General features: G+C 63.3%; 100 protein-coding genes and 6 pseudogenes (1 of these 106 only partly in view). 64 read left to right on the forward strand and 42 right to left on the reverse strand.

The annotated features are described in order from the left end of the window. Positions 1-331: 331 nt before the first annotated feature. Positions 332-2,479: a molybdopterin-containing oxidoreductase family protein gene (locus OKW37_RS28660; protein WP_429402946.1), complete on the reverse strand. Its 2,148-nt coding sequence runs from the start codon at positions 2,477-2,479 to the stop codon at positions 332-334. Between the two features lie 479 nt (positions 2,480-2,958). Between OKW37_RS28660 and OKW37_RS28665 the strand changes: the two genes are divergently transcribed. Together OKW37_RS28665 and dctA are read left to right on the forward strand one after the other, a co-directional pair. After that, the gene (locus OKW37_RS28665) at positions 2,959-3,927 is read left to right on the forward strand and encodes a LysR family transcriptional regulator (RefSeq protein WP_429402947.1); all 969 of its coding nucleotides are present in this window, start codon (positions 2,959-2,961) and stop codon (positions 3,925-3,927) included. After that, positions 3,924-5,246 carry a C4-dicarboxylate transporter DctA gene (gene dctA, locus OKW37_RS28670; protein ID WP_429402948.1) on the forward strand — a complete coding sequence of 441 codons (1,323 nt, stop codon included), beginning with the start codon at positions 3,924-3,926 and terminating at the stop codon, positions 5,244-5,246. Before OKW37_RS28665 ends, dctA begins: the two co-directional genes overlap by 4 nt. A gap of 40 nt (positions 5,247-5,286) precedes the next feature. On the opposite strand, the gene OKW37_RS28675 is transcribed toward dctA, so the two are convergent. The 5 genes from OKW37_RS28675 to OKW37_RS28695 all read right to left on the reverse strand — a co-directional run bounded on the left by OKW37_RS28675 (position 5,287) and on the right by OKW37_RS28695 (position 12,840). Further along, positions 5,287-6,069, reverse strand: coding sequence for a substrate-binding domain-containing protein (locus OKW37_RS28675; RefSeq protein ID WP_429402949.1), 783 nt, complete (start codon positions 6,067-6,069; stop codon positions 5,287-5,289). A 53-nt stretch (positions 6,070-6,122) separates the two neighbouring features. Beyond that, positions 6,123-7,421, reverse strand: a complete 1,299-nt coding sequence (locus tag OKW37_RS28680; RefSeq protein WP_184054638.1) for an MFS transporter — start codon at positions 7,419-7,421, stop codon at positions 6,123-6,125. A gap of 198 nt (positions 7,422-7,619) precedes the next feature. Continuing rightward, on the reverse strand, positions 7,620-10,319 hold the full coding sequence (locus OKW37_RS28685) for a CoA-binding protein (protein ID WP_429402950.1): 2,700 nt from the start codon (positions 10,317-10,319) through the stop codon (positions 7,620-7,622). Between the two features lie 10 nt (positions 10,320-10,329). Next, a complete protein-coding gene (locus tag OKW37_RS28690; protein WP_429402951.1) occupies positions 10,330-11,634 on the reverse strand; it encodes an ATP-grasp domain-containing protein in 1,305 nt (434 codons plus the stop codon). Between the two features lie 465 nt (positions 11,635-12,099). Continuing rightward, complete coding sequence (locus tag OKW37_RS28695; protein ID WP_187626522.1) at positions 12,100-12,840, reverse strand: FadR/GntR family transcriptional regulator; 741 nt, start codon at positions 12,838-12,840, stop codon at positions 12,100-12,102. Positions 12,841-13,084: 244 nt separating this feature from the next. Here OKW37_RS28695 and OKW37_RS28700 point away from each other — a divergent pair, with 244 nt between their 5' ends. The 18 genes and pseudogenes from OKW37_RS28700 (at position 13,085) to OKW37_RS28785 (ending at position 38,745) form a co-directional block, all read left to right on the forward strand. Next, positions 13,085-14,632 carry a sugar ABC transporter ATP-binding protein gene (locus tag OKW37_RS28700; protein ID WP_429404303.1) on the forward strand — a complete coding sequence of 516 codons (1,548 nt, stop codon included), beginning with the start codon at positions 13,085-13,087 and terminating at the stop codon, positions 14,630-14,632. Continuing rightward, positions 14,625-15,653 carry an ABC transporter permease gene (locus OKW37_RS28705; protein WP_184031637.1) on the forward strand — a complete coding sequence of 343 codons (1,029 nt, stop codon included), beginning with the start codon at positions 14,625-14,627 and terminating at the stop codon, positions 15,651-15,653. Before OKW37_RS28700 ends, OKW37_RS28705 begins: the two co-directional genes overlap by 8 nt. A 68-nt stretch (positions 15,654-15,721) precedes the next feature. After that, positions 15,722-16,666 (forward strand): ABC transporter substrate-binding protein, encoded by a 945-nt coding sequence (locus tag OKW37_RS28710; RefSeq protein ID WP_184066235.1) that lies wholly within the window; start codon positions 15,722-15,724, stop codon positions 16,664-16,666. Positions 16,667-16,780: 114 nt separating this feature from the next. After that, positions 16,781-17,797 carry an aldo/keto reductase gene (locus tag OKW37_RS28715; RefSeq protein ID WP_184066232.1) on the forward strand — a complete coding sequence of 339 codons (1,017 nt, stop codon included), beginning with the start codon at positions 16,781-16,783 and terminating at the stop codon, positions 17,795-17,797. Between the two features lie 57 nt (positions 17,798-17,854). Then, entirely contained in the window at positions 17,855-18,169 is a 315-nt protein-coding gene (locus OKW37_RS28720; protein ID WP_090806617.1) for an L-rhamnose mutarotase, read from the forward strand. Between the two features lie 113 nt (positions 18,170-18,282). Continuing rightward, the gene (locus tag OKW37_RS28725; RefSeq protein WP_184066226.1) at positions 18,283-19,293 is read left to right on the forward strand and encodes a zinc-binding alcohol dehydrogenase family protein; all 1,011 of its coding nucleotides are present in this window, start codon (positions 18,283-18,285) and stop codon (positions 19,291-19,293) included. Between the two features lie 25 nt (positions 19,294-19,318). Next, a complete protein-coding gene (locus OKW37_RS28730) occupies positions 19,319-20,458 on the forward strand; it encodes a mannitol dehydrogenase family protein (protein ID WP_429353362.1) in 1,140 nt (379 codons plus the stop codon). Between the two features lie 91 nt (positions 20,459-20,549). After that, a pseudogene (locus OKW37_RS28735) lies at positions 20,550-20,744 on the forward strand (tetratricopeptide repeat protein); the annotation flags it as partial. A gap of 484 nt (positions 20,745-21,228) precedes the next feature. Next, entirely contained in the window at positions 21,229-21,651 is a 423-nt protein-coding gene (gene bcsR / locus OKW37_RS28740; protein ID WP_090806611.1) for a BcsR/BcsP family cellulose biosynthesis protein, read from the forward strand. Positions 21,652-21,754: 103 nt separating this feature from the next. Continuing rightward, positions 21,755-24,010, forward strand: a complete 2,256-nt coding sequence (gene bcsA, locus OKW37_RS28745) for a UDP-forming cellulose synthase catalytic subunit (RefSeq protein ID WP_429509989.1) — start codon at positions 21,755-21,757, stop codon at positions 24,008-24,010. After that, entirely contained in the window at positions 24,007-26,394 is a 2,388-nt protein-coding gene (gene bcsB, locus OKW37_RS28750) for a cellulose biosynthesis cyclic di-GMP-binding regulatory protein BcsB (RefSeq protein ID WP_429402953.1), read from the forward strand. The genes bcsA and bcsB (OKW37_RS28750) overlap by 4 nt, the downstream gene beginning before the upstream one ends. A 40-nt stretch (positions 26,395-26,434) precedes the next feature. Further along, positions 26,435-28,843 carry a cellulose biosynthesis cyclic di-GMP-binding regulatory protein BcsB gene (bcsB, locus tag OKW37_RS28755; RefSeq protein WP_429402954.1) on the forward strand — a complete coding sequence of 803 codons (2,409 nt, stop codon included), beginning with the start codon at positions 26,435-26,437 and terminating at the stop codon, positions 28,841-28,843. Positions 28,844-28,855: 12 nt separating this feature from the next. Then, positions 28,856-32,911 carry a cellulose synthase subunit BcsC-related outer membrane protein gene (locus OKW37_RS28760; protein WP_429402955.1) on the forward strand — a complete coding sequence of 1,352 codons (4,056 nt, stop codon included), beginning with the start codon at positions 28,856-28,858 and terminating at the stop codon, positions 32,909-32,911. Positions 32,912-32,963: 52 nt separating this feature from the next. Then, positions 32,964-33,614, forward strand: coding sequence for an SGNH/GDSL hydrolase family protein (locus tag OKW37_RS28765; protein WP_184066211.1), 651 nt, complete (start codon positions 32,964-32,966; stop codon positions 33,612-33,614). 50 nt (positions 33,615-33,664) lie between these two features. Then, positions 33,665-34,360 (forward strand): alginate O-acetyltransferase AlgF, encoded by a 696-nt coding sequence (locus OKW37_RS28770; RefSeq protein WP_184066208.1) that lies wholly within the window; start codon positions 33,665-33,667, stop codon positions 34,358-34,360. A 153-nt stretch (positions 34,361-34,513) separates the two neighbouring features. Continuing rightward, positions 34,514-35,923, forward strand: a complete 1,410-nt coding sequence (locus tag OKW37_RS28775; RefSeq protein ID WP_429402956.1) for an MBOAT family O-acyltransferase — start codon at positions 34,514-34,516, stop codon at positions 35,921-35,923. Positions 35,924-35,927: 4 nt separating this feature from the next. Continuing rightward, positions 35,928-37,103, forward strand: a complete 1,176-nt coding sequence (locus OKW37_RS28780) for an alginate O-acetyltransferase AlgX-related protein (protein ID WP_429402957.1) — start codon at positions 35,928-35,930, stop codon at positions 37,101-37,103. Further along, positions 37,081-38,745 (forward strand): glycoside hydrolase family 44 protein, encoded by a 1,665-nt coding sequence (locus tag OKW37_RS28785; RefSeq protein ID WP_429402958.1) that lies wholly within the window; start codon positions 37,081-37,083, stop codon positions 38,743-38,745. Before OKW37_RS28780 ends, OKW37_RS28785 begins: the two co-directional genes overlap by 23 nt. A 51-nt stretch (positions 38,746-38,796) precedes the next feature. Here the strand turns inward: OKW37_RS28785 and OKW37_RS28790 are convergent, their stop codons facing one another. The 3 genes from OKW37_RS28790 to OKW37_RS28800 form a co-directional block, all read right to left on the reverse strand. Next, complete coding sequence (locus OKW37_RS28790; RefSeq protein ID WP_429509991.1) at positions 38,797-39,588, reverse strand: CDP-diacylglycerol diphosphatase; 792 nt, start codon at positions 39,586-39,588, stop codon at positions 38,797-38,799. A 103-nt stretch (positions 39,589-39,691) separates the two neighbouring features. After that, entirely contained in the window at positions 39,692-41,146 is a 1,455-nt protein-coding gene (gene iaaH / locus OKW37_RS28795) for an indoleacetamide hydrolase (protein WP_429402960.1), read from the reverse strand. A gap of 203 nt (positions 41,147-41,349) precedes the next feature. Further along, positions 41,350-41,565 (reverse strand): hypothetical protein, encoded by a 216-nt coding sequence (locus OKW37_RS28800; RefSeq protein WP_008917353.1) that lies wholly within the window; start codon positions 41,563-41,565, stop codon positions 41,350-41,352. Positions 41,566-42,290: 725 nt separating this feature from the next. Here OKW37_RS28800 and OKW37_RS28805 point away from each other — a divergent pair. Further along, positions 42,291-43,004, forward strand: coding sequence for a J domain-containing protein (locus tag OKW37_RS28805; RefSeq protein ID WP_429402961.1), 714 nt, complete (start codon positions 42,291-42,293; stop codon positions 43,002-43,004). 283 nt (positions 43,005-43,287) lie between these two features. Then, positions 43,288-43,908 carry an arsenate reductase ArsC gene (locus tag OKW37_RS28810; RefSeq protein ID WP_184062752.1) on the forward strand — a complete coding sequence of 207 codons (621 nt, stop codon included), beginning with the start codon at positions 43,288-43,290 and terminating at the stop codon, positions 43,906-43,908. On the opposite strand, the gene OKW37_RS28815 is transcribed toward OKW37_RS28810, so the two are convergent. Next, positions 43,905-44,231, reverse strand: a complete 327-nt coding sequence (locus OKW37_RS28815) for an H-NS family nucleoid-associated regulatory protein (protein WP_184066186.1) — start codon at positions 44,229-44,231, stop codon at positions 43,905-43,907. The genes OKW37_RS28810 and OKW37_RS28815 overlap by 4 nt on opposite strands. A gap of 787 nt (positions 44,232-45,018) precedes the next feature. Here OKW37_RS28815 and OKW37_RS28820 point away from each other — a divergent pair. Then, on the forward strand, positions 45,019-45,327 hold the full coding sequence (locus tag OKW37_RS28820; RefSeq protein WP_429402962.1) for a hypothetical protein: 309 nt from the start codon (positions 45,019-45,021) through the stop codon (positions 45,325-45,327). 119 nt (positions 45,328-45,446) lie between these two features. Here the strand turns inward: OKW37_RS28820 and OKW37_RS28825 are convergent, their stop codons facing one another. Continuing rightward, positions 45,447-45,722 carry a hypothetical protein gene (locus OKW37_RS28825; RefSeq protein WP_429353377.1) on the reverse strand — a complete coding sequence of 92 codons (276 nt, stop codon included), beginning with the start codon at positions 45,720-45,722 and terminating at the stop codon, positions 45,447-45,449. A 944-nt stretch (positions 45,723-46,666) separates the two neighbouring features. Here OKW37_RS28825 and OKW37_RS28830 point away from each other — a divergent pair. From OKW37_RS28830 to OKW37_RS28850, 5 genes are all read left to right on the forward strand, one after another. Next, positions 46,667-47,284, forward strand: coding sequence for a copper-binding protein (locus OKW37_RS28830; RefSeq protein ID WP_429402963.1), 618 nt, complete (start codon positions 46,667-46,669; stop codon positions 47,282-47,284). 144 nt (positions 47,285-47,428) lie between these two features. Continuing rightward, positions 47,429-47,662, forward strand: a complete 234-nt coding sequence (locus tag OKW37_RS28835; RefSeq protein ID WP_184066177.1) for a hypothetical protein — start codon at positions 47,429-47,431, stop codon at positions 47,660-47,662. A gap of 162 nt (positions 47,663-47,824) precedes the next feature. Then, the gene (locus OKW37_RS28840) at positions 47,825-48,577 is read left to right on the forward strand and encodes an SDR family NAD(P)-dependent oxidoreductase (RefSeq protein ID WP_429402964.1); all 753 of its coding nucleotides are present in this window, start codon (positions 47,825-47,827) and stop codon (positions 48,575-48,577) included. Positions 48,578-48,687: 110 nt separating this feature from the next. After that, on the forward strand, positions 48,688-49,866 hold the full coding sequence (gene rhmD, locus OKW37_RS28845) for an L-rhamnonate dehydratase (protein WP_429402965.1): 1,179 nt from the start codon (positions 48,688-48,690) through the stop codon (positions 49,864-49,866). Between the two features lie 57 nt (positions 49,867-49,923). After that, entirely contained in the window at positions 49,924-50,706 is a 783-nt protein-coding gene (locus tag OKW37_RS28850) for an SDR family NAD(P)-dependent oxidoreductase (protein WP_184011280.1), read from the forward strand. 19 nt (positions 50,707-50,725) lie between these two features. Here OKW37_RS28850 and OKW37_RS28855 read toward each other — a convergent pair whose 3' ends face one another. After that, positions 50,726-51,721: a LysR family transcriptional regulator gene (locus tag OKW37_RS28855; protein WP_184054564.1), complete on the reverse strand. Its 996-nt coding sequence runs from the start codon at positions 51,719-51,721 to the stop codon at positions 50,726-50,728. A 121-nt stretch (positions 51,722-51,842) separates the two neighbouring features. On the opposite strand from OKW37_RS28855, the gene rhaM reads away from it, so the two are divergent. From rhaM to rhaS, 6 genes are all read left to right on the forward strand, one after another. After that, on the forward strand, positions 51,843-52,160 hold the full coding sequence (gene rhaM / locus OKW37_RS28860) for an L-rhamnose mutarotase (RefSeq protein ID WP_429353383.1): 318 nt from the start codon (positions 51,843-51,845) through the stop codon (positions 52,158-52,160). 74 nt (positions 52,161-52,234) lie between these two features. Beyond that, positions 52,235-53,128 (forward strand): amidohydrolase family protein, encoded by an 894-nt coding sequence (locus tag OKW37_RS28865; RefSeq protein ID WP_429353384.1) that lies wholly within the window; start codon positions 52,235-52,237, stop codon positions 53,126-53,128. Positions 53,129-53,175: 47 nt separating this feature from the next. Further along, positions 53,176-54,705 carry a sugar ABC transporter ATP-binding protein gene (locus OKW37_RS28870; RefSeq protein WP_429402966.1) on the forward strand — a complete coding sequence of 510 codons (1,530 nt, stop codon included), beginning with the start codon at positions 53,176-53,178 and terminating at the stop codon, positions 54,703-54,705. Next, complete coding sequence (locus OKW37_RS28875; RefSeq protein ID WP_018425424.1) at positions 54,702-55,757, forward strand: ABC transporter permease; 1,056 nt, start codon at positions 54,702-54,704, stop codon at positions 55,755-55,757. Before OKW37_RS28870 ends, OKW37_RS28875 begins: the two co-directional genes overlap by 4 nt. Next, a complete protein-coding gene (locus tag OKW37_RS28880; protein ID WP_187616260.1) occupies positions 55,750-56,781 on the forward strand; it encodes an ABC transporter permease in 1,032 nt (343 codons plus the stop codon). The genes OKW37_RS28875 and OKW37_RS28880 overlap by 8 nt, the downstream gene beginning before the upstream one ends. A 39-nt stretch (positions 56,782-56,820) precedes the next feature. Beyond that, positions 56,821-57,831, forward strand: a complete 1,011-nt coding sequence (gene rhaS, locus OKW37_RS28885; protein ID WP_184066155.1) for a rhamnose ABC transporter substrate-binding protein — start codon at positions 56,821-56,823, stop codon at positions 57,829-57,831. 91 nt (positions 57,832-57,922) lie between these two features. On the opposite strand, the gene OKW37_RS28890 is transcribed toward rhaS, so the two are convergent. The 5 genes from OKW37_RS28890 to OKW37_RS28910 form a co-directional block, all read right to left on the reverse strand. Continuing rightward, entirely contained in the window at positions 57,923-59,074 is a 1,152-nt protein-coding gene (locus OKW37_RS28890) for a CmpA/NrtA family ABC transporter substrate-binding protein (RefSeq protein WP_429353387.1), read from the reverse strand. 7 nt (positions 59,075-59,081) lie between these two features. Further along, positions 59,082-59,657, reverse strand: coding sequence for an ANTAR domain-containing response regulator (locus OKW37_RS28895; protein ID WP_090806551.1), 576 nt, complete (start codon positions 59,655-59,657; stop codon positions 59,082-59,084). A gap of 736 nt (positions 59,658-60,393) precedes the next feature. Next, positions 60,394-60,663: a translation initiation factor IF-1 gene (infA, locus tag OKW37_RS28900; RefSeq protein ID WP_090806547.1), complete on the reverse strand. Its 270-nt coding sequence runs from the start codon at positions 60,661-60,663 to the stop codon at positions 60,394-60,396. A 135-nt stretch (positions 60,664-60,798) separates the two neighbouring features. Continuing rightward, positions 60,799-61,080, reverse strand: a complete 282-nt coding sequence (locus OKW37_RS28905) for a hypothetical protein (protein ID WP_090810142.1) — start codon at positions 61,078-61,080, stop codon at positions 60,799-60,801. Between the two features lie 592 nt (positions 61,081-61,672). Next, a complete protein-coding gene (locus tag OKW37_RS28910) occupies positions 61,673-61,891 on the reverse strand; it encodes a hypothetical protein (RefSeq protein ID WP_184054544.1) in 219 nt (72 codons plus the stop codon). Positions 61,892-62,128: 237 nt separating this feature from the next. Between OKW37_RS28910 and OKW37_RS28915 the strand changes: the two genes are divergently transcribed. From OKW37_RS28915 to OKW37_RS28925, 3 genes are read left to right on the forward strand one after another with little or no spacing between them, the layout of a single operon-like run. After that, a complete protein-coding gene (locus tag OKW37_RS28915; RefSeq protein ID WP_187610762.1) occupies positions 62,129-62,773 on the forward strand; it encodes a helix-turn-helix transcriptional regulator in 645 nt (214 codons plus the stop codon). Between the two features lie 58 nt (positions 62,774-62,831). Continuing rightward, positions 62,832-63,074 (forward strand): DUF1653 domain-containing protein, encoded by a 243-nt coding sequence (locus OKW37_RS28920; protein ID WP_184066150.1) that lies wholly within the window; start codon positions 62,832-62,834, stop codon positions 63,072-63,074. Positions 63,075-63,095: 21 nt separating this feature from the next. Beyond that, positions 63,096-63,290: a YqaE/Pmp3 family membrane protein gene (locus OKW37_RS28925; RefSeq protein ID WP_090806541.1), complete on the forward strand. Its 195-nt coding sequence runs from the start codon at positions 63,096-63,098 to the stop codon at positions 63,288-63,290. A gap of 54 nt (positions 63,291-63,344) precedes the next feature. Here OKW37_RS28925 and OKW37_RS28930 read toward each other — a convergent pair whose 3' ends face one another. Continuing rightward, positions 63,345-63,653, reverse strand: a complete 309-nt coding sequence (locus OKW37_RS28930) for a 2Fe-2S iron-sulfur cluster-binding protein (RefSeq protein WP_184066147.1) — start codon at positions 63,651-63,653, stop codon at positions 63,345-63,347. 305 nt (positions 63,654-63,958) lie between these two features. On the opposite strand from OKW37_RS28930, the gene OKW37_RS28935 reads away from it, so the two are divergent. Continuing rightward, positions 63,959-64,249 (forward strand): DUF1488 domain-containing protein, encoded by a 291-nt coding sequence (locus OKW37_RS28935; RefSeq protein WP_026226687.1) that lies wholly within the window; start codon positions 63,959-63,961, stop codon positions 64,247-64,249. Between the two features lie 165 nt (positions 64,250-64,414). Here the strand turns inward: OKW37_RS28935 and OKW37_RS28940 are convergent, their stop codons facing one another. From OKW37_RS28940 to OKW37_RS28970, 7 genes are all read right to left on the reverse strand, one after another. Beyond that, on the reverse strand, positions 64,415-64,948 hold the full coding sequence (locus OKW37_RS28940) for a cytochrome b (RefSeq protein WP_090810140.1): 534 nt from the start codon (positions 64,946-64,948) through the stop codon (positions 64,415-64,417). A gap of 150 nt (positions 64,949-65,098) precedes the next feature. After that, a complete protein-coding gene (locus OKW37_RS28945) occupies positions 65,099-66,400 on the reverse strand; it encodes an NCS2 family permease (RefSeq protein ID WP_090806536.1) in 1,302 nt (433 codons plus the stop codon). A 165-nt stretch (positions 66,401-66,565) separates the two neighbouring features. Further along, positions 66,566-67,060 carry a YaiI/YqxD family protein gene (locus tag OKW37_RS28950; protein WP_429402968.1) on the reverse strand — a complete coding sequence of 165 codons (495 nt, stop codon included), beginning with the start codon at positions 67,058-67,060 and terminating at the stop codon, positions 66,566-66,568. A gap of 139 nt (positions 67,061-67,199) precedes the next feature. Then, complete coding sequence (locus tag OKW37_RS28955) at positions 67,200-67,466, reverse strand: DUF4148 domain-containing protein (RefSeq protein ID WP_184054530.1); 267 nt, start codon at positions 67,464-67,466, stop codon at positions 67,200-67,202. Between the two features lie 214 nt (positions 67,467-67,680). Then, positions 67,681-68,451, reverse strand: a complete 771-nt coding sequence (locus OKW37_RS28960) for a slipin family protein (protein ID WP_184031463.1) — start codon at positions 68,449-68,451, stop codon at positions 67,681-67,683. After that, a complete protein-coding gene (locus OKW37_RS28965; RefSeq protein WP_429402969.1) occupies positions 68,448-70,076 on the reverse strand; it encodes an NfeD family protein in 1,629 nt (542 codons plus the stop codon). The genes OKW37_RS28960 and OKW37_RS28965 overlap by 4 nt, the downstream gene beginning before the upstream one ends. A gap of 85 nt (positions 70,077-70,161) precedes the next feature. Then, a complete protein-coding gene (locus OKW37_RS28970; RefSeq protein WP_429402970.1) occupies positions 70,162-71,208 on the reverse strand; it encodes an AraC family transcriptional regulator ligand-binding domain-containing protein in 1,047 nt (348 codons plus the stop codon). Between the two features lie 223 nt (positions 71,209-71,431). Between OKW37_RS28970 and OKW37_RS28975 the strand changes: the two genes are divergently transcribed. The 10 genes from OKW37_RS28975 (at position 71,432) to OKW37_RS29020 (ending at position 83,902) form a co-directional block, all read left to right on the forward strand. Further along, entirely contained in the window at positions 71,432-72,565 is a 1,134-nt protein-coding gene (locus tag OKW37_RS28975; RefSeq protein ID WP_429404305.1) for an acyl-CoA dehydrogenase family protein, read from the forward strand. A gap of 154 nt (positions 72,566-72,719) precedes the next feature. Beyond that, complete coding sequence (locus tag OKW37_RS28980; RefSeq protein ID WP_429402971.1) at positions 72,720-74,411, forward strand: AMP-binding protein; 1,692 nt, start codon at positions 72,720-72,722, stop codon at positions 74,409-74,411. Between the two features lie 117 nt (positions 74,412-74,528). Further along, complete coding sequence (locus OKW37_RS28985; RefSeq protein ID WP_429402972.1) at positions 74,529-76,070, forward strand: CoA-acylating methylmalonate-semialdehyde dehydrogenase; 1,542 nt, start codon at positions 74,529-74,531, stop codon at positions 76,068-76,070. A gap of 31 nt (positions 76,071-76,101) precedes the next feature. Further along, entirely contained in the window at positions 76,102-77,019 is a 918-nt protein-coding gene (mmsB, locus tag OKW37_RS28990) for a 3-hydroxyisobutyrate dehydrogenase (RefSeq protein ID WP_429402973.1), read from the forward strand. Next, positions 77,016-77,816, forward strand: a complete 801-nt coding sequence (locus OKW37_RS28995; RefSeq protein ID WP_429402975.1) for an enoyl-CoA hydratase — start codon at positions 77,016-77,018, stop codon at positions 77,814-77,816. Before mmsB ends, OKW37_RS28995 begins: the two co-directional genes overlap by 4 nt. Next, entirely contained in the window at positions 77,813-78,976 is a 1,164-nt protein-coding gene (locus OKW37_RS29000) for an enoyl-CoA hydratase/isomerase family protein (protein WP_429402976.1), read from the forward strand. The genes OKW37_RS28995 and OKW37_RS29000 overlap by 4 nt, the downstream gene beginning before the upstream one ends. Before the next feature lie 300 nt (positions 78,977-79,276). Next, positions 79,277-80,920 carry a hypothetical protein gene (locus tag OKW37_RS29005; RefSeq protein WP_429402977.1) on the forward strand — a complete coding sequence of 548 codons (1,644 nt, stop codon included), beginning with the start codon at positions 79,277-79,279 and terminating at the stop codon, positions 80,918-80,920. Beyond that, positions 80,920-82,197 (forward strand): hypothetical protein, encoded by a 1,278-nt coding sequence (locus OKW37_RS29010; protein ID WP_429402978.1) that lies wholly within the window; start codon positions 80,920-80,922, stop codon positions 82,195-82,197. The genes OKW37_RS29005 and OKW37_RS29010 overlap by 1 nt, the downstream gene beginning before the upstream one ends. Positions 82,198-82,376: 179 nt before the next feature. Further along, complete coding sequence (locus OKW37_RS29015) at positions 82,377-82,559, forward strand: CsbD family protein (RefSeq protein WP_184066114.1); 183 nt, start codon at positions 82,377-82,379, stop codon at positions 82,557-82,559. A gap of 248 nt (positions 82,560-82,807) precedes the next feature. Continuing rightward, positions 82,808-83,902, forward strand: coding sequence for an AI-2E family transporter (locus tag OKW37_RS29020; protein ID WP_184066111.1), 1,095 nt, complete (start codon positions 82,808-82,810; stop codon positions 83,900-83,902). Positions 83,903-83,950: 48 nt separating this feature from the next. On the opposite strand, the gene OKW37_RS29025 is transcribed toward OKW37_RS29020, so the two are convergent. From OKW37_RS29025 to tnpA, 11 genes and pseudogenes are all read right to left on the reverse strand, one after another. Continuing rightward, positions 83,951-85,234: an MFS transporter gene (locus OKW37_RS29025; protein ID WP_429353401.1), complete on the reverse strand. Its 1,284-nt coding sequence runs from the start codon at positions 85,232-85,234 to the stop codon at positions 83,951-83,953. Positions 85,235-85,300: 66 nt separating this feature from the next. After that, complete coding sequence (locus OKW37_RS29030; RefSeq protein WP_429402980.1) at positions 85,301-86,137, reverse strand: siderophore-interacting protein; 837 nt, start codon at positions 86,135-86,137, stop codon at positions 85,301-85,303. Positions 86,138-86,201: 64 nt separating this feature from the next. Beyond that, the gene (locus OKW37_RS29035) at positions 86,202-87,050 is read right to left on the reverse strand and encodes a PadR family transcriptional regulator (RefSeq protein WP_429402981.1); all 849 of its coding nucleotides are present in this window, start codon (positions 87,048-87,050) and stop codon (positions 86,202-86,204) included. A gap of 124 nt (positions 87,051-87,174) precedes the next feature. After that, positions 87,175-87,492: a hypothetical protein gene (locus OKW37_RS29040; protein ID WP_429353525.1), complete on the reverse strand. Its 318-nt coding sequence runs from the start codon at positions 87,490-87,492 to the stop codon at positions 87,175-87,177. Between the two features lie 400 nt (positions 87,493-87,892). Continuing rightward, positions 87,893-88,243, reverse strand: coding sequence for a VOC family protein (locus OKW37_RS29045; RefSeq protein WP_429353526.1), 351 nt, complete (start codon positions 88,241-88,243; stop codon positions 87,893-87,895). 118 nt (positions 88,244-88,361) lie between these two features. Continuing rightward, a complete protein-coding gene (locus OKW37_RS29050; protein WP_429402982.1) occupies positions 88,362-88,871 on the reverse strand; it encodes a GNAT family N-acetyltransferase in 510 nt (169 codons plus the stop codon). 242 nt (positions 88,872-89,113) lie between these two features. Next, positions 89,114-89,524: pseudogene (locus OKW37_RS29055) on the reverse strand (GNAT family N-acetyltransferase); the annotation flags it as partial. Positions 89,525-89,540: 16 nt separating this feature from the next. Next, entirely contained in the window at positions 89,541-90,563 is a 1,023-nt protein-coding gene (locus tag OKW37_RS29060) for an IS30 family transposase (protein ID WP_429402983.1), read from the reverse strand. Between the two features lie 340 nt (positions 90,564-90,903). Further along, positions 90,904-92,391, reverse strand: a pseudogene (gene tnpC / locus OKW37_RS29065) (IS66 family transposase). A gap of 30 nt (positions 92,392-92,421) precedes the next feature. After that, positions 92,422-92,754, reverse strand: a complete 333-nt coding sequence (tnpB, locus tag OKW37_RS29070) for an IS66 family insertion sequence element accessory protein TnpB (protein WP_429402984.1) — start codon at positions 92,752-92,754, stop codon at positions 92,422-92,424. Beyond that, positions 92,751-93,203 (reverse strand): IS66-like element accessory protein TnpA, encoded by a 453-nt coding sequence (gene tnpA / locus OKW37_RS29075; protein WP_429353528.1) that lies wholly within the window; start codon positions 93,201-93,203, stop codon positions 92,751-92,753. The genes tnpB and tnpA overlap by 4 nt, the downstream gene beginning before the upstream one ends. Before the next feature lie 24 nt (positions 93,204-93,227). On the opposite strand from tnpA, the pseudogene OKW37_RS29080 reads away from it, so the two are divergent. Beyond that, a pseudogene (locus OKW37_RS29080) lies at positions 93,228-93,543 on the forward strand (DDE-type integrase/transposase/recombinase); the annotation flags it as partial. Positions 93,544-93,769: 226 nt separating this feature from the next. Here OKW37_RS29080 and OKW37_RS29085 read toward each other — a convergent pair. The 3 genes and pseudogenes from OKW37_RS29085 to OKW37_RS29095 all read right to left on the reverse strand — a co-directional run bounded on the left by OKW37_RS29085 (position 93,770) and on the right by OKW37_RS29095 (position 96,585). Continuing rightward, positions 93,770-94,720, reverse strand: a complete 951-nt coding sequence (locus OKW37_RS29085) for an aldo/keto reductase (RefSeq protein WP_429402986.1) — start codon at positions 94,718-94,720, stop codon at positions 93,770-93,772. A 96-nt stretch (positions 94,721-94,816) separates the two neighbouring features. Then, positions 94,817-95,357: pseudogene (locus tag OKW37_RS29090) on the reverse strand (hypothetical protein); the annotation flags it as partial. 166 nt (positions 95,358-95,523) lie between these two features. After that, the gene (locus tag OKW37_RS29095; protein WP_184068846.1) at positions 95,524-96,585 is read right to left on the reverse strand and encodes an aldo/keto reductase; all 1,062 of its coding nucleotides are present in this window, start codon (positions 96,583-96,585) and stop codon (positions 95,524-95,526) included. A 206-nt stretch (positions 96,586-96,791) separates the two neighbouring features. Between OKW37_RS29095 and OKW37_RS29100 the strand changes: the two genes are divergently transcribed. The 3 genes from OKW37_RS29100 to OKW37_RS29110 all read left to right on the forward strand — a co-directional run bounded on the left by OKW37_RS29100 (position 96,792) and on the right by OKW37_RS29110 (position 99,695). Further along, positions 96,792-97,706, forward strand: coding sequence for a LysR family transcriptional regulator (locus OKW37_RS29100; RefSeq protein WP_184068843.1), 915 nt, complete (start codon positions 96,792-96,794; stop codon positions 97,704-97,706). A gap of 182 nt (positions 97,707-97,888) precedes the next feature. Then, positions 97,889-98,743: an SDR family NAD(P)-dependent oxidoreductase gene (locus tag OKW37_RS29105; protein ID WP_429402987.1), complete on the forward strand. Its 855-nt coding sequence runs from the start codon at positions 97,889-97,891 to the stop codon at positions 98,741-98,743. Between the two features lie 16 nt (positions 98,744-98,759). Continuing rightward, entirely contained in the window at positions 98,760-99,695 is a 936-nt protein-coding gene (locus OKW37_RS29110; protein WP_429402988.1) for an SMP-30/gluconolactonase/LRE family protein, read from the forward strand. A 78-nt stretch (positions 99,696-99,773) separates the two neighbouring features. Here OKW37_RS29110 and OKW37_RS29115 read toward each other — a convergent pair whose 3' ends face one another. Next, complete coding sequence (locus OKW37_RS29115) at positions 99,774-99,971, reverse strand: tautomerase family protein (RefSeq protein ID WP_184068834.1); 198 nt, start codon at positions 99,969-99,971, stop codon at positions 99,774-99,776. 256 nt (positions 99,972-100,227) lie between these two features. On the opposite strand from OKW37_RS29115, the pseudogene OKW37_RS29120 reads away from it, so the two are divergent. The 12 genes and pseudogenes from OKW37_RS29120 to OKW37_RS29175 form a co-directional block, all read left to right on the forward strand. After that, positions 100,228-100,428, forward strand: a pseudogene (locus OKW37_RS29120) (IS6 family transposase); the annotation flags it as partial. A 1,107-nt stretch (positions 100,429-101,535) separates the two neighbouring features. Further along, positions 101,536-102,969 carry an amidase gene (locus OKW37_RS29125; RefSeq protein ID WP_429402989.1) on the forward strand — a complete coding sequence of 478 codons (1,434 nt, stop codon included), beginning with the start codon at positions 101,536-101,538 and terminating at the stop codon, positions 102,967-102,969. A gap of 258 nt (positions 102,970-103,227) precedes the next feature. After that, the gene (locus tag OKW37_RS29130; RefSeq protein ID WP_429291300.1) at positions 103,228-103,986 is read left to right on the forward strand and encodes a DeoR/GlpR family DNA-binding transcription regulator; all 759 of its coding nucleotides are present in this window, start codon (positions 103,228-103,230) and stop codon (positions 103,984-103,986) included. Next, positions 103,964-105,244 carry a Zn-dependent hydrolase gene (locus OKW37_RS29135; RefSeq protein WP_429402990.1) on the forward strand — a complete coding sequence of 427 codons (1,281 nt, stop codon included), beginning with the start codon at positions 103,964-103,966 and terminating at the stop codon, positions 105,242-105,244. Before OKW37_RS29130 ends, OKW37_RS29135 begins: the two co-directional genes overlap by 23 nt. Positions 105,245-105,249: 5 nt before the next feature. Continuing rightward, positions 105,250-106,200, forward strand: a complete 951-nt coding sequence (locus OKW37_RS29140) for an aminoglycoside phosphotransferase family protein (protein ID WP_260321469.1) — start codon at positions 105,250-105,252, stop codon at positions 106,198-106,200. A gap of 4 nt (positions 106,201-106,204) precedes the next feature. Further along, on the forward strand, positions 106,205-107,140 hold the full coding sequence (locus tag OKW37_RS29145; RefSeq protein WP_184068822.1) for a choline kinase family protein: 936 nt from the start codon (positions 106,205-106,207) through the stop codon (positions 107,138-107,140). Positions 107,141-107,418: 278 nt separating this feature from the next. After that, the gene (locus OKW37_RS29150; RefSeq protein WP_184068819.1) at positions 107,419-107,676 is read left to right on the forward strand and encodes a hypothetical protein; all 258 of its coding nucleotides are present in this window, start codon (positions 107,419-107,421) and stop codon (positions 107,674-107,676) included. Further along, positions 107,673-109,205, forward strand: a complete 1,533-nt coding sequence (locus OKW37_RS29155; RefSeq protein WP_184068816.1) for a sodium:solute symporter family protein — start codon at positions 107,673-107,675, stop codon at positions 109,203-109,205. The genes OKW37_RS29150 and OKW37_RS29155 overlap by 4 nt, the downstream gene beginning before the upstream one ends. An 82-nt stretch (positions 109,206-109,287) precedes the next feature. After that, positions 109,288-109,944, forward strand: a complete 657-nt coding sequence (locus OKW37_RS29160) for an HAD family hydrolase (protein WP_184068813.1) — start codon at positions 109,288-109,290, stop codon at positions 109,942-109,944. A 28-nt stretch (positions 109,945-109,972) separates the two neighbouring features. Further along, positions 109,973-111,367 (forward strand): ethanolamine ammonia-lyase subunit EutB, encoded by a 1,395-nt coding sequence (locus OKW37_RS29165; protein ID WP_184068810.1) that lies wholly within the window; start codon positions 109,973-109,975, stop codon positions 111,365-111,367. Beyond that, the gene (gene eutC, locus OKW37_RS29170; protein ID WP_260321468.1) at positions 111,364-112,161 is read left to right on the forward strand and encodes an ethanolamine ammonia-lyase subunit EutC; all 798 of its coding nucleotides are present in this window, start codon (positions 111,364-111,366) and stop codon (positions 112,159-112,161) included. The genes OKW37_RS29165 and eutC overlap by 4 nt, the downstream gene beginning before the upstream one ends. A 22-nt stretch (positions 112,162-112,183) precedes the next feature. Then, positions 112,184-112,399 carry a hypothetical protein gene (locus OKW37_RS29175; protein WP_184068804.1) on the forward strand — a complete coding sequence of 72 codons (216 nt, stop codon included), beginning with the start codon at positions 112,184-112,186 and terminating at the stop codon, positions 112,397-112,399. Between the two features lie 232 nt (positions 112,400-112,631). Here OKW37_RS29175 and OKW37_RS29180 read toward each other — a convergent pair whose 3' ends face one another. Beyond that, positions 112,632-114,269 carry a gamma-glutamyltransferase family protein gene (locus OKW37_RS29180; RefSeq protein ID WP_184068801.1) on the reverse strand — a complete coding sequence of 546 codons (1,638 nt, stop codon included), beginning with the start codon at positions 114,267-114,269 and terminating at the stop codon, positions 112,632-112,634. Between the two features lie 62 nt (positions 114,270-114,331). Next, on the reverse strand, positions 114,332-114,469 hold the 3' end of the coding sequence (locus OKW37_RS29185) for an ABC transporter permease (RefSeq protein WP_184068798.1). 759 nt of this gene lie beyond the right edge of the window; 138 of the gene's 897 nt are visible here — the last part of the coding sequence; the start codon falls outside the window, past its right edge; it ends in the stop codon at positions 114,332-114,334.

Consider the following 114,469-nt stretch of genomic DNA (forward strand, 5'->3'; position numbering starts at 1 on the left):
ATTGCGGGAAAACCACCCCCTCTCGCCTGCATCTGTGAACGAAGCAAGCGGCGCGCCACGTGTCGCCGGCGCTGCGCATCATTGCTAGAGCGGGGCGCGGCCATGTTCTCGCAGTTCGGGCTCGAAGAATATCCATCGTGCGGCTGGAAAATGCGCACGGTCCTCCCCCGGAGGGAGGGCGGTGTCCATTCCATCTCGACCCGCTGCGGCCACTTACAGCAGCGGCGCGAGCGTCCGGTCGTGAGCGGCGGATTCAGCAGGACGGCCGGGTAGCTGCATCGTCGCGCTCGGAAACAAATCGTTCGATTCGAACGGGGTTCTCTCTTGCGATTCAGACTACAGCTTCGATGCGTACCGGCATTGCGCTCATTACCGGCATGGCGTTGATCGGATCAAGACCAACTGTAGTGCTGAGCAACTGGTTTGGATTGGCGCCGGCGTAGGTCTCGGGCTCCTCGTCGGGCATCGGTCCCCAGCCGTGCGGAATGGACACGACGCCTCGGCGCAGTGCGGCGTCCCCTTTGACGATAGCTCGAATGCGGCCATGCGGCGAAACAATGGCCACGCACTGGCCTTCGGTCAGTCCTTGAGCAGCCAGGTCATCGGGATGCACAAAGGCCGGATTGAACGGCATGCGTCGGCGGACCGCGGGCAGGTGGTGGTACATGGTGTTCTGCACGTCGCGCACGCGCCGCACCGCCAGGCGATGCGTGAACCCCGGCGGCGCCCCCGCTTCGTTCAGTACGCCCGCCAGTTCGCACTCGACGTCGTCCGGCATTACGTCGAAGCGCGCGGCGTTCCCTGGCTCGCCGGGCTGCACGATCATCGGTTCGATCTCGTAGACTTTCCCTTGTGGGTACAGCTTCAGTTCGTCAAATGAGATCGAGCCGTGGCGAACCAGGATCGCAAGCAGCTCTTCGGTGGTCGGCGCTGCGCGCATATCGAGCGGAACGTCGTCGAAATTGATGGTCTTGCCCAGGCGCCGCGCCAGATCCCAGAATACGAACCAGTCGTCCACGACTTCGGATCCCTCCGGCGGCGTCGCCACGGCGGCCGAGTATTGTGCGTAAGGCTGAAACATGATGTAGGACTCGTAGTCGCGCGAATGCAGGTCGGCGCGCTCGAACATCAGCTTCGGTGGAATCACATAGTGCGCGAGCCGCGCAGTGTTAGTCATGAAAGGCTCGATGCATACCAGCAGTTGCAGTTGGCGCAGCGCATCGGCGATGCAGCGCTGGTCGGGCACGGCATCGACTGGATTGCCGCCGTCGACTAACAGCGCGCGGATCTGGCCGGCGCCAGGCGTAGTGATTTCCTGGGCCAGCGTGCCGCTCATCTTCTGGCCGAACAGCATGCCATAGCCGCCGACACGGCTCTTCCAGCCGGATTCCCAGGAACGGCGTGGCGCAATCACTTCGGCCCGGCGCTGGTAGCGTGGGGCGACTACGCCGGGGTTCGGTACAGGGTCGCCGGGGCGAGCGAAGCGGCCACACACGACGTTGAGGCATTCGACCAGATGCTCGGCCAGATTGGAGTGCGGCGCCATGTTGGGCCCGGTTCCCGACGCGGCCGAGCCACGCTTGCGACGCAGGCCGCCGGCCTCCCGCACCGGTTCCGCGAAGGCCGCAGCGGCGGCTTCGAGCCCTTCGACGCTTACGCCGGCGCGCTGGGCGACGTATTCGGGCGTGAACGGCTCGACCGCGCGCGCCAGTCGTCGCAGGTCCTTGACGTAGCGCGCGCAGAATTCAGCATCGTGCCAGCCGCGACACAGAATGATGCGCAGCAGGCCAGCCAGGACGGTCGGGTCCTCGCCCGGCAGCACCTGCAGGAAGACATCGGCATGGCGGGCGGTCTCGGTCTCTCGTGGATCGATCACCACCAGCTTAAGGCCGCGCTCCTTCGCTTCGTGGAGCTGCTTGACCGGATTCTGCAATGCAAAGTTGAACGTGGATAGCGACACCAGCGGATTGGTGCCGACGAACAATAGCGCGTCGGCGAGCGCATACGGATCTTTGCCGGCAGCCCAGCCGCCCAGTCGCTCAAATGCCACCCATTTGGCCGACTGGTCGATGGTCATTGTAGAGAAAAACGAATTCGAACCCAGCGCCGCGAGGAAGGCGGGCAACATATGATTGGCGGCGAGGTTAGAGTAGTTCATGGTGCCGCGAAAGGCTGCGACCGCATCGGCGCCGTGGCGCTCGATCAGTGCCTGGAGTTGCGCCGCGATCTCGGCCAGCATCACGTCAAGTGGCATCTGCACGAAACTGCCATCGGGCTGCCGTTTCAGCGGGTGCAGGAGCCGCTCGGCGCTGTTATGCGCCTCATGCAGATACGCACCCTTGATGCAGGCGTAGCCGCGCGTGAGCGGATTGTCGCGGTCGCCGCGCGCGGCAACGACGCGTCCGGCGTCGTCCAGGGTCAAGCGCAGTGAACAGTTGCCGGCGCAGATGCGGCAGGCGGTGACGGCTTCGCGTGGCACGGCGAGCTCCTTGTGTAGTGTGGCCCACACCTCGTAACCACCCACAACTTTCGGCGTAAAGGTTAAAGCCGAGCCGGATACCTGCGCGATGACAGAGCACCCGCATACGACTAGCGTTAGATCGCCGCCAGGTTGCGGCCGTTCATTCGCTATTATAAACGACGTTCATATTTTGGCAAATAGCCCGGCGACCTGTTGCGAGCGCCGCTGCCCGACCGACACTGTCATCGAGAGGCCTCGCTGTTCTAGCGCCCTGCTGCTGTCTCACACGACTTTGGCGCGCCGTGCTTTCGCCCGTTGTCGGCCAGAGGGCGATGCCCGCGTCTCTCATATGAATGACGGCTGAGTCCGTGAAACCGGCCCGTCGCGCCTCACGTCTGCAGTACCGCCGGAGGGCCGAGCGAACGGGCGTAGTTCGCAATGGGCGCTTTGAGCTGCTTCATGCAAAATAGCCGCATCCAGGATGTGGAGGCTGACTCGTGGGTATCAACTTCGACTTGAACGACTTGCAGGCGTTTCGAGCAGTAGTGGAACTGGGAAGCTTCCGCAAGGCCGCCGAGGCGGTGAGCATTTCGCAGCCGGCCTTGAGCCGCCGGATCGACAAGCTCGAGGAAGCACTCGGCGTGCGTCTATTCGAGCGCACCACGCGCAGCGTCACGCTCACCACCGTCGGCCGGGTATTCGCGCCGAGCGCCGAGCAGCTGCTTGATGATCTCGACGTCGCGTTGCTCGGCATCCGCGATGTTTCTTCGAGCCGACTGGGACATGTCACCATCGCCTGCGTGCCTTCGGTGGCCTACTACTTCCTGCCGAGCGCCGTCGCGAGCTATCATCGCCGCTTCCCGCGCATCAGGGTCAAGATGCTGGATATGAGCGCGAATGAGGTGCTTGGCGCCGTCATCAGCGGAGAGGCGGATTTCGGCGTGAGCTTTCTGGGCAGCCAGGAGTCCGAGGTCGAGTTCAAGGTTCTGCTGCAGGAGCGCTTCGTGGCCGCCTGCCGCCGTGATCACCCGCTCGCCCGCAAAAAACGCGTGACCTGGAACGAGCTTTACGAGCACGAGTACGTCTCGGTGGACAAAACTTCCGGCAACCGACTGTTGCTCGATCAGGCGCTGTCGGCCGTGGCGCCGCATGCGCCGAGCGTCTGCGAGACGCGTCACGTAACGACCATGCTCGGTTTAATCGAAGCGGGGCTCGGTGTCGCCGCAGTGCCGTCGATGGCCATGCCCGGGCGCGATCACCCCATCCTCACGAGCGTGCCGCTCGTCGAACCGGTGGTGAAGCGGCGCGTGGGAATCGTGAGACGCCGTGGACGTCCACTTACACCGGCTGCGCAGGAGTTTCACAGAACGATTGTCGAGATGAAGCGCAGCGGCGTCGCATGCAGCGATGCCGTGGGCAATAACACGTCTCCAAAAGAGCGGCCAGGCAGGAAAACCGCATCATGAGGTTGGCAAGACCGCTTCGTTCGCTCTATCTGCAGGTTTTGCTGGGCATGATGCTCGGCATGGCGCTCGGTCACTTCTTGCCGCAAGCGAGCCCGCTGCTCAAGCCCTTGAGCGACGGGTTCATCGGCCTCGTGAGGATGATGATTGCGCCGATCGTTTTCTGCACGATCGTCTCGGGGATCACGTCGCTTGCTAGCGGGAAGGCCATCGGGCGCACAATTTTTCAGGCGCTGGGACTCTTCTATTTTTTGACAGCCGTGGCGCTTGCGCTTGGACTCGTCACGGCCTTCGTGCTGCGACCCGGCGAGGGCATGCACATCGACGCTAACCATCTGGACGCGAGCATCCTCGCGCAATATGCGAAGCACGCGCAGCCGGGCGGCCTTGTCGCATTCGCGTTGAGCGTCATCCCCGAGACGATGCTTGGCGCCTTCGACAAGGGCGAGGTCCTGCCAGTGCTGCTGCTCTCGCTGCTCTTCGGCTTTGCGCTAAATTCCTGTCCGGAGGCGGGCAGGCCGGTGCTCGCGCTCATCGACGGCATTGCCCAGGCCCTGTTCCGCATCCTCGCGATGATCATGCGACTCGCTCCGCTCGGGGCATTCGGCGCGATGGCTTTCACGGTGGGCCGCTTCGGCATCCGCTCGGTCGGATCGCTCGGGATGTTGATGGTGTCCTTCTACGTGGCATGCCTGCTGTTCATTGCGCTCGTGCTCGCTCCGCTCGCGCGGCTGCACGGCTTCGCACTTTGGCGGCTCTTGCGCTACATGCGCGAGGAGTTGCTCATCGTTCTCGCGACATCGTCGACGGAGCCGGTACTGCCGCGCCTGATCGCGAAGCTTGAGGCGCTCGGCTGCGACAAGGGCGTTGTGGGGCTTGTGCTGCCCGCAGGCTACTCGTTCAATCTCGACGGCACCGCGATCTATCTGACGCTCGCCTCGATGTTCATCGCGCAGGCGTGCGACGTGCCGCTTTCCGCGCCGCAGATCGCGATGATGCTCGCCGTTATGTTGCTCACGTCCAAGGGGGCGGCGGGTGTGTCGGGCAGCGGATTAGTGGCGCTCGTCGCGACGCTGACGGTGATTCCCGATCTGCCCGTCGCCGGGGTGGCGCTACTGGTGGGCATCGACCGCTTCATGTCCGAGGCGCGCGCCCTGACGAGCGTGATCAGCAACGCCTGCGCGGTGATCTTCGTTTCGATGTGGGAGGGTGCTTGCGATCGTACGCGTCTTGCGCGAATGCTCGGGGCGGCAGCGCCAGGCGGCGCGGACGGTGCGGAAGATCCCGCGAGAGATACCTCGAGAGATACCTCGGGGATGTGACAGGAAGGCCGCCTGAGGCAAGCCTTCATTCAGGTTTGCGTCAATGAGCGGAGACGGTATCTAGCCCTGTCGATTTGACGTCTGCCTGTACGCCAGGTGAAGCGAGGTAGTCGAGCAGGGCTTTCGCTTCCTTCGGATGCTGTGCGCTGACGGGAATGCCGGCGGCGAAACGCGTGACCGACTGCAGGGACTCAGGAATCTTTCCGACGAAGGTCGCCCCCTTGACGGGCAGCAACTCGCTCACCTGCTGGAAGCCGATTTCGTAGTCGCCGTTCGCCACCACCGAGGCTACTGGAATCCGCGGGATCATCTTCGCCTTCGCCTTGACCTGATCCTCGATGCCGAGCTTCCTGAACAACTCCCGCTCAATGTAGACACCGCTTGCGCTGTCCGAGTACGCGATCGACTTCGCATGCAGCAGGGTCTGCCGGAGGCCTTCTGCCGAACTGATATCGGGTTTCACCGCTCCTTCGCGCACGACCATGCCGATGCGCGAATCGGCCAGCTCGACCCGCGATCCGGGGATGACCTTGCCTTTCCGGATCAGTTCGTCAAGCGCATATCCGACCATGATAACGGCGTCGGCGGGCTCACCACGCTCAAGCCGGTTGGGGATCGCTTCGGGCGATTTGCCCATCGACGGACCAAGCGCGGTGTCGAGCGTGTTGCCCGTTTCGGATGCGAACTTCGGGCCGAGCACCTTGTACGCTGCGGTAAAGCCACCCGAGCTCATGACGTGCAGGTCGGCGGCTTGCACGTTCGCCGCAACAGCCGAGGTTGCGACCAGTGCTGCGGCGCATAGTTTCAGAAACAGATTTCTCATGATCGGAGTCGTGTCAGGTTGTGTGTTTAGCCGCATGCGGAGCGAGACGCGAATCAGTGCGCCGGAGTCAGTGTCGCTGCGCGGCGGCGATAGAGTGCAAACGTCGCCATCAGGGCGCACGCTGCCGCGAAGCTCATCCAGTAGCCGGGTGCGGCCTTGTCGCCAGTCATGTGAATGAGCGCCGTGGAGATCGCCGGTGTGAAACCGCCGAATACGGCGGTCGCGAGGCTATAGGCGAGCGAGAAGCCCGCGACGCGTACCTGCGCCGGCATCACTTCCGTCAGTGCGACGATCATCGCGCCGTTATAGATGCCGTACATGAACGAGAGCCAAAGGAGGGCGAGCAGCATGTTGACGAAGCTGGGCGCGTGAGCGAGCAGCGACAGGGTCGGGTGCGCGGTCGCGATGGCGAGCACCGTCATGGCGATGAGGAGCGGTCGGCGGCCGATCCTGTCGGAGAGGGCTCCGCCGATCGGCAGCCACACGAAGTTCGACACGGCCACACACAGCGTCACAAGCAAACTATCGGCGGTGCTGAGGTGCAGGACCGTCTTGCCGAAAGTCGGCGCGTAGACCGTGATGAGATAGAAGCTCGCGGTGGTCATCGCCACCAGCATCATGCCTGCGATCACGACGGTCCAGTTCTGGACCAGCGTCGTGAATACCTCCTTCATGCTCGGGCGATGCTGGCGAGCCTTGAACTCCTCGGTTTCCTGCAGATTACGACGCAGCACGAAGAGGAACGGCACGATCATGCAGCCGACGAAGAACGGCACGCGCCATCCCCACGCCGCGATGGTAGCGGCGTTCAGCGATTGGTTGAGCGCGAAGCCGAGGCCCGCGGCCACGACGATCGCCACCTGCTGGCTCGCGGACTGCCAGCTCGTGAAGAAGCCCTTGCGGCCGGGCGTGGCCATCTCGGCGAGATACACCGACACGCCGCCCAGCTCCGCACCCGCGGAGAAGCCCTGCAACAGCCGCCCGAGCAGCACAAGCGCGGGCGCCACAAGGCCAATGGTCGCGTAGCCCGGCACGAACGCAATGAGGATGGTGCCGCTCGCCATGATGGAGAGCGTGACGATGAGCCCCTTGCGGCGGCCGACGTCGTCGATGTACGCACCGAGCACGATCGCGCCGAGCGGGCGCATCAGAAAACCGGCACCGAAGACTGCGAACGTCATCATCAACGAGGCAAATTCGCTCCCGGCCGGAAAGAAGACGTTGGCGATCTGCGTCGCATAGAAGCCAAACAGAAAGAAGTCGAACTGCTCCAGAAAATTTCCGGCCGTCACGCGGAAAACCGCCGCGGCCTTTGAATGTCCCAGCGAAAGGGTAGAGGGCGAGGGGTGCATCAATGTGTCTCCTGAAATCCCGAGATATGCGGTGGTTCCGCTCTTTGTCTGTTCGGGAATTTTGGCCCGTGGCCAATCAAACGATAAGTGCAATCTTCCGAACGATTGATGTCGAATGGTTATCAATCGGCGCCTCTTTTTCGCCGCCGCGCGTTAGCTGTGCGCCAGCGCGTGGCGGCGACCATCAGAGGCCAGCGGTCAGGCCACGAAACGACACTGGGAAGCGGCCGTACGCGTGTCCATATTGCGTCCGCGGTTCAAATGATCGTCAATCTCCGCAGCGCAGCCCAGCATGCGCGGATAGAGGAAGATCGTGAACGCGGCCGTTTCAAGGTCCGCCTCGCTGAACTCCCCGCGCTTGAGCGGCTGCCACAGCATCTTCAACAGCAACGCGGCAATCACGGCATCGACATTGACGCAATAGACATTGCGCGAGACACCTGCGTCGAACAAAGCCTGCACCAGCACACGGTAAAAGGCATGAAACGCGTTGTACTCGCCGCGGGCTTCATAAAGGTTGGCGATGAAGATTTCCCGCGGGTCGTGGTTCACCGGCTTGTCTTTGAAGACCGGATGATTAATACCCGGAAGTTTCGCAATATCGAGGCTCCCCAACTGCTTCTGGCGCGTCTTGTACTGCGCGTATCGCTCGACGGAGCGCCGGGCGAGCGCTTCGAGGTCCACGGTATGACGAGCATCGGTCGGATCTTCAAGGCCGCTGCTGCGGAACGCCTCGTTGAGGAACGCAATGCCTTCGTAGCCGTTGCCGCCATGCGTATATCCAGTGTGCGTGAGGAACCCCGCCAGAGCCTTGTTTAGCTGCACCCGTTCGGGACTTTCCGGGCCATCGGCAGATACTGCGCCCTTTGCGCCTTGCGCCGAAATGGCGCCGGGTCCGTTCGTGAGCAGCAAACCGACAAGGGTCTTGAACGCGAAAAGGTCGTCGACAGTCGGTTTCAGGTTTAGCAGCGCTGCGAAGGCGATTTCCGTCAGAGTGCGTTCGCCGAGTAATTCTTCGGTGGCGAAGCCGCAAAATCCGTCCGGGCCGTGCTGCGAGGCGTCCGCTGAGGCGCCGATCATGGTGCCGAAGAGCTTTGTCCACCACGGCAAGCTTTCTGCGGTCAGGCGGGAGATCCGCTTGCGCATGAGCGGGCCCCAGGCGAGTGTCGTCGTGATCGCCGCGAGTACTGCTTCCGGGCGCGGATGGCCCGGGCCACACGACAGCCATCGGATGATTGCGGAACTTACGCCGCGCGAGGCGAGCCCGCCCAGCATGGCTTGCGCCTCTGGATCGGGTTCATCGCAGAACAGCGCTGCAGTGTCCGCGGTGTGGACTGCATTGACATCAAAGGTCTCGTCGAACGCGTCCGTGAGCCTGGCTGTCGCGAAGCCGTCGATCATCAGTGCTGCCGCCTCGCGCGCAGCACGCTGGCGATTCGGCCCGACGATCGCCGCCGCGGCCGCGAGCACGGCATTGGGCGCATTGCCCGCCTCGCGCGAAGCCTGCGCGGCCGCCAGTTCTGGTGTCCCGTGCAGATTCACTGCAGCGCCAACAGCCACGTCGATGAGCTTTGTGTCGTTTGCCCCGCCGAACTCCCGCAACAGCGCGAGGCACATGTTCTCCTCAAGCGAGCGCGTCGCTGCTTCGAGCATGGATACCCCGTGCAGGCTGCTCACCTGCGTTTTTGCGTCCATCTGCGAGGCGCCCGAAGCGTCCTTCAAGGGTTGGCGCGGCGGGATTGCGCCGATCTGGCTGTTCGCCCGCGTAATCTGTTCGTTGTACGGCGCGACCGCTTCCACGACCGGCAGGGCGAGGTCGTCTGGCAGTTCGATCCCCTGATCGGAGCCAAACCACGGTTTGAGCGAGAGGCTGCCTTCCGGCTCAAAGTCGGGCATCGTCGCGTTCGCGCGCATCACTGCGGTGAGCGCGGCGGGAATGTGCGCGATGTTTGTCACGACGGCGCCCTTCGCCGAGCAGCATGGATCGTCCGGCGTAAAAAGACGCTCGACGTCGAACTTCTCCATGAACCAACGCTCCTTTGCAAGAGCATCGTCGGCGCCGCCCGCCATTGCGCCCGCATGCCCCACCGCGCGCGTCAGACGACTCTTCCAGCGGCCTACCACGCAGGCAACGACGGGTTTCGTAAATGTGGCGTCGGCCTCGTAGTAGCCGCCCGGCTCACAGTACAGTACGGCAGCCTTGCTGCGCGCGTCGTTGGCGAGGGCAAAGGCGAACTCCGGCGCCGCATAGTGGATGTAGACGTCCTTGCCGCTGGATACGACGGTCGTTGTACCCCAGCCGCTCATGCGCAGATATTGCGCAATGGTGGTGCTAAACCCGCCCGAGTTGGAAAAGATCGCGATCGAGCCCCGCCGCAAGGTTGCGCCGGGATCATCGCCGCCGAGCGCGCCCCCGATGCGCACCCGCTGCCAGGAGTCCGCGACGCCCAGCCCGTTCGCGCCAAAAATGTCGATGCCTGCTTGCTGGCCCATCGCGCGAATTTCCCGGGCGTCGTGCACGGAGATCTTCTCCGTAATGATAAAAATCTTGCGCAGATCGGGATTGACGCGGATCAGTTCGGCCACCCCATCGCGCGCGGCCGACGGCGGCAGATAGACGACGCCGCAATTGAAACGATGCCCGGCTTCGAGGCCTTCGCGCACGTTGTTATAGACGGGGATGTCGCCGGCAGGCGTCACGAGCACCTGCCCGCGCTTGCCAGGCGCAGTGCCGAATACGATATTCCCACCGGAAAACGCGTGGCTCACCGGCGTCACGTCCGACGACTCGCCTCCCAGAATGTTGAGCACACAAACGCGGTCCTCGCGCGTGACTATTTGTGCAAGCGACTGGATGCCGACGAAATACCTGAAATGATTATTGCCTTGCTTGACCATGTCGATCTCCTTACGCCTTTGCCGTATCCGCCTGCGGTTGCGTCTGACGCGCGCCGATGCGCGCTGCGACCTGCGCGCGTCCTCCCGATTGCATCCACGCATCGGCCTTCCGTGCGTACTGGATCACTTCGCTGATGTCGGAGTCAAAGCCGAACAGGCGATAGGGAAGGCCGAGCGAATCACAGGTGTCGCGCAGTGCCGACATGCCACGAACAAGGTTTGGACCGCCGCGCCCAAGGACGACATAAAGCGGGGTGGGACCGTGCTCGCTGAAGTGCTCGCGTAGCGCATCGGCCATCGCGCGCAGTGTTTCGTAGATATCGGTGTTGTTGGACTTGCCGCCAATGATGAACAGTACGTTGGACTGCTTCAGCCAATGCCGGAAGCAGATGCGCGCCACTTCCTTCATTTTTTCGTAGGGAGGATTGCCGCCGAAATCCGAAGAGATGATGGCTGCGTCGCCCAACATCTCCGTGACGAGCGAGTTGGCCCCGCCGCCGAACGTGGGCGCGAGGATCGTTCCCTTGTCGTTGATCACATAGACATCGCTTTGACCCTGGTGCGTGCGAAGCTGGTTGATCTCCTGCTCGAAGTCCGAGTAGTCGGCAGCGAACAGGTGAGCAGGCAGGCCGAGGCGCGAGAAGCGCGGGTCGTCACGGTCGAACCCGCACTTGAAGTCGCAGGCCACGGGTGTGAGCCGACCGTTCTTGTCCTCGCGCATGCGGATCGGATTCAGCTCGAGCGTCGTCATGCCGAAGTCGTGAAAGAGCTCCCAGAGCTTCGGCAATTGCTGCACGAGCGGGGAAATGATTTCGCGCGGCGCGCCGATCTCGCTCAACGCATTCGCGACGACGAACGCCTTCAGGCCGGTCAATGCATCAAAGGGCACCATTGCCACGAGCTTTGGATCGACCTCTTCGATGTCCATGCCACCCGCGTGCGACAGCGTCATGGTGGGAGCGCGAAAGCGGGTGGAATCGGTGATCGAGAAGTAGACTTCATGTTTGGCCGGTACGCCTGCTTCGAACGTGACGCCGTTCGCCTTGGCCCTCACATGACCCACGACGTGCTCGGCGAAGTACAGTCGCTCTTTCTCGGCGAGCGCCGTCTTGAGATCTGTCGCGCGCCCGAGCAACCCGGCCTTGCCCTTCTTGCCCACGCCGCCCTTGAATACCGGCTTGATAAAGACCTGCCCGTGGCGGTCGATCAGCGACTTTATCTCCTCTTCGCTGGCGCTCGGCCCCAGCACTTCGCTGGCCGGGAATCCGACGAATTGCAATAGGCGCGCGCCGTGCAACATTCCGGTGATCTGCATATGAGTGTCTCCTGAAATTCAAGGCAATGACGATTGAAGCAGGTACTGAGTTCGCGTAGCTCGCTGCGCAAGGCGCGAAATGCTCGTCTGCCGTGGACTCGCTTGAAAGCGGCGGCAGGATTCACAACGCGAGGTGGGTCATGCGAGATCGGCATCGGCTACCGTTGGCGGCACCCGTGACCGGGTTGCACTGGAATGCGGCGAAACGCTGTTGTGCGTTTCGCGCCTGTCTCCGATGCGTTCTCTGTCGACGCGTTTATGAAGTTCTTGAGCATCGATATTTGCTCAAGACGCCCCGAACGAGAAGTGCAATTTTCTGAAGCATTGATGTTCAACGGTTATCGATATCGTCGAACGCCGTTACGTTGTGGCGACAAGTGCTGCTTTCATGGTGGGCCTCACGGCGATGTTCAGGATTGCGCAGGGAACTGGCCGAGCTGAAGGAACACCGGTCGACTTCGCAACTCAACCCAGTCGCACGCGGCCAGCTTTACCGTCGGCATCGTTGGGCGCAACTTTCTTGATGTCACTTCCGACCCACCGCTCTTCAGAAGATTTCAGATGCGATCGCATCGCCGCTTCTGCAGCAATAGGGTCGCCTGCTTGCAGTGCATGCAGAACATTTTCGTGCTCCTCGACCGCAGCCATCCATGTGGCCGTATTTTCGACGAGTTCGCTAATCCTCGCCCCGATCGGATCGCGCCTCGCGTCAAACAGATCGGCCACATACCGGCTCAACACCGTATTGCCGGCCGTTTCCGCGATGATCAGGTGGAATTGCCGGTCCGGTTCCACAGGAGATTTGCCGGCAGAGGCGAGGCGATGCATCGCATCCACGCTGCGCCGCAACCGGTCCAGAGAGCCGGCCGTAAGCCGCGTGCTGGCGAGCACGACGAGGCTGCCTTCGATGACGGCCCGGGCCTGCATGATTTCCGTCGGACTTTCGCCTAATACAGCCAGTGACCCTTCACGTTCGTTTGCGGTTTCGAGCACATAGACGCCCGAACCCATGCGGGTCTCGACGCTGCCGCCGATTTCCAGTGCGATCAACGCCTCGCGCAGAGACGGGCGCGAAACACCCAGTTGCTGCGACAACTCGCGCTCCGGCGGCAGTCTCGACCCCGGCGGGAAATCCCCTCCGTGGATGAGGCCGCGAATCTGGTCGGCGACCAATTGGTAAAGCCGCTTTGGCTCGGTCTGTTTCATTTTGCTGCCGGAAGGATAAATGGCCCGGGTCGTCTGTCGACCAGCGATCAAAGTCTACCACGCAAGCCTGACAAGGTTTTCAGCGCATTTCGCAGGAACAGTTCGGGTTTGCCCTTGGTAAGGCCAGAAGAAGTATCTTGCAAATTGGCTTGACCAAAATCGCGGTTTATTCTTTAATCTGCATCAGATTGGCCTGACCGACGGCAGCGCCTCTACACAAAAGAAGGAGACACGTGTGACAGATCTGAGCACTGACCTGGCCCCGCGCGTGGTGGACGGCTTCGCTTCGAAGGAACCCCCGGAGCTATTGAAACTGAGCGGACTGGGCAAGCGGTTTCCCGGTGTCGTTGCACTGGAGGACGTGCACTTCCAATTGCGCCGCGGCGAAGTGCACGCAATTTGTGGCGAAAACGGCGCTGGCAAGTCAACCCTGATGAAAATCGTCAGCGGGCAATACCAGCCGGATGCCGGCACGATCGTTTTTCGCGGCATGCAAAGGCGGTTCGCGTCCTCACTCGAGGCACAGGAAGCAGGCATTGCGATCATTCACCAGGAACTGAACCTGGTGCCGCACCTGTCGATTGCGGAAAACATCTACCTGGCACGCGAGCCCAAACGCGGGCCGTTCATCGATCGCGCACGACTGAATGGGAACGCCCAGCGCGCGCTCGCCCGCATTGGATTGTCGTTGCCGCCCACGAGGCTGGTGGGGACGCTGTCGATCGCCCAGCAACAGATGGTCGAAATCGCCAAGGCGCTCTCGCTAGACGCCCAGGTGCTGATCATGGACGAACCCACTTCGTCGCTCACGGAATCCGAGACCATGCACCTGTTCCGGATCATCAAGGAGTTGCGCGAGAGCGGGGTCGGCATTGTCTACATCTCTCATCGTCTCGACGAAATGAAGCAGATTGTCGACCGCGTGACGGTGCTGCGCGACGGGCACCACATTTCAACCGACGATTTCGCGGCGACCAGCATGGATGAAATCGTTGCGCGAATGGTCGGCCGGGCGCTGAACGATGCGTACCCGCCGCGCCGCTCGGTCCCGTCGCAGGACGTGCTGCTGCGCGTCGACAATCTGTCGCGCGCACCGGCATTTGGGCCGGTTTCGTTCGAACTGAGGCGAGGCGAGATTCTCGGCTTCGCCGGTTTGATGGGCGCAGGCCGGACCGAAGTGGCACGGGCGATTTTCGGCGCTGACCAACCGGACGGCGGCGAGATTCATATCGGGAGCGAGCGCGTCTCGATCCGCTCGCCTATCGATGCGATTCGCCACGGTATCGCGTATCTGTCGGAAGACCGCAAGAGCGACGGTCTCGCGCTGAAGATGCCGGTCGCGACCAACATCACGCTGGCCAATATCGAGGCGGTGTCGGGTCGCGCCGGCTTCATTCGTTTCGCCGAAGAAGCGGCCATCGCACAGCGTTACGTCGAAACGCTCGGGATCCGCACACCGACGGTCCATCAACTCACGCGCAACCTGTCCGGCGGCAATCAGCAGAAGGTTGTCATCGGCAAATGGCTGTTTCGCAAATCGAAGATTCTGTTTTTCGACGAGCCCACGCGCGGGATCGATGTCGGCGCGAAATACGCGATCTACACGCTGATGGACCAGCTCGCCGCGCAGGGCATCGGCGTTGTGCTGATCAGTTCGGAATTGCCTGAAATTCTCGGCATGTCCGATCGCGTCGCGGTATTCCACGAAGGCCAGATCGCCACGATCCTGGAGACGCGCCACACCAATCAGGAAGAAATCATGCACTTCGCATCGGGACGAAATCATGCTTGAAATAACATCCGAACAGACCACTACTGTCGACACCAGCGCGAAGCTCCGGCGTCGCGACCTGATTCAGAAATTTGCCGCGCTCGGCAGTCTGATCATGCTGGTGGCCGTCTTTTCATTGACCAGTTCCGCTTTCTTCTCGGTCGACAATGGCATGACAGTGGCCTTGCAGGTGACGTCGATTGCCTATCTCGGCGTGGCGGCAACCTGCGTGATCATTACGGGCGGAATCGACCTGTCCGTGGGTTCCGTACTCGCGCTGTCTGGTGTGGTCGCCGCGTTGCTCGTCAAGGCCGGCGTGCCGATCCCTCTCGGCATGCTCGGCGGCGTCGTGGTGGGCGGCCTGTGCGGATTCGTTAATGGCCTGTGCGTCACGCGTATGGGTCTGCCGCCTTTTATCGCCACGCTCGGCATGATGCTGGTCGCGCGTGGTCTCGCGCTTCAGATCACTGGCGCGCGCCCGGTTTCGGGACTCGGCGACGCGTTCGGCGAACTCGGAAATGGCGCGTTGTTCCGCATCTCGCATATCGGGGCAGACGGGTTCCCCGATACGGTATTTCCGGGGATCCCGTATCCCGTGATCATCATGGTCGTGCTGGCGGTGGCCGTGTCGATCATGCTGACGCGCACCTCGCTTGGCCGCCACATCTACGCAGTCGGATCGAATGCCGAAGCTGCGCGGCTCTCCGGCGTCAATGTCCGCCGCGTCACCTTGTTTACCTATGTGCTGTCCGGCGTGCTCGCCGGTCTGACGGGTTGTGTGCTGATGTCGCGGCTCGTCACGGCGCAACCGAACGAAGGCGTCATGTACGAGCTCGATGCGATCGCCAGCGCCGTGATTGGCGGGACGTCCCTGATGGGCGGTGTCGGCACGATCTCCGGTACGGCCATCGGTGCGTTTGTGATCGGCGTGCTGCGCAATGGCCTGAACATGAACGGCGTATCGAGTTTCATCCAGCAAATCATCATCGGACTGGTCATTCTCGGCACGGTCTGGATCGACCAGGTCAGAAACCGTCGATGAAGCACATCGAATGAAGCCATTCGAGAAGTCCAACAAAGCAGTGCAATCACCAACCCAAGGAGTGAGACATGAGAAAGATGTATCTGGCATTGGCCGCCGCACTTTTGACCGCAGCGACGGCCCACGCGAATGCGGCGAGCGGAGAGATCGCCGTGATCGTCAAGACGGCCAACTCGAATTATTGGCAGAACGTGCAAAAGGGTGCAACGGAGGGCATGAAAGGGCTGAACGGCTACACGATGACGTTTCAGGGACCGGCGACCGAGTCAGCCGTGGCGGACGAGGTCAATATGGTCGAGAACGCGGTGAACCGGCATGTCGCGGCGATCGTGCTCGCGCCGTCCGATCCCGACGCGCTGATCCCGGCAATGAAGAAGGCCTGGGAGGCAAAAATTCCGGTCGTCCTGATCGATTCGCTCGTGTCCGATTCCGGCAAGCAGTATTACCAGTCGTTTCTCTCGACCGATAACGCCAAGGCCGGTGAGTTGTGCGCGAAAGCGATGATCGACCGTGTCGGACAGACGGGGAAAGTCGCTGTGATGTCGTACGTCGCCGGCGCCGGTTCCGAGATTGGCCGCGTGGGTGGGTTCCGGAAGTATCTCGCGCAGCACTCGAAGCTGCAGGTAGTCGGACCGTTCTACTCGCAGTCGCAGATGGCAACCGCGCTCAATCAGACGACCGACGTGCTGTCGGCCAATCCGGATCTGAAGGGCATCTTCGGTGCAAATGAACCGACTGCTGTGGGGATGGGGCGCGCGTTGGCGCAGTCCGGGAAAGCCGGCAAGGTCGTCGCGATCGGCTTTGACGGCAACCAGGACCTCCAGGGCTTCATCAAGGACGGAACCATCCAGGCCATCGCTGTCCAGGGCTCGTATCAGATGGGCTACAAGGGTGTCAAAACGGCGGTGGATGTCATCGAACACAAGCCGGTTACGAAGCAACTGGATACCGGCGTCGTGATGGTCGAGAAGGACAACATCGATCAGCCCGCCGCGAAGAATGTCTTGTATTGAAGCGCGATGCGGACGACGCCAGACGGCGTTGTCCGCCCTTGAGCCCAGCGCTACTCAAGACGCGCGGTGAAGCGTTGAACATCCAGCAATGAATCCCTGGGAACGGAATTCCTGATGAAAGCAAGTGATCTGCGTGAGGTGTCGCGTGCCGGGGTGCAACTGAGCGCACTGGGTATGGGCTGTTCGCAACTTGGCGGCTTGTATCGCACGATGCCCACGGAACAGGCGCGCGCGCTGATGGACGAAGCATGGTCGCTCGGTCTGCGCTATTTCGACACTGCGCCGTTCTACGGCTACACGCTTTCGGAACGCCGCGTGGGCAACGCGTTGTCAGCGCGGCCACGCGACGAGTTCGTGCTGAGTACGAAAGTCGGCAGACTTCTTCGGCCGGATCCGACCGTTCAATGCGGCGACGACGGCTGGGCTGAGCCGCTTCCTTTCCGGCCGCACTACGACTACAGCTTCGACGGCGTCATGCGGTCTTTCGAAGACAGCCAGCAGCGTCTCGGTATTGCGCAGATCGATCTGCTGTATGTGCATGACATCGGTCGAATGACACATGGGGATGCAAACGTCGAATTCTGGAAGCAGCTTACAGAAGGGGGCGGTTTCCGCGCGCTCGATACGCTGCGCAACGCGGGGGCGGTCAAAGCCATCGGCCTCGGCGTGAACGAGTGGCAGGTCGCGCATGAAGCCATGCAGGAATTACAGCTCGACGTGACGTTACTGGCGGGCCGCTATACCCTCCTCGAGCAGGATTGTCTCGCGCCGTTTCTCGACAATTGCGTACGGTATGGGCATTCGATCGTGGTCGGCGGTGTGTTCAATTCTGGCGTGCTGGCAGGTAACGGCAAGTTCAATTACGGGGACGCCCCCGCCGGTGTCGTGTCGCGCGTCAACCGGCTGGCTGAGGTTTGCCGTGAATTCGAGGTTCCGCTACCTGCTGCGGCACTGCAGTTTCCGCTTGCGCATCCTGCGGTTGTGTCGTGCGTGGTGGGCGCGCGCAGTGTCGAACAACTCCAGCAGAACGTCGCGTGGTTTGAGCAGGCGCTGCCAGCCGGATTGTGGCAGGAGCTGAAGTCGGACGGTCTGATCGCGGACACCGCACCTGTGCCCGAGGTGGTCGAGTGAGCCTGTGTATCGACGCACATCACCATTAATAGGGAGAACGTAGTGCAACGAATGGGAATGGTCATCGGTATCGATCCGCAGCACATCGACGAATACAAACGCTTGCATGCGCAGGTGTGGCCGACGGTGCTCGATCGCCTGAAACGCTCGAATGTCACCCGCTACTCGATTTTCCTGCGGGAGCCCGAGAACCTGTTGTTTGGTTACTGGGAATACGTCGGAACTGACTATGAAAGCGATATGGCCGAGATTGCGAGCGACCCGGAAACACAACGTTGGTGGAGCCTGTGCAGCCCGTGCCAGAAACCGTTGGTGAGTCGTGCGCCGTCGGAACACTGGGCACAGATGGAAGAGGTCTTTTACCTCGAATAGCGTTGTCTCGACACGGCACTCGTTTGACCTCGCCATGAAGAAACAAATTAACCGGGCTCGCATCGAAACCGCACTATGGCTTCGCGGGTTCTGTAGCTGAAAAAGGAAACCTCATGCTCACTATTATTTGTGAAACTCCCGGCGTACTACGCGCTGAGACGCGCTCACGGCCACCGCGCGATCGCGGCGAAGTGTTGCTACGCGTGCGACGCGTCGGCGTATGCGGCACCGACCTGCACATCTTTACCGGCAATCAGCCATTTCTCGCCTACCCCCGCGTGATGGGACACGAACTGTCGGGCACGGTCGAAGAAGCCGACACGGATTCCGGCCTGGACGCCGGCGACCCGGTCTACGTGATGCCCTACCTGTCATGCGGTCAGTGCATTGCCTGCAGGAACGGAAAAACGAACTGCTGCGTGAACATTCAGGTATTGGGCGTGCATCGTGATGGCGCATTGACGGAGTATCTAAGTTTGCCGCGTCAGTTCGTTCACAAGGCTGAAGGAATCACGCTCGATCAGGCGGCAATGATCGAGTTTCTCGCCATTGGCGCGCACGCGGTTCGTCGCGCGGACGTTCAGGCGGGACAGCGCGTGCTGGTGGTCGGTGCAGGTCCGATCGGTATGGCCGCAATGATCTTTTCACGTCTGCGCGGGGCCACGGTGACGGCGCTCGATACACGGCTCGATCGTCTCAACTTCTGCGCTGAGAAAATTGAAGTGGCGGCTACTGTGCAAATCGGTGATACCGACGTCGACGAGCTGGCGAAACTCACCGACGGCGAATTCTTCGATGTGGTCTTCGATGCGACGGGTAATCCGGCTGCCATGGAGCGCGGCTTTGAGTTTATTGCGCACGGCGCGAAATACGTGTTGATTTCCGTGGTGAGAGACAAGATCACTTTCTCCGATCCGGAGTTCCACAAGCGCGAAGCCACCTTGATCGGAAGCCGCAATGCGACTGCGGAAGATTTCGAAACTGTGCTCAGGGCCATGCGTGCCGGTCAGGTGCCCGATGCGGCACTCAACACACACCGGATGAAGCTTGCCGATGTTCCTGCCGAATTTTCGAAACTGCTCGAACCGTCCGCAGGTGTAGTGAAAGCCATCATCGAATGCTGACTCTGACGCATATCGGATATTTGCCATGAGCCAGCCAATTCTCCAGTTCGGCACTAGCCGCTTTCTTCAGGCGCATGTCGACCTGTTTGTTTCGGAAGCCATGACGCGGGGTGCCGCGCTCGGTGGCATTACAGTCGTGCAGACCACCAGCAGCCAGTCCAGTCAGAAGCGTATTGCAGCGCTGGCAGAGGGCGGGCGATATCCGGTACGGGTTCGAGGTATGCGTCACGGCGTGCTGGTGGACGAGATGCTGAGCGGCAACGCGGTGCGCGCAGCATGGCACGCCGAGTCTCATTGGGCACAAGTGCGAGACGCCGTGGCAGAGCACGTCGAAGTGATTGTTTCCAATACGGGAGACAGGGGGTTCCGGCTTGATGACCGAGATACCGCGACGCTCGTGAATCATCCGGAGCGCGTGCCACAGAGCTTTCCGGCCAAGCTGCTGGTGTTGCTTCATGCCCGTTGGGAACGAAACCCTGATGCGCCGCTCTCCCTTTTTCCATGCGAACTCGTGGTCAATAACGGCGATACGTTGCGCGAACTTGTCGTGACTCTCGCGGTAAAGTGGCGGCTGCCGGAGCCGTTCACTACCTACCTTCGAACGCATTGCATATGGGCCAATTCGCTCGTCGACCGCATCGTTTCGCAGGCGATCGAACCGGTGGGCGCCGTTGCCGAACCGTATGCGCTCTGGGCGATTGAGCAGCAGCCGGGGCTGGTTCTACCCTGCACTCATGAAAACATCGTTTTGACTGACGATCTGCAGCACTTCGAGCGCCTGAAGTTGTTCCTGCTCAATCTCGGTCACAGCTATCTGGCGGAGCGGTGGCTAGAGGACCGCAGACCGGTTGACGAGACCGTATGTCAGGCAATGAACGACCCGATACTACGCGCCAGCCTGGAAACTGTCTGGGCGGAAGATGTGCTCCCGACATTTGCGGTCCTCGGTCAGCGCGAGCAGGCTCTCGCCTATCTCGTCGAGTTACGCGAGCGCCTACTCAATCCGTTTCTTGAGCACCGGATAGCGGACATCGCGCAGAATCACACAGAAAAATTGCAGCGGCGTTTTCTGCCGCTCGTGCAACTTGCCGACAAACTCGGCGTGAAGCCTGGACCGCTGCGAATACGAGCGATGCTGGAGCGCGTCGCATGTCGTTTGCCTTGACGTTCTTCACGTCCTGATAGACGTACGACGCGATTATCGACCGGTCCCGCGTTACATTTCCGGCGTCGGCCCTCGTAACGCGGCGTCCGACGGACTGGATGTTGTCGACTGCACGAAAGAGCTGAAGTCGTTCGACGAGTCGGCGGCGCTCGTCGGCAATCTCGATCTGGTCGTTACCGTATGCACGTCGGTTGCTCATCTGTCGGGCACGCTCGGTGTGACGACACGGCTGCTGCTCGACGTCGACCCGCATTGGGTGTGGATGCTCGGGCGCGACGACAGTCCGTAACACCACGGCGCGCTTTTCAAAACCGATTCCCAGCGCAAATTCGGGAATAATCGGACGCCCAATAAAAAGCAAACGTTTGACTGACCATATTTAACAATTAAAACGCTTAACTTTGCTCTGGAATAGCCGATATATAGATAGGAATTATTTGGGTCCACGCATTAAGTTCCGCTGTACAATACGCGCCGCTCATCCTGAGCGCAAGGGTATCTCATGAGTTACACGCTCGTACCGCAGCGGCGGGGCCCTCGGTTGCCTTGGCTGAAAAATAAGGCTTGCGCGCGGCTCTCCTGAAGAGGTCTCTAAAGGGCGAGTGTATCAACGGTGCCGCCTCACGATTTGGGAATTATTATGGCGGACGCGATGATGTAACGGAAATAATGGTTATCCTTATTCCTAAGTAAAAATTACAGCAAATTGCCCGACCGGTACGCGGTGCAGTCTGCAACAAACAATATGGCCAGTTCGACGGGGATGGCGTATGAGCAGTGCATCAGACATTTCGAATCTCTTCCAGATGTTGGGCGTGAGCCCGTCGCATTATCAAGAAATAGAAAGAATAGAGCAGGGGCAAGGTTCGCGTGGGCGTTGGTCCATGCAGACCACCTCGTCGCCAGGGGACACGACCCGGGACGACTCGGCTCGCGAGGCTGAAGCCGTTCTTCCCACCGATGTGACTGAAGTGGCCCCCGCCGCGCCGCCGCAGCTGATTGCGCCAGCCGTCCCCGCTGCCGTGTCCGGATCTCTTCCGGTATTGCAAGCCGCCCCCGAACAGCCGGTCCTTCAGTTCAATCCCGAACCTGTCACCGCTCCTCAACAGCCGGACTCTCTGAGCGCCGTGTTTGCGCGCCTGCGGGAACGGAGTGAGCCTCAAGAAGGTGTTCCGCAACGCCAGACGTCATGAACTTCGTCACAGTCTTTTCCGTCAATGACGGCCTGGTTAAAACCACGGTGGCCGCGAACCTGCGCGTCGTGCCGAACCGGCGCACGCGCTAGAAGACCTTTCCATGGCACAGATCAAACGTAGGCTGAGCAAGACGGAGCAGCGGCGGCAAACGCGCAGCACGGACCAGAGTGACGATGCCAGAAGTTGGGACGACAAACTTCTGGAAGCGGGGACACCGCTATGGGCGTCGAACTGGCTGCGGCTGGCAGTGACGCTATTGGCCGCGCTGTTGTTCACTTCTGCCATGACGGTCAATCTGGCCGTGTCGAAGCAATGGACGTTTGGCATCCTTTGCATGGTCGTCGCGGTTCTGCTGAACCGCATTCGCGGCAGGATCATCACGGTGTCCCTGGTGGCATTGTCGGTGTTTATGTCCTTGCGCTACCTGTACTGGCGCCTGACGCAGACGCTGTCCTTTACCACCTCGCTCGACATGACCTTTGGCTGCCTTCTGCTGCTGGCCGAAGGGTACGCGGTGCTCATGCTGTTGTGCAGCTACTTTCAGACGCTCTGGCCTCTGCATCGCCGGCCTGCGCGATTGCCGGCCGATAGCTCGGCATGGCCGACGGTGGATGTGTACATTCCCACGTTCAATGAGCCGCTGCAGGTCGTGCGGCAGTCGGTGCTGGCCGCCACGCTGCTCGACTGGCCGGCCGACAAGCTGCGCGTGTATGTGCTGGACGACGGCCGTCGTGACGAATTCCGGCAATTCTGCGAGCAGGCTGGCGTGGATTATCTGACCCGGCCGGACAACGCGCATGCCAAAGCAGGCAATCTCAACGCGGCACTCTCCAGGACGAGCGGCGAGTACATCGCAGTGTTCGACTGCGATCACGTCACCACGCGCTCGTTCCTGCAGGTCTGCATGGGTTGGTTCCTGAAAGATCCGAAGATGGCCATGGTGCAGACGCCGCACGTCTTCTACTCGCCCGATCCGTTCGAGCGCAACCTCGAAACCTTCCGCAAGGTGCCCAACGAGGGTGACCTGTTTTACGGCGTGCTGCAAAACGGCAACGACTTGTGGAATGCCGCTTTTTTCTGCGGTTCCTGCGCGGTGCTGCGGCGTTCGGCGCTGGAGGATGTAGGCGGCGTGGCGACGGAAAGTGTCACGGAAGATGCGCTCACCGCGCTCAAGATGAGCACGAGGGGCTACAACACGGCCTATCTCGCCATCCCTCAGGCAGCGGGTCTCGCCACCGAGAGTCTGGGGCGTCACGTCGGTCAGCGCATACGCTGGGCACGAGGCATGGCGGAAATATTCCGTCGCTTCAACCCGCTGTTGATCGCAGGGCTAACACTGCCTCAGCGTCTGTGTTACCTGAGCGCGATGATGCACTTTTTCTTCGGCTTGCCGCGCATCGTGTTTCTGATCACACCGATGGCGTATCTGTTCTTTGGCGCGCACGTCTTTCATGCTTCCGCGCTGATGGTGCTGGCCTATGTCGTGCCGCACCTCGTCATTTCGAGCCTCGGCGCCTCGCGCATTCAAGGGCGTTTCCGACATTCGTTCTGGAGCGAAGTCTACGAAACGGTACTGGCCTGGTACGTGATTCTGCCCGCGTTGCAAGCCGTACTCTTTCCAGGCAGCAAAGGCTTCAACGTGACGTCCAAGGGCGGGGTGATCCGTCAGTCCTTCCTGGACTGGGCGATGGCCCGGCCCTACATCGTTCTGCTGCTCATCAATCTGACCGGATTCATGGTGGGTGTCGCAGGTCTGATCCGCAGTCCGGGCTGGCCCGAAGCGACGAGCATTCTGTTCAACCTGGTATGGGTAACCTACAACATCATGAACCTCAGCGCGGCCGCGGGCGTAGCGAGCGAATCGAGACAGTTGCGTCTCGCTCCGCGGGTCCAGATCGAACTGCCGGCCGCCGTGATTCACGCCGACGGAACTCGCATCGACTGTCAGACCAGCGACTATTCGCACGGTGGTCTGGGGCTGGTGCTGCCTGAGGGCGCACCGTTGCCGGAGCACGGCGATCGCATCACGGTGGCGGTGTTGCGCGACGACTACGAGGACGTTTTCCCGGCCGAAGTGCAGGTGTGCCGCGGACGCACCATCGGCGTGAGTTTTCCGACCCTGACGATCGCTCAGGAGCGCGCCTGGATAGGGGCGACGTTTTCGCGCGCCGACAGCTGGATCGCCTCATGGGGCCGCTATCGTCCCGACAGGCCGCTGCGAAGCCTGTTCGAGGTGCTCGGCGTCGGCATGCGCGGGTTCGGGGAGTTGTTCCGGCATCTGTTCCTGGGTGGGCGTGAGCGCCTTGGCCGTTCGTCCGCAGATCCGGCAAGCGACTTGGGAACAAAGCAATCGTGAGTGTCGGCTACCTGTCGCTTTTGCGCTCCTTGACGAGCGCGCGCCGGTTGGGCGCGGTGTTGTGTTCGGTCCTGTTGCTCGGAGCGGGCGACGTGCTGGCCGCGACGATGCCCGCTGCGTCGGCAGCGTCGTTCGCATCGCAGGCGTCTACGCCGGCGATGCCCGCGACGGCTGTCCCGGTCGATGCCGTGCGGCAAAGCCCGCACCCGGAACTCAGCGCGGCGGCGCCGGCCGACGCGTATACCTACCGGATCCCGCTGCTGCGGCAAAACGCGGAGCAGGGGTTGACCTTGCTCGGCGAGGATGCCTATGCGGGCATGGACTTCGGTTTGCGCCGCGACGAGCGCGTAGTCAGCGCGCGGCTCGTGCTGGACTACAGTTACTCGTCCACATTGCTGCCTACGCTCTCGCATCTCAAGGTGTTGCTCAACAGCGTCGTGGGGGCGACCGTAGCGTTGCCCGAACCGGCGCCGCGGACGCCGGCGCATCTCAGTGTGGATCTGCCGGTGTCGCTGCTGTCCGGGTTCAACCAGCTCACCCTCGAGTTGATCGCGCATAGCAAGGCGAGCGATCAGGGCAACAATCCGCTGAGTTCCGACCTGTGGTTGAAGCCCGGGCCGGACAGTGCGCTGGAACTGACCGTGGTTCCGGCGACCCTGTCCAGTGACCTGTCGCAACTGCCCGCGCCGTTCCTCGACGTGCGCGATGTGCGCAGGGTGGACCTGCCCGTCGTGCTGCCGCCAGCGCCTCGCGCGCAGCGCCTCGAATCGGCCGGTATCGTGACCTCGTGGCTGGGTGCGCAGGCGGGCTATCGCGGTGCGCACTTCTCCGCGAGCCTGGGTGCGATACCCGCGCATGGACACGCGGTGGTGCTCGCGCTGCCGGGCGAGGTGCCGGGCTTGACCCTGCCTGCGGTGGAAGGGCCGATGCTGGCCATCGTGCCCAACCCCAATGACGCTAACGGCAAGCTGCTGCTGGTCATGGGCCGCAACGACGCGCAGATCCGCGAGGCCGCGACCGCGCTGGTGCTTGGCGCGAAGACGCTGTCGGGCTCTCGGGTCAAGATCGACGCCCCGGTTTCCGTAGTGCCGCGCAAGCCTTATGACGCACCCAACTGGCTGCCGGGCGACCGCCCGGTGCAGTTGGGCGAGATGCTAGCGGCGGACCGCTTGACGGTGCAGGGCTTTCGCCCTGGGGCGATCAATGTGGACCTGCGTCTGCCGCCGGGTCTGTTCGGTTTTGACAACAGCGGCGCGGTGCTGAACCTGCATTACCGTTATACGGCCCGTCCGGAGTCAACGCGCTCGGAGCTTGGTGTGCTGGCCGGCAACACGCCCCTGCAGACCTTGCCGCTGACAGGCGACGCGTCGGACGGTTATGCGGTGATACGCGTTCCGACCTATCTGCTGCCGCCGTTGACGACGCTGCAATTCGACTATCGCTACGAGTCCGTGGCGCCGCAAGACCACGTCGAGGATGTGCCCGGCGGCCCGCTCCTGAGCGCCATCGATCCGACTTCGACGATCGACATTTCCCACCTGCCGCGTTACGCAGCCATGCCGGATCTGCGCGTCTTCGCAGACGCAGGCTTTCCGTTCACGCGGATGGCCGATCTGTCCGAGACGGCGGTGATCCTGCCCGCACAGCCGGTCGCTGGCGACTATTCCGCTTACCTGACGCTGATGGGCAGCATGGGTCAAACCACGGGTTATCCGGTGCTCGGCGTGACGGTGGGCGATCCAGCGCAGGTTGACGCGCTGCGTCGCAAGGACCTGCTCGTGCTGGCGTCGGGCGATAACCAGCCCTTGCTCAAAGCATGGCGTGATGATCTGCCGCGCGGCTTCTTCGCTCCGGTTGCTTCATCGGACCGCTGGATCGCCGCGTGGTGGGAAAAGCTGACGGGTGGGCATGCGCAGGCTGAACGCGAGGCCGCCATCGCCGCACTGTATAGCAGCGACGACCATGACGGCATGTTGGCGGGACTCGAGTCGCCGCTGGCTCGCGGCCGCAGCGCGGTGGTCGTATCGGGCAATACGCCGGACGGTCTCGACGCTGTCGTGGACGTGCTGCAAGCCAACCGCTACCTCATCAGCAAGCGTCCGGACGACAAGATCAGCGGCAGCCTCGTGGTCGTGCATGACGGCACGCTCACCACGCTGAGCAACGATCAAAGCTATTTCATCGGGTCCTTGCCGCCTGGGCTCGCGCTCGAATGGTTCTTCGCGAGCCACATCCTGCTGCTGCTCGTGGCGACGCTCGCCAGCGTCGTGCTCATAGGTTTGCTCGGCGGCGTGTTTCTGCACCGGCGTGCCCTGAATCGATTAGACCTGGATATTCCCCAGACATCGCAACGTGAAGAAGGACGAAGAGGTTCTCATGTTTAGAAGACGGCCTGACATCTCCCGGGCACGCCTTGCGCGTTGCATGACTGCGCAACCAGTATGGCCGGCACTGTTGCTCGGTTGTGTGTTTGTCACATCGACGGTAGCCCAGGCCGCGCAACCAGCGGCGGCTGCCGCCGCTGCGCGGCAGGACGCGTCGGCTTCGGCCGGCGGCGCGGCCAACCCGTCCGCGCGGCCGGCAACGGCAGATAGCAACGCGGCGCCGTTGCAGTCCGCGCCGGACGCCGGAGCCGCTACCGCGGCTTCTTCGACGGTGACCTATTCGCTGCAGCAACTCGGCGCGCAATACGCGCTCAACCTGCGCGGCGTCGACGGCAGCAATACGCTGCCGGTCGGCGTGCGCGACGATCGGGTCGTCACAGGTGCGCGACTGAACCTGCGCTATGCCTATTCGCCGGCGCTGCTGCCCGATCTGTCGCACATCAATGTGCTGGTCAACGATCAGGTGGCGGCATCGATCGACGTGCCCAAAAACACGTCCGGCACCAACCTGCAGCGCACTATCACGCTGCCGCCGTATCTGTTCACCGCGAACAGCAAGCTGCGTCTGCAACTGATCGGCCACTACACCAACCAGTGCGAAGACCCGCTGCATTCGAGCCTGTGGGCCAACATCAGCAACGACAGTACGCTGAGCATCGACACCCAGCCGCTGGCGCAGGCCGGCGATCTGGCTCGCCTGCCGCGACCCTTCTTCGACGAGCACGATATTCGCCGGTTGGACCTGCCGTTCGTGTTCGCCGGCAATCCTGATACGGCCGCGCTGGAAGCGGCCGGCGCCGTGTCGTCGTGGTTCGGCGCATTGGCGAAATATCGCGGCGCGCAATTCCCGGTATCGATCTCTACCGTGCCTGCCAGGGGCAACGCCGTCGTCATCGTCGACAGCGCGGCGCAAGCGAGCCTGGCGGACTCGCCGCTGCAAGGTCCGACTCTCGCCGTCGTGACCAACCCCAACGATCCCAACGGCAAGCTGTTGCTGGTGATGGGCCGTGACGGCAAGGAACTCAAGCAGGCCGCCGACGCGCTGGTCACGGGCAGCCGGACGCTGTCGGGTTCGAGCGCGCTCATCACGCGGTTCGCCGACCTCGCGCCGCGCAAGCCGTACGATGCGCCGCGCTGGCTGCGCACCGACCGTCCGATGTCGTTGGGCGAACTCGTCGACGCCAAACAATTGCAGGTGTCGGGCTACAGCCCCGATCTGATCCGCATCAATATGCGCGTGCCGCCCGACCTGTTCGGCTGGCACGCGCCCAACGTGCCGATCGACCTGCATTACCGCTATACGCCGCAGCCTTATATGGTCAATTCGTCGCTGCTGTTCAGCGTCAGTGACCAGTTCATGAAGTCGATTCCGCTGCTCTCGCTCGAACGGCTCGAGGGCGGCAGCAAGCTGCGGGGTGAAGTTTTGCCCGACAGCAGCCTGCCGCGCCAGGCGAAACTGGAAGTGCCGCTGGAGGCGCTGTTGCAGCCGAATACCCAGTTGCAGTTCCGCTACATGTACGACTACATCAAGCAGGGCGAGTGCCGGGACATCATCATCGACAACGTGCGCGGCGCGGTCGATCCCGAATCGACGATCGATCTGTCGCAGTATCCGCACTACATCGCCATGCCGAACCTGGCCTCGTTCGCCCAGGCGGGCTTCCCGTTCACGCGCATGGCCGACCTGTCCGGAACGGACGTCGTATTGGGCCCCAACGCGGGCACACCCGAATACAGCACGTATCTGGCGGTGATGGGCGGCATGGGCGATTCGACCGGCTATCCGGCGCGCGGCGTCACCGTGCTGCGCGGTCAGCGCATCGACGCGATGCCGTCCGACAAGGATCTGCTCGTGATCGCCTCGGGTGCGGATCAAGCCTGGCTCAAGGACTGGGCGCGGACCATGCCCGCGGCGTATGACCACAGCGCGCAGTTCGCCGTATCGGATCTGCCGGGTCGCGTGCTGGGCTGGTTCCATGCCAACCCGCGCCTCGACGCCGAACCCCGCCGCCTGTCGCTGGCCTGGTCGGGGCCGGGCGTGAGCGCCGTGCTCGCAGGCTTCGAATCGCCGAAGCAACCGGGCCGCAGCGTGGTCATGCTGGCCAGCAATCAGCCCGACGGCCTGACGGATGCGGTCTCCGCGTTGCTGGATGCGCCGAACTCGGGCAAGCAGCCCATCCAGGGAAGCCTCGTGTCCATCCGCGGCACGGAAGTCGATTCGCTCGTGAGCGAGCATACCTACTACGTCGGGCATCTCGGCATCTGGCGCGGCCTCGACTGGTGGCTGGCTTCATTCGGCCTGTCGCTCGCGTGGGTGCTGAAGGCGCTGGGCATCATCGCGCTCGTGCTGATCGCGGTTGGTCTGTTTTCGTTCTTGCGGCGCCGCCAGGCCCGGCGCGACGCTGAAGCCCGTGAGCGGCTGCGGGCATCGCGGCAGCAACAATCATAATCAAGGAAAGTCATGGTAGTCAGACGCAGCCGCAACCGGGCCTGGATTCTCGGACTGATGGTCGCCTCGGTCGGCCACCCGGGCTGGGCGCAGGATGCTACGTCCAACATGCTGCTGGAACAGGGCCGCTACTGGCAAACGCATGACAAGCCCGATCTGGCCGCGCAGTCCTGGTCGAAACTGCTGCTGAGCGACCCGAAGCAGCCCGAGGCGCTGTATGGGATGGGCACGATCGCCGTCGGCAAGCAGCAGTTCGCGGCGGCGAACGGGTATCTGGCCAGACTTCGTGCGGCCGCGCCGGGCAGCCGCTTCGTGCCGCTGCTCGAGCAGAGCTTGCGCCTCGCGGTCGAACCGGGTAAGTCCACCTTCGCCAAGGCGCGCCAGATGGCGCAAGACGCCGTCAACCAGAAGGATCAGGCCGCGTTGTTGGCGGCCATCGCCGAATATAACAAGGCCTTGGGCGGTAAAGCGCCGCAGGGCAGTGTGGCGCGAGAGTATTACAGCTATCTGGGCTATACCGATGGCGGTGTGGATCAGGCCATCCAGGGCCTCGAGCGCCTGAATGCCGAGACGCCGAACGATCCGAACACCATGTTGCCGCTGGCCCAGCATATGGTGCGCGACGAACAGGATCGCGCGGCGGGTGTCGCCCTTCTGGAAAAGCTTGCCGCTCGTCCGGACATCGGCGGCGAAGCGACGGAAGTCTGGCGCTCCGTGCTGACTTGGGTCACGCCCACGCCGAAAAACAGATCGTGGTTTGAGGACTATCTGAAGCTGCATCCGGACGACGACGAAATACGCCATCAGATGCTGGCGCCGCATCCGCTCGCACCGGCCGGTCCGGTCGTGGATGCACGACTGACACGCGGTTTCGCCGCGTTCAAGTCAGGCGACATCACCACGGCCGAGCAGTCCTTTTCCGCTGTGCTGCGTGACAAACCCGACAGCACGGATGCGCTGGGGGGACTGGGCCTCGTGCGCATGCAGCAAGGCGACCTGGCGCAGGCGCAGACGCTGCTGTCGCGGGCGGTGTCGCGTCCGGGCGCGGGCGCGAACTGGGCCAAGGCCCTCAATTCCGCGCGCTACTGGCTGCTGGTGAACCAGGCCGAGGGCGCGCAAAACGTGGGCGACTTCGCCGCCGCGCGACGCGAACTCGATCAGGCGCTGCGGCTGGATCCAGCCGAGCCGGGCGGGCGCAATGCCTCGGCCCGGTTGGATGCGGCGCAGGGCGATCTGACGCGTGCTGAAAAGGGCTACCGCGACGTGCTGGCGACAAGCCCCGATAACCGCGAGGCGGCGAGCGGCCTCATCGATATCCTGGCGCAGACGGGACGCGCCGATGAGGCCCAGAAGTTGATCGACGGCATGTCACCCGAGCAGAGGGCTGGCATCGGCGGGCTCGATCGGCTGCGCGCCGCCGTCGCCGCCGCTCGGGCCGATGCCGCCGCGCAGCGTGGCGATCTGAGCGCGGCCCGGCACATTCTGGAAGACGCCCAGCGCAGCGCGCCCGATAACCCGTGGATTCGCCTGGAACTGGCGCGCTACGATCTCGAACAGGGTCATGCCGACGAAGCGAAGCAACTCGTCGACGGCCTGCTCGTCACGAACCCGGACAATCCCGAAGCGCTCTATGCGAGCGCGCTGCTGGCCATGCAGATGGGCGACTGGACGCGCGCGCAGGACACGATGACGCGCATCTCCACCGCCTCGCGCACGCCGAACATGGTTGCGACGGCGCAGCAGATCGATTTTCAGATGGTCGTGGCGCAAGCCTCGCAAACGGCGCTCGAAGGCAATCTGGAGGATGCGCGCAGTATGCTGGCGCGGCTCGAACCCGCGGCGGGTCAAGACCCGGCCAAGGTGGGCGCGTTGGCGCAGGCGTATGTCGACGCGGGCAACACGCCGCGCGCCATGAGCCTGATGCACGGGCTGATGCCTAACGGTCTGAAGGGCAGCGGCCCGGATGTGCAGCTGGCTTATCTGGGCCTGTTGCTCAAGACCGGCCAGTATGTCCAGGCCGGGCTCGCGATGCGCGAGCTGCACGGCCAGACGCTGACCGCGGACCAACGCCGGCAACTGGACGAGCTGAACTACCTCTACACCGTGCGACTGGCTGACCAGCAACGTCAGCAAGGTGACCTCGCGCAGGCCTACGACACGCTGGCGCCGATCCTCGCGAAGCGGCCCAACGACAGCCTCGCCACGGCCGCGCTCGCGCGCATGTACGCCGCCGATGACAAGTATGACCAGGCACTGTCGCTTTACCAGAAGGCGCTCGTCAACGACCCCAACAATCCGGGTTTGCAACTGGGCGTCGCGATGGCGGCAGTGCAGGCCGGCAAGAACAGCGTTGCCGATGCGGCATTGAAAGAGGCCGTTGCGAAGGCGCCCAACGATCCCGACGTGCTGGCCGGCGCCGCGCGCATTTATGTCATGCAGGGCAAGACCCGCGAAGCGCAGACGCTGCTGGAATCCGCCATTGCCGCCAAGGAAAAGCGGCTCGGCGTGCAGGCGCAAGACGTCCACGTGGCGGGCAATCCCTTTGTCCACCACGACGACGCTCACCGTCGTCAGGTCCGCCACAGTCGCCAGCCCGCCGCCGAAACGTTCGCCCCGCAACCCGCGGCGCCGGACAGCGTGCTGGCGAACCAGAAGCCTGGTTTCGGGCCCGCTGCTGCTCCGGCTGCTCCGGCTGCTACCGCGGCGAGCGCGACTGCCTCGACCGTGACATCCACGGCTGTGCGCGAGCGCTCGTCCTCTGCTCCATCCGCTCTGCCAACCGTGGCGGGCACGCCGGTCGGCGGCCTGGCGCCGCAAGACACGGTCGCGGTGAGCGAGCCTCAGGACGGTTCGCCGTCGCTCGAGGAAATGCGTAACGAACTCAGCGACCTCCGTGCGCAGCGTTCACCGGAAGTCAGGGGTGGGCTGTTCGTCTCGTCGAACAACGCAGCACCCGGTACGGGTCAGTTAACGAGCGTGCAGCAAGCTTTGGAAGGGGTGCTGCCGGTCGACAACGGCAAGCTTTCCATTCGCGTGACGCCGGTTGAACTCGAGGGCGGCACGTTGGGTACCGACGTCTTCAGCGCCAGTCAGTTCGGCGGCGGCCCGGCCGCCACCCGGGCGCAGCAGGCCGGCAAGGTCGCCGCACCGGGCAAACAGACCGCCTACGGCGTCGGTCTGGGTCTCGGCTACGAGACTGGGAACTGGATGGCCGACATCGGCACCACGCCTTTGGGTTTCAAGTACACCAATGTCGTTGGCGGCGTGATGTTCAGGAACTCCATCGATGCCGGGCAGGGCAGTTGGTTCAACGTAGGCGTATCGCGCCGCGCCGTGACGGACAGCATCACGTCTTTTGCTGGCTCGACCGATTCGCGATCCGGCTTGAGCTGGGGTGGCGTGACTGCCAGCGGCGTGCATGGTGCGATCGGCCTCGACAATCAGGACTACGGCGTCTACGGCTACGGTTCCGCGAAATACCTGGACGGTCATAACGTCCAGTCCAACGTCGGTGCCGAGGTCGGCGCCGGGACGTACTGGTACCTGCTGCGCACGGAGAACAGCATGCTGAGCGCGGGCGTGAACCTGAGCGGCATGATCTACGACCACAACGAAAACAACTTCACCTACGGCAACGGCGGCTACTTCAGCCCGCAGCGATTCTATGCGTTCAACCTGCCGCTCACGTGGGCGCAGCGTTCGGAGCGCTGGACCTACAAGCTGCAAGCGGCCGTCGGTGTGCAGTACTACCACCAGGCCGGCTCGGCGTATTTCCCGACCGACAGCGGGTTGCAGGCCGCAGCAGTCTCAGCGGCTTCGACCATTGGCCTCGCCGACGGCGCGATCCATCCCGACCAGTCCTCGACCGGCTTCGGCTACAACCTGCTGGCCACGGCCGAATACCGCTTCACCAATCATCTGACTGGCGGAGCCTCGGTGGGCGCCAACAACGCGTCCAGCTACCGGCAGTGGGCGGCGGGCCTGTATCTGCGCTATACCCTTGCGCCACAGACGAAGGCACTGGATATGCCGGTCATCCCTTACCAGTCGCATTACAGCGATCAGTAGCCCGCCATACTGATCGATCGGACATTGATTATTTTTCAGGAGTCGAAGAGTCATGCTTGCTTCCGTACTTGCTGGTCTCAGCATTCTCATAGTCGGCGATAGCCATCTGAGCGAACCCGGTTATCTCATCGATACGTTGCAGGATCAGTTGATCGCCGCTGGCGCGCAGGTGCATACCTACAGCGTCTGCGGCAGTATTCCCGGCGATTGGGTGAAGTCCGTGCCCGGCACATGCGGTGGCGCCGAGCGTAACGGCAAGGCGCCCCTGGTCATCGACCACAACGCGAAGACCCAACCCGTCGATCAATTGATCGCCGCGAACAAGGCCAAGCTCGTCATCATCGTCCAGGGCGACACGATCGGCGGATACAGCAAGGACGATTTCCCGAAGGCCTGGGCCTGGCAGCAGGTCACGGCGCTGACGCAAGACCTGGCCGCCAACAAGACGGCTTGCGTCTGGGTAGGGCCGGTCTGGGGCACGGAGGGCGGCAAGTATCAGAAGAGCTTCGCCCGTGTGAAGCAGCTGTCGTCTTTCCTCGCCGCCAATGTCGCGCCGTGTCAGTACATCGACTCGCTCACGTTTTCCAGGCCGGGCGAATGGGCGACGGTCGATGGTCAGCATTTGACGACGACCGGCTACAAGTACTGGGGCACGGACATCATGAAGGCACTGGTCAAGCTGCCTGTCGTTCCGCAGAAATGACACGCCGGGCTTCGAGCTGCGCCTGCCCAGGTTTCCCATTTGAGAAAAGAATGAAAAATTTCCTCTCCTCCCTGTTGTTGTCCGGCTTCGCTCTGTCCGGTCTCGGTTTGTCCGTGCAGCCGGCCATGGCCGCAGAAATTCCGCTATACCCGACCGGTCCCGCGGAGGACTCGTCGTTCGTGCGTTTTGTCGATGGCGGTTCGGGTCCGGTCGACGTGAGCGCGGTGGGGTCGAAAGCGCGTCTGACGCTCGACGCCGCGAACCCGGCCACTCACTTCCTTCCGATCGCCGCCGGCAAACCGGTGGCCGGCACACTGAGAGCCGGTAGCGCGCACCAGGACGTATCGGCGACGGTGCAGCCTGGCGAGTTCGTCAGCATCGTTGCGCTCGATGGCGCGGATAAAGCGGGTGGCCTGCATACGGTGACGGTCCGCGAAAAACCCGACGACTTCAATGCGCTCAAAGCTTCGGTGGCTTTCTACAACCTCGACGCTGGCTGCGCGACACCCACGCTGAAAGTGCCGGGTCGCGACATCGTGCTGCTCGACGGCGTGGCTGTGGGACAAGCCAGGCGGCGCCAGGTCAACCCGGTCGCCCTCTCGGTGCAGCTGGTCTGCGGCGGCCAGCCTGTGGGGCAGCCGCTCAGCCTGGGTACGCTCGCGGCGGGGCAGCGTTATACGGTGTTGCTCGTGCCGGGCGGGGCGCATTCGCGCATCTTCATGGCGAACGACGCGGTGAGCCACTGATCGCATTTGCGCCTCCTCCTTGAAAGCGACGCCGCTCATCGCCGATTTCCGGCTGTTCCCCGTTTGTCATCTGGTTACGACGGGCAGAGCGGGGTTCGGTGTGTTTCGCGATGGCGCGTCGGTCCAGATATCTTTTTCGATTGAGAACGATGCATGGTTTTCGCGTCCCTCGAATTCCTGACGCTGTTTCTGCCGGCCTTTCTGGCGATCTACGTCGCGTTGCCCGCGCGTTGGCGCAATGGCGTGCTGCTGTTTTGCAGCTGGCTTTTCTACGGCTGGTGGAGCCCGGTCTTTCTGCTGCTGTTCATCGCGCTGACCTTCTGGGGCTGGTTCGGCGGCATGGTCATAGACAGGGCGCCGAGCCAGCGTGCACGCGGTGGCTGGCTGGCCGTGTTCATCGTCGTCAACGTCCTGATATTGGGCTGGTACAAGTACGCCAACATCGTGGTCGATAGTCTCGACAGTGTGCTGGGGGCAGGCCATGCAGGGTCCATCCCCTGGCGACACGTCGTGCTGCCCATCGGGCTTTCGTTCATCGTGCTGCAATCCATCTCCTATCTGATCGACGTGCAGCGCGGCACGGTGGCGGCCGATCGCAGCATGATCCGTTACGGCGCTTATCAGGGGATGTTCGTGCATCTGATCGCGGGGCCGATCATTCGCTATGCGTGGGTGAGGCGCGAGCTGGTGTCGCGCGAGGTCGACTGGGACGGTTTTGCAGCCGGCGCAAGGCGGCTCATGGTCGGCATGAGCATGAAGGTGCTGGTGGCCGACACACTCTCGCCGATGGTCGACGCGATCTTCTCGTTGCACGCGCCCACGCTGGCCGACGCCTGGCTGGGCTGCGGTTTCTACACGCTGCAGTTGTTCTTCGATTTCGCGGGCTACAGCGCCATGGCCATCGGCTTGGGGCAGATGCTGGGCTTTCGCTTTCCCGAGAACTTCGACCATCCGTACCTTGCCAGCAGCATTCAGGATTTCTGGCGCCGTTGGCACCTGTCGTTGTCGAGCTGGATACGCGATTACCTGTACATCCCGCTAGGCGGCAACCGCCACGGTGAGTGGCAAGCCTGCCGCAATCTGTTGCTGACCATGGCGATCGCCGGCCTGTGGCACGGCGGCGATAGCTGGAACTTCCTGCTGTGGGGCCTCGCTCATGGCATCGCCCTGATGGTCGCGCGCCTCTGGCGCCGGTTCGATATGCCGACCATGCCGTCCTGGTTATCGCACGTGCTGACGCTGGTTTTCGTCATGCTCGCGTGGACACTGTTTCGCGCGGCGGGTTTCCCTGCCGCGCTCGCCATGTATCGCGGCCAGTTCGGTTTGAATGGCATCGGCTTGAGCGACGCGACGCTCGTGCTGCTGCGGCCCGTGCACGCTCTGGCTGCCGGGTTGGGCATCGTGTGCGTGCTGCTGCCGCTCTGGCAACAGCGTTGGGATAGCCTTCCCGACACGGCGCTACGGCAGCTATGGCAGGCGGGGTGGCCGCTAGCGGGTTTTCTGTTGTCGTTCGGTCTGATCGTCGCGCGCGGCGCGGTGCCTTTCCTCTACTTCCAGTTCTGACGCCATGGAAGATCCCAAGCCGCTACCTCAATTACCCGCCTCGCGCGCCAGCAAGATCGCTGCCGTCATCCTGATGGTCTTCCTGTTCGCGGGCCTGCTTTCCAATCTCAGGTTCGCGTCGACGACCGAATCGGTGTTGCCTCATGCCGTGACCCGGGCCGGCATTCTGGACGGTGCGGTATCGAAAGAACTCGCCAGTCGCATGGCCGATACGCCGATCGCCGCCGACGCGGCGCGCGCGCAGCGTGCGCTGGGCTGGCTGACGCTGCACGATCTGGGGCCGCGCGTGCGGCAGGGCTGCCCGGGCTGGTTGTTCCTGCGCGACGAACTCAGCGTATATGCCGATAGCGACAGTCATCTCGCCACGCGCGCGGACACGGTGGCCGCCGTGCAGCGCGAGCTGGCGAGGCACGGTATCGCGTTGCTGGTCGTCGTGGTGCCCGACAAGTCGCGTATCGAGCCGCAACATCTGTGCAGTCTGTATCGTCCGGTTTCGTTGGATGCGCGTCTCGCTGACTGGACCTCGCGTCTGACCGCTGACGGCGTGCAGGTGCTGGATCTCAGTGCGGCGCTGCGTGGCGCGCCGGGCGGCGCTTTTTTTCGGACTGACACGCACTGGACCGAGGACGGCGCGGGTGCCGCGGCGCAGGCCGTGGCGCAGCGCATCCGTGCGATGGGGGTCCCGCTGGGTTCGAGTAAGCCCGACTATCGCGTCACGGACAAGCCTCCCGGCCGGCGGCCCGGCGATCTTGTGCGTCTGGCCGGCCTGGATGATTTGCCGCCGTCCTGGCAGCCGAGGCCTGAGATTGCGGCCAGCCGTGACTACATTCCTCAGGCTCAGGCGGCCGCGTCAGCCGACGATCTGTTCGGCGATGCCGATCTGCCTGGCATCGCCGTGATCGGCACTTCTTATTCGACGACGTCCGATTTCGTGCCTCAGCTCGCTTTGGCACTCGGAGCAGGCGTGGGTAATTTCGCACGCGAGGGCGGCAAGTTCGGCGGCTCGGCGCGCGCCTATTTCGCGAGTCCGGCTTATGCTCAGACACCGCCCAGGCTCGTCGTTTGGGAATTGGACGAACGGGATCTGCAGTCGCCGCTCGAAGCGGAAGATACGGTCGTCGTGCCGAAATCCAGCGCCATAGACTCACGGACTCCGCATGTCGAAGCCAGCACACTTTAACTGCCATAGCTTGATGGCGATGATGCTAGGGGCGGGCGCGCTGCTCTTCGCCGATCTGCCCATGGCCGCGCCGCTGCCGGTGACCATTACGGTAGATGCCGCGGCCAACCGGCATCCAATCAGCCCGCTCATCTATGGCTTGAACTTCGGGACGGCGGAAATCCTGCGGGATCTGCGCGTGCCGATCAACCGCTCGGGCGGCAACACCGCTTCGGCTTACAACTGGCGGCTCGACGCTCACAACACGGGCCAGGACTGGTTTTTCGAAAGCCTGCCGACCGATCCAAAAGACATCTACCAATACAACGACCGTTTCGCGGCGCTTACCCGTGACGGACACGCTTTACCGATGCTGACCATCCCGATGATCGGCAGGGTAGCGCGACTCGATAAGGACGGTAAGCCGCTCGTCAGTTTTTCGGTCAACAGGTACGGCAAGCAGCAGAGTGTCGACGCTCACGGTTTGTCTGACGCGGGCAACGGCATCGCACCCGACGGCACCCCTATCAGGAACGACCCGGACGATGCTTCGTTGCTGGACGATCCGCAGAGCCAGCAGGAGCGCGTCAGGCAACTCATGCGTGGATCCGGTAGTGCCGGCTCGGACGGTGTGCATTACTACCTGATGGACAATGAGCCGAGTCTGTGGCAACTCAACCATCGCGACATGCATCCCATCGGCGCCCATGCCAGCGAGGTAGCGAACAAGGTGATCGCCTATTCGCACGCCGTGAAGGCGGCAGACCCGGGCGCGCGGGTCGTGGCGCCGGAAGAGTGGGGTTGGACCGGGTATCGCTTTAGCGGCTTCGATCAGCAGTACTTCGCCGCGCACGGTCAGGGCAATCCGCCGGACAGGGAAAACGAAACGCGAGGCATGGACTACGTCCCATGGCTGCTCACGCAATGGAAGCAGGCCGGCCGCCCTGTCGACGTTTTCAGCCTGCACTTTTACCCGCAGGGCGGAGAATTCAAGGAAAACCAGAATGCGGCCACGGCTGAAACGCCTGCCATTGAACTCGCCCGTAACCGCTCCACGCGCGACCTGTGGGATACGAGCTACAAGGATCCGACCTGGATCAATAGCGTGGTGGCCCTGATTCCGTTGATGCGGCGGTGGGTCGACAGCTATTACTACGCCGGTACGCCGATCGCGCTGACGGAATACAGTTGGGGCGGCGATACGACCATGAACGGCGCCACGGCCCAGGCCGACGTGCTGGGCATCTTTGGCCGGGAGGGGTTGGACATTGCCACGCGCTGGGGCACATTGAATCGGGACATGCCGGTCTACAAGGCGATCAAGCTCTATCGCAACTACGATGGCCAGGGCTCGGGCTTTGGCACCACCAGCATCGCCGACACGCAGCCCGACCCGGATCGGGTCTCGTCTTTTGCCGCCGTGCGTGATCACGACCGCGTCATGACCATCGTGGTGATCAACAAGCAGCTTGATCAACCGGCTGACGCCACCATTGCGATCAACAACTTTGATGTGATTCAAGGCAAAGCCCAGACCTGGCAACTCATGGACAATGCCATATCCCGTCTGCACGACACCGACTATGCGAGCGGCCAATTGCACCTTACTCTGCCGCCGAAAACCGTAACCTTGCTGGTTTTGCACGGCGCGGGCCGGCAATGACTCCGTTGCTCGCATGCTGGTGCGGGCCAATTCTGCGGGTTCGGCAAACGCTCAATGATCGTCCGCGACGCGGCACGCGTGATCGAGCAGCCCTTCGGCCGTGCCGCTGCCGCCTTCGATGTCGATGCCGCTGTTGACGATCAGCCAGCCATCCCGAGCCGCGGACGGTCCCGCGCCGGTAACCAGGATGGTTTGGGTGGCCATCGTCGCCGGATAGCGATTGTCGCGGGCGACGATCCGGAACGGGTTGTCGGCGCCGCTCAGCGAGTTCACCCGCATGATCCTGTAGCGCTCGCCATCGAGCGTCTCCCAACGCCACTCGCCGGGCGTGTCGTGAGCGTGATCGGCGAGCGCGGCGCTGACTTCACGCCGCATGCAGTCGATGTGGATATGCAGCTGGTTTTGCGAGCGACGAGATTCGGAGTTGATTTCGAGGCCGAGCTGATCGTCGGGCAACTCGCGTTTGACCGCTTGCTGCACGTAATGACGCGAATCCCACGCGTCACGCCAGTAGTCCTTCGCATCGGGCGCGAGGATCAGCGGACTTTCGATGCCGGTGATGCGATCGGTCGGCATCAGCAGAAACTGCGAGCGGCCGAGAATGTCCTTCAGGACGACGTAGCGTTTGTCGAGATCGACGACCGTGCATTGACCCGGTGTGCCCGTGGCCTGCTGCGACGGCACGCAGCGGATGTCGACGATCTTCCACAGCGCGTTGGAATCGACCGTCGCGAGGCGCGCGCAGGCCGCGCTGGCGGCGAAAGCGACCGCGAGCACGGCGCTCAAGTGAACGACGCGGCGTACGAGGCCGCGAGATGAGAGGGCGGTGGCGGGGTTCGTCATCGTCGCTTAGGGGGAGGTTCGGGCGGGCAAAGCGTTGGAATGCGGGCTGCAACGCGCAGGCATTAAAGCACAAACCTGATGGCGCGCATGTGAAACACGGGCTTCAAAGCACCGGCGCGGGCAACGTTCCCAGTACCTGTTCGAACGCGACACCGATGGCCAGCAGGCGCCTGTCCGAGCCGAGCGGTCCATCGAGTTCGAGGCCGACCGGCAGCCCGCTTGCGCTGATACCCGCCGGCAGCGACAGCCCCGGAATGCCGGATGTGCTGGCCGGGTCGGTATTACGCAGGAACGCTTCCATCGTATCGATCGGTGGACCGCCGTCGATCGTGACCGTCGACGAGCCGTTCAGATCGTCGATCGGTACCGCGACGAGCCGCGTCGTCGGAAACAGCAACGCGTCGAGACCGGCATTCGCGAACGTCGCGGCGACGTAGTTCCGCAGCCGCGGTCGCCAGTAGTTGAGCGCTGCCGAGTAGTGCGAGCCGAGCACGTCGGCGAGCACGTCGTCGTAGATCGCGCGCACATCCGGGCTCGCGATGCGCACGGCCAGTGCGGCGACGGTTTGCACCGGCGCCCGATTCGCGACCAACCAAGCGAGCACGTCGTCGCGCGCTTCGTGAATGGCGAGCGGACCGCCGACCATCCCGTTCAGATACTCCAACTCATGCATCGCGACCGGCACGAACGTGACGCCCGCCGCTTCGAGCTTTTGCAGTGCGGCGCGCGCGACGTCCTCGACCTGTCGCTCGAGAGCATCCCACAGCGGCGCGGGCAAGCCGATGCGCAAGCCGTCGAGCGCAATCGCAGGCAACGCGCCGTCGCCGGTGATCACGCCGTCGAGCAGCGCCAGGTCGGCGACGCTGCGTGCCATCGGCCCGACGGTGTCGCGCGTATGGCTGATCGGCACCACTGCGTTGGGGTCGTGATAGCGCCGCTCGGCACCGCCATTGCCGACTGATGGACGCAAGCCCGCGGTGCCGGTCAGCGCGGCCGGGATGCGGGTCGAGCCGCCGGTGTCGGTGCCGAGTCCGGCGGGCGCGATGCGCGCGGCGATCGCCACCGCGGTGCCGCCCGACGAGCCGCCCGGTATCAGCGACGGATCGTACGGATTGCGCACCGGCCCCGCGTGCGCGGACAGGTTGGTACTCGTGATGCCGAACGCGAGTTCGTGCATGTTGGCCTTGCCGAGCACGATCGCGCCCGCGTCGACGAGGCGTTGCACCGATGGGGCGTTGGTGCTCGGCACGAAGCCCGCGAGCGCGGGCGTGCCGGCCGTCGTCGGTAGACCTGCGGTGTTGATGTTGTCCTTGACGACGATCGGCAAACCGGCGAGCGGCAGACGTGCCCGCTCAGCCGGCGGCAATGCGTCGATGCGCTGCGCCGCGGCGAGCGCGCCGTGGAAGTCGAGCGTGGTGAGCGCATTCAGGTGCGTGAGCGCGGCGGCGCGCGCGAGCAGGGTGGCGACGTAGTCGGCGGCTTTGAGGCGGCCCGATTGCAGCGCCTCGACCGCTTGTGTCGCGCTGAGCGCGAGCTGTGCGTCGACGGTCCATGTCATGACCGGCGTCTCCGTATCGATGGGTGCGTCGCGGGCGGCGCGAGTTTCGACTGCATCCGTCGAAGTAGCGGACAGGTCACGCGGGCAGACAGCGAACGCAAGGGTTCGCCTATTCTGGCACATCCGCCTCAAACCCGATGCCGGGCGATGCGCAACGCGTGTCGCGCTCGCTGTCATCGATATCGATGCGCTCCGGGATCGCCTTATTGGTGATTATCGATCCACATACGCCCCCAGTCCGACGCGTAGGCGAGCGCATGCTCTTCGTCGAAGAAGTAGTCGAGCGCGTCGAACGAATAAGCCTTGCGCGTATTCTCGTCGCGCTGCTCGATCGTCAGATTGGCGGCGAATAATCCGTTGGGGAGCAGTTGCGTTGCCGCTTCGACCTCGTAGCCCTTGTAGCGGATGTGTGAGTTCATGATCTTGACTTGTCTGTGTGCCCGCGAATGTCGTGCGGAATACCAATGCGTGCGGCGCGGCCCTGTCGTTGCCATAGGTGAGTGAAGCGGCGGGCAGGTCAAGCGTAGGGCGCGCTCTGCAGCGGTTGAACCAATCTTTCGTCGAAAGCAAATCAGCGCGGGGCCGCAGTGGTAATCAGAAGCCCGGATTGGATCGAAGTCGCTGTTTCCGGTGACTCTATTCGCGTGGAGGCGCGGTGTCTGTTATGTGGCGCACGGTCGCTCGGCGCAAAGCGTGGCGCCGCGCGCGATTGCGGCGGCGTCACGGTGCCCGGGGAGTATTCAGACCGCGTGCAGGACGCGCGCGGGACGACCGTCAGTGGCGATGGAGGTGGCGGGGCTCGGTGCGCAGGCCAGGCTCGCAGTCGCATGGCTCGACGCGGCGGGCGCTTTGCAATGCACGTGAGCGCGCGGCCGATAAGCATATGGCGAACCGTTGGTTGGGCGCGTGCGGGTCTGACGATAAGATGGGCTCGTCTCCTCCATGACATCTCCTTAGACATGGGACTCGGTCTCGCTACGCAAGTGGTGGGGCCTTTTTTTCGTGGGCCGTTGGAGGACGATCTGCCGCCGTGCCATCGCGGCAATGCCGGCATGCGCGTGCTTGCGTGGAGGCCGGGTCACGATGACGCCGCTTTTAGCATGCTACGATGCCCGCAGTGATTTTTCGCGAGATCGAGTCCAGCATGGCAACCCTGTATGAGACGCTCGGCGTGCCCGCGCACGCCACCGACGACGAAATCAAGCGGGCCTACCGGAAAGCCGCGATGAAGTGGCATCCGGACCGCAACCACGGTGCCGAGGACGTGGCGCGCGCGGCGTTCCAGGAAATCAAGGACGCGTACGCGATCCTGTCCGATGCCGAGCAGCGCAACGTCTACGACGCGGTCTACACCGAGCAGATGCGCGAGTGGGAGGCGCAGCACACGCGTCGGCAACGCGCGCAGGCGAAGCGCGAGGCAGCGGCGCGCGCGGCCGACGAAGCCGCGTATGCCGAGATGGTGTCGATCGCGATCCGCTTCGCCGACCAGGGCCACAATCGCGACGTGCTGTTCGGCGTGCTGCTCGGGCGGCAATGCGAACCGCAGCGCGCCGCGCAGATCGCCGACAGCGTCGCGGCGTTGCAGGCCGCGCGCCGCGACGAGGCGGACGCCGCGCAAAACGCCCAGCGCGCGGGAAAGACCGCGAAGAGCGCGCAAGCGGCGCAAGCCGAGGCGTCCGAGCCCGAACTGGCGGACCGCGCGCAAGACACCGGCGCGGCCTCGCAAACCGCCCCTCAAGACACGCAGCCTTCCAGACGCGAAAACCATGCGAAGCGCGACGAAACCGTCAGCGACATGCATCCGGCCGGCGCGCTCGGCAACCTGTGGTTTCAGTTCCTCAACAGCCTGAAGTTCTGACCCGCCGCCGACGGCGACCGGGCCAGGCCCATCGTGCCGGACCGGCGGGCCGACGGCAGCGTCGGTTGATCTGGCAAATATTGACAGGGTGCTGAAACAGGGGGCCGGACACTGGTACACTGCCCATCGTTCGCAAAGTTGTGCTGTGTGCCCGTGAGTCGAGATACCTGGTGCGAATCCCGAGGCGCAAATAATAAAGACGCCGTAGTGTCACGGGGGCGCAAGACTGGAGCGGCACAATTCCGCCCAGAGGCCAATAAAAAAACATCGGTACGGGGTAAGCGTGTCCAGAAAATATAAGGTGTTGTTTCTCTGCCGCGATAATTCGATCCGCAGCATCATTGCCGAAGCTTTACTGCGCGAACTGGCGGGGCACCGGTTCGACGCGTTCAGCGCGGGCCCTGAACCGGCCGCGCGCCTTCATCCACTCGCGGTCGCGCAATTGCGGCCCGGCATTTCCGGGCGCGCGGTGCTGAGCCCTAAAAGCTGGCTCGAATTCACCGGCGAATGGGCGCCGCGCATGGATATCGTGATCGCGCTCGACGAATTCGTCGGCGGACTGCACGCGCCGGTATTTCCCGGCGCACCGGCGTTCGTCTATTGGACCATTACCGATCCGCTCGCGGGCGGCCACGGGTCCGCTGACGAGCAGGCCTGTCTTTTCGACAAGACCTTCTGGCAGATCGTCCGGCAGGTCAGCGCGCTTATCGAGCTGCCGCAATATGCGCAGCCTGCCTCGAATCACGCGAATCTCGTCGATGCGGCGAATGCCGTCAATGCGGGGAATACGGTGAATGCCGTCAATGTGGCAAGCGGTGGCGCAAAACCGGTGCGTGGCACGGCGGTTCGTTTCGAAGCCGCAGCCATTGTGCCCGCGCCTTCGAGCGCGGCGGCCTGCACCTAGCGGTTATTCGGGCGCCCGAGCCGCGTGCCGGCGAACGGGTCGTTCGACCAGTCCACCTGTTTTTTCGGTTGGGGCGGGGGCGCCGGTTTTGCGGCCAATTCGAAATGCTCAATGCTCTGGCCGGCACTAATAGCCTGCTTCAACCATTGCGGCATTTCGCCATTGCCGTCCCAGCTGTCTCCGGTCGCATTGCGATAGCGCTCAGCCTTTTTGGCCAATGACTCGGTCGCCAGCGCTGCGGCAAGGTCTTCTGGTCTGATACCAAACTCTTCCATACGATGGCGGAGATAGGCAATCATGCTATCTCGCTTCCTTTCGTCCATAGGATATTCGTCCTTCTAAAACGTGCAGCGTGCTGTCGAAGACAGATTGCGGGGAAAAAGCTGCGAAGCATCGAGCCCGACTGAATGGGGCCGCCCCGCGGTGGGGTTGTCGATTGACGGAAATGCCATGTGCCGGGTTAAAAAACGTTGCTCCCTGAATTGCAATACGGCCTCGGACAAAGACGGCCGCTGGAACAACCGACCCTCGAACCGAGAGTCTCGATCAGCAAATATTTCAGCATGTCACAACGCGACGAACGAGGCCGGTAAGCCTGACGTTCGCTATGAAAAACTCTGTGTCTCGATGCAATGATTGCGAATGGATGGAGTCATTCCACGCTGTCCGTCTTTCACCGGACTTTCGTCGACGTGCGGGTTCGCTTTTTGTGCGTTGTAGCAACATGATAGCGCAATGCGCGAGCAAAGCACGCTTAGTTCACGTTGAATTTGTCGGTGAATGCGGTTTATCGAACGGTGTGGACGATTGGCGACACTGCTGGAAGCTCCTGGATTGAATTCCGGGGTGCGCGAACTATAAAAGAAGGACGACAAGCTGCGAATGCAGACTTACAGCCGCCTTGTGCGCGCCGATTCCGCCGACGCTCGGGAACGCGTCGAGTATCGGTTGCAAGCGCGGTAATTCTTCATCTGTTTAGTTCGGTGACCCGTCGCAGCAGTAGCGCATTGGCATCGACCCGTTCCTCGGCCCGATTGGGCAGGTTGGCTGTTCGCGGATCAATTCTTGTGGAGGACGAACGCTGCTGCGCCGGATTCGAGGAGTCCGGAAATGAGAGTACGTATATTGATGATTGCCGCGACCGCCGTTCTGTTTCTCGCGCCGAGAACGGCCATCGCCGAGGGGTTGAGCGCCCAGGCGGACCACGCCGTGTCGGGTCGCGCGATGATGGAGCACGACGCGGACGAATCGGCGCAGGCGACGACCGACATGTCGTTCGGTCAGAACTGGGACCCGCGTGAGCAGGGCATACGCAACGCGTCGTATGGTGGTGTTCCGGCGGGCGAGTCGCAAGCGGGAGGCCGAGGCAGCCAGTCATGCTCGTTCAGCACGGAGTGCAAGACTTATTTCGGTCAATGACCAGAGTTCGCGAGCGGCAGCGGGGCGCCGGGGAACGACCGCGGATCGCGAGGCAACGAACAGGTGCCGAGCGCTGCCGCCGCCGCCTTTCACGCGCTTGATCGCAAGCGCATGCCATTTCACGCGAATGCCGATTCCCGCTGGGCATCAGCGCAGCGCTCGCCGAGGCGAGCGACAATATCGTCGACGCCGCGCGCCGCGTCGTTCTCCGCCGCTTCGTAGTAGCCGCGGAACTCCTCGAGCAGAGCGCGCCATGACCCATGCCAGCGCGTTTCTCTTAGACAGGCGCCGGACGAATCGGCAATACGCAACACGCCGTTGTCCGGATAGAACGTCAGCGTGACGAGGAGGCCGTCGATGACGCAGGCGGCGGTGCAGGGGCGAGTCGTGACCATGTGTGGTGTCCTTTCGATAAACCAATGTGTGTGCGTTAGACGGTGACGCGAGCTTCAGCAAACGCTGTGCCTGTGATGCCCACGTGACCGTGGCCATCGGCTCAAGCGTCCTTTTTCGTTGCCTTGACGGCAAAATTCGCTCGATCAATAACCCGTGTTCGCAGTATTCCAATGATTGACGACAATTTTTTGTATTCGTCGCGCAGCGATGCGTAATCGCTTCAGTATCATCCATTAAGGGTTTGTGCGGAGTCGTTCGCCGATTGCCAATCCTGCCGCGCGCCCACCGCTTTTCAATGCATATCGAATGCGCCGTTCGACTGTTGTCAGGCAACCGGACAGAGTCAGAGCGAGGACGGCGTCGCCGGGCCTCTGAGCTCAGCGAATTGCAGCGATCATATCTTTATGGCAAATGAATCGCCCACCGTCATAAAAGATTTGACGCGGCAAACCCGATTAATCGGGAATGGCGATGCGCAGCCACTTGTCTTGCCATTCCTTTGCGCGTTTGCTAGCATCCCCGAAACCGTTTGAAATAGTCATAACGTTTGGCAATTTCCGGACCCGCTCACGTTGGGTCGCCCGGTAGTCCATCTCGTTGCGAGGAATATGTTATGGCTAGCTCTCTACCCCTCCGCTGACGCTCGCGGGAACGCATGCGCAAAGCCGCGCGGCTCCTTGCGCAAGCTCATCCGCCACGACTCGCATACCGATTGCATCGCATGGAGAAGCACGCGCTTTTCGCGATGGGCTCTCCAGGACGAATCGACGCATTAGAAAGGAACCGCCATTGGTTTCAAAAAGCGTAACCCCGTCCGCTAAAAGCGATTAATAGTCCGTTTTTCTTTTTATTCGAAGCGAGTGCACCTGCCGGTGCTAAGCGTAGTACGCGATCCGCGACAAAACATTTGCCGTAACATCGACGCAATCAAAAGGAGCATTTCATGGCTTGTAATTCAACGGACTCCGGGCTCATGCGGGTGAAGGCGATCGCGGTTGCGTTGGTGGTTTGCGTCGCCGCGGCGGGTCCTGCGCTGGCACAGGACAACGCGGCCGCGTCCGCGCCGGAACAGCGGGCAATTGGCGCCGCCGCGCTGCTGCACGTTCACGCGCGCGTCGTCGCGATCGATCCCGCGACGAACAGCGTGACGCTGCGCGGCCCGCAAGGCGGCGAGGAAACTTTCGACGTGAATCCGCAAGCCGCCGACGTCAGCAAGCTGCATGTCGGCGACGTCGTGACGATTGCGTACAAGAAGGCGGTGCTGGTCGGCGTCGACAAACTCGCGCCGAACGGAATCCGCCAGCGCATCGATACCGAAGTCACGCAGCCTGCGGCCAACGGTGTCGTTGCATCGGCGCGGCGCATCGAGGTCGTCGCGACGGTGCGCAAGATCGATCGCAAGAAGCGCACGATCACGCTGCGCGGACCGTCGCGCACGGAAACGCTCGACGTGGCGCCGGACATTGCGCTCGAGAAACTGAAGGTCGGCGATTCGGTGCGCGCGGTGTTCGTCTCGGCCATCGCGGCGTCGGTGTCGCGCAATGGCGCGGACGTCAAATAACGGCGATCGAGAAGGCTTAAATAAACTACGCTGAAGCGTATCGAGGTGCACGGCGTAGAACCGCAACCGGCGGTTCGACGTCGCGCCGGCCATTGCGGCTCAGGTTTCACGATGGTCATCGCGTCGCGCGCGAAGGAGCGGGGAATGGAACAGAGCGAAACGGAAACCACTGCCGAATCGGAGCGCAAACGGCTGGTCCGCAGCAAGATACACGTGGGCCTCGCGGCGCTCGGCACGTTATCGTCGGTGTTCGGGATCGGCATTGCGATCATCGGCGGGATCAACTTCGACCAGACCAAGGTGCTGCTCGGCGTCGGCATCATCGTCGTGTCGACCATTCTGTATGTCTCGATGCTTTTCGTCGCTGCCGATGATTAGCCGCTTCGCTTCCCTTTAGCGCCCGCTCCCGCTGCCGATCCACTTTTGCTATCGCCCCCGCGAATAGTCGAATTGTTGGCGCATCGCGCCGCCCGTATATTGACTGCAGCGATACACAACAACTCGATGGCACGCCGCACGGCGGCCTACAGGAGCACAGCAATGAATCGGATCGATCTGGAGGGGCGCACGGTCGTCATCACCGGCGGCGCGCGCGGCATCGGCTACGCGGTCGCGCAGCGGGCGTTGCGCTCGGGCGCGTCGGTCGCGTTGTGGGACGTCGACAGCGAACGGCTCGCGCTTAGCCAGCGCGAGCTGAGCGAACTCGGCAAGGTCAGCGCCATCACGGTCGAGCTGACCGACGACGCCGCGGTCCAGCAGGCCACCGCGCAAACGGTCGCCGGGCACGGCTCGATCGACGTGCTGATCAACTGCGCGGGCATCACCGGCGGCAACGGCGCGACCTGGGAGCTTGCGCCCGACATGTGGCGCCGCGTGATCGACGTGAATCTGATCGGTCCGTACCTGACCTGCCGCGCGGTCGTGCCGCAGATGCTGAAGCAGGGCTACGGCCGCATCGTCAATATCGCGTCGGTGGCGGGCAAGGAGGGCAATCCGAATGCTTCGCACTACAGCGCATCGAAAGCGGGGTTGATCGGGCTCACCAAGTCGCTCGGCAAGGAACTCGCGACCAGAAACATCCTCGTCAATGCGGTCACGCCGGCCGCGGCCAAGACCGAAATCTTCGATTCGATGTCGCAGCAGCACATCGACTACATGCTGTCGAAGATTCCGATGAACCGTTTCCTGCTGCCGGAAGAAGCGGCGTCGCTGATCCTGTGGCTGTCTTCCGAAGACTGCGCGTTCAGCACCGGCTCGGTATTCGACCTGTCGGGCGGCCGCGCCACCTATTGAGCGCGCTGCTCGCGCATTGCTCACGCAGTGCTCACGTCCCGCAGCGTATTGCACACGCGTCGAACGCGCGTTGTCGAGCCGCTTCGACGCCTCTCTCACGGAGCCCTTTCATGGCCATGCCTACCATCCGGCACGTGCGTGCCTTCATCGTTCGCGGCGGCGGCGCGGACTATCACGACCAGGCCGGCGGACACTGGATCGACGATCACATCGCGACGCCGATGGCGCGTTATCCCGAGTACCGGCAGAGCCGTCAGTCGTTCGGCATCAATGTGCTCGGCACGCTGGTCGTCGAGATCGAAGCGAGCGACGGCACCGTGGGCTTCGCGGTGACGACCGGCGGCGAGATCGGCGCATTTATCGTCGAGAAGCATCTCGCGCGTTTTCTCGAAGGGCAACTGGTGACCGACATCGAGAAGATGTGGGATCAGATGTACTTCGCGACGCTGTACTACGGGCGCAAGGGCGTCGTGCTGAACACGATTTCCGGTGTCGATCTCGCGCTGTGGGATTTGCTCGCGAAGGTTCGCAAGGAGCCCGTGTATCAGCTCTTGGGCGGCCCGGTGCGCGACGAGCTGGTGTTCTATGCGACCGGCGCGCGGCCCGATCTCGCGAAGGAGATGGGCTTCATCGGCGGCAAGCTGCCGTTGCAGCATGGTCCCGCGGAAGGCGAAGACGGACTCCGGCAAAACCTCGACAAGCTCGCCGACATGCGCTCGCGCGTCGGCGACGACTTCTGGCTGATGTACGACTGCTGGATGAGCCTCGACCTGCGCTACGCGACGCGGCTCGCGCAAGGCGCGCACGAATACGGCCTCAAATGGGTCGAGGAATGTCTTCCTCCCGACGATTACTGGGGTTACGCCGAACTGCGCCGCAACGTGCCACGCGGCATGATGGTGTCGACCGGCGAGCACGAGGCGACGCGCTGGGGCTTCCGGATGCTGCTGGAGATGCAGTGCTGCGATCTGATCCAGCCCGACGTCGGCTGGTGCGGCGGCATCACCGAGCTGATCAAGATTTCCGCGCTCGCCGATGCGCACAACGTGATGATGGTGCCGCATGGGTCGTCGGTGTACAGCTATCACTTCGTCGTCACGCGCCATAACTCGCCGTTCTCCGAGTTTCTGATGATGGCGCCGAAAGCCGACGAAGTCGTGCCGATGTTCAATCCGCTGCTGCTCGACGAGCCGGTGCCGGTAAACGGGCGCATGAAGGTGCCGGACACGCCGGGCTTTGGCGTGCGGCTCAATCCGGAATGCGCGCTGGTGCGGCCTTATCAGCATTGAACGTGTCGAACGTTTTGAACCTGTGCCGAACGGCGAATCGCCGCAAAGGAGATTAGGGTGCTGCTCAAGGACAAAGTCGTGATCGTCACCGGCGGATCGCGCGGCATCGGACGCGCGATCGCGGTGGCCTGCGCGCGCGAAGGCGCGGACGTGGCGATCAACTACTGGGGCGACAACGACGCATCGTATGGCCGGCGCTCGGCGGTCGAGGAAGTCGTCGGCGAAATCGAGGCGTTGGGGCGGCGCGCGATCGCGGTGGAAGGCAACGTCGCGGCGCGCGACACCGGCCAGGAGCTGGTGCGACGGACGCTCGACGCGTTCGGCAAGCTCGACGTGCTCGCGAGCAATGCCGGCATCTGCCCGTTTCACGCTTTTCTCGACATGCCGGCGGACGTGCTCGAATCGACGGTCGCGGTCAATCTGAACGGCGCGTTCTTCGTCACGCAGGCTGCCGCGCAGCAGATGAAAAAGCAGGGCACCGGCGGCGCGATCGTCGCGACGAGTTCGATCAGCGCGTTGGTGGGCGGCGGCATGCAAACGCATTACACGCCGACCAAGGCCGGCGTGCATTCGCTGATGCAGTCGTGCGCGATCGCGTTGGGGCCGTTCGGCATCCGCTGCAACTCTGTCATGCCGGGCACGATCGCGACCGATCTGAACGCCGAAGATCTCGCCGACGAAGCGAAGAAGGCCTACTTCGAAAAGCGCATTCCGCTCGGCCGCCTCGGGCGTCCCGACGACGTCGCCGATTGCGTCGTGTTTCTCGCCTCGGACCGCGCGCGCTATGTGACGGGCGCCGCGCTGCTCGTCGACGGCGGCCTGTTCGTGAACCTGCAATAAGCGACGCGCGATGCGGGCGTCAATTGACCGTGACGGGCGTAGTCGGCGTGCCGGGTGCGGCGGCCGGATCGTCGCGCGCGAGGTCGCGCGAGAAGCCGCGCAGCAGTTCGATGAAGCGCAGCGCCGGCTCGGCGAGCTGCTCTTCCTTGCGCGTGAGAATGCCGAAACCCGCGAGACTCTTGCCGATTTCGAGTGGCAGCGCGACCAGCAGCCCGCCGCGCACATGATCGCGCACGACCGACTCCGGCAGCATCGCGACCGCATCGTAATTCTCGAGCAATTGCAGCGTCGCGAAGATCGACGCGCATTCGGTCAGATTGACTGGCGTGGCGAGCCCGGCGCGCGCGAGTTCTTCCTCGAACAGCACGCGCGCCGGACTCGTGACGGGTTGCGCAACCCACGGCCACGCGACCAGTTCGCGCAACGTGATGCGCGTGCGCCGCGCGAGCGGATGCACGGCGCGCACGACGAGCAGCAGCGTTTCGCGCGCGAGCGGCTCGAAGCTGAAGTCGTTGTGCTGCAGAGGGTTGGTCAGGCGCCCCAGCGCGAGATCGACCTCGCGCCGATGCAGCAATTGCACGACCTGATCGCTTGTTTCACCGAGGATGCGCACGCTGAGCAGCGGGCTTTCGGTCTTCAGCGCGGCGACCGACATCGCCAGCAGATCGGGCGCGGCGCCCATGATCGCGCCGACGGTCAACTGGCCGTGACCGCCGCGGCGTTTGACATCGAGGTCTTCGGCGAAGCGTGTGAGCTCGGCGAGCGCACGGCGCGCGTAAGCGAGCGTGACGACGCCGAGCGGCGTCGGCGTCATGCCGCGCGCGTTGCGCTCGAACAGCAGGAAGCCGAACGCTTCCTCGATGTCGCCGAGCATGCGGCTCGCGCTCGGTTGCGCGACGTTGACGGCCTCGGCGGCCTGATGCAGGTTGCGGGTGTCGTCGAGTGCGACGAGCAGGGCGAGATGCTTGAACTTGAGACGATTGACGAGTGCGACGGCGGCTGAATGTTGGCTCATGGTGCCAGTAGGAGTGCCCGTGCGATTCGGTTTGTGGATCGACCAATCCCAACAACGGATTGAGAGGCTATCGATGCAGGAATTATAGTCGTTCGAAGAGGTCGACAGGAGACAGGCCGCCATGGAGACAATCGCTTTTCGGATGGTGCTGAACCCCGGCATGCGCGAAGAATACGAACGGCGTCATACGCAGATCTGGCCCGAGCTCGTTGACGCGCTGCACAACGCCGGTGTGCGCGACTACCGGATTTTCTTCGATCCCGACACGCATCATCTTTTCGCGGTGCTCTCGCGCACCAGCGATCACACGATGGACCAGTTGACGCAACTTGACGTGATGCGCAAATGGTGGGATTACATGGCCGACATCATGCAGACCGCGCCCGATCACACGCCGCTGTCGCAGACGCTCGAACCGGTCTTTCGTCTCAGTCATTGAGTCGAGCTGAACCCAGCTGAACCCCGCAACGACGCACGAACCTCGAAACGCTTTTCACCGGACGAAGGTGCCGCATGCAGGTTGTCGATTCGCATATCCATCTGTGGGATCTGAAGACGCATCGCTATCCGTGGCTGGAGAACCCGGGCGTGTCGTTCGTCGGCGATGCGCGCGATCTGAAGCACGACTATCTGCTCGACGATCTGCTCGGTGAAGCGGGCGACGTCGACGTGCTGAAGCTCGTGCACGTCGAAGCGAATCACGATCCGGCCGATCCCGTCGAGGAAACGCGCTGGTTGCAGTCGATTGCGGATCGCGACGCCTCGCGCGGTATGCCGAATGCGATCGTCGCCGCCGTGGACCTGTCCGCGCAAAATGCGCCCGCGTTGCTCGAAGCGCATGCGTCGTTCGCGAATACGCGCGGCATCCGGCAGATTCTCAACGTGCACGACAACAAACTGTTCGATTACGTCGGCCGTCATTACATGCGCGAGCCGCGGTGGCGCGAGCATTTCGCGTTGCTGCGCCGTTATGACCTGTCGTTCGATCTGCAGCTGTATCCGTCGCAAATGGAAGAGGCGGCCGCCTTGGCGCGTGCGCATGCGGACACGCTTCTGGTCGTCAATCATGCGGGCATGTTCGTCGATCGTAATAGCGTGGCCGGTTACCGCGCGTGGCGCGAAGGCATGCGCCTGCTCGCGGCGTGTCCGAACGTCGCGGTGAAGATCAGCGGGCTCGCGATGTTCGATCATCACTGGACCGTCGAAAGCCTGCGGCCTTATGTGCTCGAAACGATCGATACGTTCGGCGTCGAACGTGCGATGTTCGCGTCGAATTTTCCCGTCGACCGGCTGTTTGGTTCGTATACGGATTTGTGGCGCGCGTATGCGGCGATCATTGGCGATGCGAGCGAGGCTGAGAAGGACGCGCTGTTTCGGCGCAACGCACAACGGTACTACCGGATTTGACGCGAGGCGCGTCGAAGAGAAGACAGCCGCAAAAAAGGAGACACGCAGTGCAGCCATCCCCTTCCACGGTGCCGCGGCTCGAATTGCGGCACGCGAGCAAATCCTTCGGCCGGGTGCGCGCGCTGTCCGACGGCGACCTCGTGCTGTGGCCCGGCGAGGTGCATGCGCTGCTCGGCGAGAACGGCGCGGGCAAATCGACGCTCGTGAAAATTCTCGCCGGGGTGCATCAGCCCGACGCCGGCGAGCTTCTGGTGAACGGCGAGCCACGTCGCTTCGCGACGCCGGCCGAAGCGCGCGACGCCGGGCTCGCGGTCATCTATCAGGAGCCGACGTTGTTCTTCGATCTGTCGATTGCGGAGAACATCTTCATGGGCCGGCAGCCGGTCGACCGCTTCGGCCGCATCCAGTACGACGCGATGCATCGCGAAGTGGACGGACTGCTCGCGTCGCTCGGCGTCGAGTTGCGCGCGGATCAACTGGTGCGTGGTCTGTCGATCGCGGATCAGCAGGTGATCGAAATCGCGAAGGCGTTGTCGCTGAACGCGAGCGTGCTGATCATGGATGAACCGACGGCCGCATTGTCGCAGCCCGAAGTCGAGCGGCTCTTCGCGATCGTGCGCAAGCTGCGCGAACGCGACGTCGCGATTCTGTTCATCACGCACCGGCTCGACGAAGTATTCGCGCTGACGCAGCGCGTGACGATCATGCGCGACGGCGCGAGAGTCTTCGACGCGCTGACCGCCGATCTGAGCACCGACGCGATCGTCGCCAGGATGGTCGGCCGCGATCTGCAAACGTTCTATCCGAAGGCCGATTGCACACCGGGCGACGTGCGTCTGTCGGTGCGCGGCTTGACGCGCATCGGCGTGTTCAAGGATGTCTCGTTCGACGTGCGCGCCGGCGAGATCGTCGCGCTCGCGGGCCTCGTCGGCGCGGGACGCAGCGAGGTCGCGCGGGCGATCTTCGGTATCGATCCGCTCGATTCGGGCGAAGTATGGCTGACCGGCAAGCGGCTCGACACCGGCAAGCCCGCGGCCGCGGTGCGCGCCGGGCTCGCGCTGGTGCCGGAGGATCGCCGCCAGCAAGGGCTCGCGCTCGAATTGAGCATCGCGCGCAATGCGTCGATGACGGTGCTCGGACGGCTCGTTCGGCATGGGCTCATGTCGACGCGCAGCGAAACGCAGCTCGCCAACAAGTGGGGCACGCGTCTGCGCCTGAAGGCGAGCGACCCGGGGGCGCCGGTCGGTACGCTGTCCGGCGGCAACCAGCAGAAGGTCGTGCTCGGCAAGTGGCTCGCGACCGGCCCGAAAGTGCTGATCATCGACGAACCGACGCGCGGCATCGACGTTGGCGCGAAAGCCGAGGTGTATGGCGCGCTCGCCGAACTCGTGCGCGATGGCATGGCCGTGCTGATGATTTCGAGCGAGCTGCCCGAGGTGCTCGGCATGGCCGATCGCGTGCTCGTGATGCACGAAGGCCGCATCAGCGCGGAGCTCGCGCGCGCCGACGCGAACGAGGAGCGCATCATGGGCGCCGCGCTCGGTCAGGGACTTTCACCATTGGGACGTGCAGCATGATGCGCCATTCCACCCATCCCGCGCCGGTGCGGCAGTCGCTGCCGAAGCGTTCCGCCGCTTCATCGGGCGGCCTCGTCGCGAGCGTCGCGAAGAGCCGCGAAACCACGTTGTTCGTCGTGCTGATCCTGCTGATCGCGGGGACCGGGCTCGCGAAGCCGCAGTTCCTGAATCTGCAGAATTTGCGCGACGTGCTGCTGAACGTGTCGATCATCGGTCTGCTGACGGCTGGGATGACCGTCGTGATCCTGATGCGGCATATCGATCTGTCGGTCGGCTCGACGGTGGGTATCAGCGCGTACGCGGTGGGCAGCCTGTACGTTGCGTTCCCGCATATGCCGGTGCTCGTCGCGCTGGCCGCGGGGCTCGCGATCGGGCTCGTCGCGGGTGGCATCAATGCGCTGCTCGTCGCGGTGGGGCGCGTGCCTTCGCTGGTGGCGACGCTGTCGACGCTGTACATCTTTCGCGGCGCCGATTACGCATGGGTGCACGGCGGCCAGATCAACGCGACCAGTCTGCCCGACGCGTACTCGCGGCTCGCGACCGGCACGCTGCTCGGCATCCCGACGCTCGCGCTGATCGCGATCGTCGTACTCGCCGGCCTGTCGGTGTATCTGAAGCAGTTTCGCGGCGGTCGCGAGCACTATGCGATCGGCTCGAATCCGGAAGCCGCGCGGCTTGCGGGCGTGAACGTCGAGCGTCGCGTGATGTCGGGCTTTTTGTTGTCCGGGGCGATTGCGGGCTTTGCGGGCGCGTTGTGGCTCGCGCGCTTCGGCACCGTCGATGCCAGCACCGCGAAGGGCATCGAATTGCAGGTCGTCGCGGCGGCGGTGGTCGGCAGTGTCGCGATTACGGGCGGCGTCGGCACGATCCTCGGCGCGACGCTAGGTGCGCTCGTGCTCGGCGTGATCAGCATCGCGCTCGTCGTGCTGCACGTGTCGCCATTCTGGGAGCAGGCGATCCAGGGCGCGCTGATCGTCGCCGCGATCGCCGCCGATACGCTGCTGGCCCGCTCCGTCGCCAAACGCATGATGAGGAAACGCGATCATGGCTAAACCCGATTCCGCGCTGCTCACGCGCAAGCGCGAAACGCCGCTGCAATGGGAAGTGTTGCTGGTGATCGTGCTGATCGTGTCGCTGGTGTTGGGCCGCTGGCTGTCGCCGGTGTTTCTGACCGGCGCGAACCTGAGCAACGTATTCGCCGATCTGACCGAGATCGCGCTGATGGCGCTGCCGATGACGCTGATCATCGTCGCCGCCGAAATCGATCTGTCGGTCGCGTCGGTGCTGGGCGCGTCGAGCGCGCTGATGGGCGTGCTGTGGCACATGGGGCTGCCGATGCCGGTCGTGATCGTCGTGGTGCTGATCGCCGGCGCGCTGGCGGGCCTGCTGAACGGCCTCGTGATCGTCAAGCTGAACCTGCCGTCGCTCGCGGTCACGATCGGTACGCTCGCGCTGTTTCGCGGTCTCGCGTATGTGCTGCTCGGCGATCAGGCGGTCGCGGATTTTCCGGCCGCGTATACGGCGTTCGGCATGAACACGCTTGGCCCCACGTTCATTCCGTTGCCGTTCGTGATCGTGATCGTCGCCGCCGTGCTGTTCACGGTTCTGCTGCAAGCCACCGCGTTCGGCCGCAGTCTCTATGCGATCGGCGCGAATCCGACCGCCGCCGCGTTCTCCGGCATCGAGGTCGCGAAGATCCGCTTGCGCCTGTTCGTGCTGTCGGGTCTCGTCAGCGCGCTCGCGGGCATCGTCTATACGCTGCGCTTCACGAGCGCGCGCGGCGATAACGGCGAGGGCTTCGAGCTGTCGGTGATCGCCGCGGTGCTGTTCGGTGGCGTCAGCATTTTCGGCGGACGCGGCTCGATGGTCGGCGTGCTGCTGTCGCTGCTGATCATCGGCGTGCTCAAGAACGCGCTGACGCTCGACGACGTATCGAGTGAAACGCTGACCATCGTGACCGGCGTGCTGCTGCTCGCGTCGGTGCTGATTCCGAACCTCGTCGCGCGCTGGCGGGCGGCGCGCGACCGGCGTTTCATCGCGAAGTCCGCAGCCACGTCTTCTTCATCCGCAACCTAGCTTCCCCTCTCTGTCCAACAACAACGCAGGAGACACTTCATGTTCAAACCTCTACGTCACACCGGCATGGCCGCGCTCTGCGCCGCGTTGCTCGCGATCAGCTGCGGCGGCGCGTTCGCAGCGGAACTGAAAAGCGGGCTGAAGATCGCGTTCGTGCCGAAGCAGATCAACAACCCGTACGAAGTGATCGCCGACGACGGCGGCCTCGCCGCGATCAAGGAATTCGGCGGCGTGGGCAAGGCGGTCGGGCCGTCGGATGCGGGCGCGTCGTCGCAGGTGTCGTACATCAACACGCTGATCACGCAGCACCAGGATGCGATCGTGATTGCCGCCAACGATGCGAACGCGGTCGTGCCGTATCTGAAGAAGGCGATGGGTCAGGGCATCAAGGTCGTCACGTTCGACTCCGATACCGCGCCCGAGGGCCGCCAGCTGTTCGTCAATCAGGCGAACGCCGAAGGCATCGGCCGCGGCCAGGTGCAACTGGTCGCGAAGCTGATGGGCGGCGAGGGCGAGTTCGCGATTCTGTCGGCGACGCCGAACGCGACGAACCAGAACACCTGGATCAAGTGGATGCAGGAGGAGTTGAAGAAACCGGAGTACTCGAAGATCAAGCTCGTCAAGATCGCGTACGGCAACGACGACGATCAGAAGTCCTTCGTCGAAACGCAGGGCTTGCTGCAGGCGTATCCGAACCTGAAGGCGATCGTCGCGCCGACGACGGTCGGCATCGCGGCGGCGGCGCGCTATATCTCGTCGTCGTCGAGCAAGGGCAAGGTGGCGGTGACGGGCCTCGGCACGCCGAACCAGATGCGCGCGTTCGTGAAGAACGGCACCGTGACCGCGTTCCAGTTGTGGGATCCGAGCGAGCTCGGCTATCTGGCCGCGTACGCGGCGGCGTCGCTCGCGTCGGGCACGATCACGGGTAAGGAGGGCGAAACGTTCGACGCCGGCAAGCTCGGCAAGCGCACGATTGGCGCGCACGGCGAAATCATTCTCGGGCCGCCGACCACGTTCGATGCGAGCAACATCGACAAGTACAACTTCTGAGCTTCGGCAACGCCGACTGTCCACCTGATCGCCGTTGGCGGTTCGTGGGCAGTCGGCGCAGCGGATCTCGGGGCTTTCGCGTGCGGTCCGCTCAGCGGCGGATCGCAAAACGCCGCGCATAAGCGGCGGATGGTGTGCCGCTTCCCCACAGCGCGCCATCGATCAGTTCCCTTGTGACGTCCTCGCCGGGCACCGGCACGTTCACGCGTGCGGCGGCCTCGCGATACAACTGCGTCTGGTTGATGCGCGCGGCGACCGCGTCGTAGTCGTTGTGCGCATCGATGATCCCCCAGCGCTCGAACTGCGTGAGGAACCACGCGCCTTCGAATGGATGCGGATAGTTGACCGCGCCGTCGTCGAAGAAACGCATCGGCAGGCGGCGCGGGTTCGCCGTGTCGAGGTGGTCGCCGAGCCGCGCCGCGATCAGCGTCTCGTCGATACCGATGTAATCGGGCCGCGCGAGCCAGCGGGCGATCTCGTCGCGATGCCCGGCGCCGTCGAGCCAGCGGCACGCTTCGAGCACGGTCTGCACGAGCGCGCGCGTCGTGCGCGGATGCGCATCGACGAAATCGCGTCGGCAGGCGAGCACTTTCTCGGGATGCTCGGGCCACACCTCGCTCGAATAAGCGATCGTTTTGCCGACGCCGTGCGCCTCGGCCATTTCATTCCACGGCTCGCCGACGCACAGACCGTCGAGCCGGTCTTCGGCAAGCGCGGCGACCATTTGCGGCGGCGGAATCGCGACACTGTCGATGTCGCGCAACGGATCGACGCCTTGCGCCGCGAGCCAGTAGTACAGCCACATCGCGTGCGTGCCGGTCGGGAAGGTGTGCGCGAACACCGGCTTGCGGCCGAGCGTCGCGAGCGCCTCGCGCAAGGTCCCATGCTTCGCGAGCGCATCGGCGAGCCGATTCGACAGCGTGATCGCCTGGCCGTTGCGGTTCAGCACCATCAGCACGGCCATGTCGGTGCGCGGGCCGCCGAGGCCGAGCTGCACGCCATACACGAGCCCGTAAAGCGCGTGCGCGGCGTCGAGATCGCCGGCTAGCAGCTTGTCGCGCACGGCGGCCCACGACGGCTGGCGGCACAGTTCGAGCGTGAGCCCGTGCGCATGGCCGAACTCGAGCAGCTTCGCCGCGATCAGCGGCGCCGCGTCGGACAACGCGACGAAACCGAGCCGCAGATGGGTCTTTTCAGGCGGCTCCGCAAAGGCCGCGGCGGTGACGGAAGTGGCTGGATTCATGAGCGCATCATTTGAGCGAGCCGGCCGACGCGACGACCTCGCGCGCCACCTCGGCGAGTTTGACGCCCTGGTTCATCGCGCGTTTGCGCAGACTCGCGTAGGCGGCCGGTTCGGTGAGTTTCTGCTGATCCATGAGCAGGCGTTTCGCGCGATCGATCAGCTTGCGCTCGGCCAGTTCGTTTTCGGCCTGCGCGAGCCGCTCGCGCAATTGCGACTCCTGCGCGAAACGCGCGAGCGCGACTTCGAGAATCGGCGCGAGCCGCTCGGTCGCGAGGCCTTCGACCAGATACGCGGTGACGCCCGCGTTGACCGCTTGGCGGATCAGTTGCTGGTTCGCGTCGTGGCTGAACATCAGCACGGGGCGCGGCGCGGTCGCGTGCATCACGGCGAGCTGTTCGAGCGTATCGCGCGACGGCGACTCCGTATCGATGATGATGACGTCGGGCCGCTCGTCCTGAACCGCGCGATGCAGCGCCTGCGGCGTCGCGGTGCCGGAGAGCATTTCGCAGCCGAGACAGGCGAGCGCATCGCGCAGATCGCCGATGGGTTTGTCGGTGTCGGTGACAAGGAGAACACGCAGCATGGAGTCGGGGGAAGGGACATCTGACTATCAGTAAAGCAATGGATATGCCAGCCTTCGTGCGACGGGACTTGGCGAGGTGTGTGAGCGCATTCGCGCGAATGGCGGGGATCGATTGGGTTTTTTGCGGGCGATCGCTGCGAATCGTCCGCGAAAGAGGTGACGCGGCCACGCCGGTCGCGCTGCACCGGCGAGGGGCATGCAGGACAGCGGACGCCCGATGCACCGAAGCGGCGCATCGCGTTCGTCGCGGCCACCGGCAGACTGGTCAGCAATGACGCGCCGTAGAAGCTCAAGCCGGTCGCGTCGCGAATCGTCGTCATCAACGGGCTGATCGAGGTCAGCAGCGGGCGCAGATGGAGCTGGAGGAGCGGGTGGTCGAGCAGGTGCGCAAAAGCGCGGGGGGGGGAGGATTTGGGGGCGGTGTTTGGAGTTTAGCGAGACGTGCTGCGACGTGCGTGGTCGCCGAAGCGGCGTGCCGCCAGATTCCAATCAAGACGCCGCGCGTGTTGCGGCGTACGACGTTCGCGCATGCGCTGGAGAGCATCCCGAATGTCAGGGAAGACGTCTATTTCACGCGCTTGGGCGGCGAGGCTGACGTAGCGCGTTCAAGCAGAACGCGGAGTCGGAAGGTATGGCGCGAGTCTGTCGGGCCTCGCGCTTTCGCATGGGTTCGGGCGGGCTGCCCGCATCGCCTGCACAACATCACAGGTACGCAGGGCGGCGCCGCGACCCCTGCTTACCTCCGCCGCGCCGCGTGCCGTGGCGCACCGCCGCCACTCGCACGCTCGTCCTTGTGGCGGAAATTGATCCGCCCCTTGGTCAGGTCGTAGACCGACAATTCGAGCGTTACGCGATCGCCCGCGAGAATACGGATATGGTTCTTGCGCATGCGCCCGGACGCGTAGGCGCCGACCACGACGCCGTTGTCGAGCGTCACGCGGTAGCGGCTATCCGGAAGCACTTCGTCGACGATACCGTCAAGTTCAAGCAGTTCTTCTTTCGCCATGCATAACTCCTGGTCGATGGGATAAAGGGGAAACCGGCCGCAGGCATTGCGAGCGGCGCGACTGTGGATTCGTTTGAAAAGCAGCGGCGCCCGAAAGCACGCTGCGCGACATGAGTGACGCGCCGATGACGCCGCTCAAAGATCGGTGACCGACTGACCGCTCACCTGGCCGTCGATCAGCCGTTCCGCATGCGCCATGCACGCGATGCGCGCCTTGCCCATGCCGTCGAACGGGAACAGATACTGCAGGCGAAATACCCGGCCGTCGGCCGCCGCATTGGCGCCGACGCGGCAGATGCGCACCGAAGCGTCGTAACCGGCGCCCGGATTGCGGGTCGCTTGCGCGCCCGCGGGGCGGCGCGGATAAACGAGCGGGTGAATTTCGTAACCCTTGTAGGTCCTGACAGCTGAATTCATGAGAAACATGTCCTGTATTGCATGGTCCACGCGCCGCGTGCGGGGCGCTGCTTCCGGCAACGCTCCTTTGACGCGTCACGGCGCGGACCGGCGGCGCAGCACCGATGGGTGCGCCGGCGATAAAAATGGTTGGCACAGACCTGCTAGACCCGGCGGGCTCAATGACAATGGCCCGAGCGGTCGCGCAAAAACGCGGATTCGACCGAAAAAACGCTGAAGCGGCGCGTCAATTCGGGCGCCGGACGCATGATGCTGAACCGCTCGGTGTACTTCTCGCGACGGCGAATGCGGGCGGCGCATTGCCGGAGTGACGGGATCGCAGATAAGGGCGGTCGAACAGTCGGGGGTGGTGCGGAGATGCCGGGTTGAGACTGCCTGGTGCTGCCAGTGCTATATGGGTGCGAGGTACAACAATTGCAACATGATGCCTGAAATAGGGCTGATTGGATAGTGCAAACTTCAGCGCACGACCGGAACGCCCGACTGGCAGGGCTTCGCGGGCGGTTGGCGAAGTCGTGTCGGAGGCGGGACGGGCGACGGACGCGCGAATTGCGCGAGTGGCGCGCGCGAGGTTCCTATCCGAACGCGTGCGTCAGCGCGACGTCTCGGCGACGCGCTTCTGCAATTCGCGCGCGGCCGCCAGCGGCAGGCGCGCATCGTCCCAGCCGGTCAACCATTCGACTTCCTTGGCTGTGAAGACCTGACCATGGTTGCGCAGCGCGTACTGCAGCGAATCGATGATGTGGTTGCGAATGATCTCCGGCGTGCGCTTGTCGTCGAGCACGGCGCGAAGCGCTTCGAGTGTGGCCATCGGTTGGCTCCGTTCGGTTGGGTGTCGGCGGATCAGTGTTTATCGCACGAAAAAAATGCGCTCGCGAGGTGGACAAAATTGCCGTCCGGCGTCGAGTCGCGGCGCCAGCGCGAGGCCGCTACAATGGCGACTTCCTGAATTGCGGACCGAGCGGGCGCGCCGGCGTCCACTGCGGGCGTCTGGCTTCGTCTTCATCCGCTATTGCGCGCCGCCTCCTTCGAACCTCGCGTTTTTTCCATGCGCAACCCGAACGTGTCTCCTGTCAAAGACCTGCTGCTGAAGCGCTACGCGCCGATCGCCGACGGCATCGCCGCGCTGCTCTATCCGTGCGCCGAGGTGGTGATTCACGATCTGCGCGATCAGACCATCGCGTATCTGGTGAACAATCTGTCGCGGCTCGATGTGGGCGCGCCGTCGGTGCTCGACGACGCGCACTTCGCGGCGCGCGGCCAGACCATCGGCCCCTACGAGAAGCTGAACTGGGACGGCCGCCGCATGCGCTGCGTGAGCAACATCCTGTTCGACGACGACGGCAAGCCCGCCGGCATCCTGTGCGTGAACTTCAACATCGCGGTGTTCGAGGATGTGCGCTCGACGCTCGATCTGTTCATCAAGGGCGGCGCGATGACGGACGCGCCTGCCGACGATCTGTTCCGCGACGACTGGCAGGACCGCATCAACACGTATCTGCACACGTGGCTGCGCGACCGGCAAATCGGCATCAATGCGCTGACGCGCGAGCACAAGCGTGAAATCGTCGAGGCGCTGCACGCGCAGGGCGCGTTTCGCGGCCGCAGCTCGGCGAATTACGTGGCCGCGGTGCTGACGATGGGCCGCGCGACCGTCTACAAGATCCTGAAGCAGATGAAAGAGGGCGGCTGAGCTCAGGCGCGCCGTGCTTGAAAATGCTTCGACGACGCCCAAAATAAGGTCACACACCATGCGCTACCGACACTACAAAGGCGGCATTTACGAGCTGGTCTGCGAGGCCACGCTCGAATCGGATCCGACGGTCACGATGATCGTCTACAAGGCGGCCAATGGTACGATCTGGACCCGTCCAGCGACGGTGTTTTTCGAGCTGGTAGAGCAGGAAGGCGTCGAGGTGCCGCGTTTTGCGCCGCTCGATGAGTTCAACAACGAGGCAGATGCGTCCCCCGCGGACTCACCCATGTTGCCGTAATCACAGGAACAGGAAAACCGAATGCGTCTTTTGCTTGCCATCATTCTGCCGTGGCTGCAGTTTTTCACGATCGGCCGTCCGTTTGCGGGCATCATCTGCCTGATTCTGCAAATCACGCTGATCGGCTGGGTGCCGGCGGCCATCTGGTCGGTGTATTCGCTGAGCCAGTACAACACGGACAAGAAAATCGCCCGCGCAATGGGCAACGGGCGGTAAGACACAGCGCGTGAAAGCGTCGGCGAGCGGGGCGCCAGGCCCCTACGCTCCCGCTCACCGTGCCGGTATCGCGACCGCATCCGGCACTTCGATCACCAAGTCGGTTTCCGCGACCGCCACGCACGGCAGGATATAACCGTCCGCCTTTTCCTCGCGGCTCACGCCGGGCCAGTCAATTGAGTAGCGCACACGCCCAGACGTCATCCGGCACAAGCATGTTCGGCACGTGCCGTTGCGGCACGAACGCGGCAAACGCAGATTGGCGAAAGCGGCGGCTTCGAGAATCGTCAGCGAATCGGGCGCTTCGAAGCTCTGGCCGAGCGGTTCGACGCGAACCACAGGCGGGCGGGTGGGGGCGGACATCGTGCAGGTCAAAGACTAGGTGCGCGACACTTTACACGGGATCGGACAGCGCTTTATGCCGCGCCGCAACATCGGCGCGTCAGCCGCGCCTTCAAGAAAAAATCGGGGAAATCTTGCACCTGGCCCGAACTCGTCTAAAGTGAATCAATTCACCTCCGCGTGGCGCGAACTGACGATGCCGCGTCGAGGCGACGGCCCGCGCCGGCTGCATGGGACCAGGAGGAACGAGCGGCGGACGCGATAGCAAGCAATCAGCGCGTGCATTACCCGAGCGCATCGTACGCGCACTCTTCCAGGTGACTCCCATGCAGATCCAATTCCCGAACGAAGCCCCTGAATATTCAGGTCGCGAACTTACTTTGGCGTTTCCGGCAATGGTCGATGGGCAGAGGGTGGAGTGCATGATCACTGCGGAAGCGCTCGAAGATCACTTCGGCGCTGCGTCCCCCCGGCTGGAGGACATGATCGTCGCGTTCGACGCGCACCGGCCGCGCATCGAGGCCGCCACGCGCCGGCTGTTGTCGGAAACGCGCGCGCAGTGTCTCGTGCTCAGAAGCGGTTACGTGCGGTTTTACGAGGCGAACTGGCGTAACTGACCGATCTGAAACTATCGGCTGGCTACCGGTACCGAAGCTTCGGCAAGCGCGACTGCTGCCGAAGCGCGAAGTTCGGATTCACCCGTGCCGCTGCCGCTGGCTGGCCTGCGCGCAAGCCGCGACCGCGTGCAATGCATCGGCGGCACGCAGCCAACTCCATTACTTTCAAATGATCCGCCGCAGCGCCCGATCCTTGAACACCACATGGTGCGCGATCGCCGCGAGCGCGTGCAGTCCGATCACCCAATAGAACACGTTGCCGAGCCACTCGTGCGCGTCCTTCAACAGCGGCCGCGCGATCGCATCCGCACGCACCAGCGTGAAGCTGATGTCCGTCCATGCGAGCGACACCGGCCGCCCGCCCGCATTGACCATCAGCATGCCGAGCAGCGGCTGCGCGAAGATGAACACATAGAGCGCGAGGTGCGCGGAGCGCCCGAGAAAAGCGAGCAGCCGATTGCTTTCGAGCTCCTCCGGCGCGCCGGCCCACAATCTCCACAGCAGCCGCAACACGGCCAGCCCGAGCACCAGCGTGCCGGCCCAAAAATGCACGCCGGTCCAGAACGCGCGGCTGTCGGAGCCGCGCGGGCCGCGGATTTCGATGGCCAGATAGGCCAGCGCGACCAGCAGAAAAATCATCCAGTGAAAGAAAATCGCGGGCTTCGTGTAGCGGTCCGTCGTGCGGTTATATGAGGACATCGAGGCTCCTGGGGTGGCGACCCGTGCCGCTGCGACCGGGTCGATCGCGACCCGGTCGGTCGCGACCCGGTCGATCATCATTCGAAACATCGGATGATAAACGGTCCCCGAACCCGACGACACATTCGACCCCCCGGCCGCGCAACCTCCTCATTCGCTGCCGAGATAGAAATACCGGAACAGGAAAATCGCCGCGATGATCCACACGACCAGCTTCACCTGGCGCGCCTGGCCCGTCAGCAGCTTGAGTCCCGCGTACGAGATGAAGCCGAATGCGACGCCGTTCGCGATCGAGTAGGTGAACGGCATCAGCAGCGCGGTCAGCGCGGCCGGCACGACTTCGGTCGCGTCGTCCCACGGCAGGTCGACCAGTTCGCGCAGCATCAGGCACGACACGTACAGCAGCGCGGGCGCGGTCGCATACGGCGGCACCACTTCGGCGAGCGGCGCGAAAAACAGCGCCGCGACGAACAGCACGGCGACCGTGATCGCGGTCATGCCGGTACGGCCGCCGGCCTGCACGCCCGATGCGCTTTCGATATACGCCGTCGTCGACGAAGTACCGAGCATCGAGCCGGCGAGAATCGCGGTGCTGTCCGCGAGCAGCGCGCGGTTCAGCCGATGCATCTTGCCTTCCACCAGCAGCCCCGCGCGGTTCGCGACGCCCATCAGCGTGCCGGTCGCATCGAACAGCTCGACGAGGAAGAACACCAGCACCACGTTCAGCACGCCGCTCGACAGCGCGCTGCGGATATCGAGCTGGAACAGCGTCGGCGCGATCGAGGGCGGCGCGGACACGATGCCGTGAAACTGGTTGCCGCCAAAGAAAAAGCTCAGGATCGTCACGCCGACGATACCGATCAGGATCGAACCGCGCACACGCATATGATCCAGCGTGACGATGCCGAAGAAGCCGACCGCCGCGAGCACGACGTGCGGGTCATGCAGATTGCCGAGCGTGACGAGCGTGGCCGGATTGCCGACCACTACGCCGGCCGACTTCAGCGAAATGATCGCGAGAAAGAGACCGATGCCGCCGGTGATCGCGATGCGGATCGAATGCGGAATGCCCTTGACGATCACCTCGCGCACGCGGAACAGCGTGACGATCAGGAACAGGCACCCGGAGATGAACACCGCGCCGAGCGCGGCCTGCCACGTGTAGCCCATGCCCTTGACGACCGTGTATGCGAAGTACGCGTTCAGGCCCATGCCGGGCGCGAGCGCGATCGGGTAGTTCGCGTACAGACCCATGATCAGCGACGCGAGCGCGGCCACGAGGCAGGTCGCGACGAACACCGCGCTCTTCGGCATGCCGGCGTCGCCGAGAATCGCCGGGTTCACGAAGATGATGTAGGCCATCGTCAGGAAAGTGGTCACGCCGGCTAGCACTTCGGTGCGCAGGTTGGTGTCGACGGCGTCGAAGCCGAAGTAGCGTTTGATCGAGTCCATGTGGCGGGTTTCCTCTCTTTCGTCGTTCAGACAGTGTTTTTGTCATCGAGGCGGTGACAGCGCGGCGCGGCAAGGCAGGCCGCGCGGCGGCGTTACGGCGGAATTGTAATCACGAATGGCAGCGCCCCGGCGCCTGCGGCGGCGCCAGCAGGCCGCCCGGGCCCGTCAGGCGGGCGGTTTGCCGTGCGACTGTGGCGCCTGCGCATCACCGCGAGGCGCCTGACGCGCGAGCCAGCGATCGAGTTCGCCAGCAAACGTCTTGCCATCGCGCGCGCTGAAGGCGGCCGGCCCGCCCGTGTCGACGCCGCTCGAGCGCAACTGGTCGAGCATCGAGCGCATGCGCAGCCGTTCTTCGATCGTGCCGGGCGTGTACCAGTTGCCGCGCGGATCGAGCGCGTGGGCCTTTTTTGCCAGCACGGCGGCGGCGAGCGGGATGTCGGCGGTGATCACGAGGTCGCCCGCGACGACGCGCTCGACGATCAACTGATCGGCGGCGTCGAAGCCGGCCGGCACCTGAATCGCGCGGATCAGCGGCGACGGCGGCACGCGCAGGAACGAATTGGCGACCAGCGTCAGCGGCATGCCGGTCCGGCGCGCCGCGCGATACAGTATGTCCTTGACGACGGCCGGGCAGGCGTCGGCATCGACCCAGATTGGCATGGTGCGGGTTCCGGCTGTGTGCGGCTGGTTTGCTGCGTGGGGGATGGCGGGACCGGATGATACCTTGGCGCGACGCAAGCCGTGCCATGCCGCTCGCGGCGAGCGGCATGCAGGCTGCGATTACGCAAGCCGCGACCGCTTACTGCACGGCCGTCGGGGCGTTGCCTTGCTGCTGCTCGCGGTGTTGCGCGACGATGCGGCCCGCGCGCTGCGCGTTCTCCGGATAGTCGATCCAGTCCAACGGGTCGTAGCCGGCGGCGAGCCATTCCGCGAGGTCAGCGCGGACCTGGGCGCGCGTTTTCGGCGCCGACGGGTCGGCGGGCTGCGTCACCGCTTGCGCGTAGACGGTGCTGATACCCACGGCGGCCAACAGCGCGCCGAGTCCAATGCGGGAAGACAGTTTCATGACGGGCTCCTGCGGAGCGGAAAAACAGCCGGACCTGGTGGTTTTTCGGCGCGCCGGGTAAGGCAGTACAAGCAACGCACCACTTCTGCCGGCAAATCGAACCCGCCGCGAGCCTCGTTCGCCACCTCAGCGCAAGCAACGCGCAAGCGGGCGGGTATGCCGAAACGTCGACGCTAATCCGCGCCGAATGGATGTCCTGACAAATATCGTCCTATCACGCCGATGGCTTGTTGAAGCGTTCCAGCCCCGCACTCACGAGGTCGATCGGCAGGGGAAACACGATCGTCGAGTTCTTGTCGGCGGCGATCGTCACCAGCGTCTGCAGATAGCGCAACTGCATCGCCTGCGGTTGCCGCGCGAGCGTCTGGGCCGCCTCCAGCAATTGCTTCGATGCCTGCAACTCGCCTTCCGCGTGAATCACCTTCGCGCGCCGTTCGCGCTCGGCTTCGGCCTGACGCGCAATCGCGCGGATCATCGTTTCATTGATATCGACGTGCTTGATCTCGACGATCGATACCTTGATGCCCCACGCGTCGGTTTGCGAGTCGAGCACTTTCTGGATATCGGTGTTCAGCTGCTCGCGCTCCGACAGCAGCTGGTCGAGGTCGTGCTTGCCGAGCACCGCGCGCAGCGTCGTCTGCGCCAGCTGGCTGGTCGCCTCGAAGTAGCGCGCGACCTGGATCACCGCCTTCTCCGGATCGACGACGCGGAAATACACGACCGCGTTGACCTTGACCGACACGTTGTCGCGCGTGATCACGTCTTGCGTCGGCACGTCGAACACGATGGTGCGCAAATCCATGCGCACCGCCTGCTGCACGATCGGAATGATCAATACGAGCCCGGGCCCCTTGACCTTCCAGAAGCGGCCGAGCATGAACACGACGCCGCGTTCGTACTCGCGAAAAATCCGCACCGACGACGCAATCAGCGCGACCACGAGCAGGATCAGGATGCTGCCGAAGCCGAATGTGAAGCCGATCATGAGCGTTCTCCTTGTAAGGCGTCGACCGACGTGACGGGCACCACGGTCAGTGTGAGGCCGTTGCGCGCCGTCACGCGCACGCTCTGACCCGGCGCGGCCGGCGTGGCGCTCGAGACGCGCCAGCGCTCGCCGTGCACGCGCGCCCAGCCGGCCAGCGGGCCGCCCGCCGCGTGTTCGGGTTCGGGCAGCAAGCCGCCGTCCAGCACCACGCCGACGCAGCCGATCAGCGCCTCCGAGCCCGTCACGACCGGCCGCCGCCGCGCGCGCAGCGCGAGCCGCGACACGCCGAGCACGAATGCGACGCTGAACACGACGACCGCGGCGATCAGCGGCAGCGGGATGCCGTAGCCGGGCACGTCGGTATCCATCAGCATCGTTGCGCCGACCACGAACGCGACCACGCCGCCGAAGCCGAGCGAGCCGAAGGTCGGCAGGAACGCTTCGCCGATCAGGAAGGCGATGCCGAGAAAGATCAGCCCGAGCCCGACGTAGCTGATGGGCAGCATCTGCATCGCGAACAGGCCGAGCAGCAGGCTGATTGCGCCGACCACGCCGGGCAGCACGAAGCCCGGATTGGCGAATTCGAAGAACAGGCCATACATGCCGAGCATCAGCAGAATCAGCGCGACGCTCGGATCGGTGATCACGGCGAGAAAGCGGCTGCGCCAGTCGGGTTCGAGCGTGATCAGCGGCGCATGCGCGGTGTGCAGCGTGACGCTGCCCGCGCTCGTGACGTACGTGCGGCCGTCCAGCTGGCGCAGCAGGTCCGGCACGTCGCGAGCGACGATATCGACGACGTGCTGCGCGAGCGCTTCCTCATCGGACAGGCTCACCGCTTCGCGGACCGCGCGCTCGGCCCACTCGGCGTTGCGGCCGCGCATCTGCGCGAGGCCGCGGATGTAGGCGGCGGCATCGTGAACCTGCTTGCGCAGTTCGGTCGATTGGGTGTCGAGCGGCAGTGCGCTGGCGGCTTCGGATGATGCGCCGGGTGACGCAGGCGCAGGCGCGGACGCGCCGCCAGGCGGCGTGCGCATGTCCGGCAGCCCCGGCGTGCCTGGGGTGGCTGGCGTTACCGGCGGTCCGCCGGCGGGCGGCTCGTTGCCGCCGATGCCCATCTGGATCGGCGTCGCGGCGCCGAGGTTGGTGCCCGGCGCCATCGCCGCGATGTGGCTCGCATAGACGATGTAGGTGCCGGCGCTGGCCGCGCGCGCGCCGCTCGGCGCGATGAAGGTCGCGACCGGCACCGGCGAGGCGAGGATCGCCTTGATGATCTGCCGCATCGACGTATCGAGGCCGCCGGGCGTATCGAGTTGCAGGACCGCGAGCTGTGCGCGCTGGCTGGCCGCGCGCTGCAAACCACGCACGATGAAATCGGCGGTGGCAGGTCCGATCGCGCCATTCACCGGAATCACGACGACGCTGTTGGCGGTCGCGGTGGCGACGTTCGCCGCGCTCGCCGCATTGGCCGCTTGCAGCGGCGCCAGCGCTTCGCGCGTCGCGAAGCCAAACGCGCATAGCACGCCGAGCACGGCGATGCCGCGCATCAAACGGCCCACGATGCCGCCGCGGATAAGCGGCCTGCGCGGACCGAACTGCCGGAGCGGGAGACGCGGAGTCGTGTTCATCGCTGACGGCCGTCGCGCCAGCCGGTGCGAACCGGCGGCGCGGGCCCCTACCCTCGATCAAGGCTGGCCTGTTGCCGCTTAAAGCTTAGTCCGATTCGGCGCGTCGCGTGAGATCGAGCCCCGCGGCCCGGGCCGGCCGGTAGTCGGTCGGGCGCATGCCGGTCCATTTGCGGAACGCGCGATGAAACGCGCTCGGCTCCGCGAAGCCGACGGCGTTGGCGATATCGGCGATGGTGCGCTGCGTGCGCTGCAGTTCGGCGATCGCGATGTCGCGCCGCAGCGCGTCCTTGATCGACTGATACGTGTGGCCCTCCTGCTTCAGGTGCCGCCGCATCGTCGCCTCGGCGACGTGCAGGCGCGCGGCCATCTGATCGGCCGCGGGCCAGCCCGACATCGGCAGCGCGCGCAGCGTCTTGCGCACGCGCGCGGCGAGCGAACCCGGATTGCGGTACTTGACGATGAAGCTGCCCGGCGCATCGCGCAGAAACGGCCGCGCCGAGCGCGAAGTCTGGATCACCGGCAGTTCCAGAAACGCAGGGTCGAGATCGACGGACGACTCCGGCTCGTCGAAATACATCTCTTCGCAGAACATCAGCCGGTATTCGTGCGCGGCCGGCGGCGCGGCGCAGCGAAAGCGCGCTTCGAGCAACGGAATGCGCCGGCCGACGAGCCAGCACACGAGCCCGTACACGAGGATGAAATACGTCGCGTAAGCGAACATCGCCGGCTTGCGCGTGCCCGCGCGCTCGACGAACTTCAGGCGCACGCGCTGCGCGTCGGTGTCGATCGTCGCGCCGAGATCGTCGAGCACGAGCCGCATGAAGCCGACCGCGCGCGCAAGCGCCTGCGCGCCGTTGCGCGCGCCCAGCGCCGTCTGCGTCATCGCGATGAAGCTGCCGCTTTTCATCGGATGCGAGTCCTGGCCGAAGAATTCGTCGTCGAGCGCGCGTGCGATGCCGGCCCACAGCGCGCCGTATTGCGCCGACGATACGCGGCTTTTCGGCGACGCGAGCATCGCCGCGGCAATGCCGGCCGCTTCGGCGAGCGCTCGCGCGTCGAGGCCGTGCGCCGTCGCGAGCGCGAGCGTTTCCTCGACGAGACTGACGGAGATCGTGCCTTTGTCGCTTTTCATCGGGATTCGGCTTTTCTGGCAAAAGCGCTCAGCATGGGCTGGGTCGTTGTTCATGAAGCCCCTGAAATGGCGGAGGCTCAATGCACGTGCAATGGTAGCAGTATGGCAAAAGCGCTCAGCAAGAATGAGCGGAGCGAGCATCGAACGGCGCGGGCCGCTTGCCTACACTTGCCGCATCACCGCGATCGCCAGCACGGCCGTCAGCACCAACGAGGACGCAGTCATGGACAGCTTCTACACCGACGAACAACGGATGATCCGCGACGCCGCGCGCGACTTCGCGACCGAATGCCTCGCGCCGCACGCGGCGCAATGGGATCGCGACGCGCAACTGCCGGCCGAGGTCGTCGCGCAGCTGGGCGAACTCGGCTTTCTGGGCATGATGGTGCCGGCCGAGTGGGGCGGCTCTTACACCGATTACGTCGCCTATGCGCTCGCGCTCGAAGAGATCGCGGCCGGTTGCGCCGCCTGCGCGACGCTGATGAGCGTGCACAACTCGGTCGGCTGCGCGCCGATCCTGAACTTCGGCAGCGCCGCGCAGAAAGACCGCTATCTGCGCGAGCTCGCCATCGGCCGGACGATCGGCGCGTTCTGCCTGACCGAGCCGCAGGCGGGCTCGGAGGCGAACAATCTGCGCACCCGCGCGCAGCGGCGCGACGGGCAGTGGATTCTGAACGGCAGCAAGCAGTTCGTGACCAACGGCGCGCGCGCCGGTGTCGCGATCGTGTTCGCGGTCACCGATCCCGAGCGCGGTAAGCGCGGCCTGTCCGCCTTCATCGTGCCGACCTCGACGCCGGGTTTCGACGTCGGCCGGCCGGAGCACAAGCTCGGCATTCGCGCGTCCGACACCTGTCCGATCTCGCTCGATCAGTGCGCGGTGCCCGATGCCAATCTGCTCGGCGAGCCGGGCGAGGGTCTGCGCATCGCGCTGTCGAATCTCGAAGGCGGACGCATCGGCATCGCCGCGCAGGCAGTCGGCATTGCGCGCGCCGCGTTCGACGCCGCGCGCCGCTACGCGAACGAGCGCGAACAGTTCGGCAAGCCGCTGAAAGATCACCAGACGATCGCGAACATGCTTGCCGACATGGCGACCCGCCTGAATGCCGCGCGCCTGCTCGTACATCACGCGGCACGGCTGCGCTCGGCGGGGCGGCCGTGTCTGTCGGAGGCGTCGCAGGCGAAGCTTTTTGCGTCGGAGCTTGCGGAGGAGATCTGTTCGAACGCGATCCAGATTCATGGCGGCTACGGCTATCTGGAGGACTATGCGGTCGAGCGCCACTACCGGGATGCACGGATCACGCAGATTTATGAAGGGACGAGCGAAGTGCAGCGGATGGTGATCGCGCGCCATGTTTGAGGGCGGCGTTTGAGCGCACAATAGCCTGGCCGTGGATGCTCGCCTGGATCACCGCGGCGAAAAAAAACCGAGCGCGCCCCGCGCCACTCGCAACTACGTTGCATGGGACCGGAGTAAGCGCTAAAGCGCTAACTCTGGTCGACAGGAGACGACGATGACAGCAGCGAAAGCCTTTCTCGACGCGCGCGATCTGCTAGTGCGCCATCTCACCGACTACGAGCGCGCGTACCGCGAATTCGCGTGGCCCGCGCTCGGCGAGTTCAACTGGGCGCTCGACTACTTCGACGCGATCGCGCATGACAACGACAACCCCGCGCTGTGGATCGTCGACGATCCTTCCAGCGACGGCCTGCGTCTGTCGTACGCGCAGATGTCGGAGCGCTCGTCGCGGATGGCGAACTTTCTGCGCGGCGCGGGCGTCGGCCGCGGCGACCGTGTGCTGCTGATGCTGCCGAACCGTGTCGAGCTATGGGACGTCATGCTCGCCGCGATGAAGCTCGGCGCGATCGTGCTGCCCGCCACGACGCAGCTATCCGCCGAGGACGTGCGCGAGCGCGTGCAGATCGGCGGCGCGAAGTTCGTCGTGGTCGACAGCGCGGAGCTGGGCAAATTCGATGCGCTCGACGTGCCGCTCACCCGCTTGTCGGTCGGTGCGCCGCGCGACGGCTGGATCGATGTTGCCGCCGCGTACGAGGCTTCGCCGCATTTCACGCCGGACGGCGTCACCCACGCCAGCGATCCGCTGTTGCTGTACTTCACGTCCGGCACCACCTCGAAGCCGAAGCTGGTCGAGCATACGCACCAGAGCTATCCGGTCGGGCATCTGTCGACGATGTACTGGATCGGCCTGCAACCCGGCGACATCCATTGGAACATCAGCTCGCCGGGCTGGGCCAAGCATGCGTGGAGCTGCTTCTTCGCGCCGTGGAACGCGCAGGCCTGCGTGTTCGTGTTCAACGTCCCGCGCTTCGTGCCGAAAGACACACTCGCCGCGCTCGTGCGCTTCAACGTCACCACGCTGTGCGCGCCGCCGACTGTCTGGCGCATGCTCGTGCAGGAGCCGCTCGGCGACTATCCGGTGAAGCTGCGCGAAATCGTCGGCGCCGGCGAGCCGCTGAATCCGGAGGTCATCGAGCGCGTCAAGCACGCGTGGGGCATTACGATTCGCGATGGCTACGGCCAGACCGAAACGACCTGCCAGATCGGCAATTCGCCGGGCCAGCCGGTCGTGGCCGGCTCGATGGGGCGTCCGTTGCCGGGCTACCGGGTCGAGCTGCTCGACGCCGACGATCAACCGGTCGGCGAAGGCGAAATCGCGCTGCCGCTTGCCGAACGGCCGCTCGGCCTGATGACGGGTTATGCGAACAACGCCAACGCGACCGCGCAGTCGATGCGCAACGGCCTCTATCGCACGTCGGATGTCGCGCTGCGTCGCGACGACGGCTACTACGTGTACGTCGGCCGCTCGGACGACGTGTTCAAGTCGTCCGACTATCGCCTGAGTCCGTTCGAACTCGAAAGCGTGCTGATCGAACACGAGGCGATCGGCGAGGCGGCCGTGGTGCCGAGCGCGGACGCGTTGCGTCTGTCGGTGCCGAAGGCGTTCGTCACCGTGCGTCACGGCTACGAAGCCGGTCCCGAACTCGCGCGCGCGGTGTTCGCGTTCTCGCGTGAAAAACTCGCGCCGTACAAACGGATTCGCCGTCTGCAATTCAGCGAACTGCCGAAGACGATCTCCGGCAAGATCCGCCGCGTCGAATTGCGGCGCCGCGAAATGGAGCGCGCGGCCGAGCCCGCGCGTCTGCCGGACGAGTATTGGGAAGAGGATTTTCCCGACTTGCGGTGACTGTCTTTATTCCTCGCCATTGCTGGTTTGCCGCCCCGTTTTGAATCGCACGTGTTGAATTCGAGCTTCGGATTCGACGCGTCGGGGCACTGTTTTCTAAATCACAGGAGTTTCAGCATGAGCACCCTTGCTTCGAACGAGACCGGCCGCGACGTTGCCGGCGCCGTGGCCACCGTCAAACTGCTGATCAACGGCGAGTTCGTCGAATCGAAGACGACCGAGTGGCGCGACATCGTGAACCCGGCCACGCAGGCGGTCCTCGCGCGCGTGCCGTTCGCGACCGTCGCGGAAGTCGACGCGGCGGTGCGCAGCGCGCACGCCGCGTTCAAAACGTGGAAGGACACGCCGATCGGCGCGCGCATGCGCATCATGCTGAAGTACCAGGCGCTGATTCGCGAGCATATGCCGCGCATCGCGAAGACGCTGTCGGCCGAGCAGGGCAAGACGATTCCCGATGCCGAGGGCGACATCTTCCGCGGTCTGGAAGTCGTCGAGCACGCGTGTTCGATCGGCACGTTGCAGCAGGGGGAGTTCGCCGAGAACGTCGCCGGTGGTGTGGACACTTACACGCTGCGCCAGCCGCTCGGCGTATGCGTCGGCATCACGCCGTTCAATTTCCCCGCGATGATCCCGCTGTGGATGTTCCCGATGGCGCTCGTGTGCGGCAATACCTTCGTGCTGAAGCCATCCGAGCAGGACCCGCTGTCGACGATGCAGCTCGTCGAACTCGCGCTCCAAGCCGGCGTGCCGAAGGGCGTGCTGAACGTCGTGCACGGCGGCAAGGAAGTCGTCGATGCGCTGTGCACGCATGAACTGGTGAAGGCGATTTCGTTCGTCGGCTCGACGGCGGTCGGCACGCACGTGTATCGCCTCGGCAGCGAACACGGCAAGCGAGTGCAGTCGATGATGGGCGCGAAGAACCACGCGGTCGTGCTGCCCGACGCGAATCGCGAACAGACCCTCAACGCGCTCGCCGGCGCCGCGTTCGGCGCCGCCGGTCAGCGCTGCATGGCGAGTTCGGTGGCGGTGCTGGTCGGTGCCGCGCGCGAGTGGCTGCCCGATCTCGTCGCGAAGGCGAAGACGCTGAAGGTCAACGCGGGTCACGAGCCGGGCACCGATGTCGGGCCGGTCGTGTCGCGCGCCGCGAAGCAGCGCATTCTCGGTCTGATCGACGCTGGCGTGAAAGAGGGCGCGACGCTCGTGCTCGACGGCCGCGATGTGAACGTGCACGGCTACGAGCAGGGCAACTTCATCGGCCCGACGGTGTTCACCGACGTGACGGCCGACATGGAAATCTACCGCACCGAAATCTTCGGGCCGGTGCTCGCGGTGCTGAACGTCGCGACGCTCGACGATGCTATCGCGCTCGTCAACGCCAACCCGTTCGGCAACGGCGTCGGCCTCTTTACGCAAAGCGGCGCGGCGGCGCGCAAGTTCCAGAGCGAGATCGATATCGGCCAGGTCGGCATCAACATTCCTATTCCGGTGCCAGTGCCGTTTTTCAGCTTCACCGGTTCGCGCGGCTCGAAGCTTGGCGATCTCGGTCCCTACGGCAAGCAGGTCGTGCAGTTTTACACGCAGACCAAGACGGTCACCGCGCGCTGGTTCGACGACGACACCGTCAACGATGGCGTCAACACGACGATCCGCCTGCGTTGAAGGCACTGAGGGCACACCCGGAGACGACACCATGAAAATAGGCTTTATCGGACTCGGCAATATGGGCGCGCCGATGGCGCTGAACCTGCTGAAGGCGGGCCACGCGCTCAACGTGTTCGACCTTAGTGCGGAAGCTGTGCGCACGCTCGTCGACGCGGGCGCGCAGCCGGCCCGCTCACCGCAAGCCGCCGCGAGCTACGTCGAATGCGTGATCACGATGCTGCCCGCCGCGGCTCACGTGCGCAGCGTGCTCGTCGCGGACGATGGCATCCTCGCCGGCATCGCGCCGGGCGTGCCGATCATTGATTCGAGCACGATCGATCCCGCCAGCGTGAAAGCGTTTGTCGAACTCGCCGCGGCTCATGGCAACTGCTTCGTCGACGCACCGGTCTCGGGCGGCACCGGCGGCGCGGCGGCGGGCACGCTGACCTTCATGGTCGGCGGCAGTGCGAGCGCGTACGAGCAGGTCAAGCCAGTGCTGTCGGCGATGGGAAAAAACATCGTGCATTGCGGCGACACCGGCACGGGCCAGGTCGCGAAGATCTGCAACAACCTCGTGCTCGGCATCTCGATGGCGGGCGTCGCCGAGGCGATGTCGCTCGGCGAGGCGCTCGGTATCGACACGAAGGTGCTCGGTAGCATCATCAATACGTCGACCGGGCGCTGCTGGAGTTCGGACACGTATAACCCGATGCCGGGCGTGATCGAGACCGCGCCGTCCTCGCGCGGCTATACCGGCGGCTTCGGCACCGACCTGATGCTGAAAGACCTCGGCCTCGCCACCGATGCCGCGCGCGGCGTGCGTCAACCGGTCTATCTCGGCGCGCTCGCGCAGCAGCTTTATCAAACGATGAGCGCGAACGGCGCGGGGCGCCTGGACTTTTCGGCGGTGATCAAGCTGTATCGCTCGCGTGAGCGCGGCGGTACCGGCCAGGGAGGCACGCAATGATCGAGCTCGATTACGCACATGACGGCGCCGTTGCTTTGATCACGTTGAAACGGCCCCCCGCGAACGCTTTCACGCCCGAAGGTCTGCTGCAATTGCAACGCACCGTCGAGCAGTTGAACGCCGATGCGCGCGTGCGCGCGCTCGTGATCACCGGCGACGGTCCGAAGTTTTTCAGCGCGGGCGCCGATCTGAACACGTTCGCCGACGGCGATCGCGAAGTCGCGCGCACCGCGGCCGCGCGTTTCGGCGCAGCCTTCGAATCGCTGCAGAACGCGCGGCCCGTCGTCATCGCGGCGCTCAACGGCTTTGCGATGGGCGGCGGTCTCGAATGCGCGCTCGCCTGCGATATCCGCATCGCCGAGCAGCATGCGGTGCTGGCGCTCCCCGAGACGGCGGTCGGTCTGCTGCCATGCGGCTGCGGCACGCAGACGCTGCCGTGGCTCGTCGGCGAAGGCTGGGCCAAGCGGATGATGCTGACCGGCGAGCGCGTCGATGCGGCGACCGCGCTCGGCATCGGTCTCGTCGAAGAAGTGGTGGAGCGCGGCGCCGCGCGTGAAGCCGCATTGAACATGGCGCAGCGCGTCACCGGTTTGAGCCCGCAGGCGGTCAGCTTCAGCAAGGAGCTGATCCATCAGGCGCGGCATGGCGTGCCGCGCGCCGCCGCGCTCGCGCTAGAACGCGAGCGCTTCGTCGATCTGTTCGATTGTGCCGATCAGCGCGAGGGCGTCAACGCGTTCCTCGAAAAACGCGCGCCGCGCTGGCAGACGAGCCGTGCATCGCGGGAGACGCAGCGATGAGCACTTTGCACGGCTTTGCGGTCGAAATGCGCGCCGCGACGAACCCGCAAGCCGAACCCGACGTGCTGTTTCGCGTTGTCAACCGCGTGGCGATCATCACGCTGAACCGGCCTGCCGCGCTCAATGCGCTGTCGCACGCGATGGTGCGCGAACTCGCGGTGCTGGTCGAGCATTGCCGCACCGATGCCGGGATCGTCGCGCTGGTGCTGAAGGGCGCTGGCGACAAGGGCTTTTGCGCGGGTGGCGACGTGCGCGAGGTACATCGGCTCGCGACGCAGGGCGACCCACGCTGGCTCGCGTTTTTCGTCGACGAATACCGGCTCGATTACGCGTTGCACACGTTTCCGAAGCCGGTGGTCGCGCTGCTCGACGGCATCGCGATGGGGGGCGGCATGGGCCTCGGCCAAGCGGCGCGGCTGCGCATCGTGACCGAACGCAGCCGCATCGCGATGCCGGAGACTCGCATCGGCTTCGTGCCCGACGTCGGCGCGAGCCGCTTTCTGAGCGTGATGCCGGCCGAGCTTGCGCTGTATGTCGGGCTGACCGGCGCGACGCTAGCGGGCGCCGACGCGATGCGCCTGCAACTGGCCGACCTGTGCGTGCCGGCCGACTGGCTCGCGAGCTTCGAGGAACGTTTGCAGCGCATGTCGCACGACGGCGAGCGCATCGACGCGCTGCGCGCCGTGTTCGAGCCGCCGTGCAATATCGTGCCGCACGCACCGCTCGGCGCGCTGACGCAACTGATCCTGCGCCACTTCGACCGGCGTTCGGGCGTCGAGCGCATCGTCGCGACACTGCGTCAGGATCTCGAACGCGAACCGCCGCGCGAGGTGCGGCAATGGCTGCAAGCGACCTACGACGCACTGACCGCCCATTCGCCGACGATGCTGCACGTGACGCGCGAAGCGCTGCTGCGCGGCCGGCAGATGACGCTTGCCGATTGCTTCCGGATGGAGCTCGGCATCGTGAAGCGCTCGATCGAGGAAGGCGATTTCCGCGAGGGCGTGCGCGCGCAACTGATCGACAAGGACCGTCGGCCGCGCTGGTCACCGGCGACGCTCGCCGATGTGCAACCCGAGCGCGTGCGGCATTTCCTGAGTTCGCCGTGGCATGGCGACGCGCATCCACTGGCGGCGCTGGGCGCGGAGCATGGCGACTGACTTGCGCGGCGTATCGCATGCCGCGTGGGGCGCGCGGCCCGGCGCACCCGCGCCCGCCCTTAGGTCTGCTTGGCATGTCCCGCCCACCAGCCGCCGGTGCCAATTGTGGTCTGGCGGACACAGACTACGCGCGCCAATTGACATCTTTCCGGGCGCAATCTTAGATAGATAGTTCAGCCCCGTCCCGACCGGCAAAGCCTGCTCGCAGCCCTCATCACGGCGCTCGTCCGACCTACGGTGCGTTTATACGTCACCGCTTCCCGCATTTCCGTGCTCTTGATCGATCAGGAGGCAATGCGTATGGAAAAGCCGTCAGATGAGAATCGCCGCTCCAAACCCTTCGGCGACAAACCCGCTTCCCACCTCGAGCAGGGCCCTCATGCAAAAAAGCTCGCCCTCACCGCGCTAGGCGGCATTGCGGTTCTGGTGGGCAGCGGTATCTACTGGGTGGTGACCTTTTCGCATCGCGTGCCGGATGCGGATTGCTTTCCTCCCGGCATCGAGTGCGTTAAAAAGATCGCCGCGGTGATGAAGGAAGTCAGCGACGCGGATCGCGCAACCAGCATGGGCGAGAGCTGGCTGCTTGCGTTGCTGGTCACGGCCTTCACGTTCCTCGTGTTTTATGTCCACATTTGCCGTGGAGAAGAAGAACGGGCGCGGACCATCGCGGAACGCGAGTTCGAGCAGAAGAAGCGTATCGCGGACGAGGAAGGCGAGGCCGCTCCCGACGTCGACTCCCGCTCGAAGGGTGTAGTCGGCATCCTGCGAAGCTGGTTCGCGTCGCGCTGGTGCATTCCGGTGTTCTGCTACGTCCCCGCGGTATTGCTGTTCGGCGGAGAGATATGGGAGGGCTATACCGATGCGGTCGTACTCGCATTGGCGCTCGCCGCCATTTACGTGGCCGCGGAGCACTATTGCGCGCTCGAGCAGCAACGCAAGCTCGTCGACGAGCAGGAAGCGGTGCTCGAGACCATCCGCAAGGAGCTCAGCGACAAGGTGGCCAGCATCGATAACGCGATGGGAACCCGCTATGGTCTTCGCGTGATCTACGACGCCTATCGCGACCCGAACCACGACCAGTCCCGCGCAGAGGAGAGGAAGCGCTTGCAGCCCGGCGCGGCGCACCAGGCTCACGGCGGCGCGGCGAACGTTCAGGAGTCTGAAAAAGGCATTTTTTCAATCTATCGTTTCTTCGATATCGACAAGCAATGGTGGGCGCGCGAGTCCTGGGACGGCTATCGCAGCAGCCCCGCGGCGACGCTCTATCGGACCTTGAAGGAAGGCGCGCGCACGAAGATGACGCTGGTGACGCCTCTCGAATATCCCGAGTTCGACGACGGCTCGATGCAGGACAAGGCACTCTTCTTCGGCAAGTTCATTGGACTCGTATGGCATTACGTCGTGCTGTGGCACGTACGGCGCGCGCTCGAGGCCGACTCGAAAGACGTCGTGTGCGAACACAAGATCCGCATTGCGCAGACTTCGCTGTGGCTGCATGTGGTCGACCGGACCGTCTATCAGATTCTCGGCGACGATCGCGGCAAGGACGTCAAGGTGCGCAACCTGACGCACGACATGGATGAGATCTCGGTATCGCTCGCCCGCTGGGCCAAGCGTGAAATTCAAACGCTGGCGGCGCGTGGCCCGACCGTCGAGGAGTACATCTGCACCTGCCTGACCGATGCCCATCAGGCCATACCCGCGGACGGCGCGGCCACCTTCGGACAGAACGAGGATCACGTACTCGAAAGACTCGGATTCAAGGAATGGGCGAACGAAGGAGACGCGCCATCGGGAATTCGCAAGCGAGTGTTGGCCGCGCGCTGCAAGGGATTGATCCGGGATGCCGTGGCGATCATCGCCACGTCCGAGCCGGGGCAGACGGCGGCCATCGACGGCCAATACGATCCGTCGATCGAAGAGATAGCAGCGGAGGTCGAGTGATGACTACTTCCATCGATGCGATGCTGGCCGACCTCGAGATCATCAGCGACCTGGTGATGTCCATCGTGGTGCCGACGAAAACCACGGACCGCTCGAACTTCACGACGCCGATCTCGCTGATGGTCAGACACCATCTGGTCGGCGGGCAGTCGCCGCTTGCCGGTCGCGACGTGCGCGGTCTCGTCGACCGGCTCAAGCACTGCGCCGGCGCGCTGTGCAAGGTCGGATCGGGCAAGAAGCTGCTCGCCGATTCGCAGTTGATGCGGGGCATTCCTGCGGCGCCATATCAGGCGAATCAGTTCTACGTCGAGTTGCTGACGGCGGTGTCGCTCGGTCTTTACTTTCTCGGCGTGCCGATTGGCGAGCCGTGGGACCTGGTGCAGACCTGGGCCGACGAGGAGGGGGGCGGGCTACCGAACGGCATCTGCGTGGCGAAGGCGATCGGCGATATCGTGCGCTCGTCGCGCAAGTGGCATCCGACGCTGCCGGTGGAAGCCGACGCGAACGAGCGCGCCAAACGCAGGGCGTCGACGGATCTGATCGTCCATTCGTTCCTGCCGATGATCCTGTTTCGCGATCTGATCCTGTGGGGCGGCGGACAGCCGGAACCGGAGAATTCCGGGCTGCCGGAACATCCGTCGATCCGCAGTCAGACGGCGACCGGACCCACCGAAGGCGACGAGTCGGATGAACGGTCTTTGCTCGTGCCGTCGATCCATGCGTTGGGCCGCTGTTACGAAGTGTTGCAACTGCAACTTTACCTGAGGGCCGGTTATCCGATTTACTATGCCGTGCCAGAGGCCATTCTGAAGACCGAAATTTTGCGGTCCTGCGCGGCGGGAAAATCCACCGAGGAGTGCTGGGAAGAGATGTGCACGTTCCTGCGTGACAAGATCTTCCGCGGCAAGCTGCCCGACGCCGGCAATCTGCAGAAGCAGTGCGTCTACGTGATCGACCGGACCAAGCCTCCCGCGTGCTTCATCAATCACGATGCGGGGCTGCTGACCTTCGAAGGCATCGATCTCGACGTGGGCAGCCGCGAACTGCCGCTACCGGCGAGTTACATGCTCGATGAACGCAGGGAGCGCTACCGCAAGAGAGTGCTTTCGTTCAAGCCGGCCGATGAGGAAGCCGCGCTGCGAAACCTCTTGAATGGCGCAAAGAACAAGGAACTTTTCAAGCATATCTTTCATGGCGCGAAAGATGATCATCCTGATCCGGCTCACGGCAAGGATGCCGCCAACGACGCCGCGAAGGACACCGTCACGGTGAGGTGACGATGCGCGGCGCACTGGGTATCGGGAACGCCGGATGCTAGGAATTTTATGGTTGCTCCGACGCGGATCGCCTCTGGCGAAGCGATCCGCGCCATAACGAGGCGCGTCGCGCCGTACGTTGGCTGTTTCGTTGCAACACCAGCAGGCAACTCCACAGTCAAACCTAGCAGGAAGGCACCATGGACAGGAATCGTGTAGAAGGTACAGCGAAGGAGCTCAAGGGCTCGGTCAAGGAAGCGATTGGCAAGGTCACCGGCAATCGCGCGAAACAGGCCGAAGGAGCGGCCGAAAAAATAGCCGGCAGGATACAGGCGAGAATCGGCGAAGAAACCGAACAGGTACCAGAGCGTGTGAAGAGTTAGCGAGCCGAAACTTCACGTACCCGCAGCTTCATTTATCCCGCCCCCCGGTTTCGGGCGCATCAGGTCAGGCACGCAAGCCGTGCAATGACGCACCGCGTGCGTAGCGCCTCGCAAGCTGCCGGTGCTCGCCGCGTCGCGCCCTCGCGGCGCGGCGTTCGACACACGGAACGTGTAAATTTCTGTTACGGTCCAGAGTCAGCCGGCGCACTCGTCGCGCCGGCGCCGCATCGCCCATTCGAGGACGCTTCATGCTGGGATTCGACGTCGGCGCGGCCAGGAAAGTCTGGACCGCGTCTCTGCTCGCGCTGCTATTTTTCCTCATCTATATCGCGTCGACGACGGTGCTCGTCGTCGTGTTCGCGGTGTTTTTCAGCTATCTGATCTACCCGATGGTGGTGCTGGTCGAACGCGTGAGGCCGCGCCGCATGCCGCGCGTCGTGTCGATCGCGGTCGTGTTCATCGTCGTGGTCGCGCTGCTCGCGGTGGTTGGCTCACTGTTCGGCGTGGAATTGCAGGATCAGGCGACGCGCCTCTTCACGCAACTGCCCGCGCTGCTGCGCACCGATGTGCCGAACCGTTTTCCGCTTCCGCATTTTCTCGAACCGCTGCGCGAGCGGATCGTCGATTTCGTGCGCAGCCAGATCGAGACCGGCTCGGACAACGCCGTGCCGTTGGCGCGCAGCCTCGGGCTCGGCGTCGTCCACGCGGCGAGCAACCTGATCTACCTGGTGCTGATTCCGATCCTGAGCTTCCTGCTGATCAAGGACGGCGAACGGATGCGCGACGCGTTTCTGGCGTTGCTGAACAGCCGGCATCGCGTGCTGTGGAACGAGATCGTCGACGATCTGAACGTGCTGCTGTCGAAGTACGTGCGCGCGCTGCTGTTTCTGTCGCTCGCCACGCTATTTAGCTACGGCGTCGTGTTCTCGCTGCTCGGCGTGCCGTACGCGTTTCTGCTCGCGGTCAGCGCCGGGCTGCTCGAATTCGTGCCGTTCGCGGGGCCGCTTGCCGCGGTCGCGATCACGCTCGTGGTCGCCGTGTTCAGTGGCTATCCGCACCTGTTGTGGCTCGTGATTTTTATCGGGCTGTACCGGCTGTTCCAGGACTACGTGCTCAATCCGTATTTGATGAGCGAAGGCGTCGAGGTCAGTCCGTTTCTGGTGATCGTCGGACTGCTCGCGGGCGATCAGCTTGGCGGCGTCGCTGGGATTTTTCTCGCGGTGCCCGTCATCGCGACGCTGAAAATCGTGATCGGCCGGGCGCGCGTGTTTTACTCGGCGTCGCACGGGCAGGGCGAGGCCGCGCGGCGCGCGCTGACGGGCAGCACCGACGACGAGGCGTAGCGCGCGGCTCGCAGTTGGCGCAGCGACACCGCGCGCTGCCTGGCATCGCTAACCTTCTCCAGCGATGTGAGCTTCGATGCCGGCGCGAGGCATCGTCGCGCCAGCGGCGCTGGCCGCCGCCACTTCGCGCGGCACGCCCTTCACGCGCGAGACCCACAGCACCGCCGCGCATGCGACCGCCACCGCCGCCCAGCCGACGGTTCCATACCCGGCGATGCGGCCATCAGCCGACGTGCTCAGCATCAAGCCGCCGAGCCACGCGCCAGTGCCGGTGCCGAGCGCCTGCAGCGCGCTGTTCGCGCTCAGGAACGCACCGCGTCGCGCGGGCTCGGGGACCGTGGTCAGCAGTGCCTGCATCGGCACCATGCGGCCGTTCATCAACACGAGGAAGCACGGGAAGAACAGCACGAGCGCGTAGAACGGCAGGTTCGGCAGATGCGTGATGAACAGCACCGGCACGAACGACAGCAGCGCCGCGCAGCGGAACACGCGCTGCGTGCCGAAGCGGTCGGCGAATCTGCCGACGAGGCGCGACGTGAAGAAGGTCGCCGCGCCGCCGGCCATGTACAGCCACGACAGCTGTCGCGGCGCGACGCCGTGATTGGCGACCAGCATCGGCGCAATGAACGGGATCACCAGCATGTGCGCGATCATCATCATGAACGTCAGCGCGAACGCGTTCAGATGGCTTCGGTTGCTCAGCAGGCGCCACAGCTCGGGCAGTACTTCCGCGAGCGGCGGCTGCCGGCGGCTCAGATGCGCGGCCAGCGACGGCACCTGTTGCGAGGCCGCGAACCACACCAGCAGCGACAACGCGACCAGCAGGAAGAACGGCGCCGCCCAGCCGAACTGCGCGCCGAGCATCACGCCGGCCGGCACGCCGGCGATCGCCGCGAGCGAGAACGCGGTCATGATCGTGCCGGTCGCGGCGCCGCGCCGTTGCAGCGGGATCACGTCGCCGACGATCGCCATGATCACGGAGCCGAGCACGCCGCCGGTGATGCCCGCGAACGCGCGCGCGGCGAGCAGCAGCGCGAACGTCGACGCGAGCGCGCACGCGAGGTTCGACAGCGCGAACAGCGCGTAAATGGTGAGCAGCAGACGGCGCCGGTCGAAGCGGTCGATATAGGTCGCCGCGAACAGGCCCGACAGCCCGGAGCACCACGAATACGCGGATACGGCCGTCGCGAACGCGGCCGGCGCGATCTGGAACGCGCTCATGATCTGCGGGCCGAGCGGCATCATCACCATGAAGTCCATGATGATCGTGAACTGCGTGAGCGCGAGCAGCCACAACAAACGACGCTCGTGCCGTGCAGTGATTGAGTACATCGGTTGATTTCCTTTTGTCGTTGTTCGAAGTACGCCGCTAATGCCGCGCGCCACGCGAGCAGAAGCTCAGTCGTCGATCGTTTCGTGGACCGCGACCGCGCCCTGTTTCCAGTAGCTGGCCGCGCGAATCCGCTTTTTGTCGACGCCGCGCTCGCCGCATAGATGCTGACGCACCGCGCGGATCGTCGCCGCTTCGCCGGCGGCCCACACATAGCCTTCACCGTTCACCGGCAGCCAGGTATCGCGCACCGCGTGCAACAGCGCTTCGCTGCGCGCGCCGTTTTGCGTGTCGGCTTCGCTGCGATAGCACCAGACGAGGTGCAGCTCGGCCTGCGTCGTGAACTCGATGCGCGCCGACGGATCGGCGACCTCGATCACCGCGGCGACGCGCGTGCCGGCCGGCAACTCTTCGAGACGGCGCGCAATCGCGGGCAGCGCGGTGTCGTCGCCGATCAGCAGATGCCAGTCGAAGCCGGTCGGAATCACCAGCGAACCGCGCGGGCCGCCGACGCCCAGATACTGGCCCGCCTGCGCCTGCGCGGCCCACGTCGCCGCGGGGCCCGCGTCGTGCATCGCGAACTCGATGTCGAGCTCGCGGGCGTCGCGATCGAAACGGCGCGGCGTGAAATCGCGCGCGGTCGGCCGCTTGCCTTCCGGGAACACCGGGCCGTCGGGGCCGGCTTGCGGCAGCGTAGGTTTGTCGGCGCCGGGGTCGGGGAAGAAGACCTTGATGTGATCGTCGAACGAGGCTGAGACGAAGTCGTCCAGATCGGCGCCGGTGACGGTCACGCGAATCAGGTGCGGCGTCAGCGCGCGCACCTGCTTGACCTGCAGCAGACGAAACTTCAACGGATGCCGTACGCGATGCACGGCGAGATCAGGGCGAGTGGGTTGCTCTTGCATGTGGGCGATGCTCCAGTTCGGTTCGGGAGGACGCGCGGGTCGCCTCGTGGACGGGCGCGTGTTGTCAGGCGGTCGGCTCGCTGTCGTTGCCGGGCTTTGCGATGTCGCCACGGTTGCCGCCTTCGATTTCTTTGGCCGCGCGCATCAGGATCGCTGCGATGCGGCGCTGTTCGTCGGCCGGCGCGTTGTCGCGGCGCAGCAGCGCGTTCTTCAGCGTGCGGCGCGCTTCATTCAGCTCGGGCACCCAGCCGCCTTCGCTGACGTCGGCCGGCTCCTCGCCGGCAAACGCGCGGCGCACCGAATCCATCTTGCGTGCGATATGCGAGAGTCGCGCGAGCATCAGCTCGACGCGCTCGCGGTTCGCGGCCAGATATTCGCGGCCCGCATCCGCCAGCTCATAGCGCTTGCGGTTGCCTTCGAGCTGCACGGTGACGTAGCCGAGTTCTTCGAGATAGGTCAGCGCTGGATAGACCATGCCGGGGCTCGGGCTGTAGAAGCCGTTCGAGCGCGTTTCGAGCGCCTTGATCAACTCGTAGCCGTGACTCGGTTGCGCTTCGATCAGCGATAGCAGCAGCAGTTGCAGATCGTCGGAGCTGAATTTACGGCCACGCGGGAAACCATCGCCGTCGCCGCCGAAGCCGCCGGGGCCGCCGCCGAAACCACCGTATGCGCCCGGACCACCGAAACCACCGCCGAAGCGCGAGCCACGGCCGCCGAAGCGCCATTCGTGATGGCGGCCAAAGGCGTGACGCAAAACGTGCAGCAGGTAGTGGTGGCGGGCGCCGGAGGAAGCGCATGCTTCGGAGGCGCCCAGGTCGGCGACTTCGCTCGCCTGCGGCGACGGAAGGCGGAAACCGGCATGAAAACGGTCGCGCGCGCCGCGCGGACCGGAAAAATGATGAGGATGACGCATCTGGGACTCTCCTATGAGTGTCGTAAGATGCATCTTAAGATATATATCTTAAGATTGTCTGTCAAACTCTTTTTGCGATCTTATCGGCGCACAACAAAGTCTGCGGCATACGAAAACCCCGCTTTCAGAGACAACAAAGTCTGCAGCAAGTCCAAAAAGCGCATTGCAATGCAGCATTTTCTGCCGGGGTTAGCAGGGTTTGAACGCCTGAAAGTAGGGCGGAAGCAATGGCGATTTTTCGGTCGCTTAAATAGGGATGGATTGAAGTGATCCCGTGCCTCGGATCAAGCAGACGTCTTCGACTCATGACTTTCGGACTCTTGCTCATGCGGAGATTGTCGCCCTTGCCGAAGACGCGCAACGTCCACTGGTCGGCCTCGTCGACATTGATCCGCGGCAGCGCCAGATTCTCATTCCACACCAGCTCCGCCACGGAATGCATGCTGGCGCTCGGAGATGGTATGGCTGACTACATGAGGGTGCGCATTCGTCCCGCCGGAGGCGGCGCTCCACGAATGTTTCGATGCGCTTTTATGCCGGTGGCCTTCTTAAGGCGGGAAGGAGGTGCGGGCCAGGCTCGTGACTAGCCCATCGCCGGAATCGGGCGACATTCGCGGGCAGTTTCGAGTGGCGCAATGTCGGCCATTGCCGACGGTCAGCTATTGGCTGTGGTCGGTCGGCTTCACGACGCTCTCCGGCCGTTCACACCCTCAGCGGTCGTGAGCGACGCGTCTCGCCATCCCCAACGCGTACTTACGACCCACAACAGCCCGTTGACGCCCTTAGGAACGGACACTCGCGACGGGCAACGCGGGCCTAGATTTTCGGGGTAGAACAACCGATTAGTCGTGACATGCGCAAAGTTCGAACTCATGGCCATCAGGGCTAACGAACACAATGCTCTTCATGGCTTCATTGTTTAGCCCGTCGAGAGCGACTGTTGCCCCAAAAGCCTTGGCGCGATCCAGAAATATATGCAAGGCGGATACGTCAAATTCGAACACAGGAACGCATCCGCTCCCGACGAACTCATCGCCAAAATCATTTAGCAGCAACCCGAAGCGGACTTCACCGAGCGAGAATTCGGTCCACTTATCCGACCTGCGGATCGGCGCGCGTTCCAACAGGTTTTCCCAGAAAGCAGAACTGCGTTCCATGTCCGACACTTTCAAATAGGTGGTTCTAATCCGCATTGAATGCTCCAAGAACGTTTTCGGAAAGACGCAACAGATAATAGAGGTTTCAAAAGTTTCACGTGAACAATTAATTGTCCACGATCTATGCACGAATATAGACTGGCCGAGCATCGCCTCATGCGACTGGCATATCCCCAGCAATAGGCAGTTGCTTTCCCATCTCGAACGCACGAAGCTCGTAGCCAAGTTCCTGATACAAATCGACCGCCTGTTCATTAAACGCCCAAACGGTCAGCCTCATGTCGTTGGCACCGTTTTTTCGTGCCCACTCTTCAGCAAGTTTCATCAGCGTGCTCCCGACGCCGCGTTCCCGCAGTCGTTCCAAAACAGCGACTGAGCCAATGCGGCCAACGGTCAACGGTTGCAACAGTGGACTTGTCGGCTGCATCACTTGAACGGTGATAAAGCCGACCGCCGTGCTGCCATGCTCGGCGAGAAACATGGCTCGATCTTCTCCCTGAAGGCTTGATAGCCAGTGCGGCTTGTCTCGAGCGAACTCTTCAGTGGCGTTTGCATAGACGTCAGGACGTGCCTGATGGTGGATCGCGTTCAAGATTTGACCCAACTCGCAAATTTTCAAAATGTCGTCCACGGTTGCGCGGCGATAGCTTATCGAGTCGGTCATCTTCAGCTCTTGATGGTGGGGGAAATAAAAAAAGGCGCCTTAAGCGCCTTGGTCGTTTGCACATGGAATGGACCGTGAGGTCGAATTCCTTGCTATGGACGTAACGACCCACGGCGCAGCGGATAGCGACCGTGATGATGGTGGTGAGCCTTGCTCGGGACGTTACGAAGTTCCATGCTGTTAATATTGGCACAAAAACAATTTCTGCGTGAGCACATTATTTTTTTGAGTGGCGGCTGTGTCTAACCGGGCATATCGGCCAGCAACGCCCATCGCTCGTGGTCGCGCCATTCGCCATTTACGCGGAGATAGCGAGGAGAAAAACCTTCCTGTTTAAAACCCAACCGCCGCACAAGTGCGATCGACGCGATATTCCCTGGTTGAATATTTGCCTCCACCCGATGCAATCCAAGTTCGCTGAAAGCATAGATCACAGCTGCCCGTACCGCGTCCGTCATCAACCCTGCCCGGGCGAAGTTCGACATTCCGTAATACCCGAGATAGGCGCTGCGAAAAGCGCCCATTACTATTTCGTTAATGTTCACCACACCGACAATTTGAATCGATGCCACTTCACGCGCAATGAGGTCGACGTTCGACCCGGTGAGACCACCTGAAAACCAGTTATCGAAGCCCGTTTGATCGGTAAAGGATGGGCAGTCTCAAGAGTCAAGTGCAACGTTTAGCTAATCCAGCCTTCTCTAACTCTTTAGCCATTGCTTCCTCGGGGGAGTCCCAGCCGAGCGTCTGGCGAGGCCGCCCGTTGAGCAATTTGGCGATGTCATTGAGTTGGGTCTGCGAGAGCGTCGAAAGGTCTGTGCCCTTTGGCAGAAACTGACGCAGCAAGCCGTTGGTGTTCTCATTGCTGCCGCGCTGCCAGGGCGCATGCGGATCAGCAAACCAGATATCGATATTGAGCCGCCTGGAGAGCTCGACATGGCAGGCCATTTCCGTTCCCCGATCGTAGGTCAGGCTCTCGCGAAGAAAGGCCGGCAACTTCTTCATTTGCCGCGAGAAGCCTTCCAGCGCATTCCTGGCCGTACAGCCATCCATGCGGCACAGAATCACGAAGCGCGTCTTGCGTTCGACCAGCGTGCCCACGGCGGAACGATTAAACGCACCCTTGATGAAGTCGCCCTCCCAGTGCCCCGGCAACAGCCGTTGCTCGATCTGCTCGGGGCGATATTGGATGCGCAAATCCTCGGGAACATAGCTGCCGCCAGCAAGCGTCGTGCGCCGATTTCCGCGCGCCGGTTTTTCTTGGCGCAAGGCTGCGATCATGGCTGGTTTCAGCGAGCCACGTGCATAGGTGTAAATGGCAGCATAGACCGTCTCGTGGCTGACGTGCTGACTTGGGTCGTCTGGATACATGGCCCGCAGTTTGGCAGCGATTTGCTGCGGCGACCAGCACCAGTAGACCAGGTGATCATGCACATGCCGATAAAGCGCGCTGCCTTCGATCAACTTGCGCGGCCGTACGCAGCGCCGACGACGCAGCCGATAGGCCGAGGCCGCCTGCGTCGCACAGTAGCGCGGCGCGTCCACGCTGCAACTACGCGCCAGTTCGCGCGACACCGTCGAAGCGCTGCGCCCCAGCAGCCCCGCAATAGTTCTTATGCTGCCGCCCTTTTGATGTTCGATCATGATCGCCGCGCGTTCTTCCGCACTCAAATGCTTGTAGTTCTTCTTCATCGCAACACCCTACCTCATTCAAGGTGTTGCACTTGGAACTAGAGACTAAGCAGTGTGGGGCCTCGGCTACATGCTCGTTGCAACCTCAAACTAAAGCGTCACCTGTTGGACGCTCGAAAGTGACATTCAAGCCGCTTCCTCTGCTTTCCGTGTACACCGCGCGCAACGCCGTAGCTACAGGGTTCATCGGGTCTCTTGCGCTGCAACTCCCGCAACTCAATGCGCGAGTGAGCCTGGTGACACTCACGTTCGCTCTGGATTGCTGTGACCGTGAAGCGTAAGCACCTCGCGACGGCCGTCCGCAACGCGGCGCCCGCGTGAGGCATGATCGGGAATCGGGTTACGTGTCTGCAGACGCCGATGGGCCAGACTGCCGAGGCAGCTTCGTGGCCACGTTCCAGGGCAACAGTTCGTCGATACGGTTGATGGGATGGTCAGCGATATGGGTCAGTACGTATTCGAGGTAGGCGCGCGGGTTGATCCCGTTGAGCTTGCATGTGCCGATCAGACCGTACATCGCGGCTGCCCGCTCGCCTCCGCTGTCGGAGCCGGCGAACAGGAAGTTCTTGCGGCCCAGACTCACACAGCGCAGCGCGTTTTCGGCCAGGGCGTTGCTGATCTCAGCACGGCCCTCTTCGCAGTACAGCGCGAGCGCGTCCCACTGGTTTGAGCGAGTAACGGATCGCTTTGGCAAGGTCGGATTTCTTCGACAGCGTCGCGAGCTTGTCCGTCATCCACGTCTTGATGGTCGCGAGCAGCGGCACGCTTTTCTCCTGCCGCACGCGCAGCCGTTCAGCAGCGGGTTTGCCACGGATATCCGCCTCGATGCCGTAAAGTCCACCGATCAGTTCGTGCACCTCTCGGGTCGCCTCGGTAGGCGTTCGGGCATGCACGTCGTATATGTACCGTCTCGTGTGGTCCCAGCATGCAGCTTCACGGATCTTGCCGCTCTCGTACAGTTCGTTGAAGCCACTGTAGGCGTCGGCCTGCAGGATGCCCTCGAATCCAGCGAGATGGGTCTGGGGGTGGATGCCTTTGCGGTCGGGCGAGTAAGCAAACCACACCGCGGCCGGTTCGGTCGAGCCCGAACGGGTGTCATCGCGCACATACACCCACAGTCGCCCGGTCCTTGTCTTCTTCTTGCCCGGCTCGAGCACCGGGATCGGCGTGTCATCCGCGTGCAGCTTCGACGGTGCCATCGTGTGGCGGCGCAGTGCCTCGGTCAGTGCATCGCAAAGGGCCTCGCACTGGCCGACCCAGCGGCCCATGCTGGCCGGATCGAGCTTCACGCCGTCGCGCGCGGCAATCTGCGACTGCCGGTACAACGGGGCGTGGTCAGCGTACTTCGAGACGACGATGTCGGCCAGCAGGCTCGGATGGGCGATGCTGCGCGTAATCGGCAGGCCGGGCATCGGCGGCTGCGAGAAGTGGTGGCCGCACGGACAGACCGTCTTGCGCCGGATCTCGCGCTGCCGCATTTCGGACACGTTGCGTCGGCGTCGAGTACGCGTTCTTCGCGTGGCAGATGCGGCGGCAGCGCTTCTTTCGGCGATGCGTTGCCCACAGGCGTGCTCGCGCTTGATTGGCGGGCGCGCCGCACATCAGAGACGCCGCGCTCGCCCGTCAAGTCCTCGAGCGCGGTTTCGAGCCGTGCAACCTCCCGGTCCAACTGCTCGGACTTGCGCCCGAATTGCATGCGCCTAAGCTTGTCGAGCTGCGCCTTGAGCTGCTCGATCTCCAGATCGCGCTCGGCAAGCTGGGCACGAGCCTCGACCAGCAAGGCTCGCAGAGTTTCAACATCGTCAGGAAGTTCGGCGCCGTTCGACATGCGGCGCAGTTTACGAGTCTTCTGCTCGGTTTACAACATCGACAGTGCAGCGGTGCGACGCGGCTGCCGCCAATCGATGCCTTCGAGCAACATCGACAATTGCGCCGCCGTCAGATGATCGGCCTGCGGCCAGACGAAGCGGCCCCGCTCAAGCCGCCTCGCAAGAAGCCAGAGCCCGTCCTCGGTCGCCCACATGACCTTCACCAGATCGCCGCGCCGGCCCCGGAAGATGAACACGTTGCCACCCAGCGGATTGTCCTCGAGCGCCGTCTGCACCTTCGCCGCCAGCCCCTGGAACCCGCAGCGCATGTCGGTGACGCCTGCCACCAGCCAGACGCGTGTACCCGTGGGAACAGAGATCACGATCGCATGCTCCCCAGTACGACCCGTAGCGTATCGGCGTCGACGATGCCGTCCACCTTGACTACCACGTCACCGAACTTGGATCTCGATCGTCCCGGCTCGTGCAGTCCGGTTGCCGACGTCCCTTGCATCTGGGGGCATCGCCACTGCGGCGGCGTTTCATGGACCACCGCCACGGGAATCAGCGACGTCGTTTCCGCCTGCAATTGCTCGCGATAGCGACGCCGCCAGGTGAACAGCATATTTGCATTGATGCCATTGTCCCGCGCCAGCTTCGCGACCGATGCACCAGGCTCGCATGCAGCGGCCGCAAGCCGGCGTCGAAACTCGCGATCATAATTCAGGCGTCCCTTGCGGCTACCCGGCTTGGCTTCCGACTCTGTCACAGTGATGTCCATCAAATCGAAAATGATGGGCACCACTTTGATGTCGCTTCTCGCCGCCGTCAACGACGGTCGTCGTGAGGTGCTTACCGTGAAGCGATGAGCTGGGTGGCGACAACTGGTGGCCACAGTGGCGACGTGGTGCGTGACGTCATGCTGGCAGCCGTCGAGAAGCGCTTTGGCAACGTCTCGAAGGCACCGGCTGAAATTGAATGGCTGACGGACAACGGCTCAGGCTACACAGCCGGAGAAAACCAGGACCTTTGCGTCTGACATTGGTTTGAAACCGTTGACCACACCGGTGTGCAGTCCGCAAAGTAACGGCATGGCAGAAAGCTTCGTGGAAACGATGAAGCGTGACGATGTCGCCTTCATGCCGAAGCCAGATGCCGCAACCGCAAATCGGGGAGCCGGTGGATCGGGATTTCGTCGACGTAGCAGCGCACGACGCTCGCCCGCACCATGCCGATAACTTCGCACAACGACACAACAACACACATCGTCGAATCGCACGCCTGGCTGTCGCGATTCCTTCCCATCCCATGGGCTTGTCCCACCGCGCTGCGCCGAGCCTGCTCGAAACGCGCAACCAGTTGGCAAGCGCCTTTCAATGGGTGACAGTACCTGCTCGGTTATTGCGCCGCTGCGCTGGCTTCGTCGAGCAGCTTCATGTCTTCGGAAGAAAGCTGCAAGTGAGTTGCTGCAGCCAACCCTTTCAGTTGCTCGACGGACGTCGCACTGGCAATCGGCGCCGTCACGCTCGGCCGCGCGATGATCCAAGCGATTGCCACCGTTGCAGGTGTCGTGTTGTTGCGCTTCGCGACTTCAACAAGAGCATCGATGATCCGTAACCCGCGGTCGTTGAAATACTTGTCCACAAGCGCGCTGCGCGCACCCTTCGCGGCGTCGGCCTTCGAACTGTACTTTCCGCTCAGGAAACCGCTTGCCAAGCTGAAGTAAGTAACCACCGCCAATTTGTGCGCCTGCACGACTGGCTCGAGATCGGTTTCGTAGCCCTCCCGATCGTAAAGGTTGTACTCCGGCTCAAGAACCTGATACGCCGGCAACCCCGATTCCTTTGATACCTTCAGTGCTGCCTCGAGCCGCTCGCCGCTGAAGTTCGACGCTCCGATCACGCGCACTTTCCCCGCCTCGATCAACCTCTGATATGCGCCGAGCGTCTCTTCGAGCGGCGTCTTGTCGTCGTCGATGTGGGAGAAATAGACGTCGATGTAATCGGTTTGTAGCCGGCGCAGCGACTCGTTGACGGCTGCCTCGATGTTCGCCGCCGACAGCCCTGGCCGCTTCTTCCACATGCCTACCTTGGTCGCGAGCACGATCTTTTCCCGCTTGCCGCTTTGCCTGAACCACTTGCCGATGATGGTCTCGGACTCGCCGCCCTGATTGCCCTTGGCCCAGTGCGAATAGCTGTCGGCGGTATCAATGAAGTTCAAGCCAAGGTCGACAAAGGCGTCGAGGATGGAAAACGACGTGCGCTCATCGGCTGTCCAGCCGAACACGTTGCCGCCAAAGACGAGGGGTGCGATTCGAAGATCCGACGTTCCAATGGTGTGTTGTTGCATTTTTTCTCTACTCTGAGACGTGGGTTGGAAACACTAAGGGTTCTGTCGCGGTAAGGCGATTTGGGTGAACGATAGCGATATGATGAGGCTTACTTACATCGCCAGCGAGTAGAATTGCCGGGCGGCCGATGGCTTGAGTTTGCGTGCGTCTTTCATCTGCCCTTTGGCGATCATATGCATGAGTTCGATGCCGCTCAACAAGATGCGGACACAAGGGAAATCATGGAATCCCAACATGGGCCGGGTACGGCGCTTGATCGCCCGATGGCCTTGTTCCACGATATTTTTCAGATACTTGGCCTGGCGGATCTTGATGGGCGTCTCACGCTCGGCATTCACGGCATGTAGGCCGGCCAGATTGGCACCGCTCTCTTCACAGAGGTTTCGTCCATCCGCCAGCGCTTGCCGACCGGGCGCTTGCAGCGGCGGAACGCCCTTTCAAGCACCGGCAGAAGCTTGATGGCCCACCGGTGCACGGTCGAATGATCGACCGCGCACCCCGTTCGGCCATCATCTTCTAGAGATTGCGCAAGCTGAGCGGGTAGGCCACGCACCAACGCACGCACACCAACATTATCTCGAGCTGATAGTGCAACCGCTTCAGCACTTTGGCTACCGTCGAACTCAGCGCTTTCATTGTCGTTCACATCATTCCGTAAGGTCCCGCAGCATGCCCGCCTCCGCTATTGCAACAGAACCTTCGAGAGCGCCCGGGCATGGAAATATGACCGACTTTTCTACAGCCGACGATAGCCGTGTAGACCTGCGATCCTTCAGGACGGCCGCAGGTCGATGTCGCCGCATCACCGCGACGCCTTGAGATAGGGCCCCAGCAGTGACAGGTCCGCAACTGAAAGACGATCGTGTGCGGTCTGCACCTGATGCCAGTACGGGTAGAGCAGGGGCGGCGCGCTCACCTTGTCGAGCCGTTCGCGCGTTTCGGCGCTCAGCCTGAGATTCGCCGCGCCGAGGTTGTCGAGCAGTTGCTTCTCGTTGCGCCCGCCGATGATGACCGACGTGACGGCGGGGCGCCCGAGCGTCCATGCGAGCGCGACCTGAGCGGCGGAGACGTTCTGCTCGCTGGCGATCTCGACAAGTGTATCGACAATCGACCACAGTCGTTCGGCGTCGCGAATCGGCGGCTCCGTCCAGCCCGCGAGCTGACGCGTGCCCTCGGGTGTCGAGTCGCGGCGGTGCTTACCCGACAGCAAGCCGCCTGCGAGCGGGCTCCAGACGAGAATGCCCAAGCCTTGATCGAGCGCGATAGGCGCGAGTTCGTACTCCGCTTCACGTGCTTCGAGCGTGTAATGGATCTGCTGGCTCACGAAGCGCGACAGGCGATCGCGTTCGCTTACATGCAACGCTTTCATCAGGTGCCAGCCTGAGTAGTTCGAGCAGCCGACATATCGGACCTTGCCATGCCGGACCAGCAGCTCGAGCGCTTCAAGCGTTTCTTCGAGCGGTGTGAGTCCGTCCCATTCGTGCACCTGGTAGAGGTCGATCACATCGGTCTTGAGACGGCGCAAGCTCGCCTCGCAGGCTTCTATCAAATGATGCCGCGACAGGCCCCGGTCATTCGGGCCGTCACCCATGGGAAAGCGGGCTTTCGTCGCGATCAGCACGCCGCCTTTGCGCTTGCCGCCGAGCGCCTGGCCGACGATTTCCTCCGACGCACCGTTCGAATAGACGTCCGCCGTATCGATCAGGTTGACGCCCGCGTCGATGCACATGTCGATCTGGCGGCGCGCCTCGTCGAGGCTGACCTCCCCGACGCTCGCGAATTTGCCTTTGCCGCCCATCGTCATCGTGCCTAGCGTGATGGTCGACACCTTGAGGCCCGAACGGCCGAGTTGACGGTAGTCCATGATGAAGCAATCTCCATGTATGTTGCAAGGATTCACAGCCGGCGGGCGGTAGTTCAGTCCGATGGCGCCCGCATTGGGTGCCCAGTGTTCTTTGACGTGCCCAGGGATCCCACGATAACGGAGACTGAATTATCATGCCAATAGAAAGATGTGATTCAATCGTGCAATTTTTGTGATTAATCGTCTCTGCAAGAAAGAGTGCAAACGTGGATTTGAAGCAGCTGGAACATTTCGTGGCGGTCGCGGAAGAGCGACATTTCACGCGCGCGGCGCGGCGTCTGAACCTCGTGCAGTCCGGCTTGTCTGCGTCGATCCGCTCGCTGGAAGAAGACTTGGGCGGACCGTTGTTCAATCGCAGCACGAGGCGAGTCGCTTTGACGCCTGCCGGCGAAGTGCTGTTCGCCGAGGCGCAGCGGGTACTGGCTGCCGCGCGCGACGCGCGGCACGCCGTAACGCAGGTCCACGGGCTTGCACGCGGCAGGCTGAGTATCGGTGCGATTCACGGTCTCGCGCCTTTCGTCGACCTGCCCGCTTCTCTAGGACAGTTTCGGGCCGCGTTCGGTGGGATCGATATCGAATTGACACTGGACGGATCGCGCGCATTGATCGACGGGGTGCGGGAAGGGCGCCTAGACCTCGCGTTCACACAGCCACCGGATACGCCGCTCGACGACCTCGGATCGCACATGTTCGCATGCGAAGGAATGGTCGTCGTCTGCGCGACACATCATCGGCTTGCGGGCGCCAGCGGGCTGGCGCTGGCCGATCTCGTCGACGAAACATTCGCCGACCTGCGCCCGGAGTGGAGCGTGCGGCGGCTCGTCGATCGGAGTTTTGCGGCGGCAGGACTGCAGCGCCAGACCAGCTTCGAGGTCAACGACATGCCGATGTTGCTTGAACTGGCCGCGCACGGGCTTGCGATCAGTATGGTGCCCGAATCGGTGGCCGCCGCAAGGGGGAGCAACACGCGCGGGGCGCCGGTCGCAACGGCGAGCCTGCGCGAAGCCGATGAGCCCTGCTGGGAACTCGCGGCGGTTTTTAGGGGAAGCGCCGGAGAACCGCTCATACCCGTCGCCCGTGCTTTCCTGGACTTGCTCAAATTGCCCGAGGTGGCGAACTGACGCTTGACTGGCACCGCGCGGTACCGCGCGGTACCGCGCATGCTTCGGACCACTCATCAGCGGAAGCGCCGTCGGTCACGCAAAAAAGTTCATGCTAGGATCGCCGACTCACTGTTCCAACGGATCGCGATCGCAGTCGCTGGTTGGCGTCGCGAATCCGGCACGCATCAACGAGGATTCTGATGACTCATTCTGCCCTGACCCCCGGCGCCGTCGCCGTGATCACCGGCGCCGCCGCCGGCATCGGCCTGGCTGCTGCCAAACGCTTTGCGCAGCTTGGGCTGCGCATCTGCATTGCCGACCTCGGCGCCGACCGCCTCGCGCGGGCGGTGGAGGAAATCGCCGCGCTGAGCGCAAACGGTACGCAAGACGTCTTTGCGGTTGAGACCGACGTCATTGTCGCCGACGATGTTCGCCGCCTGCACGCAACCGTCGTCGAACGCTTCGGCGGAACAGATGTATTGATGAACAATGCCGGCATTCAGCCCGGCAGCGGCATGTTCGGTCCAACCGCGAACTGGGAGCGCGTGCTGGGTGTCAACCTGTGGGGCGTGATCCAAGGCACGCAGGTCTTCGTGCCGGGCATGATCAAGCGCGGCCGTCCGGGGCTCGTGATCAATACCGGTTCAAAGCAAGGCATCACGACACCGCCGGGCGACCCCGCATACAACGTTGCGAAGGCCGGTCTGAAAGCGTTCACCGAAGCGCTGCAGCACGAACTGCGCAATACCGCCGACGGCCGGATCAGCGCTCATCTGCTGATTCCCGGCTTCGTGTTCACGGAACTCACACGGAACGGCCGTGTGGAAAAGCCCGCCGCCGCATGGACGCCCGAGCAGACCGTCGATTTCATGTTCGAGCGTCTCGACGCCGGCGACTTCTACATACTGTGTCCCGATAACGACGTGCCGCGTTCGCTCGACGAACGGCGCATTCTATGGGCGGCGGGCGATATCGTCGAGAACCGGCCCGCGTTGTCGCGCTGGCATCCGGACTACGCCACGGCATTCGAAGCGTTCGTCAAGCAGCCCCGCTGACTCAAGGGCCAGCACCATGTGGCAGCAAAGCGAAACCTATCCCGATCCCGCAGTGGAAGTGCTCGATCCGCGCTTCCTCAAATACCGGATCACGAGCGCGGCGGTCGAGCGGCTTGCGACCGGCATGCGCTTCGGCGAAGGACCGGTGTGGTTCGGCGACGGCCGCTTCCTGCTGTGGAGCGACATTCCGAACAACCGCATCATGCGGTGGGACGAGGAATCCGGCGCGACTTCGATATTTCGCAAGCCCTCCGGGTACGCGAACGGCAATACACGGGACCGCCAGGGGCGGCTCATCACCTGCGAGCACGGCAACCGGCGCGTGACGCGCACCGAATACAACGGCACGCTGACCGTGTTGCTCGACCGCTTCGACGGCAAGCGGCTGAACTCGCCAAACGACGTGGTCGTGAAGAGCGACGACAGCATCTGGTTTACCGATCCGCCGTTCGGCATCTCTAACAACTATGAGGGTGTCAAGGCTGAGCCCGAGCTGCCGACCAACGTCTACCGTCTCGACCCGGCCACCGGCCGGGCGGAGGTGGTCGCCGGCGACATCGTCAATCCGAACGGCATCTGCTTCTCGCCCGACGAACGCCGCCTCTACATCGTCGAATCGGGCTCGAAGCCAAGGCGCATCCGTGTGTACGATGTCGAGGACGGTCGGCGCCTCGTGCACGGACGCGTATTCGTCGATGCGGGCGAGAACGGCGCGCCAGACGGTTTCCGTTGCGACACGGACGGTAACCTGTGGGCCGGTTGGGGCACCGGCCCGGGACTGAACGGTGTGATGGTATTCGCGCCGGACGGCAGCGCGATTGGCCGCATCGCCCTGCCCGAACGTTGCGCGAACGTCTGCTTCGGCGGCGCAGCGCACAACCGGCTGTTCATGGCGGCCGGGCAGTCACTGTATGCGCTATACGTCGATACGGCTGCGGCGGTCGCAACCTGAGCGCGCCGGCGGATTACGTCCGCGCCCGGTCGGCGGTGCCACCGCGCACGGGGCGGTGATGATGTGGATTCGTGCGAATTAGGACGTGCGCTGGCGCTCGCTGAACGGAATGCCGCCTCTTGACTTGGAGTCTGCTGGAGATTCCACGATCTGCACGACAACCTGTTCAGCGAGGACACCGAGGCTGTCAACCACAGCTTTGGTAATCCCCGTCATCAGCGCTTTCTTTTGCTCGGGTGAGCGCCCTGCTACTGCGTAAACAACGACTTCCGGCATGACGTACTCCAGTGGATTGGCAAGGAACTGCAGGCGCAATCATAGCGTCACTGGACGGCGTGTGCTCAAGCCTGGCCGCCGAAGCCAACATACGCCTGAAACTGATTCCCGGCGATTTTTCAGCGGCTCAAGCGGCCGCGGTCGGTGGCAAGTTCCAGCTGATCTTGCAGCCGTGGTCAGGACGCGTCGAGGTATTGTCAAGTTGGCGCCGGGGTCGACGAATATATGGGGCATCAAGAAAGCTTCCGTTTCCGTTTTGCTGTCGGCCGAGGCGCCGATCTCGTTCAAGGGCTATCGATTTCCGCCGGACATCATCAGCTACGCGGTGTGGCTGTACTACCGGTTCCCGCTCAGCCGGCGCATGGTTGAGGAGATGCTGGCGGCACGGGGAATCGAGCTTATGTACGAAACGGTGCGGTGCTGGGCGACGAAGTTCGGTCTGGCGGTCGCGAAGCGTCAAGTTGACAATACCGCTCGTACATATCGCGGATCATTGACCGACTCAACGCTGTTAGCTCGTTGTGTTCGTCGTCAATAATCGCCGGAAGCTGCTGCCGTACTTTCAACGCTGTTTGTGCAATGACCGCACCGTATTCGGCCACCGCTTTCCGGCTGCAGTCATCAGTTGCGCAGTGCGTTGGCATTTCCGCCTTCAACGGGAAGTTTTCCAGCTAGTTGTCGCCTCGACGTTTGGAATTCAGGCTGCTTTTAACTCCTGGTTATGAGATTGTCGAATGTCGACGGTCGGCTCAGCCCGATCGGGATTGAGGTGCACGACATGAACGCGCGCTGCCAGTCCCGCGTGGCACCTTTCCATCGTAGCGGATGACGTTCGCGCGAACCTCGTAGAGCGCTGTGCGGCGCTCGAGGATGTCCTGAGCAAGATTGGCATGGCGCTGGGCCGGTGTCACGAAGCGGATCGCGCTGTGGCGGTGTTCGTGGTTGTACCAGTGCACCAGTTCTGCAACCCAGGTGCGGGCTGCGAACGGGGTATCGAATGCCTCTAACGGATACCCACACAGCCAATCACATTGATGTCTCAACCCCTGGACATTGGCCTGGTACCGACGGTTTTCTGGTGCTCCACGTGAGCCAGGGGCGAAGGCCAGGACACCGGCATCCGCCCAGCTTGGAGCGACCTTCGCCGAGTCGCCCGTGGAGGCAAATCCCTAACTCCGGTTAAATGGACAGCCGAGAGTCACGTAATTGCGCCGCCCCGGCCCGGTCGCTGTAGGCTTTTTTCGACTGTTGCGTCACATCCGACCTACTTTTTCAGGTTCAGTCAGAACCAATGCGCTGCCCGCCAATTCTGTGGCTGACGACGCGGCCTTGGGCGGGCATAGTTGGGCCGGGAGGATTCCGGTTGCGAACTCGTGAGACTGTTCCTGCCTGATCGACGCAAATTCTCGAGCGCCTGATTTGCCAGCGAGAGCCCTTGAGTGGATGGTCGGACCCAACATATCCAACAAAACCAACAAAACCAATAAAACGCGCTTGACACCAGTTTTTGTCCAACCTGTAATGCATCCAACCAGCCAATGCGCTGTCCCATTCAGGATTTAGGATGAAATACGAGTCAAAATGCGTCTCTGCGCCGACGGTTCTTGATGCCGCTGATCGGATCAGGAACGGCAGCCTGACGCCGGGTGAGTTGATAGCGCACAGCCTGAAAGCGATAGAAACCCACAATCCCACATTGAACGCATTCGGCGACATCTACGCCGAAACGGCGGCGGCTGAGGCCGAAACGTTGACGCTCGAAGCCTCCCGCGGCTGTTTTAGAGGGCCACTGCATGGCATTCCGTTCGGCGTCAAGGACCTGTTTTCGACCGCTGGTCTGCGGACGACGCGGGGTTCGCTGACCGCGCTCGACTATGTGCCGTCGGATGATGCGCCGATTATCCGACGCCTGAAGGATGCGGGGGCGATCATCGTCGGCAAGACCGCGACGACTGAGTTCGGTTGGAGCGGCGCGAGCCTGTCGCGCGTATTCGGCAACGGCCGCAATCCCTGGAACCCACAACTCACGAGCGGCGGCTCCAGTTCGGGTTCGGCAATCGCGGTCGCCGCACGGATGGTGCCCGCGTCGCTCGGTTCGGACGGTGGCGGTTCGGTAAGGATTCCCAGTGCGTTTTGTGGCACGTTCGCGCTCAAGGGCTCGCTCGGCCGGATTCCGACGTGGCCTTGGTCGGCGACCGAAATGCTCAGCCATGCCGGTCCGATCACACGGACGGTGCGCGACAGCGCGCTGCTGTTCGACGTGCTATCCGGTCCCGACCCACGCGATCACCAAGCGTTGCCAGCACCGACTGAAACGTTCCTCGCGCGTTGCGATTCGCCGCTGCGGCCGCTGCGCGTCGCGTTTTGTCCGACGCTGTTCAACGTTGACGTCGATCCGGCTGTTGCGGCAGCAGTTGAAGCGGCGGTCAATCAGATTGCGCGGACGCTGCCAGTCACGATTGATATCCCCGCGCTCGAATGGCATGACCCGTTGCCGACGTTCGAGGCCCTATGGGTCGGCGGCCGCGGAATCGTGTACGGCAAGTCGCTTGCCAATCGCAAGGAGGAGCTCGAACCGGGCTTCGCGACGCTAATCGAACGTTCTGCGGACTACGATCTGGCCGGCTATCTGACCGCGGTCCAGCAGCGCGCGGCGTTCGCTTGCAAAGTCCACAAGCTGTTCGAGCGCTTCGATCTGCTGCTGACGCCAACGCTGCCAATTCTTCCGTTCGACGCGGACCGGATTGCGCCATCTGACCTCGATGGCGTCGACGACACCGCGGTGCCGTGGGCGCGCTGGACACCGTTCACGTACCCATTCAATCTGTCCGGCAACCCAGCGGCGAGCGTGCCGTGCGGCTGGAGTCCGTCAGGTTTGCCAATCGGCTTGCAGGTCATCGGGCCGCGCTTCGCAGATGGCGACGTGCTGCAGTTCTGCGCGGCGTTCGAGGCAATTGCGCCGTGGGAACATCGGCTGCCGCCGTTGCTCGTCGGCTAGGAGCGTACCGTGACGATCTGCAATTTCGACGCACATCAAGTCGGTGCCTGGCCAGAACGGCGCGCGCTGATGGCACCGCCGAGACCTGTGCTCCAGCAACAGACGAAGTTGCGAGTGGCGCAACGTCTCGACGCGGACGATGCCACGCCGACGCACCACCGCCTGTTGGCACAATCCGGGCGCTGCCACCGCGTGATCCGAACGCGCGGCAAACCTCGTTACACTGGTTGCTTCCCTGTACGCCGGACTCATCTACCTATGCTGAATCAGCCTCGTCTCGAAGAAATCATGCGTTTTCTGAGCCAGCAGAAACGCGTGAAGGCCGCCGACCTCGCTACGCAGCTGGTCGTCTCCGAAGAAACGATTCGCCGCGACTTCAAATATCTCGAAGAACTCGGCAAGTTGCGTCGCGTTCACGGCGGCGCGATCCTGCCGCGGCTTAACGAGGAGCAACCGCTGCAGGTCCGCAACCGGATCAGGACACAGGCGAAAGCGAAGATTGCCGAATGCGCAAGCGGCCTCGTGCAGGAGGGAATGGCGCTGTTCCTCGACACCGGCACGACAACACTCGCACTCGCGCATCAGCTGACAAGCTTCAGCCAGTTGCGAGTCGTCACGAACTCGCTCGACATTGCGCAACTGTTGACGCAGCAGAGCGACAACCACGTGCTCGTCACACCAGGCGACGTCCGTCGTAACGACAACGCATTGATCGGCCCGCACACGCTCGAATTCGCCCGTCAGTTCCATTACGACATCGCCTTTATGGGCATTGGCGCGGTCGATCTGAAGCTCGGGCTGATGGATTACGAAGAATCCGAAGCCATGCTGCGCAGAACGCTTGTTGTGCATTGCGTGCGTAGCGTCGTGCTCGCCGACGATGGCAAGTTTGGCCATCGCACGTTCATCAACACACTACCGTTCGACGCGATCGCGACGCTCGTCACAAACCGCCCGCTGTCGGCCGACTACATAGACCGCCTGGAACAAGCTCATGTCGATATCGTCCATCCCTGAACTGGTTCAACCCAACGCCGATGAGTTGCGCGCGTTCGACGCGCTGTTCACCGCAAGCTCCGCGATTGGCGCGACGCCGGCCGGCGGTCTGCATCGGCTCGCGGCGTCGGCCCAGGACGGACAGGTTCGTGATCTGTTCCGCATCTGGCTCGACGAGCACGGTTTCGATGTGCACATCGATGCAATCGGCAACGTCTTCGGGCTTGTGACTTTGACGCCGGGCGCGCCGTACGTGTTGTGCGGGTCGCATCTCGACAGCCAGCCGAGCGCCGGCCGCTTTGACGGTGTATACGGCGTGCTTGCCGGCGCGACCGCGATCGTCGGCATCGCGCAGAGGCTTCGCGCGAGTGGTCACCGTGCGCCATGCAATCTGGCGGTCGTTGACTGGACCAACGAAGAAGGCGCGCGTTTCCAGCCGAGCCTGACGGGTAGCAGCGTGTTCACCGGCGCGATGTCGCTCGACGACGCGTGGGCATGCGAGGACCGGCAAGGCGTCACGCTGAAGAGTGCGTTGGAGCAGATTGGCTATCTCGGCGATGCGATGCTCGATCTGCCTATTGCCGCATATGTCGAGATGCACGTCGAGCAGGCGTCGAATCTCGAGCGCGAGGGGCTCGCAATTGGCGTGGTCCGCGAGACGTGGGCCGCATTGAAATGGCGAGTGCGCTTCGACGGCGAGCAGAATCACACCGGCCCTACACCGATGGCCGACCGGCGCGATGCATTGCTGGCGGCAGCGCACACGATCGCCGCGGTCCATGCGGAAGCCGTGCGGCACGGCGCGCAAATGCACAGTTCGGTTGGCCGCCTCGACGTATATCCGAATTCGCCGAACGTCGTGCCGTCGAGGACGATACTACACATTGAATTCCGTTCGCCGTCCACTGCGCTGCTGGACGGCACTGCAACATGCTTCGAGGCGACGTTGCGGAATATCGCTGAACAGACCGGCACGCGCATCGAGATCGAAAGCCGCCAGCTTCGCGCCCCGCTGAAGCTGCATGATGGCCTGTCGCGACTTGCCCACGACGTCAGCCTCGAACTCGACTTGCCAGCGGGCGATAGCGTCACCGTCGCCGGCCACGATGCGATTAGCATGAGTCGCGTCACGCCGACGTGCCTGCTGTTCGTACCTAGTCGCGGGGGCGTCTCGCACAACGAAGCCGAGTACACCGCTGATGCCGATCTGCACAACGGCCTGCGTCTGTTGAGCGCGTTGCTGGAGCGCATCTGCACTGAATCGTCGAGCTACCTTTGAGGACGATGATGCTGACGGAATCGCCTGAATCCCTTCGATTGCTCGACGCGCTGCATGCAGTAGGGCTAGGCAACGACGCGCAGGTTGGGCACGGTACCGGAGCAGTCGCGTCGCCGACGCGGCTCGCGACCGAATGGGCCGGCTTCGTCGTCGCGGTGGGCGCTCAATCGTGGTATGCGAAAGTGCTGCACGACGATATGAAAGAATTGATCGACGTTGCGCGGACCGTCGACGCGAGCCGCTGTGCGGCACAAGCGGAAGCAACGGTCGCGCTGCGCATCGTTGATATGCAGCGCGGCGTGCTGCTGTTCGATCGATTGGAGGCCTCCGAATGGCGCTGGGCGCGCGTTGACGATCTCGCGTCACCCGAGCGTCTCGACGCGCTGTGGGCGGCGAAGCGGCAAGTGCATGACGGTCCAGCGCCCATGTTTGTCTCGTCTCCGATGGACGACATCGCCCGACTTCGGGCGCTGTGTCGACGTGATGCGGTGGAATTGCCGATCGACGGGTTGCGGACCGATGACTGCATAGATCGTGCATGGAATGCGTTGCAGGCATCGGACGTAGAGGTCGTGCCACTGCACGGTGACGGCCTTGCGAGCAACGTGATGGTTGGCCCGCAAGGCGAACTCAAGCTGATCGATTTCGATTACGGTGGCTGCGGCGACCCTTGGTACGACGTGGCTATCACGCTGAACGAGTTGTATCAGTTCGAGCCGCAATGGCGGGAGGGTATCGTGCGCTGGGCTGGCCGTTGCGACGAAGCCGACTACGCGCGTTGCCGTCTGTATGCGCTTGTCAACGACTGGTACTGGACACTGTGGGGATTGTGGCTAGGCACGACGTCACCGCGCCGTCTCGAATTCACGAAACTCGCTCAATGGACTTCGTTGCGCTGCCGACAAGGCATTCAGGACGCGCGCTTCGAAGGCTGGCTTCGTCTGCTGAAGGGATGATTCGATGAAAGCACTCGGTCAGGCTCAGACCCATCATGAACACGAGATTGAAGCTGCGATTCGTGAATTGCCTGCATGGAAAGGGTACGATATTCGCTACGCACCGGTAGGTGGCGGCATCTCGAACACGAACTGGCGCGTCGAAGTCGACGGCGCGCAGACTGCGTATTTTTTCAAAGTGCCGGGTCAGGGCACAGAGATGTTTATCGACCGCCGCACTGCACACGAAGCGAGCGTGAAGGCCGCGATAACCGGCTACGGCGCGCCGGTGTTCGCGTTCCTCGAGGACCTGGGCGTCGAGGTGTTCGAGTTCATGGAAGGCTGGCGCGCGTCGTCAAACCTCGACTTCCTCGAGCGTGAGGTCCGGCACAACGCATTGCGTGCACTGAAGGCGTTCAATGATCAGCCGGTGCTCGCTCAGACGAAGACCATGTTTGACATGATCGACGAACATCAGCAGCAGGTCGAAGCGTTGCACGCGGTTAAACCCCCGGATCACGACTGGCTGTGCCAGCAATACCGTCGTGCCCGTGCGGCGCTCGAAGCGTCGGGTCTGGATCTCGCGCCCTGCATGAACGATACCCTCGCCGGCAACTTCATGCTGAACGATGCGCGCGAGATTCGCTTGGTCGATTTCGAGTACGCGTCGAACAACGACCGGCATTACGAGCTCGCCCTGTGGTTCGGCGAGATGTTCTTCGCGCCTAGGATGGAACTCGCGTTGCTCGAGGACTATTTCGGTCGCGTGACGCCCCAGGTCGTCGCGCGTGTGCAGTTGAACAAGGCGCTCGCCGATCTGAAATGGTCGACGTGGGCGATGGTGCAGCGTGCGGTGTCGCGGCTCGATTTCGATTTCTATAAGTACGGGTTCTGGAAACAGATGCGCGCTCGCATCGTCTTTCAGGATCCGCAGTGGGAAACATGGCTGAGGCAGGCGTGAAGAGACTAGGCGCTTGAAAACAGCTCCGTGCATAAACTGGTTCTGCGCCGACGCTTGAGCTCGACGACCTATTGAGAACCCGATTTCATTTTCAGGATGGGAAGGCATTATGGTTATTAAGGAATCCAGAGCGAAATTTAAAGCGATTGGCCGCGTCCGGGCGGATCTGACGCCATCTTCGGTCCGGCACGCCGAAGGCGGTGCCTATCGGCTGGGCGCGCGAGATGACAGCGCGTTCCATTCGTGTCCCTCAACCCGCCGCTCGCGAGGAGCCGATCATGGCTGAATCGATCCAAAGCTCGATGCCGAATTCGAAGAAGATTGTATTCGGCATCTATTTCTTCCTGCTTCTTCTGATGGCGCTGTGTCCGCCGTTCTATCTAGGCGTCAGCGGCAGTAAGCAACTCGTGCTCGGCGTACCGCTGCCGATCTTCTACTGGATCGCGAACGCGGTCCTGGTCGGGCTCGGCATATGGGCGCTGTACGTGGCCGAAGGCGTGTCCGGCGAACTCGCCAACGAAGGAGAACCGACATGACCCACTTCACGAATCCCGGCAACCCGGTCGTCACGTTCGGCATGATCGTCGTGTTTCTCGTTGCGATGATCGCGGTTCTGTATGCGACCAACCGCCGGAGCACAAGCTTCTCCGACTATGCCGTCGGCGGCCGCTCGTACGGCCCGTGGTTCGTCGCGATGAGCTACACGAACTCGTGGTGGCCCGGCTCGACGTTCACGGCGTTCTTCGCACTGTCGGTCGGCGGCGTGCTCGGTTTCTACGGGATGGTCTACGCGACGCTCGGCGTGACCGCGATGTATCTGATGGCAAACCGGGCGTGGTCGTGGGGCCGGCAGTTCAACCTGACGACGCAGCCGGACCTCCTCGGCATGCGCTACAACAGCCCGGTCGTCAAGCGAATCGCGTCGATCATCGGGATCATCTCGGTGTTTCCGTGGGTCGTGATGGGGATCCAGGCGCTCGCGACGTTATTCCAGTTCGCAACGTTCGGCCAGTGGACCGTGACGGCTTGCCTGACTGCTGGTGTTGTGATTGTACTGATCCGCCAGTACTGGACCGTCAGCATGGGGATGCGGGGGCTGATCATGACCGACATGTTCCAGGGGCTGATTGCGTACGTGCTGTGCGCGGTGCTGTGCATCCTGTTGCTATTCGGCAACCACGCGTCATTCTCGCACCTGTCGCAACTGCCGGCGAAGATGCTGCTGATTCCCGGCGACGCGCGTACCGGTTACGGTCCTTGGTACATGTTCAGCCTGATCTTCACCGGTGTGATCGGCTCAATGTGCTGGCCGATGAGCTTCCAGCGGATCTATACGGCGAGCGGCGTAAGGGCCGTCAAGAAGGGCACGCTGCTGACGATGCTGCTGGTTGGCGGCTTCTATTGCATCCTGATGCTGTTCGCGGCTGCCGCGAGTCAGGACCCGAACGTAGCCGCACAGCCGCAGCACGGTTGGTTCGTCGCACTCGCCGATATCGGCGGCTCGTGGCTTCTCGCGGTGGCAATCGTGATTGTGCTTGCGGCGAGCATCGGCCATGTCGACGGTTGTGTGCAGGTCTGCGGCACGCAGTTCGCCAACGACCTCGCGACGTGGAATACGCCGCGCACCGATCGCCAGTTGATGGTGTTGTCCAAGGCGGGCATGGTCGTGTTCATCGTCGCAGCGGCGATCCTTGCATATCTGACTTTCGACTACAGCCGACTGCAATTACTCGCGCAGATTTCATATCAAGGGATCATCCAGCTTGCAGTCCCGCTGTTCTTCGGCATCTTCACGCGGCGTGGCAACAAGCAGGGCGCGATTGCGGGAATGCTGGTGGGCATTGCAATCGCGATCGTGCTGACTTCCGTCTATCCGGACGACATCCGCGCGCTCGGTTCGCTGACCAGCGGGATTGTCGGGCTCGCAGCGAACTTCGTCGTGTTCGTCGTGTTTGCGTTAGCGATCAAGCCGTCGACCGACGAGATCGCCCGGCTCGACCGGCTGTTCGCGAAGCCTGTGCGCGGCCGCGCACCTTCGACGGTCGCCGTACCGGTAACACATTAAGGAAAAGCGGCCGCGGCGGCCGGCATGGATCTCGCATTTTGATGCTGCCGCGGCATCGAGAATTTGACTCAACGGAGGCCGGATGACTTTAGCGATTTTCGATCTTGACGACACGATTATCAATGGAGATTGCGCGAATTTGTGGAGCAGCGAGATGGCACGCCTCGGATGGGTCGGCGACGCCGATGCATTTGTACGGCAAAACGACGAGATGATGCGTGCCTACGGCGAAGGGTTGCTTACGATGGACGATTACATGAAAGCAACACTCGCACCGCTCGCCCGTCGCCGCGTCGTTGATGTGCGCCATCAGATCGATGCGTTTGTTGAACAGGTGATCGAGCCGAGGATTCGGGCCGACGCGCGGAATGTGATCGACGCCCATCGCCAGCGTGGCGACACCCTGCTGGTGATCTCGGCGTCGAGCGCGCATCTGGTCGAGCCAATTGCGGCGCGAGTCAGTATCAATCATGTTCTGGCGATTGATATCCAGACGGAGGACGGTGTCTATACGGGACGCACCTCTGGCGTACTGACGTATCGGGAAGGCAAGGTAGTTCGGCTGCGCGCATGGCTAAAGGCGCACGACGAAAGCCTGGCCGGTGCCAGCTTCTATTCCGACTCGCGAAACGATTTACCTCTGCTGTGCGAGGTCGACAGGCCGCACGTGGTCAATCCGGACCGGGTGCTGGCAGCGCACGCGAAGGAGTGTGGGTGGCCTGTGTTGACATGGCACTAACGTGCGCGGCACTCTGGAGCAACGCGAGATGAGCTATACCGAAGCGATCGGCACACGCACCTACCGGTTCGACGATCTCAAAACGTTGCTGGCGAAGGCGAGCCCGCTGCGCTCGGGCGATCAGCTCGCCGGCACCGCGGCGGCCAGTGAGGAAGAACGCGTCGCAGCCAAGATGGCACTCGCGCAGGTGCCGTTGCGCACCTTCCTCAACGAGGCATTGATTCCGTACGAAAGCGATGAAGTCACGCGCCTTGTCATAGACGATCACTCGCCCGAAGCTTTCGCCGAGATATCCCATCTGACGGTCGGCGATTTCCGCAACTGGCTACTCAGCAGCGAGACGGATGCCGATGCACTCACGCGTATCTCCGCCGGCCTCACACCGGAGATGGTCGCCGCGGTGTCGAAGCTGATGCGTAACCAGGACCTGATCGCGGCGGCGCGCAAGCGTCCGGTGATCACACGCTTTCGCAACACCGTGGGATTGTCTGGCCACATGTCAGTGCGCTTGCAACCGAATCATCCGACCGACGATGTCAAGGGCATCGCCGCCTCGATGCTCGACGGCCTGATGTACGGCTGCGGTGACGCGATGATCGGCATCAATCCGGCTACCGACAGCCTGGCCGCGATTACCACGCTGCTGCTGATGGTCGACGATTTCCGGCAACGCTATCAGGTGCCGACGCAATCATGCGTACTGACGCACGTCACCAACACGATTGCCGCAATCGGCAAGGGCGCGCCGGTCGATCTGGTGTTTCAGTCGATTGCCGGTACGGAAAAAGCGAATGCCGGCTTCGGCATTTCGCTTGCGTTGCTGCAGGAAGCCTATGAAGCGGCGCTCTCGCTCAATCGCGGCACAGTCGGCAACAACGTGATGTATTTCGAAACGGGGCAGGGCAGCGCGTTGTCGGCGAATGCGCATCATGGCGTCGACCAGCAGACCTGCGAAGTGCGCGCCTATGCGGTGGCACGAAAGTTCAATCCGTTTCTCGTCAATACGGTGGTCGGTTTCATCGGACCGGAATACCTCTATGACGGCAAGCAGATCACGCGCGCGGGTCTCGAAGATCACTTCTGCGGCAAGCTGCTCGGCGTGCCGATGGGTTGCGACATTTGCTACACGAACCACGCGGAAGCCGATCAGGACGATATGGACAACCTGTTGACGCTGCTCGGCGTCGCGGGAATCAACTTCATCATGGGCGTCCCCGGCGCGGACGATGTGATGCTGAACTACCAGAGCACCTCATTCCACGATGCGCTTTATGTGCGCGACGTATTGGGCCTAAGGCGTGCGCCGGAATTCGAAGAGTGGCTGGAGTCGATGCAGGTCGCCGACGCGCTCGGCGTGTTGCTCAATGGCGCGATACGGCAACCATTGCTGGAAGGTGCGCGCGAATGGATGGGGATCGCATGAGCAACGACTTCCTCGAAAAGAACCCCTGGAGCGCATTGCGTCAGTTCACCAATGCGCGTATCGCATTGGGTCGTGCCGGCAACAGCCTGCCGACTGGGCCGCTGCTCGCGTTCAATCTATCGCACGCGCAGGCACGCGATGCGGTGCATCATCCGCTCGACGCTGATTCGCTGCATGAGCAGTTGCGCGCGAACGGCTTCACCACGCTCGATGTGCATAGTGCTGCGCCGGACCGTCAGCATTACTTGCGGCGTCCGGATCTGGGGAGACGCCTGTCGGAGGAGAGCCGCGAGGCGCTTGCGCAAGCCTCCATCGAAGCGCCGGAAGTGGTGTTCGTGATTGCCGATGGGCTGTCGGCCTGTGCTGCTGCAAAGCAATCCATTCCGCTTTTGAGGGCCGTCTCTTCACGCCTTGCGGATTGGAGAATCGGTCCGGTGGTGGTCGCTCGGCAAGCACGGGTGGCGCTTGGCGATGAGATCGGCGAAATTCTGCGGACCAGGCTCGTCGTGATGCTGATCGGCGAACGTCCCGGGCTGAGCTCGCCGGATAGCCTCGGCATCTACCTGACGTACGCGCCTAAAGTAGGGTGCGCCGATGCGCAACGCAATTGCATTTCGAACGTGCGCCCCGAAGGATTGAGTCACGGCGCAGCCGCGCACAAGCTGCACTATCTGCTGACGCATGCGCGCCGCTTGGGCCTCACTGGCGTGGGACTTAAAGACGAGAGCGATGCATTGCTGGAAAAGGCGGCCAAAGACGCGTCTACGGCGATCGCAGCACCGGACGCCAACTAACTTCGATGTTGTGGAGGTTGTCATGGTCATCCAGTCCAATCAGACAGCACTGCCTCTTTCGTTCGAACTCGACCTGCGCGCATGGACAAACGCCGTGTACGAAGAAGCCTTCGGAGAGGGATTCATTCGCGTGCCTTGGGAACCTGACGACGCGTTCGTCCGGCGATTGCAGTCTTTTTTCCGCGCCGGCCTGTCGCCTGCTGAAGCTGTGAGCGCGTGCTTCTGTCTGAACCACTAATGCCGAACCGGCCTGAGTATGAAAGTCGAGGTCCGCGATCGACAGGCCGGACAGATTGACAGACACGGTAGCCGATCAATCGCACGGTCCGCCTTCCAAGGAAGTTGCTTAGGGACAGATAGACTCACGTGCCGTGAAGCGCTTCACCAAGCGCATGAATGGCGGCCGAGCCTCGCAAGCGGCGGGTCGCCACCTGCGAGGCCCATGCACTCTGAACAGCACGGCTGCCGAATCAGAACCCGGCAGCCAGTCCGTCGCGCCGGCTGTCGCTCGCGGCGACATAACCGCGCTCGGGGTCGTTGCGATCGAGCTTGCAGATGTACTGCCCGGAGCCGAAGTCCATATACGGATCCTCGACCGACTTGATCGTATGGCCGAGACCCTCGAGCGCGCGCACCGTGTCCTCATCGAGCGTCGCCTCGACGTCGACCGAGAAGTCGCGATTGACCTTCCAGCGCGGCGCGTCGCAGGCGGCCTGCGGTTGCTGGCCGTAGTCGAGCATGCGCACGATCGATTGCAAATGCCCCTGCGGCTGCATGTCACCGCCCATCACGCCGAAGCTCATCACCGCTTCCTGCCTGCCGTCCGCCTGCTGGGTCAGGAAAGCAGGGATGATCGTGTGGAACGGGCGCTTGCCGCCCTCGACCACGTTCGCCGACTTCGGATCCATTGAGAACCCGTAGCCGCGGTTCTGTAGCGAAATGCCGGAATCCGGCACCACGATGCCCGAGCCGAAACCCATGTAGTTCGACTGGATGAAGCTGACCATCATGCCGCGCTCGTCGGCCACCGACATGTAGATCGTGCCGCCCGCCTTCGGCATGCCGAAGTCGAATTGCGTGGCACGCTTCGGGTCGATCAGCTTCGCGCGCGACTTCAGGTACGCGTCGTCGAGCATCTGTTCGGGCGTGACCTCCATCGAACGCGGATCGGCGACGTACTGGTAGACGTCGGCGAACGCGAGCTTCATGGCTTCGATCTGCAGGTGCTGCGAGTCGATGCCGTCAACCGGCAGCGAGCCCACGTCGAACTGTTCGAGAATGCCGAGCGCGATCAACGCGGCAATGCCCTGACCGTTCGGCGGAATTTCGTGCACCGTGTGGCCGCGATAGTCCTTGCTGATCGGTTCGACCCAGTCGACGCGGTAGTTGCGCAGGTCGTCCATCGTGAGCGCGCCGCCGCCCTGGCGCGAGAACGCGGCGAGCTCTTCTGCGATCTCGCCTTCGTAGTACGCACGCGGGCCTTGTTCAGCGAGCTTGCGCAGCGTCTTCGCGTGACCGGGAAAGCGCACGAGTTCACTGACTTCCGGCGCCCGGCCGTGCGGCATAAACGTGTCGGCGAAACCGGGCTGGTTCCTCAGTTCGGGCACGGCCGCCGCCCACTTGTACGCAACGATGCTCGCCACCGCATGGCCCCGCTCGGCGATCTCGATGGCCGGCTCCATCAGATCGGCGAACGGCAGCGAGCCGAACTTCTGATGCAACGCCTCCCAGCCGGCGATCACGCCCGGCACCGTCACTGCATCCCAGCCGCGCTTGGGGTGCTTCGCGAGACCGTTTTCCTCACCGTACTTACGCTTGAAGTAATCGACGTTCCATGCCGCCGGCGATACGCCGGAAGCATTCAGGCCATGCAGCTTTTTGCCGTCCCAGACGAGCGCAAACGCGTCGCTGCCGAGGCCGTTAGAGACTGGCTCGACGACCGTGATTGCCGCGGCCGCGGCAATCGCCGCATCGATGGCATTTCCGCCTTTCCACAACATGCGCAGGCCGGCTTGTGCGGCAAGCGGATGGGACGTCGAAACGATGTTGCGCGCGAACACGGGCAAGCGGGGCGTTGGATACGGGTTTTGCCAATTGAAACGTGTCATTGAAAACTCAAACGAAAGTGATGGGAGGGCAGTCGGCCGATTGAAGCGGTGATGGAATCCGGTTACGACTCGCGCGGATCGAGCGCATCACGCAGACCGTCGCCAAGCAGGTTGAAACCGAGCACGGCCAGGAAGATCGCGATGCCCGGGAAAATCGACATCCACGGCGCCTGGCTGACAAAATCCTTCGCGGTGTTGAG

This window comes from Paraburkholderia sp. MM5482-R2, from assembly GCF_050436125.1.
Taxonomy (GTDB): Bacteria; Pseudomonadota; Gammaproteobacteria; order Burkholderiales; family Burkholderiaceae; genus Paraburkholderia; species Paraburkholderia tuberum.

What these genes read in the sequence shown, in the direction of transcription:
- dctA (WP_429402948.1), top strand. Translation starts at nt 3,924, where the DNA reads ATGAGGTTGGCAAGACCGCTTCGTTCGCTCTATCTGCAGGTTTTGCTG.
- OKW37_RS28675 (WP_429402949.1), bottom strand. Translation starts at nt 6,069, where the DNA reads ATGAGAAATCTGTTTCTGAAACTATGCGCCGCAGCACTGGTCGCAACC.
- OKW37_RS28680 (WP_184054638.1), bottom strand. Translation starts at nt 7,421, where the DNA reads ATGCACCCCTCGCCCTCTACCCTTTCGCTGGGACATTCAAAGGCCGCG.
- OKW37_RS28685 (WP_429402950.1), bottom strand. Translation starts at nt 10,319, where the DNA reads ATGGTCAAGCAAGGCAATAATCATTTCAGGTATTTCGTCGGCATCCAG.
- OKW37_RS28690 (WP_429402951.1), bottom strand. Translation starts at nt 11,634, where the DNA reads ATGCAGATCACCGGAATGTTGCACGGCGCGCGCCTATTGCAATTCGTC.
- OKW37_RS28695 (WP_187626522.1), bottom strand. Translation starts at nt 12,840, where the DNA reads ATGAAACAGACCGAGCCAAAGCGGCTTTACCAATTGGTCGCCGACCAG.
- OKW37_RS28705 (WP_184031637.1), top strand. Translation starts at nt 14,625, where the DNA reads ATGCTTGAAATAACATCCGAACAGACCACTACTGTCGACACCAGCGCG.
- OKW37_RS28710 (WP_184066235.1), top strand. Translation starts at nt 15,722, where the DNA reads ATGAGAAAGATGTATCTGGCATTGGCCGCCGCACTTTTGACCGCAGCG.
- OKW37_RS28715 (WP_184066232.1), top strand. Translation starts at nt 16,781, where the DNA reads ATGAAAGCAAGTGATCTGCGTGAGGTGTCGCGTGCCGGGGTGCAACTG.
- OKW37_RS28720 (WP_090806617.1), top strand. Translation starts at nt 17,855, where the DNA reads ATGGTCATCGGTATCGATCCGCAGCACATCGACGAATACAAACGCTTG.
- OKW37_RS28725 (WP_184066226.1), top strand. Translation starts at nt 18,283, where the DNA reads ATGCTCACTATTATTTGTGAAACTCCCGGCGTACTACGCGCTGAGACG.
- OKW37_RS28730 (WP_429353362.1), top strand. Translation starts at nt 19,319, where the DNA reads ATGAGCCAGCCAATTCTCCAGTTCGGCACTAGCCGCTTTCTTCAGGCG.
- bcsR (WP_090806611.1), top strand. Translation starts at nt 21,229, where the DNA reads ATGAGCAGTGCATCAGACATTTCGAATCTCTTCCAGATGTTGGGCGTG.
- bcsA (WP_429509989.1), top strand. Translation starts at nt 21,755, where the DNA reads ATGGCACAGATCAAACGTAGGCTGAGCAAGACGGAGCAGCGGCGGCAA.
- bcsB (WP_429402954.1), top strand. Translation starts at nt 26,435, where the DNA reads ATGACTGCGCAACCAGTATGGCCGGCACTGTTGCTCGGTTGTGTGTTT.
- OKW37_RS28760 (WP_429402955.1), top strand. Translation starts at nt 28,856, where the DNA reads ATGGTAGTCAGACGCAGCCGCAACCGGGCCTGGATTCTCGGACTGATG.
- OKW37_RS28765 (WP_184066211.1), top strand. Translation starts at nt 32,964, where the DNA reads ATGCTTGCTTCCGTACTTGCTGGTCTCAGCATTCTCATAGTCGGCGAT.
- OKW37_RS28770 (WP_184066208.1), top strand. Translation starts at nt 33,665, where the DNA reads ATGAAAAATTTCCTCTCCTCCCTGTTGTTGTCCGGCTTCGCTCTGTCC.
- OKW37_RS28775 (WP_429402956.1), top strand. Translation starts at nt 34,514, where the DNA reads ATGGTTTTCGCGTCCCTCGAATTCCTGACGCTGTTTCTGCCGGCCTTT.
- OKW37_RS28780 (WP_429402957.1), top strand. Translation starts at nt 35,928, where the DNA reads ATGGAAGATCCCAAGCCGCTACCTCAATTACCCGCCTCGCGCGCCAGC.
- OKW37_RS28785 (WP_429402958.1), top strand. Translation starts at nt 37,081, where the DNA reads ATGTCGAAGCCAGCACACTTTAACTGCCATAGCTTGATGGCGATGATG.
- OKW37_RS28790 (WP_429509991.1), bottom strand. Translation starts at nt 39,588, where the DNA reads ATGACGAACCCCGCCACCGCCCTCTCATCTCGCGGCCTCGTACGCCGC.
- iaaH (WP_429402960.1), bottom strand. Translation starts at nt 41,146, where the DNA reads ATGACATGGACCGTCGACGCACAGCTCGCGCTCAGCGCGACACAAGCG.
- OKW37_RS28800 (WP_008917353.1), bottom strand. Translation starts at nt 41,565, where the DNA reads ATGAACTCACACATCCGCTACAAGGGCTACGAGGTCGAAGCGGCAACG.
- OKW37_RS28805 (WP_429402961.1), top strand. Translation starts at nt 42,291, where the DNA reads ATGGCAACCCTGTATGAGACGCTCGGCGTGCCCGCGCACGCCACCGAC.
- OKW37_RS28815 (WP_184066186.1), bottom strand. Translation starts at nt 44,231, where the DNA reads ATGGACGAAAGGAAGCGAGATAGCATGATTGCCTATCTCCGCCATCGT.
- OKW37_RS28820 (WP_429402962.1), top strand. Translation starts at nt 45,019, where the DNA reads ATGAGAGTACGTATATTGATGATTGCCGCGACCGCCGTTCTGTTTCTC.
- OKW37_RS28825 (WP_429353377.1), bottom strand. Translation starts at nt 45,722, where the DNA reads ATGGTCACGACTCGCCCCTGCACCGCCGCCTGCGTCATCGACGGCCTC.
- OKW37_RS28830 (WP_429402963.1), top strand. Translation starts at nt 46,667, where the DNA reads ATGGCTTGTAATTCAACGGACTCCGGGCTCATGCGGGTGAAGGCGATC.
- OKW37_RS28835 (WP_184066177.1), top strand. Translation starts at nt 47,429, where the DNA reads ATGGAACAGAGCGAAACGGAAACCACTGCCGAATCGGAGCGCAAACGG.
- OKW37_RS28840 (WP_429402964.1), top strand. Translation starts at nt 47,825, where the DNA reads ATGAATCGGATCGATCTGGAGGGGCGCACGGTCGTCATCACCGGCGGC.
- rhmD (WP_429402965.1), top strand. Translation starts at nt 48,688, where the DNA reads ATGGCCATGCCTACCATCCGGCACGTGCGTGCCTTCATCGTTCGCGGC.
- OKW37_RS28855 (WP_184054564.1), bottom strand. Translation starts at nt 51,721, where the DNA reads ATGAGCCAACATTCAGCCGCCGTCGCACTCGTCAATCGTCTCAAGTTC.
- rhaM (WP_429353383.1), top strand. Translation starts at nt 51,843, where the DNA reads ATGGAGACAATCGCTTTTCGGATGGTGCTGAACCCCGGCATGCGCGAA.
- OKW37_RS28865 (WP_429353384.1), top strand. Translation starts at nt 52,235, where the DNA reads ATGCAGGTTGTCGATTCGCATATCCATCTGTGGGATCTGAAGACGCAT.
- OKW37_RS28875 (WP_018425424.1), top strand. Translation starts at nt 54,702, where the DNA reads ATGATGCGCCATTCCACCCATCCCGCGCCGGTGCGGCAGTCGCTGCCG.
- OKW37_RS28880 (WP_187616260.1), top strand. Translation starts at nt 55,750, where the DNA reads ATGGCTAAACCCGATTCCGCGCTGCTCACGCGCAAGCGCGAAACGCCG.
- rhaS (WP_184066155.1), top strand. Translation starts at nt 56,821, where the DNA reads ATGTTCAAACCTCTACGTCACACCGGCATGGCCGCGCTCTGCGCCGCG.
- OKW37_RS28890 (WP_429353387.1), bottom strand. Translation starts at nt 59,074, where the DNA reads ATGAATCCAGCCACTTCCGTCACCGCCGCGGCCTTTGCGGAGCCGCCT.
- OKW37_RS28895 (WP_090806551.1), bottom strand. Translation starts at nt 59,657, where the DNA reads ATGCTGCGTGTTCTCCTTGTCACCGACACCGACAAACCCATCGGCGAT.
- infA (WP_090806547.1), bottom strand. Translation starts at nt 60,663, where the DNA reads ATGGCGAAAGAAGAACTGCTTGAACTTGACGGTATCGTCGACGAAGTG.
- OKW37_RS28905 (WP_090810142.1), bottom strand. Translation starts at nt 61,080, where the DNA reads ATGAATTCAGCTGTCAGGACCTACAAGGGTTACGAAATTCACCCGCTC.
- OKW37_RS28910 (WP_184054544.1), bottom strand. Translation starts at nt 61,891, where the DNA reads ATGGCCACACTCGAAGCGCTTCGCGCCGTGCTCGACGACAAGCGCACG.
- OKW37_RS28915 (WP_187610762.1), top strand. Translation starts at nt 62,129, where the DNA reads ATGCGCAACCCGAACGTGTCTCCTGTCAAAGACCTGCTGCTGAAGCGC.
- OKW37_RS28920 (WP_184066150.1), top strand. Translation starts at nt 62,832, where the DNA reads ATGCGCTACCGACACTACAAAGGCGGCATTTACGAGCTGGTCTGCGAG.
- OKW37_RS28925 (WP_090806541.1), top strand. Translation starts at nt 63,096, where the DNA reads ATGCGTCTTTTGCTTGCCATCATTCTGCCGTGGCTGCAGTTTTTCACG.
- OKW37_RS28930 (WP_184066147.1), bottom strand. Translation starts at nt 63,653, where the DNA reads ATGTCCGCCCCCACCCGCCCGCCTGTGGTTCGCGTCGAACCGCTCGGC.
- OKW37_RS28935 (WP_026226687.1), top strand. Translation starts at nt 63,959, where the DNA reads ATGCAGATCCAATTCCCGAACGAAGCCCCTGAATATTCAGGTCGCGAA.
- OKW37_RS28940 (WP_090810140.1), bottom strand. Translation starts at nt 64,948, where the DNA reads ATGTCCTCATATAACCGCACGACGGACCGCTACACGAAGCCCGCGATT.
- OKW37_RS28945 (WP_090806536.1), bottom strand. Translation starts at nt 66,400, where the DNA reads ATGGACTCGATCAAACGCTACTTCGGCTTCGACGCCGTCGACACCAAC.
- OKW37_RS28950 (WP_429402968.1), bottom strand. Translation starts at nt 67,060, where the DNA reads ATGCCAATCTGGGTCGATGCCGACGCCTGCCCGGCCGTCGTCAAGGAC.
- OKW37_RS28955 (WP_184054530.1), bottom strand. Translation starts at nt 67,466, where the DNA reads ATGAAACTGTCTTCCCGCATTGGACTCGGCGCGCTGTTGGCCGCCGTG.
- OKW37_RS28960 (WP_184031463.1), bottom strand. Translation starts at nt 68,451, where the DNA reads ATGATCGGCTTCACATTCGGCTTCGGCAGCATCCTGATCCTGCTCGTG.
- OKW37_RS28965 (WP_429402969.1), bottom strand. Translation starts at nt 70,076, where the DNA reads ATGAACACGACTCCGCGTCTCCCGCTCCGGCAGTTCGGTCCGCGCAGG.
- OKW37_RS28970 (WP_429402970.1), bottom strand. Translation starts at nt 71,208, where the DNA reads ATGAAAAGCGACAAAGGCACGATCTCCGTCAGTCTCGTCGAGGAAACG.
- OKW37_RS28975 (WP_429404305.1), top strand. Translation starts at nt 71,432, where the DNA reads ATGGACAGCTTCTACACCGACGAACAACGGATGATCCGCGACGCCGCG.
- OKW37_RS28980 (WP_429402971.1), top strand. Translation starts at nt 72,720, where the DNA reads ATGACAGCAGCGAAAGCCTTTCTCGACGCGCGCGATCTGCTAGTGCGC.
- OKW37_RS28985 (WP_429402972.1), top strand. Translation starts at nt 74,529, where the DNA reads ATGAGCACCCTTGCTTCGAACGAGACCGGCCGCGACGTTGCCGGCGCC.
- mmsB (WP_429402973.1), top strand. Translation starts at nt 76,102, where the DNA reads ATGAAAATAGGCTTTATCGGACTCGGCAATATGGGCGCGCCGATGGCG.
- OKW37_RS28995 (WP_429402975.1), top strand. Translation starts at nt 77,016, where the DNA reads ATGATCGAGCTCGATTACGCACATGACGGCGCCGTTGCTTTGATCACG.
- OKW37_RS29000 (WP_429402976.1), top strand. Translation starts at nt 77,813, where the DNA reads ATGAGCACTTTGCACGGCTTTGCGGTCGAAATGCGCGCCGCGACGAAC.
- OKW37_RS29005 (WP_429402977.1), top strand. Translation starts at nt 79,277, where the DNA reads ATGGAAAAGCCGTCAGATGAGAATCGCCGCTCCAAACCCTTCGGCGAC.
- OKW37_RS29010 (WP_429402978.1), top strand. Translation starts at nt 80,920, where the DNA reads ATGACTACTTCCATCGATGCGATGCTGGCCGACCTCGAGATCATCAGC.
- OKW37_RS29015 (WP_184066114.1), top strand. Translation starts at nt 82,377, where the DNA reads ATGGACAGGAATCGTGTAGAAGGTACAGCGAAGGAGCTCAAGGGCTCG.
- OKW37_RS29020 (WP_184066111.1), top strand. Translation starts at nt 82,808, where the DNA reads ATGCTGGGATTCGACGTCGGCGCGGCCAGGAAAGTCTGGACCGCGTCT.
- OKW37_RS29025 (WP_429353401.1), bottom strand. Translation starts at nt 85,234, where the DNA reads ATGTACTCAATCACTGCACGGCACGAGCGTCGTTTGTTGTGGCTGCTC.
- OKW37_RS29030 (WP_429402980.1), bottom strand. Translation starts at nt 86,137, where the DNA reads ATGCAAGAGCAACCCACTCGCCCTGATCTCGCCGTGCATCGCGTACGG.
- OKW37_RS29035 (WP_429402981.1), bottom strand. Translation starts at nt 87,050, where the DNA reads ATGCGTCATCCTCATCATTTTTCCGGTCCGCGCGGCGCGCGCGACCGT.
- OKW37_RS29040 (WP_429353525.1), bottom strand. Translation starts at nt 87,492, where the DNA reads ATGCATTCCGTGGCGGAGCTGGTGTGGAATGAGAATCTGGCGCTGCCG.
- OKW37_RS29045 (WP_429353526.1), bottom strand. Translation starts at nt 88,243, where the DNA reads ATGCGGATTAGAACCACCTATTTGAAAGTGTCGGACATGGAACGCAGT.
- OKW37_RS29050 (WP_429402982.1), bottom strand. Translation starts at nt 88,871, where the DNA reads ATGACCGACTCGATAAGCTATCGCCGCGCAACCGTGGACGACATTTTG.
- OKW37_RS29060 (WP_429402983.1), bottom strand. Translation starts at nt 90,563, where the DNA reads ATGAAGAAGAACTACAAGCATTTGAGTGCGGAAGAACGCGCGGCGATC.
- OKW37_RS29085 (WP_429402986.1), bottom strand. Translation starts at nt 94,720, where the DNA reads ATGCAACAACACACCATTGGAACGTCGGATCTTCGAATCGCACCCCTC.
- OKW37_RS29095 (WP_184068846.1), bottom strand. Translation starts at nt 96,585, where the DNA reads ATGGACTACCGTCAACTCGGCCGTTCGGGCCTCAAGGTGTCGACCATC.
- OKW37_RS29105 (WP_429402987.1), top strand. Translation starts at nt 97,889, where the DNA reads ATGACTCATTCTGCCCTGACCCCCGGCGCCGTCGCCGTGATCACCGGC.
- OKW37_RS29110 (WP_429402988.1), top strand. Translation starts at nt 98,760, where the DNA reads ATGTGGCAGCAAAGCGAAACCTATCCCGATCCCGCAGTGGAAGTGCTC.
- OKW37_RS29115 (WP_184068834.1), bottom strand. Translation starts at nt 99,971, where the DNA reads ATGCCGGAAGTCGTTGTTTACGCAGTAGCAGGGCGCTCACCCGAGCAA.
- OKW37_RS29125 (WP_429402989.1), top strand. Translation starts at nt 101,536, where the DNA reads ATGAAATACGAGTCAAAATGCGTCTCTGCGCCGACGGTTCTTGATGCC.
- OKW37_RS29130 (WP_429291300.1), top strand. Translation starts at nt 103,228, where the DNA reads ATGCTGAATCAGCCTCGTCTCGAAGAAATCATGCGTTTTCTGAGCCAG.
- OKW37_RS29135 (WP_429402990.1), top strand. Translation starts at nt 103,964, where the DNA reads ATGTCGATATCGTCCATCCCTGAACTGGTTCAACCCAACGCCGATGAG.
- OKW37_RS29140 (WP_260321469.1), top strand. Translation starts at nt 105,250, where the DNA reads ATGATGCTGACGGAATCGCCTGAATCCCTTCGATTGCTCGACGCGCTG.
- OKW37_RS29145 (WP_184068822.1), top strand. Translation starts at nt 106,205, where the DNA reads ATGAAAGCACTCGGTCAGGCTCAGACCCATCATGAACACGAGATTGAA.
- OKW37_RS29150 (WP_184068819.1), top strand. Translation starts at nt 107,419, where the DNA reads ATGGCTGAATCGATCCAAAGCTCGATGCCGAATTCGAAGAAGATTGTA.
- OKW37_RS29155 (WP_184068816.1), top strand. Translation starts at nt 107,673, where the DNA reads ATGACCCACTTCACGAATCCCGGCAACCCGGTCGTCACGTTCGGCATG.
- OKW37_RS29160 (WP_184068813.1), top strand. Translation starts at nt 109,288, where the DNA reads ATGACTTTAGCGATTTTCGATCTTGACGACACGATTATCAATGGAGAT.
- OKW37_RS29165 (WP_184068810.1), top strand. Translation starts at nt 109,973, where the DNA reads ATGAGCTATACCGAAGCGATCGGCACACGCACCTACCGGTTCGACGAT.
- eutC (WP_260321468.1), top strand. Translation starts at nt 111,364, where the DNA reads ATGAGCAACGACTTCCTCGAAAAGAACCCCTGGAGCGCATTGCGTCAG.
- OKW37_RS29175 (WP_184068804.1), top strand. Translation starts at nt 112,184, where the DNA reads ATGGTCATCCAGTCCAATCAGACAGCACTGCCTCTTTCGTTCGAACTC.
- OKW37_RS29180 (WP_184068801.1), bottom strand. Translation starts at nt 114,269, where the DNA reads ATGACACGTTTCAATTGGCAAAACCCGTATCCAACGCCCCGCTTGCCC.